Here is a 115,343-nt window from a genome sequence, read left to right as displayed (position 1 = left end):
CGACGCGTCTACGCTACCGTTGCGCCCGATGGCACACTGGTCAGCGGCGCAAAGCGTGGCTCCATTCATAAGCTGGGAGCCATGCTGACGAATGCGCCGTCCTGCAATGGCTGGACCTTCTGGCACTTCGAGCGGGACGGGCAACTGGTTCCACTCGATGAACTGCGCTCGGAGAGTCTGGCGGCGGAAGCTGAGGCGCTCCTTGCCGTGACGACCGCAGATCTGCCAATCGCCGCGCAATAATTATTGGTCCACCCAGATAGGCAGGCGGGGTCTCACCCCGCTTCTGCCTGCTTCGACGCGTAGCGCTAGCAGAATATAGGGCGCGGCTAACGGCCGCGCCTCTGATTATCCCTGAATTATAGCAAACCGCCTGTCTGTCAGGCGCAAGGGTTCAGCTTCCACCAAAACCCAGGAAGCCGACGGTCGGCTGCGGCTGACCGCCCGATGCATCGTAACGACGATCCAGCACACTGCTGACGCGCTTATTTCGCGCCGCTTTTCCACCAATGCTCAGGCGGCCTGAGCCGTTTTCGACGCTGACACCGGAATTGGCCACAGTGGACGTGGCGACACCGTTGGAGTCATCGATTGTCCGCATGGAGAGCAGGAAGAACATGATGTCCTTCCGATTGAGGTCGATTGCCATGTCGAGGGGTGTCTGACTGATGACGTTATGCCCGCTCAGATCAGCGCCACGGTTGACGGCTTCCTTTGCCGCACCAAGGCTGCCACGATTGATGGCCTCGAACAGAGCCGCGGTGGGCTCCATATCGCCATTGGAATGGCCGGCCTCGTCTTCCGAAGACTGAGCACCCGGCAGCGCGGCAGGCGGCGCAGCGCGCTTGGCCTCCCGACGGGCTTCCGCCTCCTTGGCCGCATCCTCAGCTTCTGCCTGTTCGGCCTCCTGCGCATGCGCATAGTGGATCGGCAGGACCGCCACCGCGATCCCCACCGAGAACAGAGAAGCGAACACGGGCCGAGCATACCGGCGTTTCAAAGCAGCGCAGCCGCAGAACATATGTGAAAATACTCCCTCTTCTCACTCTTTAGGGAAAAAAACACATTTTTGCCAGATGGAGAGACATTACGAATCGTCATTTCAAAAAATTGTCTCGCAGATGGTTTCTGACGCAAGGAACGCCTTCGCTCCACAAACCTTGCCCATCGATTACCCAGCGTTACAAATGATCACTCTTCGTAGTGTGGAAGAAAAAAGACTCCCTTGAATTAAAGTGTCATGAACAATGAAAAAAGGTCTCACAGGTCCAGTCAGGCAAGAAAAAAATATTTAATTGCCACAACCTTATTGTGACTTTCTGATCTTCCCACTTAAACACACACGTCTCTTCCTTTCAGTCAGAGGCATGTTGGAACTGCCTGATTTGCTGCTATTCAAACGACTGAAAATGCCTGAGACGGCGCCCAAGGATCTATGGACGGAAAATTGACAGACGTTATGGACGACCAGCCTCAGCCCGCTTCTCCGTCTCCCGCAGTCTCTCCTTCAGGTCGCCCCCGTCGGCATTGGGTATGGATCGTTCTGGTCTTGGTCCTTGCCGCCGTGCTTGCCTTTGCTTTCCTTGGGCATCGCCAGAAAAGCAGCCGAAAAGTCGGCCCCTCCACAGCCGGGGCAGCCCAGCCTGTAGCCGTGCAGACTGTCACCACCGGCGACATGCCCGTCGTTCTGACCGAACTGGGAACCGTGGTGCCGATCACCACCGTCACGGTCCAGACACGCGTGGACGGCTATCTGATGGATGTGAAGTTCACGGAGGGGCAGCACGTCAAGAAAGACGACCTGCTCGCCATCATTGATCCCCGCCCCTATGAAGTCGCCCTCCGCCAGTATCAGGGGCAGCTTGCGCAGGATCAGGCCCAGCTCGACAAGGCCCGTGTCGACAGCGGCCGCTATCAGCGGCTCATCCGACAGGACAGTGTCGCCGCCATGACGGCGAAGGATCAGGAATACACGGTCCAGCAGCTTGAAGGCACGGTGAAGGTCGATCAGGCGCTGGTCGATACGCAGAAGCTTGACCTGATCTATTGCCACGTTATTGCACCGGTCGACGGGCGCGTGGGTATCCGCGCCGTAGACAAGGGCAATTATATCACGGCAGCGCAGTCCGGCGGGCTCGTCATCCTCACCCAGATGCAGCCGATCTCGGTCATATTCACCCTGCCGCAGGACCAGTTGCCGGAAGTTATGGACCAGCTCCGCGCCGGACAGCCGCTTCAGGTCGAGGCATGGAACAGTTCCAACACCGTGAAAATTTCAACCGGCAGCGTGAGTGCGCTCGACAGCCAGATCGACACGTCCACCGGCACCGTGCGCCTGCGTGCGATCTTCCCCAACGAAGACGAACATCTCTTTCCCAACCAGTTCGTCAATGCCCGCCTGCTGGTAAAGACGCTGCATGACGCCATCATCGTGCCCAGCAATGCACTTCAGACCGGTCCCAACGGCCAGTTCGTCTATGTCGTGAAAAGCGACAGCACTGTCGAAGTCCGCAACGTGAAACCGGGGATCACGGACGGCACACGCACCGTTGTCAGCGATGGGCTGAAGTCCGGCGACCGCGTGGTCACCGATGGCACCGACCATCTTCGTGCCGGGGCCGCCGTCACCATCCCTGCCGATCACCCGGATACAGCGGGCACACAGCAGCAGACCACGCCGACGACCAAACACCACCGCCACAGCTCTGACTGACGCACATCGTGAATCCCTCACGCATATTCATCGAACGACCGGTCGCCACCACCCTGCTGATGGTGGCTATCCTCATCGCCGGCCTGCTGGGCTATCATTTCCTCCCTGTTTCGGCCCTGCCTCAGGTTGAATATCCGACGATCACGGTCCAGACGTTCTATCCCGGCGCCGGGCCGGACGTGATGGCGACCTCGGTCACGGCACCTCTGGAGACCCAGTTCGGCCAGATGCCGGGACTGGACCAGATGACGTCCCAGTCCTCCGGGGGGGCGTCCGTCGTCACGCTGCGCTTCGGGCTGACAATGTCGATGGATGTGGCCGAGCAGGAAGTGCAGGCCGCGATCAATCAGGCCAACTCGCTCCTTCCCACCGATCTGCCCGCGCCGCCGATCTACGCCAAGGTCAACCCGGCCGACACACCCGTGCTCACGCTTGGCATCACGTCCCGGACAATTCCGCTTCCGGAAGTGGAAGACTATGTTGATACGCGGCTTGAGCAGAAGATCAGCCAGATTTCGGGAGTCGGACTCGTCACCCTTTCAGGCGGCAACCGGAAGGCGCTGCGGGTTCGCGTCAATATTCCGAAATTGACGTCCTACGGCCTTGATCTCGATACATTCCGGACCACCATCGGCAACGTGAACGTCAACTCCCCGACCGGCACGTTCGATGGGGCACAACGGGCTTCGACGCTGCGTGTGGACGGACAGATCGCCAGCGCCGAGCAACTTCTCAATCAGGTCATCGCCTATCAGAACAACGGCCCTATCCGGATTCGCGATGTGGCAACCGTCGTTGTGGGGGCGGAAAACACCCAGCTCGCAGCGTGGGCCAACACCACGCCCGGACTCGTCCTGAGCGTGCAGCGTCAGCCGGGCGCCAACGTCATCGCTGTGGTGGACAACATCAAGGCCACCTTGCCTCGATTGAAAGAATCCCTGCCGCCGGGCATCGACATCGTCCCGCTGACAGACCGCACCACCACCATCCGCGCCTCTGTCGCTGACGTGGAATTCGAACTGTTCCTCGCGCTGGCTCTCGTGGTCGCGGTGATCTTCGTGTTCCTGCGCAACATCCCCGCGACGATCATCCCGAGCCTGTCCGTACCACTTTCCATCGTCGGCACCTTCGCCGTCATGGACCTGCTGGGATTCTCGCTCGACAATCTCTCACTCATGTCGCTGACCATCGCCACCGGTTTCGTGGTGGACGACGCCATCGTCATGATCGAGAACATCTCCCGCTATATCGAGCAGGGCGATGACCGGATGACTGCCTCGCTCAAAGGCGCGGGAGAGATCGGGTTCACGATCATCTCACTGACGATCTCTCTGATCGCGGTGCTCATTCCGCTGCTGTTCATGGGCGATGTGATCGGACGCCTGTTCCACGAATTTGCCCTGACGCTGTCCATCACCATCATTCTTTCGGCGGTGGTGTCGCTGACACTCGTGCCGATGATGTGCGCACGTCTTCTGACGGAGCGCCCCCACACCGTGGAGAGTGCCCGGACCGTCTTCCAGCGCTGGTCCGCCCGCATGGAGATCGCCACAAACCGACTGATCGCGGCTTATGACCGGGCTCTGGACGTCGTGCTCGCCCATGAAAAGACGACTCTGCTTGTGTTCGGCGCGACGCTGCTGCTCACGGGATTTCTGGGATGGGAAATTCCCAAGGGTTTCTTCCCCGTGCAGGACACCGGCATCATTCAGGGAATATCGATCGCCGCGCAGGCCACCTCTTTCGATGCGATGAAAACGCATCAGCAGGCGTTGGCTCAGGCCATCCTGAAAGATCCGGATGTCGTGTCCCTGTCCTCCTTCATCGGCGTCGATGGACAGAACTCGACCCTCAATCAGGGCCGATTCCTCATCAATCTCAAGGCGCATGACGACCGCAGCAGCACGGCACAGGAAATTGCAGCGCGACTGAGCGACGAAACCGCAAATATCGCCGGCATAAAGCTCTACCTCCAGCCAGTTCAGGATCTCTCCCTCGACACCACAGTGGCCGCCACGCAGTACCAGTTCCTGCTGGAAAACCCCGATTACAACGAATTCAAGACATGGGTGCCAAAACTGATCGACGCCCTCCAGCAGGAACCCTCCCTGTCGGATGTGACGTCCGACCTGCAGGCAGAGGGGCTGGTCGCCCGACTGACGCTCGACCGTTCAACGGGTGCGCGTTATTCGATCACGCCACAGACGATCGACAACGCTCTGTATGACTCGTTCGGTCAGCGGCAGATTTCCACGATCTATACCCAGTCCAACCAGTATCGCGTGATTCTGGAGGCCGATCCGGCCTTCCAGAGAAACCTCGCCTCGCTGAACCAGATCTACCTGCCGGGCATCTCAGGCAATTCCGGCGAAAGCTCCACAGGCCCGACCCGCTCGCCCACTTCCGGGCTCGTTCCACTGGCGACCGTGACGACGCTCACTCAGGAAACGGCTCCTCTCCTCATCACGCATTTCGGGCAGTTCCCGGCCACGACCATCTCGTTCAACGTTGCTGACGGCTATTCACTGGGGCAAGCGACGGACGCCATCACCCGCGTCGAGAAGAAAATGAAACTTCCCGCCGCGTTCCAGACCTCTTTTCAGGGTACCGCCGCGGCGTTTCAGGGATCGCTCAGCAACGAACTCTTCCTCGTCGTCGCCGCGCTGGTCGCCGTCTATATCGTGCTCGGCATTCTCTATGAGAGCTTCGTGCACCCCGTCACCATTCTCTCCACGCTGCCGTCCGCAGGTATCGGCGCACTGCTGATGCTGCGGATTTCCGGCGCCGGACTGGATGTGATGGGCATCATCGGCATCGTGCTGCTGATCGGCATCGTGAAAAAGAACGCGATCATGATGATCGACTTCGCGCTAGAAGCAGAGCGCGAGCACGGCATGTCCTCCCTGCAGTCGATCCGGCAGGCGGCGACACTGCGTTTCCGTCCCATCCTGATGACCACCCTGGCCGCCATGCTCGGCGCATTGCCGATGGTCATATCCTCGGGCACAGGATCGGAACTGCGGCGGCCGCTGGGTCTTGCCATCGTCGGCGGCCTCGCCGTGTCACAGCTCCTCACGCTGTTCACCACGCCCGTCATCTATCTCGCACTCGATACGCTGGCTCAGAAATGGACGCGGCGTTTCGCACACGACACACATCCGTCCAGCGAACCGGGGTGACACGGCATGAGCCCCTGTCGCCTCTTCATTGAACGCCCGGTAGCCACCACGCTGCTCACGATCGCGCTGCTGATCGCGGGCATCATCGGCTATCTGAAACTACCTGTTTCGGACCTGCCTAACGTCGATTTCCCCGTGATCATGGTGCAGGCCCAGCAGCCTGGCGGCTCGCCGGAAGAGGTGGCCAGTTCGGTGGCGGCTCCGCTGGAACGGCATCTCGGCCAGATCGCCGGACTGACGGAAATCACGTCGCAATCCACGCAGAATCAGGTCCGGATCATGCTCCAGTTCGAGCTGACCCGCGACATCAACGGCGCCGCGCGTGATGTGGAGGCGGCCCTTCAGGCTGCTCACGCGGACATGCCCTCCTCGTTGCGTCAGAACCCGAGCTACAACAAGGCCAACCCCAACGGCGCGCCAATTCTCGTGCTCGCCCTCACCTCTCCGACCCGCACAGCCGCCAAGCTGTATGATCTGGCGAGCAACGTGCTCCAGCAGCACCTCTCACAGGTGCGCGGCGTGGGCATGGTGCAGATATCAGGCAGCGCACTGCCTGCCGTGCGGGTCGAGATGAATCCGCTCAAACTGTTCAAATTTGGCATCGGTTTCGAGGATGTCCGGGCGGCGCTGGCCTCCGCCAATGCCCACACACCCAAAGGCGTGATCGACCAGAACGGGCTGCGTTTCACTCTGGATACAAACGATCAGGCGGAATCAGCGCAGGCCTATCGTGATCTCATCATCGCCTATCGCAGCAACCGGCCTGTCCGTCTCGCGGATGTGGCAGAGGTCAGCGATGGAGTGGAGGATCTCCGCAACGCCGGGTTCTTCAACGACCAGCGGGCTGTCATCGGCATTGTATTTCCGCAGGCTGGTGCGAACGTCATCCACACGATCGACCAGATCAAGGCCATACTGCCCACCCTGCAAACAGCGTTACCGCAGGATGTTTCCCTGCATGTCGCACTCGACCGGTCGCTGACCATCCGCGCCTCACTGGCGGACACACAGGCCACGCTGGTGATCGGCGTGATCCTCGTGGTGCTGGTCACGCTCGCCTTCCTCCGCTCGCTGCGGATGACGCTCATCCCGGCAATCGTCGTGCCGACCTCCATCATCGCAACATTCGCCGTGATGCGACTGCTGGATTTCTCTCTCGACAACATGTCGCTCATGGCGCTGACGGTCTCGACCGGCTTCGTGGTGGATGACGCCATTGTCGTGCTGGAAAACATCGCGCGCCATATCGAAGCAGGGGTTCCTCCCCGGCAGGCGGCCCTTCAGGGCGCGGAGGAAGTGGCGTTCACGGTCATTTCCATCTCAGTCTCACTGATCGCCGTTTTTCTGCCCATCCTGCTGCTCGGCGGTGTAGCCGGACGTCTGTTCCATGAACTGGCGACGACAGTATCGATCACCATCGTGATCTCGATGCTGCTTTCCCTCTCCCTCACCCCCATGCTGGCCTCACGTATTCTCCGTGCGCCCACGCCGCAGGCAGAGGGCTCCGCTTCGCACGTGGTGTGGTGGCGTGAGATCGGGACGGTGTCGGGTGCGTTTTTCGGCCGTCTCATCACCGGCCTGGAAAATGGCTATGCCCGCTCTCTGGAAGTGGCCCTGAGACATAACCGCCTCGTGCTTCTCAGCCTGCCCGCGACAGTCATTCTCATGGTGGCGCTTTTTCTCACCATGTCGAAAGGCTTTTTCCCCACGGAAGACACCGGCATGCTGATGGGGCATCTGGTGGGTGACCAGTCCATTTCCTTCACGGCGATAACGCAGAAGATCGCCACCGTGGAACGAGCGATCCTTCAGGAAAAAGAAGTCACCAGCGTTGCCGGGTTTGTGGGCGGACGCGGCTCAGCCAATCAGGCTAGCCTGTTTCTCCAGCTGAAGGACAAGAGCGAACGCGGGGCGGCTCCGGACCTCATGGTGAGGATCTCCAGGCGCCTCTCCAATCTTGTAGGCGCACAATTCTTTCTGATGGAGCCCGGTGGCATCCGGATCGGTGCGCGTCAGGGCAACGCCGCCTATCAATATACGCTGGAAGGAGATTCCGCCTCCGAGCTCTACACATGGGCACCCAGGCTCATGGAGGCGCTCCGGAAGCATCCGGAAATTCTCGACCTCTCGACCGATGTGCAGCAGGGTGGTTCGGCTATTGTCGCCAGCATTTCCCGCGATACGGCGGCACGGATGCAGATCACGCCGCAGCTTATTTCCAACACGCTGTATGATGCTTTCGGCCAGCGCTCCGCCTCGGTGATCTACAACGCACTCAACCAGTATCATGTGGTCATGGAAGCCTCCTCCGAGTTCTGGCAGGATCCGAACACGATCAGGCAGGTGTGGGTCGCCACGACGGGCGGAACGGCTGCCGGAGGCACGGCCTCGAACACCATCCGCGTCAGGACCAGTACGACGGAATCCAGTTCCAGCAGCAGCACGCAGGCCAGCGTCAGTTCGGAGAATTTCCGGAACCAGATTGCGAATTCCCTTGCCGGGGGTTCCTCCACTTCGACGGGTTCCGCGGTTTCGACCGGAAGCGCCACGATGGTGCCGCTGACCTTCGTGACGGACATCATTCCGTCCCGCACGGCCGTTTCCGTCAATCATCAGGGGCAGTCGGTGGCCTCCACCATCTCCTTCAATCTGGCAAAAGGTGTGGCGCTCGACCGGGCCGTGCAGATCATTCAGGGCGACGCCGTTTCTCTCCACATGCCTGCCACCATCCACGGCAGTTTCGCCGGGAACGCCGCCCAGTTCCAGAAGTCGGTCAATGACGAACCGCTGCTGATCCTTGCTGCGCTGGTCGCTGTCTATGTCGTGCTTGGCGTGCTGTACGAAAGCTACGTGCATCCGCTCACCATTCTCTCGACTCTTCCCTCGGCGGGCGTCGGCGCGTTGCTGGCCCTGCAATTCTTCGGTGAGGATTTCTCGCTGATCGCCATGATCGGCGTCATCCTGCTGATCGGCATCGTGAAGAAGAATGCGATCATGCTGGTGGATTTCGCCATCACGGCCGAACGGGAAACAAACTGTCCGCCATTCGAGGCCATCCGTACCGCCTGCCTGCTGCGGTTCCGGCCCATCATCATGACCTCGCTGGCCGCCGCACTCGGCGCATTGCCGCTTGTCTTCGGGAATGGTTACGGCGCTGAAATGCGCCGTCCGCTGGGCATCGCCATCGTCGGTGGCCTGCTGGTCAGTCAGGCTCTCACGCTCTACACAACGCCGGTCGTCTATCTGACGCTCGACCGTCTCGCTCTGCGGTTCCGGAAACGCCGGAACGGCTCCTTTCCCCTTCATGCCAACACCCAGGACGTCTGACGCGGAATGAAGACTGTCACCCCACGCACCCCCTCCCGTCGCGCCGCGCTCTTGCTGGCTCCATTTCTGCTGTCGGGCTGCATGGTCGGACCTGACTATAAACGACCCACGGCCATCATCTCGCCGAAGTTCAAGGAACTGCGCCCCGCCGCTGGCTGGCAATATGCCGCGCCAGCCCTTGCCGCAGTTCCCAAAGGCAAATGGTGGGCGATCTACAACGATCCTTTGCTCAATAGCCTTGAAGATCTGGTGGAAATCAACAACCAGAACGTCATCCAGTACGAAGCCCGCTATCGCAACGCACGCGCCACCATCAACGCCATCCGTGCGCAGCTTTATCCAACGCTCAGCGGCTCCCTGAGCTTCGACCGTAACAGTCAGGGGCGTGGGTCACGAAATGCCTCGTCGGGCGTGCTGGTCAATTACGGAACGGGTGAGAGCACAACCTCTTACACGGCCTCCAACACGACTGAGACGACTTACGGCATGGGGCCCACGGCCAGTTGGGATCTCGATCTCTGGGGTGCGATCCGTCGTCAGGTACAGGCGCAGGTCACCGAAGCGCAGGCCACAGCTGCCGATCTCGCCAATGCCAGACTGTCCTATCAGGCCCAGCTTGCCACGGCCTATTTCAATCTGCGCTATCAGGACAGCCTGAAGGACCTGCTTCATCGCACAGTCCTGTTCTACGAGCGCTCACTCCAGATCACGCAGAACCAATATGAGGCGGGTGTCGCTGACCCCACTGCCGTTCTGCAGGCTCGCACACAACTGGAGCAGACCAGGGCACAGGAGATTCAGGCTGGCATCGCGCGCGCCCAGTATGAACACGCCATCGCAGTCCTCGTCGGCAAGGCTCCCGCCGATGTGGCGATTCCACAGGGTCTCCTCACCCAGACCATTCCCGCCATTCCTGTCTCCGTCCCGGCAAGCCTGCTGCAAAGGCGGCCGGACATCGCAGCCGCGGAACGACGGATGGAAGAATATAACGCGAACATCGGAGCGGCGATCGCGGCCTTCTACCCCGACGTGAAACTGACGGCCTCGTATTCATATAGTGGCGATCCGGTGGGGGCTCTGGTGCAGGTCGCCAACCGGATCTGGTCGTTGGGTGCGGCGGCAACCGAGACGATTTTCGAAGGCGGTGCACGCACTGCGGCGGTGCATGAAGCCAATGCCAACTATGATTACTATACAGCCACATATCGCCAGACGGTTCTGACCGCGCTCCAGAATACGGAAGACCAGCTTTCCAATCTGCGCATTCTGTCCGATCAGGCGAGCCAGCAGGCCATTGCCCTCGAAGCCGCGAACAAGTCGGTTACCGTCTCGATGAATCAGTATCTCGCCGGAACGGAAATTTATACGACCGTCATAACGTCGGAAATCACCGCTCTTTCCAACGCGGAGACTTCTCTCGCCATCCAGCAGAGCAGAATGGTGGACTCCGTCAGTCTGATCGAAGCCCTTGGCGGCGGGTGGGATGCGTCGTCGTTGCCGTCGAAAGATTCAATGCAAACTGACAACCCTTTTCTTCCTTCCTTCATTCAGAAAGACAAGAACCAGTAAGGGTATTTTGACACCCACTTTTCAGAATTGGACGGTGACCACTTCGGGAAACCGTTCCCCAAAAGTCACTACACTCAATCAGTCTAACAAGAACTCTGCTGCACGAGAGACGTTTTCAGAAACCGGACGTCATTTGCCGCCAAAGACTCTCAGATTATACTTGTAGAAATCGAGAAAAATTCGACTATCGTCATCAAAGAAACAAGAAACGAAAAGAAATCGAAGTTTATTCTTCAAACCTGACCATTACCGGAAAACAGGAGACCTCTGTAACTTTTACAGCGGTCTCCTGCCCGTTTCCGGAATTCCCCCGCATCCTTACAGAAACAGCATTTCGTCCCGCTCTACCCACGGCATGCTGACGATGTCATTCATGACCATGACTTTCCGCATGTCCCGCGCCGTGATTGTCGCACAGCCTGCCATGCGGGCGTCCACCAGACGCGGCATATCCAAAGTGATTTCATCAGGTGTAATGGTTCCAAAACGGCCGATGGCCACAGCAATGGCCGTGAGCAATGGATCGGAAACGGCTTCAGACGACTCCTCTTCGACGCGCTCCCAGCTATCTACATGGTCGCGATCGCAGATGACCTGCCCTGCCCCACCCGTCTCCATGTGAGGAGAGTAAATGAAAGACAGGATCTTACCCGTCAGGGGGTTTTTCAACGAGATCTGACCGTCTTCCGCCGGCACGGTCTGATAGGCCAGAACTGTCGAAATCCGACGATCGGAGAGGATGCTGAGCGGCAGAAACCGGGAGGGCACTGTCAGAAAGACATGATCGGGCATCGTCGCCAGAGACAGCACTTCGACCGGCACAAAATTCTGATTGTCCGGGTCAATGACGCCATGCCCGATTTCTCCTGTCACGGCATTGGCCACGAGCTGGGTTCCATGGCAGGTGCGGAATGCAAGCTTCAAAGCCGCAATATCCCCGGACGTACTGTCGGCACTCATGGAAACCATTCTCTCATCTCCAGACATCTGCCGAAGCAGATCATATCGCGATTGATTCTGGATCCGGTAAAGAAACGGATCCATGGCGCTTACTCGTGCCGGCGGCATAATGTCCGCATGAAAATTCCGGTCATACGTGCTGAAAAGACCGATACCGCATCGGGCACGGCGAATATCACTGCGGCGACGGGATTTCGCGACGAAATGTTCCGCGCTGCGAATAATGTAGTGATTGATGAGGGCGACTGACCAGTCAGGGTCCGCCACTGTGCGCTCAGGATGTTCCTCCTGCCACACCATCTCCTGCCCGTTGGGCGTGATATAACGTCCCGAAACGTCAAATCGATGAGGGTTTATATAACGTGTTTCTGTTCTTTTGGGTCTGAAGAATGATTTTACACAGTAGTTAAGTTCGAAATCATGTTCCGAGTGCATTGTATAGTTCTGAAAGACATTTGGAGACGTTGGTTTCTCTACGAACCGGTTACTGCCAAAACACTTCCAGTTGACGGCAATCGCCCCTACATCATCCGGGTAGCGTGACAGGAAGGTCGGAACAGGCTCCCCGTTGACAATATTCAGGTATTCATCGGCGTCCAGACAGATGAGCCAGTCAAACTCTTCCCGCAACTCATCAAGAGCCGCCATATAGGTCTGGGCTTGCCGGTGATTGAAATAAAGTGCCTGCACAGCGCGCCGGGGACGCACGTCAAACACTGCTGCCGCAGCATTGATGACTTCCCATGTGCCATCCGTTGAATAATCATCGTAAATGACGAGCGTCTCAATACCAGTTGAAAGATGCCACGATATCCACCAGGCGATATCTTCAACTTCGTTTTTCACGAAAAGAATTGCAGCAACTTTCAAAATATTCTCCAAAATGCCTGCGGGGAGCAATCATTCATATCAAGCGAAAACATACAGGTTGTTACAAAGCATGAGGTAATCACCTCACCAACTCTTTTTTTGCAATATCTTACAAAAATAAAGAAAGCCTTGTGCGCTGCTCAGTATGGACCGATCAAGCGGATCGCCTTCTACTTAGGATCTGGTCCATTATCCCGAATGGCAGCGGGCGCGCACTTCGCGCCGCACCTGTCATACACCACAAAAACCACACCCGCCCCTTTCAGAGCCCGCATACTGCAAGGGCGTTTTCTTACTTCGCTTCAGTCGGCTCGGGTGGAAGTGATTTGAGATCCTGCGAAACCTGATCGGCGACCTGTCCCAGCAGCGCGCTGAGTGCACTCACAAGCCCTTCCGTGCCAGCAGGCGCAGGCTGGGAAAGATGAAGAGATCTGTTCGTCTTCACTGCATCTGCATCGGCCCGATGAACAGACACCTGCGCCTCAAGGACCGCATTGCCCGCAGCGTCACGGGAGAAGCGATTGACGACCAGTTCCACATAAGCCTGCGGAGTCGTGGCGGTCGCATCATCCTGCGCGAAAAAACTCGTGCCCGGCAGACGCTGCCTGAGATCGGATGTCAGCACATGCGGAATCTGACTCGAAAGCGGCTCACTCCATGAATCGGATGGCGACACATCAAGCTTAAAGCCACCATCACCCAGAACGATGCGATCGCGATCCAGTGTCTGGGGAATGGTCGGATTGCGAACCTCGACCAGCGTTGGCACCGAGAGTGGCAGGAAAGAAGAATTCACTGCCGGGACACGCGCCGCAACGGGTTGCAGGCTGTAGAGAGACGGACTTGAAGAGCTGCAGGCGACAAGCGTGACGCTTGCCAGGCCCAATGTCACGACACCGATCCCGGCCCTGAACAGGCGACCGGGCGACAAGCGAGAACAATTCTGAACCATGGCTTAGCGTCCCGTGACGATCGAAGAAGGATGATTGGTCAGGAATTCGGTCATGAGACGCAGGGCGCGCGCCGTTTCACCGAGTTGCACGACCATGGACTGAAGGCTGCGATGGAAATCCGTATCGCCGCCATAACTGGCTAGCAGCGTGTTGGCGTTCTTCAGGGTACGCTCAAGCTGGTCGCTCATCTCCGGCAGACGTTTCATGAGCGGCTGCATGCCTTTGTTGGCATTATCGGCGAGCGCATGGAGGCTGCGCAGGGAGTCACGCAACTGGACGAGCGCGTCCTTCACTTCGGGGCTGTTGATCCGCTGGTCGGCATGAGCAAGCAGATTGTTCGCATTGTCGCCCAGACGGTCGAGAGGCATGGCCGCAAGCTTGTCCGAAACAGTGGACAAGGACTGCATGATGCCGCTCAGGCCCCCTGCCTGACTGGGGAGGACCAGCGTATCGCCTTCCATATAAATGCTGACAGGCTTCGCCTTGGGCACGAAATCCAGTGAGATGTCCGTCTCGCCGGTGAGCATGCTCACGCTGCTAGCTGAAGCACGGAGCCCGTTGTTCACGAGCGCACGCATCGTATCCTGCATGCTGGCATTATGGATCTGCTCTTCAGACAGAATGCGCTCAGGCTGAATGTCCATCGCGACCCTCACACGGGCATGGCCTGTCGCCTGATCGAGTTGCAGTTTCACGCCGGTGACTGACCCGACCTGAATACCGAACATCGCGACCGGACTTCCCACCGCAAGGCCTGAAACGGAAGAGGAGAGATAAGTCGCCACGGGCACACGCTCATGATAGCCGGCGTTGTCCGCGCTTTCCTTGTCATCATACAGCTGGAAAATCGTGTTGGCGGGCGCTTCTTCCGCATCCTCACCCGGCCCGACAGCAGGCGAAAGGGAGAAGGAGACGCCGCCTGAGAACAGCGCCTGAATCGACTGCATCTGCACCTTCAGGCCACCCGCGCCAAAACCGACCTTCACCCCCGACACGTTCCAGAAGCGCGTGTTGGTGTGAAGGTAATGATCGTATGGTTCCTTGACGAAGAACTGGATCATCACCGGACCGACGCCACCAGGCGGAAGAGTGTAACCGAGTACTTCCCCCACATCCACATCGCGGAAGAACACCGGCGCACCGGGACCGATCGACCCGATCGCCGGAGCGACAAGGGTGTAGGTGCGTCCGGGCTGGTCCGACTGAATGCCCGGCGGCGATTCAAGTCCGATGAACCGGGTGGCCCGCTCACCGCCCGAAGGACCGGGATCGAAAGCGATATAGGCCCCCGAAAGCAACGTTTCGAGGCCAGTCACGCTCGCTCCGTTGATCCGTGGACGGACCACCCAGAAACGGGATTTATCCGTCAGCAGGCCGGAGGCGCTCGCGTTCATCTGCACCCGCACATCGACGTGGTGCATGTCCTTGGACAGCGTGATGGAATCCACGGTGCCCAGTGTCACCGCCTTGTTCTTCACCTGCGTCTGACCACTGGTGAGACCGTCAGCCGTATCGAAGGTAATGAGAATTTCAGGGCCACGATCATACAGACTGCGCCAGAGCAGGAAGACCGCAATCAGCACAGACAGGATGGGGATGATCCAGATGATCGAGAATCTCGTCCTGCTGAGTGTCGCCGCAGGCAGGATGCCGTTCTCTGGGTCTTCCCCGTTGGGATTCTGAGGGGAAGACGGGGTATTCTGATCCGAAGTCACGCTCTTGCCGGCTCCATATCGCCCTGTTCCGCGGTCTCTCGTCCTGCGAGGGAGCCGTGTAATTCGTTTCCGGTAAAGGCCTCGTCCTCGTTATGAACTGGCCCGTTGCGCCCCGCGACATCCCACATCAGGCGGGGGTCGAAACAATGCGCGGCGAAAATGGTGATGACGACCACGGCCGCGAACGACACCACGCCTCCATTGGCCTCAACATTGGCCAGAGAACTGAAACGCACGACTGCTACGAGGATCGAGATCATGAAGACATCGATCATCGACCAGCGACCGATCGAATCAATCAGACGAAACAGTTTCGAGCGCATCACGAGATTCTTCGTCGACCGGCGCTTGGTGGTGAAAATCATGTAGCTGAGGCCGATAATCTTGGCGACCGGCACCGTCACGCTGGCAAACAGCACCAGCAGCGAGAGCGGGATCATGCCGTCCTGCCATAACTCTATAGCGCCTTCGATGATGGTATGCCCTCCCCCGCTTCCGACCTTGATGACCGTCATCACCGGGAAAAGGTTGGCAGGGAAATAAAAGACGAATGCCGCCATCACGAGCGCCATTGTCCGGGAAAGGCTATTGTTCTTGCGTCGGCAAAGGTCATGCCCGCAGCGGGGACATAGCCCCACGCTCTGTGTCTGAGGCACGGGCTCGGGAAACACTCCCACCAGACCGCATGAATGGCAGGAAAGCATATTCTGGAGCGGTGGCATGCCGCCAAGATCATTGACTGAGACCCGTTCGACCACCATCAGATTGCCATCCGGCAAACGCAGCGATCCGTCCACACGACGGCGTTTCCATATCCGCTCCCGATCGAGCGTCTGGTCAGTTGCCGCCATGCTGATCATCAGTGCTGCGATGAGATAGGCCGCCGGCCCCACCTCCACATGAGCGAGATCCACCAGCTTGGTGTAGGCGACGAAAATGCCAAGAATATAGACCTCCATCATCGACCACGGCCGCAGCTTCTCGTACCACGCGAGCAAATGAGGCGCCCAGTCCGGCAGTTCCTCAAAAAATGCTGCCGTGAGAATCAGCCCCATCATGGCAATGACGATGCCTGGCGCGAGAATGGTGACCAGCCCGACCAGAACACCGACTTCTCCCCATCCCTCATGCAGGAGTTCCATCGGCCCTGTCAGAAGATCGACAGTCCGCTCACGTCCATACAGATTAAGGGTCATGAGAGAAGAAGTGAGGGTCGCCAGATAGAGAGCGGCGGAGGTGATGCAGAACGCCAGCGGCGTGGCCAGCGGAGCCGTTTTGTTCCGCCGTTCAAGACACTGACCACACCGGACACACCGGGCGACTGTACCCGGCGGAATATCATGCAGCTTCTGAAATTCCCCGCAGCACTGGCATTCCACCAGATCTTCGATCACCTGCACATGAGGTGAGTGCTGACGTCGTGCACGCGTAAACTGCAACGCGCTGCGATACAGGCGGGAGGGCAAGGACGACGACATGATGACGACAGTCTAACGCGAACCGCAACGAACCGATAGACCGGCAGCAAATCCCAGCCATGTGCACATACGCAACGAGCGACACATTACGTCACTGTGTGACGGCAGGAGATTTGTTTGTTTGGGAAACCGCTGGGAAAGGTGGTGCCGGTTAGAGGATTCGAACCCCTGGCCCCATCATTACGAATGACGTGCTCTACCAACTGAGCTAAACCGGCCCGCGTAGCGGTAAGCGGGCTTCTAACGCAGGTCACCGGGACACGCAAGTCCCTACTTTATCCGGCAGGATTTTTTCTTACTACAGAGTGCCTGCCCTTATTTTCCAGTATGTTACAGGACAGAACCCGTACGATCACCCTGCATCAGCAGCCCAATCTCAGGCTCGCAGGAGGTCCGCAGGCCTCTTTCATTTACCGACGCTAACGTTCTTCACAAACTCGTGAAATCTCACGGTACCCAACAGCCCTTTCCGCACATCAGGCTCAAAAACATTCCATTATTTTTGTTTTAATTCAATGTGTTGGATAACATCCTCCAGAAGCACTTCCCTCGTTTTCAATGATCTCACCTCGCACCTGAGCTGCAACTGGAAGGTGGCGGAGGTCGGCAATCGCCGTTATCGTTAGTTTATTCCCACTTCTATGTAAGGATATTGCGTCATGGCATGGAACACCCCGAAGATCACCGAAGTCCCGCTGGGTGCGGAAATCAACAGCTACGTGTGCGGCCAGAAGAACTAAGGTCCGCAGACCAGCCAGAAACGCCGCCCGCCTCGCGCTGGCGGCGTTTTGCGTTTACAGGCCCTGTTCATGATCGATCTTGTTGTACTTGGCGCCGCCGCCGGCGGTGGCTTCCCCCAGTGGAACTCGAACGCGGAAGGATGCCGCAGGGCCCGCAGCGGTGATCTGCTGGCACCCGCCCGAACCCAGGCATCCATTGCTGTCAGCGGCGATGGCGAACACTGGTTTGTCGTCAATGCGTCCCCTGATCTCCGCCAGCAGATCAACCAGACACCGGTTCTGCATCCGAAAAACGGCCTGCGTTCAACCCCCATTGCCGGGGTGATCCTGACGGGTGCCGAGGTGGATACCATCACCGGCCTGCTGACGATGCGCGAACGGCAGCCGTTCGAAATTCTGGCGACCCGACAGGTTCTTGAACAACTGGACGCCAATCCCATCTTCGAGGCGCTCAACCGTTCTGTTGTCAAACGCGCGGAGATGACCCTCGACGAGAGCGTTGCTCTCACCACCCCCGATGGAAAGCCGGCCGGGCTGAGCGTCATGCCCTTCGCAGTTCCCGGCAAAGCGCCGCTTTACGCGGAAAACGTAGAAAATCCGGCCGAGATTCTCGAAAACGGCGAAACAGTCGGGCTTGAAATCACGGATGGCGTGCATCGTGCCCTGTTCATCCCCGGCTGCGCCTGCATGAACGATCGCCTGCGCAAACGCCTGAAAGGCGCGGACCTCGTCCTGTTCGACGGCACGCTATGGACAAATGACGAAATGCTCCGTGCCGGACTGGGCGAAAAAACCGGCCAGCGCATGGGCCACATGTCGGTCAATGACCCCGAAGGGACCATCGCTGCTTTCCGTGACCTCGGTGTACAGCGCAAGATTCTGATTCATATCAATAATTCCAACCCCATTCTGCTGGCCGACTCTCCCGAGCGGGCCGAGACCGAAGCGGCGGGATGGGAAGTCTCCCATGATGGCATGAGGATCACCCTATGAGCGCTCCCCTTCTCTCCCCGACCGAACTGGAAGCGGCGCTGCGGGCCATCGGTGCGGAGCGTTATCACAACAGGCACCCTTTCCATCGTGCGCTTCACGACGGCAAACTCACCAAAGGACAGGTGCAGGCCTGGGCGCTGAACCGCTACTATTATCAGGCTCGCATCCCGGCAAAGGACGCCACCCTCCTAGCCCGTCTCCCAACTGCGGAACTGCGGCGTGAGTGGCGTCGTCGCATTGAGGATCATGATGGCAGCGAACCCGGCACGGGAGGGATCGCGCGCTGGCTGCGTCTGACAGACGGGCTGGGACTGAATCCTGAATATGTCGAATCGCTGGAGGGACTGCTTCCCGGCACACGCTTCGCCGTGGATGCTTATGTGCATTTCGTCGGTGAACGGACCATTCTGGAAGCCATCGCCTCTTCCCTCACCGAACTCTTTTCGCCGACCATCATCTCCGAGCGCGTCTCAGGCATGCTCCGCAACTATGATTTCATCACCGAGGAAACGCTGGCCTATTTCACGCCACGCCTGACGCAGGCCCCGCGTGATTCCGATTTCGCACTGGCTTATGTAAAGGAACATGCCCGCACACCTCACGAACAGCAGGCTGTCCTCAACGCACTTAAGTTCAAATGCGGCGTTCTCTGGTCGATGCTGGATGCTCTCGATTATGCCTATGTCACGCCGGGCAACATTCCGCCGGGCGCTTTTCGGCCCGCGTGATGACTGCTCCCTCTCCCGCGCTCTCCGAAGAGCGTGTCCCCACGTTCGCACGCGGCACTCGGCTCCAGCATGACCGCGTGCGCGACCAGTGGATCGTGCAGGCACCCGAGCGTGCATTCCTTGCCGATCCTGTCGCGGCGGAAATCCTCCGTCATGTGGACGGGGCAAGTTCTCTGGGGGGCATCATCGATACACTGACCATCGTATTCGACGCCCCACGCGATGTGATCGCCCGCGATGTGCTGGCAATGGCCAATGATCTGGCCGACCGACAGGTGCTGGTGTGGAAAGCATGACCGCCGTCCCTCCTCCTCCGATGAGCCTGCTTGCCGAGCTGACACATCGTTGTCCGCTGCAATGCCCTTACTGCTCAAACCCTCTCGCGCTGGAACCAAAAGCCGGGGAACTGTCGACAGAAGAATGGTGCGACATTCTGGATCAGGCTGCTGCCCTCGGTGTGCTTCAGGTGCATTTTTCGGGCGGTGAGCCCATGGCGCGCAAGGATCTGCCTGTTCTTGTCCGTCATGCGGCAAAAGCCGGTCTCTACAGCAACCTGATCACGTCAGGCGTCCTGATGAACCGGGACAATCTGGCCGAACTGTCCGCAGCCGGACTCGACCATGTGCAGCTTTCCTTTCAGGATGCCGACCCGCAGCAAGCCGAGATCATCGGCGGCATGAAGGGCGCTCAGCCGCGCAAAATCGAAGCCGCCAGACTTGTCGTGGAAGACGGCATGCCGCTGACCCTGAATTTCGTCATCCACCGGCTGAATGCTGAACGGGTGCCGGCGATGTTCGATCTGGCGGAAGAACTGGGCGCGCGCCGCGTGGAAATCGCTCATACCCAGTATTATGGGTGGGGTCTGAAGAATCGCGCTGCCCTGCTTCCTACACGGAAGCAGCTGGAAGACACCGAAAAAGCCGTTGCCGCGGCCCGCGAGCGGTTCGGTAATCGCATGGCCATCGATTTCGTCACGCCGGATTATTATGCCGACGAACCCAAACCCTGCATGGGAGGCTGGGGTCAGCGCTTCCTGAACATCTCCCCATCCGGGCGCGTTCTCCCCTGTCATGCCGCCGAAACAATTCCGGGGGTAACCTTTCCGAACACACGAGAGGCATCCCTCGCAGATATCTGGGGAAAGTCCGAACTGTTCCAGATGTTTCGCGGTGTGGACTGGATGCCAGAACCCTGCCGTTCCTGCGACCGCAAGGAAGTGGACTGGGGAGGATGCCGCTGTCAGGCGCTGGCACTGACAGGCCGTGCGGACGCGACCGATCCCGTCTGCAGACGCTCCCCCGATCGTGGTTTGGTGGATGCGGCACTTTCAGAAATCGCTGGTGAACCGGAAGCCTTCGTCTATCGGCGCTATACAACACCGGAGTAAAAGAAAGGCGACCCTCTCAGGTCGCCTGTTCTGGAAACACGGAATGGACAGAAACCGGGGCGTACCCCGGCGTTGCATCCCTCAGCCTGCGTCCTTGATCCACTCAGGATGATGAGGCACCGCGATGTCACGGCCCTTGAGCATCATGTCCCAGTAAACATGCGGGAAAACCTTGGTCTTGAGCATCCACGCAAAGCTGCTCGGCTTGCGCTGGTCATAGGGAAAGCTCGGGGCTGGTTTGCCACCATACAGGAACTCGGCCAGCACGACCTTGCCATAAGCAACCGTCAGCGGACATGCGCCGTAGCCGTCATAGCTCGCGGTGATGGGACGCCCTTCGAGGGACGCCAGCACATTCGTCACGATAACCGGCGTCTGCGCACGCGCAGCAGCCATTGTCTTGGCGTTGCTGGTGCCGATCACATCACCCAGACCGAAGACTGTGTCATATTTCGTATGACGCAGGGTCGACGGGTCGACATCCACCCATCCGGCTTCATTGGCAAACGGGCTTTTCTTGATGAAATCCGGAGCGCTCTGCGGTGGCGTGACGTGCAGCATGTCGAAACTGCGCGCCTCACGAGTTTTGCTGCCGTCAGGCGCGGTGACCTCGAAGGTGGCCGTCTTCGCCTTGCCATCCACCGCAACGAGATTGTGTTTGTAGCGCAGGTTGATGCCGTAATAATCAACCGCATACTGGAGTGACGGACGATAATACGCGACGCCGAAAAGCGCATCCCCAGCCAGCAGGAAATCAACCTCTGTGCGGTTGAGGACGCCTTCCTTCCGCCAGAAGTCAGATGCAAGATAGACGATCTTTTGCGGTGCGCCCGCGCATTTGATCGGCATGGGAGGCTGCGTAAACAGCGCAGTGCCTCCGTTGAGGCTCTGGATGCAGGTCCATGTATATTCAACATGCTGCATTGAGTAGTTGCTGCAGACCCCATTCTCGCCAAGCGTCTCAGCCAGACCCTCGATCTTGTCCCAGTCGAGCTGGAGGCCGGGGCAGAGAATCAGGCGGCGGTAGCCGATGCGCTGGCCATCCTCAAGCGTGACGATATGTTCGTCGGGCTGGAAGGAGGTCGCAGCCGCCCGCAGCCAGGTCACATTCTCAGGGATCAGGCCGCCTTCCTGACGCAGCGTTTCCCGCAACGTCATGGCTCCGGCACCGACCAGCGTCCATCCCGGCTGATAGGCATGGGTGGTGCTGGGGTCGATAATGGCAATGGAGAGAGAAGGGCGCTCACGGCGGAGCCGGGCCGCGACGGCAATGCCAGCCGTGCCGCCTCCAACGATCAGAATGGTGAACTGCTTGTCCGCCTGTGCGGGTATCGCGGTTACAGTCATGCTTAGCGCCTCCTTCTTCGTGACTCGATTTATTCTCTTTTGCGCAGCGATGAGTCTGCGCTCACCTGCTCCAATGCGGCAAGGCATACCACACTCACGCTAAAGACGAGTTGCAGGAGAAAGACAGACTGTTACGCGAAAACAGGTGCTTACCTCATAAAAAAACGGCTGACCCTGCCGATCAGCCGTTTCGGAGGATCAGGCTTCGTCTTTGATCCAGACTTCGACCGGTCCCTGTAGTTTCATCGTCATCGGCTTCCCCTGACGGTTCAGGCTTTTGCCGACGGCGACACGCACCCAGCCTTCACTGATGCAGTATTCCTCGACATTGGTCTTCTCCACTCCCTTGAAGCGTATCCCCACGCCACGAGCGAGAAGAGGCTCATTGAAGAAAGGGCTTTCAGGATCGACGGAAAGACGATCGGGAGGAGTATCGCTCATGGGAAACACCTGTTTGGGAGGTCAGACATGAAACAGGCCATCCGAGGATGGCCTGTCATAGGAAGAAATATCGCAGAAAGCGTCGATCAGACGCGCCGGACAATCAGGCTGGCATTCGTACCGCCAAAGCCGAAGCTGTTGGACAGCGCGATATCCACCTTCCGCTCCTGTGCCTGATGCGGCACACGGTCGATGATGCTTTCACGGGAAGGATTGTCGAGGTTCAGTGTCGGCGGCACCACACCGTCACGAATGGCAAGCATGCAGAACATCGCTTCGACAGCACCTGCCGCGCCCAGAAGATGACCCATGGCGGATTTGGTGGACGACATGGCAACCTTACGGCCTTCGTCGCCGAAGAGGCGCTCGACAGCATCAAGCTCCAGATCGTCAGCCATCGTGGACGTGCCGTGCGCGTTCACATAGCCGATTTCACCCGGCGTGATGCCCGCACTGCGAACAGCGGCGAACATCGCACGGTAAGCACCTTCATGGCCCTCGGCTGGCGCCGTGATATGATGGGCATCGCCGGACATGCCGTAACCAACGACTTCACCGTAGATCTTCGCGCCACGCTTCTTCGCGTGCTCGTATTCCTCAAGCACCACGATGCCCGCGCCTTCACCCATGACGAAACCGTCACGGTCGCGATCCCATGGACGGGACGCCTGCTTCGGGCGATCATTGAAACCGGTGGACAGCGCGCGCGCCGAGCAGAATCCGGCGATCCCGAGCTTGCAGACCGTGGCTTCCGCCCCGCCCGCAACCATCACATCGGCATCGCCGAGCATGATGAGGCGAGCAGCGTCACCGATAGCATGCACACCGGTGGCACAGGCCGTGACAGCCGAATGGTTCGGTCCCTTGAAACCGTATCGGATCGATACGTTCCCAGAGACGAGATTACCCAGCGCGGAGGGAATGAAGAAAGGCGACAGGCGCTTGGCCCGGCCTTCATAAACCGTGATCGAGGCATCATAGATGGTCTGGAGACCACCGATGCCCGAACCGATCTGCACACCCGTCGCGCAGCGATCTTCTTCCGACTCGGGCTTCCATCCCGAATCCTCGACAGCCTCGGCGGCCGCGATCATCCCGAGATGGATAAACCGGTCCATCTTCTTCTGGTCCTTGACAGGAATCCAGTCAGAGATGGTGAGTTTACCCTCGGCAGTCGGCCCTTCCGGCACCTCACCCCCGATATGAGCAGCAAGCTCACTCGGGTCAAACGCGTGAATGCGGTCGATCCCGCTCTCACCCGCGATGAGACGCTTCCAGACATTCTCGGTGCCAAGCCCGAGCGGGGTTACCATCCCCATACCGGTGACGACAACGCGTCTCCGTCCCAAATCTGATCGGCCCGACTGCAGCAAGCTCACCTGCTCCTGTTTTATTCAGAATAGAGAGGGTCCATGCACCGAGGAGCGTGGACCCGTCAGAAACAGACGACCTCAGGCGGCCTTCTGTGCCTCGATGTAGTCGATCGCGTCCTTGACGGTGGTGATCTTCTCGGCTGCGTCTTCCGGGATCTCCACGTTGAAGGCTTCCTCGAAGGCCATCACCAGTTCAACGGTGTCGAGGCTGTCAGCGCCCAGATCGTCGATGAACGACGCTTCCGGTGTAACCTTGCTTTCTTCGACGCCGAGATGCTCGACCACGATCTTCTTAACCTTGTCAGCGATTTCGCTCATCTGTCTCTGCTTCCTGTATGCCCAAGCATGCGGGCTAATGGTTGGCGCTCACCCCGTCCCGGCCACACGCCGGAGCAGGGCATTCGAACGGGGCAACCGAGGTATGCCCAACGAGGCTGCGGGGCGATTAGCACGGAAATCCTGCCGTCGCCAAGCGGATGCGCTGAACAGTGTGCGTTTCCGGTCTGGCCGGGGTAGAAAACCTGCTCCAGTCCTTACCGCATGTCACGCACAAAAGGCAGCCCCTTCAACGGTTTCCTCTTCTTCCGGTTGCATGCACCGGCTTCAGATCATCGCCATGCCGCCATTCACATGCAGTGTCGCGCCTGTCACCCATGCGGCCTCATCAGACGCAAGATAAACCACGGCGGACGCCACATCGTCCGGCGTGCCCATCCGCGCGAGTGGAATCGACCCGACGAGCTTTTCCTTCTGCGCTTCCGGCAGCACATCGGTCATGGCGGTAGCGATGAAACCGGGCGCCACCACATTCAGCGTCACGCCACGTGAGCCTGCTTCCTGCGCCAGCGACTTCGTCATGCCGACCATACCGGCTTTCGCAGCCGCATAATTGGCCTGACCGGCATTGCCTGTCGTCCCCACGACAGAGGCGATGCTGATGATTCGCCCGGCACGACGCCGGAGCATCCCTTTCAGGGCGGCGCGGCACAGGCGGAATGGCGAGGCCAGATCGACCTCGATCACCTTCGACCAGTCCTCGTCCTTCATGCGGATGGCGAGCGTGTCGCGTGTAAGACCGGCATTGTTGACAAGGATGTCGAGCGGGGCGCCAGCGACTTCTTCGGCGCGGGCGACGAGCTGATCCGCGGCAGCCGGGTCTGAAAGATCGGCAGCGACAACATGGACGCGCTCACCACCCAGTTCTGCCGCACGCTCGGCGAGAACGGCTTCGCGCGTTCCTGAGAGCACCACAGTGGCGCCCTGAGCGTGCAACTGACGGGCGATGGCCTGACCGATCCCCCCGGTGGCACCGGTGACGAGAGCGACCTTGTTCGTAAGGTTGAACATGGAAAATCCTTGATCCAAATTTGGAGACCGTCAGAGTGACTTAATAAAGCCGTCGATGGTGTCGAGCGTGCCGACCGATTCCGTCTTTGCATCCGGTGCAATGCGGCGGATGAGGCCCGAAAGCACCTTGCCCGCGCCAAGCTCGACAAAATGATCGACGCCCATACCGACCATCGCCTCGACACTTTCACGCCAGCGAACCGTGCCGGTCACCTGCTTCACCAGCAACTCACGAATCACGTCAGGCGACGTCACCTTCTGCGCGGTTACATTGGCAATGATCGGGACCATGGGAGGCTTCACGTCCGCCGCATCAAGCGCCTCGGCCATTTCATCAGCGGCCGGACGCATCAGCGAACTATGGAACGGAGCAGAAACGGGCAGCTTCACCGCCCGCTTGATGCCTTTCTCTTTCGCGATGACGATCGCGCGATCAATGGCCCCCATCTGGCCAGAAATCACAATCTGACCGCCACCATTGTCATTGGCGACCTCGATGATCTCGTGCGTGTCCGGCTGCCCCTCGACCTTGAGGAGAGCGGCTTCCTCGCAGACCTCGCGCGCCTGTTCGGGCGTGACGCCGATCAGCGCCGCCATTCCGCCCTCTCCTGCCGGAACGGCACGCTGCATAGCGCGCCCGCGCAGACGCAGCAGACGGGCGGTCTCGGCGATCCCAAAGGACCGCGCCGCTGCAAGAGCGGAATATTCGCCAAGCGAATGACCGGCCATCAAGGTGGCGGTGCGACTGAAATCAATACCACCTTCCCGCTCGAGAACCCGCACCACAGCCATGGAGACCGCCATCAGCGCTGGCTGGGCGTTTTCCGTACTGGTCAGGGTCTCTGCCGGGCCTTCAAAGATGATTTTAGAGAGACGCTCCCCAAGAGCATCGTCGACCTCCTGAAAGACCTCGCGTGCGGCGGGGAAAGCATCGGCAAGATCCTGCCCCATGCCGGGAGACTGGCTTCCCTGACCCGGAAAAACGAAGGCGTAGACGGACATCGGCCGCTCCTGAGCAAGATGATGGCGTAATGGGACACCGCACTGCGGCACGCCCGACGCACGGGCGAACCCGGCAAAAGCTGAGGGGTGATGAAAGGAAAACGCGCCGGAATGTCAATGGATGGCAATGGAACGGCGCAGAAGAAGCACGTTAACCGGCTCGCCCCCGAAACCCGTCATTTTGCAGGACATGCAGACAGGTCATGGTCGTTTTCAGGCCGGATCTGAAAGAGTTCATCGATAATGATCAGCCATCGCGGCAATGACAGGCATGAGAAAACTCCGGGCTATTTCGGCGGCCTGCTCAATGAAACCGACTAACGCCAAGGGCGACCGTTTCATTGTCCGAGGGAGTGCAAGGCTCCTGTCGGCGCGTATACTCCCCCCAAACAGGCTCATGCTGAACATCTGCCCGTTGAACAGGCAGTCCCCCGTAGTGAGTGCTACGACAAACCCTACTTGCGCCCACGACCAGGCTGCAGTCTAGAGGGAGCAGCCTACTGTCTGAGCCGCCACAACAGCACGAGAAATACATCCCACACTGTCGCCGGATATTCCCGTGCATGGACCCAGATCAGACGCTGCAAAGAAATGTCCGAGCGCGTCGGAGCGGGCACCGCCACGATACTCCAGCCCAGCGTGCGAAGCATGGCGGTGCAGCGCATCATGTGGAAGTCGCTGGTGACAACCGCAACGGGACCATCATAACCACGCTCCCGCAGCATCTGGTGGCAGGCAATGGCCGACTCATAGGTGTCGCCGGAGCGATCCTCCGGTAAAATCGCCGCAGAAGGGACGCCCGCTTCCCTTAGAAGACCCGACATAACATCCGCTTCGGTCCGACCGCCCTGCGGAACACCACCCGTCACGATATAGAGGCAATCCTGACGAGATTTACCGAAGTGAAAGGCGGCCTGCACGCGAGCCAGCAGGACTGGCCGTGGAGAACCGTCGGGATAAAGAGCCGCGCCGAAGACGATGACAGGAAGCGTCATCGGAGTGTCAGGGAGATGGCGCAGTGAGGGCGAGCAGCCCGAAAGGCGCCAGCGCCTTCACCGTAGCGCGCCAGACAGTTTCAAACTGCTCTGCATTCACGCCTCGTGTTTCGAGCCGTGCAGCCACATCAGCCACCGTGGCGCGTCCATCGATCAGGGGGAAAATCCCCCGCGCCTGTGGAGGAAGCTGCACGATGACCGCTTTCTCGCCTTCGCCAACCTGGAGCTGATGCGTTTCCGTCATCGCCATAGCAAGGCTGATCCCGTCCACGCCATGAAGCTGCGGGACAGCCTCTGGCGACATGGGATCGGGCGAAACGATCATCTCAGCGAGGCAGCAACTTGCCGCGCTGCCACTCCTCGGCGGCTTCGTCCGCGGTCATGCCGAGGTGGCGCAGGGCATTATCAAGCGCACTGACCACCTTGTTGCCCAGCGTCAACTCATCCAGTTCGTCGATGAGATCGCTGTCCACGCTTTTGCGGGTCGATTTATTGATGAGCAGACGGGCCTCAAGCTCCTCGCCTGCCATGCCTTTCGGGTCGGCAAGCATACGAAGGGGCTGGCTGTGAACAAGATAACAGGGATTGAACAACGGCAGGACAACCGGTTCGCCTGCCTCAAGCGCGGCAGCCGCAGCCTCATAGGCCTGCTCATCGGGATGCGACTCGATGGTGAAACCCGCTTCCGTCAGCCGGTATCCCGCGACCACGCGCCGGACGCGTGACACGACGCTCTCGGGAACAATCAGATTCCGCGCCACGTCGGAGGCTGCCAGAGCTTCCAGGGAAGACAGTTCCGACAACGACGAGCCAGCAGCATCATTTACGAAAAAACCGAACGCCGGACGGTAGAGATTGCCCAGCGTTTCAACGGCCGGCGAGAGAAAGGCCGCATCCTGTTCCGGCAACCATGCCGTGGCGAAAAGATCGATCTCTCCATCCGCCATCATCCGGGCCAGTGCGGCGTCGTCGCCGGAAACGTAATCAGGCTCGATTTCATAAGCTTCCAGCACCCGCGCGACCGCTGCCGCCGCTGCGGCGTGCAAGGGAGAGTTGCGGTATGCGAGCGTGAATATCGTCATCGGGAAGCGTTCTTTTCCTGTGGAGGCCTGCGCCAGAACCGTGACGCAGGCTACGTTCTAAGGTGCGCCCCTGCCGGGGCAGGATCAGAAGGGTGCGCTTACCAGATTTTAACGCGGTCGTCCGGCGCAAGATACAGTTTCTGTCCTGCCTGCACGTTCCAGGCCTTATACCATGCGTCGATGTTATGCGCTGGCAGATTGACGCGAGCCGCAGGCGCGGAATGCGGATCCACCACCGCAAGCTGACGCGCGCGTTCGTCACGGACCTTCATGCGCCACACCTGCGCCCAGCCAAGGAACACTCTCTGTTCGCCGGTGATGCCATCCAGCACCGGCGCGTCTTTGGTCAGCAGCGCGGCACGATACGCATCCAGAGCGAGAGTAAGGCCGCCCAGATCGGCGATATTCTCGCCCATGGTCAGCTTTCCATTGAGATGAACGCCCGGCAGCACCTCGAACGCGTCATACTGCGCGCCAAGACGATCACCGAGCTTCTTAAAGCGTTCGGCGTCCTCCTTCGTCCACCAGTCATGCAAGCGCCCGTTCTCGTCGAACTTGCGACCTTCATCATCGAAGCCATGCGTCATCTCATGACCGATCACGCCGCCGATCGCCCCGTAATTGATGGCAGGATCAGCGTGCGGGTCAAAAAACGGCGGCTGCAGAATTGAGGCCGGGAAGACAACCTCATTAAAGACCGGATTATTGTAGGCATTGACCGTCTGCGGCGTCATATCCCACTCGTCACGGTCAACCGGCTTGCCAAGGTGGCCGAGCCAGTAGCGCCATTCGAACCCGCTGGCACGAGCGACATTGCCGTAAACATCCCCAGGAATGACGGTCAGATCATTATAATCACGCCACTTCTTGGGATAACCGACCTGAATGTCGAAATGATCCAGCTTGACGAGCGCCTGCCGTTTCGTGGCCTCGCTCATCCAGCTGTTGTTCTGAAGACGCACGCGGAAGGCCGCTTTCAGGTGCGTCGTCAGTTCCTCCATCTTGGCCTTGCTGTCGGCAGGGAAATATTTATCCACATAAATCCTGCCGATCGCCCACCCCATCGCATCGTCCGTTGCATCCGTGGCCCGCTTCCAGCGCGCGGCCAGCTTCGGCTGACCGGCAATGGTCTTTCGATTGAACTCGTACGAGGCGTTGACGAAAGGAGTGGATAATGTGGAGGCCGCATTATTCGCGAGATGGAATGCCAGCCATGCCTGCAGGACCGGCATCGGCGTCTCATTCATCACCTTCGCCTGACCGGTTATGGCTGACGGTTCACCGACAACGATGGTCGCAGCATCCGCCTGTTGCCGTGTAATGCCAGCCCCGGAAAGCCATGCCACCCAGTCGAAGCCGGGCGCTTCCTTTTCCAGCGCGGAAACGGAACGAGGATTATAGGTCTTGTCCGGGTCACGCATGTCCGCGCGTTCCCAGTGCACTGCCGCAATCTTTGTTTCGAAGGCGAGGATTTCTTTCGCCATCGCATCGCCGTCCTGCCAGCCGACAAGGTGCAGCATCCTGACGATATAAGCACCGTAAGCCTGTTTTTTCGCCGCGAAGGTCTCTTTCAGGTAATAATCGCGATCCGGCATCCCAAGCCCACCCTGATCGAGCGACAGGGAAAAACGTGTGGGATCTTTAGCATCCGGCTGAATGCCGAGGGAAAAGGGCGAATACTGGAAAGACGTCTGTCCGGTGCCGATCAGGTGCGCCAGATCGGCTGGTGTTTTGATCGCACGGATCGCAGAAAGATCAGGAGCAAGCGGTTTCGCGCCGAGGGCTTCGACCTGCTTCTCATCCATGAAACTCGTGTAATAAACAGCAAGCTTCTGGTCTGTGGTCTCCGGTTTGCTGATGCGTTCCCGCGCCAGACCAGTGAGAATATCGCGCACCCGCTTCTGCGACAGGTCACGCAGTGCGTCGAAGGCCCCGAACGATGTGCGGTCCGCCGGAATGACCAGTTTTTTTACCGCACTGCCATTGGCGTATTCAAAGAAGCTGTTCCCCGGCGCGACATTCACGTCCCGTCCGGCCAGATCGAAGCCCCAAGGCTGGATGGTGGCGGACGCTGCGACGGCGGGCGTCACCAGCGCTGACCCCACCAGAAGACTGGCGAACGATGAACGGATATGGGAGGAAATCTTCGAAGACGACATGCGGTGAACGATACCTTTCAAGTGCAGGCTACGAAACGCAGCCTTCTCCTGGAATAACCTGCTGGGTTCACATCGTAAGGCGCAGGGTCAACAGGGTCAAAAGCTGAGTTACGCGCTGGTTACCTGCGCTGCCTTGGCAAAGCTGCGCTGACGCTGCCGGATCAGGGCATAAACCGCCCGGGACGCCAGCATGTGCAGCCGGCTATGTGGCTTGAACCCGATGGTCTTGAAAACCATGCCGGTGACCCGGTCGATGTGTTTCTGGCGGTATGATTTCAGCGCCCGCGACATGTACCCGGCGATGCAGCGCTTGCGGTCATACGGCACCGAAGGCGGTTCATTGGTCGTGTAATAAGCCGAGGCGAGTTCGTCGTCCTCGCTTTCGGTAATACGTCCGAGTGCTATGCGCGTGCGCTTCCAAGGCCCAAGTTTTTCACGCCGCAAATAGCGGTTCAGATGATCGTAAAACAGCTTGAAATGCCGGTATTCATCAGCAGCGATCAGCTTGCAGATGTTTTTCAGCAAAGGCTCGTCGGTAGCGTCCGCAAGCGATGAATAAAAAGAGGATGTACCGGTCTCGACCATGCACCGCGCGATCAGTTCGCCTGTGCGGGAACCGCGAACTGAAGAGGTCGTGTCGAGGTCGATATGGAACGTCGAACGGTAGCGGTCGAATGCAGCCGGATAGTCCCAGCCGGGTTCAGCCAGCATGGCCCAACGCCCAAGAGCGTCTCCGTGCTGCACCTCTTCAAGGGCCCAGTTGTCCGCCGCTTCCTGGAAATCCTTGTCGTCCGAAAAGACATGATTCAGGTAAACGGCGTAATCGACACCGTTGCGCTCGACGACAGATGCCGCTTTCACCACGGCTACCAGATCAGGGTCGACGCGGGAGGGATCGAAACTGCCCCAGTCCAGCTGGTCGATATGCCAGTGCTTCATCCCCTCCCCCCACTTCCGGAATATTACAATCTTGACGTTACCGTCATGTCGCCTCCGCCTGCTCTCAAATAGTCTTCACGTCAAGAAAGGAGGGGGTGGAAACAAGGGTTACAAAACTGTCAGACGGAGCCACCTGGCGCGACTGCCACGCTCGGAAGCGGCAGTTCCTTGCGGACGCTGGCGGCAGGCACGGCATTCCCCTCGGACATGACTGGTGAAATTTTCCGTCTGACCGCCGACTGGACGCGGGCTGGATTTCCAGCCTGACTGGCCGCGACCGAAGCCAGCAACGCATCCGCCGTCATAGGGTGGCCGAACAACCATCCCTGCCCGCATTCCACCCCAAGTTCACGGGCAAGTGCAGCTTCAACTTCCGTCTCGATCATTTCAGCGACGGTCCGGCAGCCCAGCTCGAATGAGCAGCGGGCAATGGCACGCACCAGAATTCTGTCGCGCCCACTGATCATGGCGTTCCGAAAGAAATGACCGTCGATCTTGACGTAATTCACGGGAAAACGGCGCAGATATTCAAAGCTCATGGCCCCGGCACCAAAATCGTCGAGGCATATCCGGTGTCCGCGCCTTACCAGCGTCTGGAGGAGTTCCACCGGCCCCTCGAAGTCGCTGATACCCCGCGTTTCGGTAATTTCAATCAGCAAACGGGAGGGCGCCACCTGCATGTCGGCAGAGTCGAGAAGGTTCAGGAGTTGGGCGGAAAACTCGGCCGACTGCACGGACCGGCCGGACACATTCAGAGCTAGTCGGATTCCGGGGGGCAGTTTCTGAAGAAGTTTGATCGTCTTTACGCAGTTGAGCAGATCGAATGTGTTGATCATGCCGATCTGCTCGGCAATTTTGATGAAATCGCCGGTATTGGCGATTCCCCTCGCCACCCCTTCGGCAAACCGCGTCAACACTTCATAATGCTGTATGACGCCCGTTTTGAGCGTCAGAATAGGTTGCAGCACCTGAAAAAACGTCTCGTCCTCGATAATGCTACGGCAGGACGTGACGAGCCCCCGATCCCTGCTCGTGGCGGCGGCAAGGCAGTCCGGCAGATTGTCGAATCTTTCGGCAAGACGCGCACGATTATTCGAGAATTTCTCCAGCGCGTAATTGAGAGCAGCTTCGACCTCCTTCTGCTCCATGAGCGAGGTGTCCAGCGGCAGCGTCTGGATGCAGGGGCTGGCAAGAAGCGCGTCTGTCGCAGCCTCGATCTTGCGTTCGACGACCCTCGGATCGCCGTCGACTTTCTGCACATAAGCAAAGGCATCGTCACCCAGCCGTGTGACGGCTCCGCCCTCACTGTTCAGCCGCAGGATCGCTTCCACTTCCGCCAGAAACGCCGTTCCCAGCGCCGTTCCCTTTATAGCCGAATTGCTGACCAGTTGCGGGAGCGCCAGCATGACGACAGTGAACCGCGTGCTTTCGCCAGCGCGGGGGGTGAGACGACGCGCAAGATCGACAAAAGCAGCCCGATCCAGAAATCCGTCGGACTCCGCGCAAGCGATGAAGCCCCGATCCAGGATCGTCGCCGTGACGAGACGCTCGCCACTGCCACCGGGCATGGCGCTCATGCCCAGCATGGCTGTGACAGAATCGCTTTCGCCACACAGAAAACGCACGGACGTGCGGCCAACGGGCTTGTCGCTGTCAAACGCCTCGACAACACGACGCAGATAGATGCGATCAGCCGGAACGATAAGATCGAAGAGAGAAAGACCGCGGACTGCTTTCGCGCCGTGACCGGTCAGCTTCTGGATTCCTCCACCCGCATGACGGATGCGGAATGCCCGGTCCACCTCGAACAACACATCGGCCGCCGCAAAAGCAAGCGCGGCGAGTTGTTCAAGCCTGCGCTCCATGGCGGCTCCGGCCTTGTTCGTCTCGTGGAGCCCCATTGGTCCCAACATACTCTTCCCGTTCAGCTCACCACCATGCCGGTCCAGAATAAAAAAGTGATTAATTCTCCGCCCTTCTGGCGGCCGACCACCGATCCCGTCACTGAAGGTGCAGCGATCCGTTGAACACAGGGAAGATTCCGTGCCAGATAAGGTTTCCACACGCAGCAGAAGAGAAGCACTTTCCGCATGGCCGACGGCAGTTCCCTCAGCGCTCTTTCGACGTCACCCACGCCTCCAGCCTCCCCGCTGCGACATGACTGGACGCGGGCGGAGGTAGAAGAGCTTCTCAACCTCCCCTTCCCGGAACTGCTTTACCGGGCGCAAACGCTCCATCGGCAGTTTTTCGATCCCACCGAGATCCAGATCTCCACGCTGCTGTCGATCAAGACCGGCGGCTGCCCGGAGGACTGCGCTTACTGCCCGCAGAGCTCACGCCACGAGGAGCGCCTGAAGGCTGAAAAGCTGATGGCCGTGGACGGCGTTCTCGCAGAAGCGAAACGGGCTCGAGAGGCGGGCGCCGCCCGTTTCTGCATGGGCGCGGCATGGCGCTCACCAAAAGATCATGACCTTGAGGCCGTGTGCTCCATGATCGAAGGGGTGAAGGCGCTCGGCCTCGAAACCTGCGTCACCCTCGGGATGCTCGACGACCGGCAGGCCCATCGCCTGAAGGATGCGGGCCTCGACTACTACAACCACAACATCGACACCTCGCCCGAGTTCTACGGCGAAATCATCTCCACGCGCACCTATCAGGATCGCCTCGACACGCTGGCTAATGTGCGCGATGCGGGCATCAACGTCTGTTGCGGTGGCATTGTCGGCATGGGCGAAGGTGAGTCGGACCGTGCAGGGATGATTGCCTCCCTCGCCTCCATGCCGAAACATCCGGAAAGCGTGCCGATCAATCTGCTGGTCAAGGTCGCCGGAACACCCCTCGCCACCGCAGAGGAAGTCGATCCCATCGATTTCGTCCGCGTGATCGCAGTCGCCCGCATCACCATGCCTGCCAGCCATGTGCGCCTCGCCGCCGGGCGTGAGAACATGACCGACGAAACCCAGACCCTGTGTTTCCTCTCGGGCGCGAACTCCATCTTCTATGGGGAACGTCTTCTCACCACACCCAACCCCGCCGCCACACGCGATCGCCAGTTGCTGGACCGTCTGGGCATGCACACGACCGTCCTGTCGAAGTAAACAACCGGTAGCATCAGGCGGCCGTCGGATGGGACGGTCGCCTGATTTGTAGTCCGTCAGCTCTTCAGCGTCGCATTCAACGAGATTTCGGTGTTGAACAGTTTGGAGACCGGGCAGTTGGCTTTGGCCTGCTCCGCCAGCTTCACGAAGTCGGCTTCGCTGATGTCCGGCACGGAGCCGGTCAGTGTCAGCTGCACCGCCGTGATGGCAAACCCCTCTCCCTGCTTCTCGAGCGAGACAACGGCTTTCGTATCCAGCCCCGTCGCCGTATGGCCTGCGTTACCCAGAATCAATGACAGCGCCATTGTGAAACAGGCTGCGTGAGCCGCCCCGAGAAGCTCTTCGGGATTGGAGCCGGGCTTGCCCTCGAAGCGTGTATTGAAACCGTACGGCTGGTCCTTGAGCGCTCCGCTTTCCGTTGAGATCAGGCCTTTTCCGTCTTTGATTCCGCCTTCCCAATGGGCAGTTCCATATTTTTTGATAGTCATGAGTCACGTCCCTTTTCTGGCAGCGGGCCGTTGCTTCCTGGCCGGAAACAGCATGTCCCATCCTGCCTATGTGCCCCATTGGAACGCCCGCGAAGCAAGGGTAGTTTCACCGCACAGACAAGATGCTCGCAAAGAGATGATGTCACACACAAACGGAATCGCGTGCATACGGAAGACCATGCTTTGGAATGACATAACACTGCGAACGACCCTGCACCCGGCTCCGGCCGGACACGTTGCGGGTGCGCAGGTGCCTCTTTCCACTCCGCTCCGATCGCGCCATTCTCCCGGCGCGAGGAGTATGCCCTGCGGTTCGCCGCGTGTTATCTGCCGGAGAGTTTTATGAGTGCTGCAACGACTGAAGTCCGTAATTCGACGGATGTTCTTTTAATCGGCGGTGGTGTCATGAGCGCCACGCTCGGCACCTTTCTCAACACGCTGCAGCCCGACTGGACGATCGACATCTTCGAGCGGCTCGACAGTGTCGCGCAGGAAAGTTCGAATGCCTGGAACAACGCCGGCACCGGGCACTCAGCACTGTGCGAACTGAACTATACATCCGAGAACGCAGACGGCACCATCGACATCAGCAAGGCGCTGAACGTCAACGAACAGTTTCAGGTCTCCCGTCAGTTCTGGTCCTATCTCGTGAAATCAGGCCAGATCGCCAACCCCCGCGATTTCATTACCCCCATCCCACATATGAGCTTCGTATGGGGCGACAAGAACGTCGATTTCCTGCGTCGCCGCTATGACGCCCTGAAAGACCACCCACTCTTTTCCGGCATGCGCTACTCGGAAGATCAGGCACAACTGCGTCAGTGGATGCCGCTGGTCATGAACAATCGGGCCGACGGGGAGAAACTCGCGGCCACATGGATCGCTTCCGGCACCGATGTGAATTTTGGCGCGCTTTCGTGTCTTCTGTTCAAGTCGCTGGAAACCAGACCGGGTGTCAGCCTTCACACCGGCCACGAAGTGGAAGACATCAAGCGTGCCGCCGACGGTCGCTGGAATGTCCGCGTGAAAAATCTTCATTCCGGTCAGTCGCGGACAGTCAGCGCCCGCTTTATCTTCATTGGCGCAGGTGGGGCGGCCCTTCCCCTGCTCCAGAAAACCGGCATTCCGGAATCCCGTGGCGTCGGCGGATTTCCCGTAAGCGGCCAGTTCCTGCGCTGTAAGAATCCTGATGTGATCGCGGCTCATCGTGCCAAGGTTTACGGCAAGGCCTCCGTCGGTGCGCCGCCGATGTCCGTGCCACACCTCGATACGCGCATGATTGATGGCGCGCCCGCCCTGCTGTTCGGGCCGTATGCTGGCTTCTCGACACGTTTTTTGAAAAAGGGCTCTCTGCTTGATCTGCCGCGCTCGATCCGTGCCAACAATATCGGGGCCATTCTGGCTGTTGCCCGCGATAGCTGGGCGCTGACAAAATATCTGATCCAGCAGGTTCTCCAGAGCAATGCGGATCGCATGAAGGCGCTTCGTGATTTCGTACCTGACGCGCGTGACGAGGACTGGGAACTGGTCGTTGCTGGGCAACGTGTGCAGGTCATCAAGGCCGATCCGAAAAAAGGTGGCGTTCTTCAGTTCGGAACGGAAGTGATCAGTTCCGCCGACGGCTCAATCGGGGCTCTCCTCGGGGCGTCCCCGGGCGCTTCCACGGCGGCTCCGATCATGCTGACCATCATCCGCAAGTGTTTCGCAGAGCAACTTCCCTCGTGGGAACCGAAACTGAAGGAAATGGTGCCGTCCTTCGGGCAGAAGCTCTCCGATAATCCACAATTATGCGCGACTGTGCGTAAGGAAACGACTGAAACGCTGCGACTGGAAGACTGAGTTTCCCCTTGAGCCGGGAGGGTCTTTCGTCTCCTTTCGGCTCAAGGTTTCCGTGGGTAATTATATCGTTTGGAAGCGAGGCATGAACGGAATGTCCGCTGTCGAGTAACAAGCGTGAAATAGCCGATACTCTGCTTCCGCCCTGCCTCGACCTTTACACGCACGGACGGCTCTCCACATGTGCCCCGCGTTTCCCGGAAGCGGACATCGGAACCGATAGTGTGCACGTCATGAACGGTGACATTCACGCTATTGTTGGCTTCGTAGAGATTCGTCTGGCTACCTCCCAACCACTCGTTAAGGGCACATTGGAGATAATAACCGCTACGCTGCGGTCTCCCTTGAAATTGCCCAACAGACCCCGCTCGCTGGAGGCCATGGGACAGGAGGCGGCCAATCGGACCTCAAGCATAAGGCAGTCACATATTCACCGCATGAGCCCTTTTGAGCGGCTACGGCGGTGAAGTGGAACGACTTCCGTAGATCGGCGGCGAGAAAGGGTTTGCCCGAGAAGTCAGTCCCCTCTTTCAGGCCGACATATCTTGCCTGAAGGAAGGACGGTGCTGCCCGTCTTTCTCAAGGCCGTATTCTGAGGGAACGTCAGAAAATCGACACTGACCGACCGCTTCGTTATAGGGGACAACGTTCTTCAACGTGATCTTCAGGGAGCAGCCCGTGCAATGTGAATGGCGTCGATCTTACGACAGGCTGGTCCCGATGCTGATTAAGGAACATTTCGGTGATCCGGGCGGCGTGACGCGGCAGTTTCCCTACATGAAGCCGACGTTCAAGTGGAAAGGCGACGACTTCCTCATCAGTGCGGAGGCTCTCGCCAACCCGAATAATGAGTATCACGGGCTCGAGCGGCTTGCTGTCCAGTATCATCAGGCCGGCTCCTATGCACTTGCAGGTGAGCATTGGCTGATCGCGGCTGGCTGGCGTCGCAACACGATGGATGCCAATGACGAGCGCCATGTGGAAGCCCTCCAGTTCGTCCTGCGTCATGTCGAATACAACAGGGCGCTGGCAGAGTGGAAAAAGAAGAAACTGGGACGCAAAGCGATGCCATATCCCGTTCAGTTCGGACTCGCCGACGACTGAAGGTCAGGACTGGGCATTCGTTCTTTGAACTTAGATTTTTTCAGAGGTCAGAGAGAACAGTTTATCGGGTTTCGCTCGTTTAAAGCCTTCCTTACGAAAACTACACGTCGTTTCAAGCATGATGTCATGAACGATGTGAAAAATTACTGCTGTGGTGAGTTCTGCGCGCTTGTGAGTTAGATGTCGTATCCCCCGGAAACAACTAGACAGCCCATGCGATTGGCATCACCATTTTGTTGAATACCTTCGCTGAGGAGAGTTTCCGCTTTTCCCAAGTATCCCTGCATGACGCGAAAGAGTGCCTTAATTCGGTTAAAAGCCGAGTAACGCAGGCACGGTGCCGATCTTGCGCACCACACTTCACAGTCAGCTTTGGCCGGATGAGTGCACGGTTCGCATATTGAACAACAACTCTACCTCCCGACCGACGCTATAGGGCGATCTGCTTCTCCTGAAGCCCCTTGAGACGTCCCCTCACCGGCTTTGACGACGCAGTTGACGGTGTTCCGGCTACCTTTCAGGCAAAACCCACATCCGACATCTCCGTGCTTCGTAATTTTCAGTCACCAGAGTGACTGCTGCCCCGTCGAGAAAAGCTGCTACATTCTCAATGTGCCTGATGTCGTAAAGACTGCATCTATCGCTATTGGCAGATATTCAGCGTATAAGCGCCATTCACTCAGAGGGTTGGGGCTGATGACGCTCTTTCGCTGGAATACCCCCGTCCCAAGTCTCCGGACCTGCCACCAATATGAAAGGCATGCCACGGCCATGGCATGTCATCCCTCACGTCGAGCCGTGTCCTTCCCGGACCGGTGCGCTGTCGAAGAGGGCGAGAGATCTCCCACTTTGATCCTGACCAACTGTTGAACCGAAGGGATCTCTTCCCGATGACCGATAGCTGCAAGGTCCTGATGATCTTTCCGCTCTTCAACGCAAGCTCGTTCTGGAATTACAAGGAAGCTTGTGATCTGGCCGGTGCACGCTACCCGGCGGCCCCCCTTGGTCTGATTACTGTGGCCGCCCTGCTCCCGAAAAACTGGGAAATCAAGCTGGTCAATCGTAACACCGAACTTCTGACCGATGATGATTTCGCCTGGGCCGACATGGTGATGACGGGAGGGATGCTCCCTCAGCGAAACGATGCCAATCGTATTATCGAAATGTGTCGTGCGGCTGATAAGCCGGTGGTCATTGGCGGTCCTGATGTCACGTCCAGTCCTGACCTTTACAGTGGCGCGAATTTTCAGGTCCTCGGTGAAGCCGAGGAGATCATGGACGATTTTATCGCGGCCTGGCGTAGTGGCGCCCGAGAGGGCGTTTTCAAAGCGCCTATGGGAAAGACGGACGTCACCAAGAGTCCACTTCCCCGCTTCGATCTGCTGAAACTGAACCACTATCTGCATGTTGGCATTCAGTTCTCGCGCGGCTGTCCGTTCAGTTGCGAGTTTTGCGACATTATCGAGCTATACGGTCGGGTTCCTCGTACCAAGACGAATGAACAGGTTCTGGCTGAGCTGGATGCCTTGTACGCGCTCGGCTATCGTGGGCATGTCGATTTTGTTGACGACAATTTGATTGGCAACAAGAAAGCGCTCAAGAAATTTCTGCCTGAGCTAAAGCGCTGGCAGAACGAGAAAGCCTTCCCGTTCGAGTTTTCAACCGAGGCGTCAGTCAACCTCGCCGACGATGAAGACCTGTTGCGCGGTCTGGCGGAGACGAATTTCTTCGCAGTGTTCGTCGGCATCGAGAGTCCGGATACGGAATCTCTGATTCTGATGCAGAAAAAGCAGAATACCCGGCGCAGCCTGCAAGAAAGCATCACCAAAATCCATGAAGCCGGTATTTTCGTGAATGCAGGCTTCATCGTCGGGTTCGACAGTGAGCGCGGCAGCATCGCCGCAGGTATGATTGAATGTATTGAAGATACATCGATCCCGGTCTGCATGGTTGGCCTGCTTTATGCCCTGCCAACCACACAGCTCACACGCCGTCTTCTGGCCGAGGGACGCCTCTTCTCCGGGGAAGACCAAACGCAGTCGGGAGACCAGTGCACCGCCGGGTTGAACTTTGAAACGAAGCGTCCCCGTTCCGATATCCTGAGAGACTACCGTAACATACTCGACTCAATCTATAATCCGGTCGCGTATTTCGGTCGTGTCCGTCGGTTGGGGCGGATGCTCAAACGGGAACGAACCCATCGGATGATACGCGGTGATCTCCGCAGTTTTGTTCGGTTACTTTTCCGAATTCACCGCGCACGCCCCGGAGCCGGCAAGCAATTCGGGCGCATGCTTCTGGACTGCGCCCTGCACAATCCAAAAGCGTTGCCTTATGTGGTCATGGTCAGCGCTCTTTATTTGCACCTCGGTCCGTTCGCACAACAGGTCATCGGCGAAATCGATCGGGAAATCGAGGATATCGAGCAAGGACGCTGGCAGGCTCCTCCGGTCCTGTTGGCCGCCGAACCCGTACTCCTGTCGGCCTGATCCAGCTTGATTGGTTCATTCCTGAAAGCCAAATTCGCCTTTAGGAATGAACCAAAATACCGTTTATGCCGTAGAGAAGGTTCAATCTGTCTGCTCAGCGCTGCAAGCAGACAGACAGACCGTTTCCGCGGGGCAAGCGAAATATCCACTTTGAAACGGATTACGCAAAAGGCGACGTTCGCAGATTAATCCTTCATCTGTTGGCGTTTCCTGTCCTCGTAAAATCGCATTTCAGACTGTTTGTGCCCCTGTTTTAGTGCTCATTCCTGACCGCATTCCATTTCAAAGACTCACGCTTCATCCAACATGCAGAAGCTTCAGCAATCCATAACTGATTGCACCGAGCCCCATCAGAGAGAGAATGACAGTGGCCGTTACCCGTCCTCCGGCCCGGGCCACTGTTCGTATATCCACGCCAAGACCAAGCGCCCCCATGGAAATCACCGTCAGCAATGTTGCCGCATGGCTGGCCGGGGATAAAAACCATACGGGAACCAGGCCAAGAGACCGGCAGGTAACCAGAACAAGAAACCCGATGATGAACCATGGAAGAAACCTGAACAGTCCTGACGGACTGCCCGGTTCGCCCGCTATCGAGTCTTCCTCGCTGTGCGGCTCGGGGGGCAGAAACGGCGCCAGAAGCGACAGTATAAAACAGACAGGCCCGAGCATCAGGACACGAACGAGTTTGACCACTGTGCCCGTCTGAATGGCTACCGCTCCCAACGGCGCAGTTGCGGCAATGACCTGCGGGACTGCATAAACTGTCAAACCGGAAAATGCCCCGAACATCACGTCGTTCATCCGCAGGGCAATCCCCAGAAACGGCAGTCCGGTGACGACAGCAATCCCCAGAACGGCTGTAAAAGAGATGGAAGCCGCAACATCTTTCCCATCCGCCCGGATGACTGGCGCAACGGCAGCAATCGCCGAGTTCCCGCAGATTGCATTTCCGCAGGCGACAAGCAGGGCCATGCGGGGCGAAAGACCCAGAAGCCAGCCGATCCCGAAGCCGGTCACAAGCGCCATCACCACAACCAGCGCAATACTGAGGATCAGCAGCGGCCCGATTGCAAGGATACTTGCCGCACTGACTGAAACACCCAGCAGAACGACCGAGACCTCCAGAAGATAGCCTGCACTGAATGCGATCCCTGCATGCCACCGGGGGCCCGGCTCCCATAAACTGCGGAGCGCCGTTCCGGTCAGGATGGCAAGAACCAGCGCTTCCAGCCAGACCGAGCCGAACAGCGCACGCTCTCCGGCTTCCAGAGCGTAGGACGCTGCGGTGACTAGGAGGCACAGGCCAATGCCGGGAAACAGAAGCCGGAGCGCGGTGAAAAAACGTGTGGGGGCAAAGCAGGTCAAGACGATTTCCTTTCGTCTCTCTCCCCTACCGCCTCAAAAACAATCTATAAAACGAATTGATTCTGTTATTCCATTCGTCAAAAGCGATTGATTGAAGGTGTCATGACTCTCGAACAGCTTCGAATTTTCATAAGCGTGGCCGAGCGTGAACATATGACCGCCGCGGCCCGCGCCCTGAACATCACGCAATCGACCGCCTCTGCGGCGATCTCCGCGCTTGAAGAACGCCACGGCGTCAAACTCTTTCACCGTGTCGGCCGGGGTATTACCCTGACGGAAGCAGGAAAGATTTTTCTGGATGAAGCGCGGCGTGTTCTCGCTCAGGCGACCACTGCCGAGACTGTGCTTGATGAACTGAGCGGTTTAAGGCGCGGCACTCTGCGCGTGGTCGCGAGCCAGACAATTGCCGCCTACTGGCTGCCCCCCGCTCTTGTTACGTTCCGCCGCGAGTTCCCCGATATCGAAGTGGTGCTGGAAATCGGCAATACGCGACAGGTTGCCGCCCATGTTCGGGATGGAAAATCCGACCTTGGCATCGTGGAAGGCAAGGTGGACGATCCTGCGCTTGCTCACTGGCCCATCGGTGAAGATCGTCTTGAACTGGTTCAGGCTGCGCCGTTTGATGAGGGTAGCACTATTGATGCCGCGTGGTTGCAAAGCGCCCGCTGGATCATGCGTGAGCGCGGGTCGGGCACGCGCTCCTCACTGGATGGTTGCCTGCGCAAGGTCGGTGTTCAGCCAGAGACACTCGAAGAATTTCTTGTATTGCCCTCGAATGAGAGTGTCAGAACGGCCGTGGAAGCGGGCGTTGGCATAGCGGCCCTGTCTTCCCTTGTTGTAGCGCCAGCTCTGGCGGCAGGGACTCTTCATGTCGCCCCTCTGGACTTCGGGCCACGCATATTTTCCGGATTACGCCACAAGGAACGTTATCGTAGTAAAGCGGCGGATGCGTTGTTGCAGGTGATTGAAACGACCCGGTGAGGACGGGTCTCACATAGTGGCAGAAACGCACTGCAAGTATGTTTCATGCTGGACGTGTCGCTGATATCAGGAATTTTCTTATTCTGCAGGCTGGATCACGATGCCATCTCTGCTTCCAAGAAAGGTAGAGCACCACAACAAATGTCCACTGTGATGCGATGCGGACTTTCTCATCCTTAAAAGCCTGTTTCAAAAGCTATCGGACGGCGAGCCGCTGCTCACGGCTTGCGTGGCCGCTTCGCTTCAGTGCTCAAAAATCCACGTCGGTCGTGCGCACCATCAAGGACAATTGCGCTCAGCAGAGAGCTTTTGAAACAGCCTCTAAGAGTAAGCAAAAGCGGTATTTTCTCATTCAGGGATCTGGCACTGAAACGCTTGGACGGCCTGCCCCGTCTTCAAGAAACCATCCGGGCGAAGACCGCCTCCTGCTGTGCAAACTGAATTAAAAACAGAAAACCGGGCAGAGGCATCAGATCACACACCATAAAAAAACGGCATGCCGTAGATACGGAATGCCGTTTTCATCTCATCAATAAAGAAAACAAAGTCTCACGCGGAGTGAGGCTTGCCACCCTTTTCTTTCGGGGTCTGCTCAATCCCCGGAACCTCGATATCGATCTCAAGCATCGAGCAGCCAGAGCCACGATCCAGTTTGACCTGCACCTTGTCCTGATCGACGGCGACGTGCCTGCTGATCACTTCCATGATCTCCTTCTGGAGCTGAACCAGAAGGTCTGACTTGCCGTCCCCAACACTGGCGCGCTCGTGAGCCAGAAGAATCTGCAACCGGTCACGGGCGACGGGAGCGGAGGAGCGCCGGTTGAAGAGATTTGCGAGAAAGCTCATGCAGCACCTCGCTTGAAGAGCCAGTCGAAGAGACCCTTCTTTTCGGTAGGGATGGTGACGTTCACTTTTTCCCCGGCAAGACGGCGCGCAGCCTCGAAATAAGCGCGGGCCGGCGCACTTTCTGGTGCCGCCAGCGTCACCGGTGCTCCAAGGTTTGAAGACCGCAGCACATCCTGGCTCTCCGGAATAATCCCGATGAGCGGGATAGAGAGAATTTCCAGCACATCATCGACGCTCAGCATCTCACCGCGTGCAGCACGGGCCGGATCATAACGGGTCAGGAGCAGATGCTTCGGCATCTTCTCGCCAGTTTTCGCTATTTCCGTCGTGCTGTCCAGCATCCCGATGATGCGGTCACTGTCACGCACCGAGGACACTTCCGGGTTGGTGACGATCACCGCCTGATCGGCATGAGACATGGCAAGCTGGGCGCCACGCTCGATACCGGCGGGGCTGTCGCACACCACCCAGTCGAACTTTTCCTTCAGTTCGGCCATGACCTTTGCCACGCCTTCAGCCGTCAGCGCATCCTTGTCACGCGTCTGGGACGCCGGAAGCAGGGACAGCGTGTCGAGGCGCTTGTCCCTGATCAGGGCCTGCGCCAGCTTGGCATCGCCCTGAATGACGTTGACCAGATCGAAAACCACACGGCGCTCGGCACCCATCACCAGATCGAGATTTCGCAGACCAACGTCGAAATCGACCACGACAACGGACTTTCCCGACTTTGCGAGCGCCGCGCCGAGAGCTGCGGTGGTGGTGGTCTTACCAACGCCGCCCTTGCCGGATGTGACGACGAGAACCTGCGCCATAAACTATTCGTCCTTGTATCTGTTTCGACCCCTGATTATCGCATCAAATGGATCGAATGTGTGTCGAAATCAGGGCTGTGCACCCAAGAAAAATACGCGACCTGAATAACGCTCAGGTTAGCGGCTTAAGAGTAAGCACTTCGTCAACAAGTATGGCCTGTGACGATTTTCCGATCAGCGCCTCGGGCATCTCTTCGGAAATTGCGTAGAATCCGTCAATGGCCAGAAGCTCAGGCTCCATCACGCGCGCGAAAATCCGGGCCTCCGGGCGTCCCACGATCCCGGCGATGGCCCGCCCACGCAACGATCCGTAAACATGGATGGAACCGCCTGCCGAGACTTCCGCGCCGGACGCAACCGACCCGAGAACGATGACGTCGCCATCCGCCCAGACGATCTGCTGGCCTGACCTTACGGGCTCCTCGATGATCAGCGTGCCCGGCGGAAGCTCCGGCTCGTCGACGGAATCAACGGGGATCTCTTCCGCGGCGGTAGACCGTCCGCCGTTCAGTCCCTCGGGCCACTCCCACGTCGAGAACACTGGCTCATCGCGATCCGCGCCTTCGATGCCGATCACGCGAATGCCTCGCTCGACAAGTGCCGGCAGCAGGTCCGCCAGATGAGGCGTGTCCAGCGGCACGAGAGTCAGGTCGAGGATGATCGGCTTGCCCGCGAAGAAGCCGGCTGACCGGCTGACCTGATGGTCGAGCGCGGCGAGCCATATATCCAGAGGGGCTTCAGGCGTGAGGACGAGTGCCAGAAAGGAACGCCCGCCCGCCCTGATTCGTGGCAGGCCAGCAGGATCGGTGGAAGCGGTAGACGAAGTCACGATGCGGCGCTCATCCTGATCTGTATGACAGTCCGGACAGCAGTCTGCGCCGGGTTACGTTATGCTGGCCTGTGGTAACATCGGGGCAAACCGCCTGTCGAGGTTGCTGACAATCATCACAGCCTGCACACACTTGCGCGAATACCCGCACGGACATACTGGCGCACGCATCAGGGATCGCCTAAATCGGGCAGATGCGCATCCTTCATCATTTTCCCCTGTCGCCCTATTGCCGGAAAGTCCGGCTGACACTGGGCGAAAAACGTCTTCCTTTCGAACCGCTGACCGAGCGGGTCTGGGAGCACCGGCCTGAATTCGCCCGCCTGAACCCGGCGCAGGAAGTGCCGGTGCTGGTGGAGGACAACGGGCTCGTCGTGCCGGACTCGTCGGTCATCTGCGAATATCTGGAAGAAGCCTATCCCGATCCGTGCCTGCTGGGCCGGACACTGGCGGAGCGCGTCGAGGTCCGTCGCCTCGTCGCATGGTTCGACAACGTCTTCGCCCGGGACGTCACCCGCAAGCTGCTGGGTGAAAAAGTGTTCAAGCGCATGAGCGGACGCGGCAATCCGGACGGGACCGCCCTGCGGGAAGGCTACGCCAACATCCGGCCCCACCTCGACTATATCGGCCAGCTTGCCGAAGCGCGCATGTGGCTGGCAGGAGGAACGCTTTCGCTGGCCGACTTCGCCGCCGCCTCCCATGTGTCCTGCCTCGATTTCATCGGCGACATCGACTGGAGCAAGCAGGCCGCCGCGCGCGAATGGTATGCGCGGGTAAAATCCCGCCCCTGCTTCCGCCCCCTGCTGAATGACCGCGTTCCCGGCCTGACCCCTCCGGACTATTACGCCAACCTGGATTTCTGAGCGCACCGGAGGACGCGGCAGGGACTGGCGATCATATCCGCGCCAGATCCACTGTCCGCTCCCCCGACAGGGTGAGATGGCTGAGCCGTGGTGCGGTGCGGGAAATGATGCGCCCGTTCCGCAGCACGAAAAGCCGGGCCGGACGTAGCCGGAGCGCATCCAGCACGGAACAGGCCTGCAGCACGACAAGATCGGCCGGATTGCCCACGGCCAGTCCATAAGAAGGCAGCCCCAGAATGCCCGCCGCCATGTCGGTGACACTGCTGAAGCAGGCGGTCATCTCACTCTCGCTGGTCATCTGAGCCGCGTGCAGCCCCATTGAGGCAACTTCCAGCATGTCGTGGCTGCCCAGACGGTACCACGGGTCCATCACGCAATCGTGCCCCAGACCGACCGGCACGCCAGCGCGCAAAAGTTCCGGAATACGCGCAAGGCCACGCCGCTTCGGATAGGTATCGTAGCGTCCCGAGAGCGTCATGTTGATCAGCGGGTTGGACACGGCGGCCAGCCCCGATTCAGCCAGCAGGCCGATGAGCTTGTCGGCGTAGGCATTATCCATCGAGTGCATGGACGTAAGATGCGAGCCTGTCACGCGCCCCTGAAGACCGTAACGGACCGTGCAGGCGGCCATCGTTTCGACATGGCGTGAATTCGGATCGTCCGTCTCGTCGCAGTGCATGTCGATCGGCAGGCTACGATCCGCCGCGAGACGGAATAGCGCGTCGATGGATTCGCCCCCCTGAAGAGTCGTGCGTTCGTAATGCGGAATGCCACCGACCAGATCGAGCCCCATGTCCAGTGCCCGGACAAGCTGCTCCGCCGCCCCCGCCAGCCGAAAGAAGCCATCCTGAGGAAAGGCGACAAGCTGGATGGTCATCCACGGCTTCAGATCCTCGCGCAGGCGAACGAGCGCCCTTACCGCCTTCAGGTCAGGGTCGCTGATATCGACATGAGAGCGGATCGCCAGCGTGCCCTGCGTGATGGTCATCTCACAGAGTTTGCGGGCACGGGTGTAGATTTCTTCTTCCGTGAGAAGCGGCTTGGTCTCTTTCCAGATCTGGATACCTTCCAGCAAGGTGCCGCTGGCGTTATGCCGGACCATCCCCGCCGTCAGCGTCGTATCCAGATGGAAATGGCTATCCACGAACGGAGGCGAGACCAGATAGCCCTCAATATCGAGCGTTTCCCGGGCATCCCCCACGAAATGCTCTTCAATGGCAGCGATGCGTCCGTCGGAAATGGCGATATCGGCATTGCGACCATCGGGGAGGACTGCGTTTTTAAGAAGAAGGTCGATCATCATCGGTCCCGTACTGCGATCTTCAGCCTCGCCTGAGAAGATCTGGTGTCCGGCATCAGCAAAGATCTGTTTCTGAATTTCATGTTTTAGGAAAAGCGGTTTTCCGCGCCATGCACCGGCATCACGGTCTGACGTCGCGCCCGGGCCTGCAGCAGGGCAATCTGCCCGACTGCCGCCGAGAAAAACCCGACGAAATAACCGATATCCGCACCACCCAGCCGTGCTGCAATCGGGCCTGTGTAGAGCGGCGTCGAGGAAAACAGGACAATCGTGAGAAGGGTCACGACAAGGAACAGGGTCGCGGAAGGCGTCCAGCCGGCAAGCGTTTCGCGGCGGGCACTCCGCAGTGAAGCCGGTCGGCAATACCAGTCGGCCAGCACGATGCCGCACCAAGGGGCAATCCAGTACAGCGCCAGAAGCAGGTAATTTTCATAGAGGGATACGAACCTCCCCTCCCCGAGCACCGCAAGCAGATAACCCATTCCTGCCGTGACCACGGCACTCAACATCCGGTTGATGCGGACGCCCCCCGAAATCAGTGCATAGGCTGCCGTATTATCGTTGGCTGCATTGATGGCGATGGATGAAAACGCTACCGCGGCCAGCGCCACAGGTGCGAACAGACCTGACCAGTTCTGCAACGCCGCGATCACGGAACCCGGTGACGGATCGCTGATTGCAGCGCCGGTCAGCAGTCCGAACAGTTCCATGATGAAAGACGAGAGAAATGTTCCGCTGAAGGTCAGCCAGAAAATGCGCGAGGACGGCGCCGAAGCCGGAACATACCGCGTATAATCGGAAGCATAGGCCGCCCATGCCATGTTGAAGCTGCCCACGGCACCGATGCCAACCATGATGTCAGCGAATTTCGGCACCACGGCCGCCGCAGTGACCTGCTGCCCGGCTGACTGGAAAACAGCCATCAGCCCGACAGTAGCGAAGGACACCAGCAGGAGCCAGCCGAGATATTTCTCGATGGCCTGAACAATATCGTGACCGCCCATGCTTGCCAGCAACTGGATCAGAGCAAGAACGCCGAGCGCCAGCCAGAACGGCACGGACAGGCCGATCATCTTCAGCAAAAGAATAAATGCGAGCGCGGATGGCACGTTGTTGACGGCGTCCCACCCCACGCAGTTGGCCCAGTTGATGAGCGACGGCACCCTCTTCCCGACCCGCCCGAATGAAAACCGTGACGCTTCCATCTGCGGAAGTCCGGTTTTAGGTCCCATGACCGCGCAGAAGGCGACGGGCAGCGAACCCAGAAGATTACCAGCCAGCAGCACCCAGAAACCGGTCCACCCGGGCAGACCCAGAACGACCACGAGCACGCCGATCACCCACGCTGCGGGCGCGAGATTGGGCGAAAAATGGCTCCAGAAGACCCGGTCCACTCGTGTTGTCTGAAGATGGGGTGGAACGCTTTCAAGAACTGAAGCGCTTCCGGTTTCCTCGATCTGCATAGACTGGATATCCTGCCGGAATGATCAGACGGTTTCGGCTGTGGGCTGGCGGTAAACATAGGTCTCGTCGAACCGCGAGAGCACGTAGTCCCCTGCCTTCACCGGCGGATAAAGCGGAGGATGATCCGCATCCTGACAGGATGGAAGCGGGCTGATGATCGTATCGAAATTCGGTCCGAAAAAGAGCGGGATGGAATAACGCTCTTTGCCCGAACGGTTGATCACCCGATGCAGCGTCGAACAGAAGAGGTCATTGGTCCACCGGGCCATCATGTCCCCGACATTGATGACGAAGGTGCCCGGAATGGGTGGCGCCTCGATCCATGTGCCTGCGGCATTGAGAACCTGCAGCGCGGACTCGCCGTTCTGATGCAGAATGGTGAAGCACTCGTAATCCGAATGCGCACCGATCCCGATCTGCTTCTCGTTGATGACACCTTTCTGCGGCGGATAACGCAGAATGCGCATATGAGCGCAGGGCTTTTCTACGAGAGGCTGGAAATAATCCTCTTCGAGCCCCAGCGCGAGTGCGAAAGCCCGAAAGATCGTGTGCCCAAGACCAACCAGCGCCGAGCGACATTCCAGGACAGCATCCCTGAAGCCCGCTGGGTGACGCGGCCAGAGGTTCGGGCCGTACAGTCGTTTTCCGGCGAGAACATCGGGATCGGTCTGTGGAATATCGCCAGCGAGATCGAACGCCTCGTGAAGATCACCCTGTGAATCCGGGTTGGTGTTCTCTTCAAGCAGCGGGCCGTATCCACGGTGGTTTTCTGAATTTCTGATGTGAATTTCACATTTTTCCGCTTCTGACAGCATGAAGAATGCTTTGCTCACGGCGTAACAGCGGGCAAGACTCTGCGGATCGACACCATGATGGCAGACGTAGAAAAATCCGACCTCCGTGCAGGCCCGACGCACGGCCTCACCCACTTCGCGTCGGACTGCCGCATCACGCGACATCATCCCCGCAAGGTCGATCATCGGGATTTCGGTGAAGGCTGTACGCTGAACGTTCAGCCCACCCTCCCCTGTTTTCCGAAAACCGTTGCCCGTTTGCACAACAGCCATAACGCAATACGCCTCACACCCGATCAAGATGCCTCACGCGCCGTTTGCTGACGTACGGCCCGCACGATGTGGTGTCACCTAACGATATTCATTTCTATTCTGCAATTAGTTTCTTGAGGATGGCAGAACCGGTCTTAGGAAATGGCGAAACGCTCCAGCGCTTCCGGTGTATCGAAATCGGCCAGAACCGAGAGGTCCGCCTGAACGGTCGCTTTCCTCAGACCCGGATCTGCCAGCAACATTTTGCCGCCCCGGTCGCCGGAAATCTCCCCCAGCCTGTCGAAGCAGCACGCGCCCCACAGGACGGGATTGCCAATCTGCCCTTCCCACTCCGGCAGAACGACATCCACATCCCCATGCTTGAAACGGGCGATCAGCGCATCGAGAATCTCGGAACTGACAAGAGGCATGTCACCAAGACATATCAGGGCTCCTGAGGCGTTCTGTGTCGCTGCCCATGCAATGCCTGCACGCAGAGACGTCGAAAGACCCAGATGAGCATCTGGCGATACAATTGTGGTGAAGGGTTTTTCCATCGGCAGCACGGCTTCACGCACGGCGCGGGCCACGTCCTCCCGCTCGGGTGCCAGCACGACGCATGCTGTCGTCACTCTGCTCGCTGCCACCGAAGCCAGTGTGCGGGCGATCATCGTCCGCCCTGCTCCATCTCTGGCCAGCAGCTTGTGCTGTGGCCCGGAACGAGTGGAACGACCGGCCGCCAGCACCAGGGCGACGACCGCACTCTTCACGGTTCATCCTGTCGTGGCGACCACCATGCCACCTCGTCTGCCAGCGGTGAACCACGCCGAACCGCTACGATTTCGGCCATGATGGATACGGCGATTTCTTCCACGTCCAGCGAGCCTATCGGCAGACCGACAGGCCCCCTGATCCGGCGCAGAGCCGCCTCTTCCACACCGGCTTCCCGCAGACGTTCCAGCCGGGAAGCATGCGTCTTGCGCGAGCCTAGAGCTCCTACATAAAACGCCGGGCTTCCGAGCGCTTCCATAAGAGCGGGATCGTCCAGCTTGCTGTCATGGGTGAGCGTGACAATGGCCGTATTTCTGTCGGGACGCATGTCCGCCAGCACTTCGTCGGGCCACTCCTGCACGAGACGCACCCCCGGAAAGCGCTCCGGCGTCGCAAGGCTGCCGCGCGGGTCGATGATCGTGACGTCATAGCCCACCCGACCGGCCATTCCGGCCAGTGCCTGAGCGATATGTACGGCTCCGACAATCAGCAGGCGCGGCGGCGGTAGTAGGGTCTGCACGAACCATCCGGGTGTCACTCCGGGCGATGCCGCGCCGTCCTTTTCCTTGACGTATTGCTCCGTCATCACTGCCCTGATCGCGGCGGGAACCACTTTCCCCTCCGAGAGGAAGGGAGTTTTGGCCGACACCAGCGCATGGGAAGAACCATCGAGCGCATAGCCGAGAACGATCCTCTCGCCTGCGCTTCGGCTTGCGCCGATACGTGACAGGAAGCGTGCAGGAAACGTGCCCGCGCCAGACTGCGAAGAGCGGACGGCTTCCACAAACACATCGATCCGCCCGCCGCATGCCAGCCCCACGGACCACAGACCGATCTCGTCCCCGCCGTAGCTCAGCAGACGTGGGGGCCCCCCAGCCATGATCTCTGACGCAGCCGACATCACATCCGCCTCCACGCACCCCCCACTCACCGACCCTTCAACGCGCCCGGTCCGTCCCATGACCATGATGCTGCCGAGGGGACGCGGGGAACGGCCACCCGTCCCCACGACAGTGGCGAAGGCGACGGCATCCCCGTCTGACAGCCAGTCGCGCGCGATCGTAAAAGGGCACAGAGCCGTCGAAGGAGATGAGACACAGGACATTTCCGCAGTATATAGCGTCGGGCACATATATTCACTACGCCCACATCATCCTGCCTGACGCATTGGGGGGTTGCTCCCGGCATCAATCGGGTCTCTATCTCCGTCTTCAGGTCCGAATCCGGTTTTTGCTACGCTATTTCGGACAACAACGTGCCAGAATGGAGCATCTCCGATGCCGAACAGCCTCGACGGAAAAGTCATCTACATCGTCGCCGACGGCGGCAAGGCCCGTATCCTGCATCACAAGGACGGCCACATTCAGGAAGCCTCCCATTTCGCCGCAGCGGAGATCGCCGGTTCCTCCGACAATGGCCGCGGTGACTTCTCGGTCTCCGACCACCACAAGGAAGAGTTCGGCAAGCACGTCGCCCAGTGGATCGACGGACAGTTTCAGGGCAGCAACCAGCCGGACGGTTTCGTTCTGGCCGCACCCGCGAAGGTGCTGCACGTGATCCGCGAGCACCTGACGAAGGCCGCACAGGCGAAGCTGATCAAGTCCATCGACAAGGATCTGATCAACATCCCGACGGCTGAGCTCGCCTCTCACTTCGACATTCCGGAGACGGGCTGGAAGACGGCCTGAGGCCTAACTCCTCTCCCAGGCCATGAGATCCCCGATCAGGAGAATCTTTCCGATGAACGATACAGGACGTCTGACCACAGAACGGTTCCCTGTCACGCCGTTTCATCAGAATTGCTCCTTGGTCTGGGATCCCGCGACACGTCAGGCGTTCATCGTCGATCCGGGTGGCGATGCCGCAGCCCTTCACGCCCGTGTGGGCGAGGAAGGGCTGACTGTCTCCGCCCTGCTGCTCACCCACGGTCATCTCGACCATGCGGGCGGTGCGGCGGAACTCAGGACTCTCCTGTCGGAAACGCAGGAGAAGCCCCCCGAGATCATCGGCCCGACGATCAGGGACGAGTTTCTCCTCCAGTCGATCGAGGAACAGGCGCAGCATTTCGGCCTGACCGGACTGCACAGTGTCAGCCCTGACCGCTTCACCACCGATGGTGAAACGTTCGACCTGCTGGGTCGCAGCTATAAAGTCCTGCATGTGCCGGGACACACCCCCGGCCATGTCGTGTTCTATGATGCGAAAGACCAGATCGTATTCGCGGGCGACACCCTGTTTCGCGGGACCATCGGTCGGACGGACTTCTCCTATGGCGACAGCCGGGAACTGATCACGGCCATCCGGGAGAAACTGCTTCCCCTTGGTGACGACGTGGTGGTCGTGCCGGGGCATGGCGCTCCCACGAAGATCGGCATCGAACGGGCGACGAACCAGTTCCTTCAGTAATCGTTCATTTTCCATCATCTTTTATCATCCACGCACCGTTCCCCGGAACGACCAGCAGAGGCGCATGTCACGTGACCCGTCAGACGATCGGCAAATTTTTCCTGTCCCTTGTCCTTGCCTCCAGCGCGCTGACAGCCACGATTGCCCTTCCCGCCTTTGCGGAGGAATTTGCCGGCGAACCGGCAGCCGCCCAGCCGACACTGCCGCAGGAAAAGCTGACCATCCAGTCAGCCAATGGCAAGCATGAGTTCACCGTGGAAAAAGCCACGACCCCACGTCAGCAGCAGGTCGGTGAGATGTTCCGTACCAGCCTGCCCGCCGATCAGGGCATGATCTTCATCTGGAACGCTCCCCAGCAGAGCGACATGTGGATGGAAAACACCCTGGTGCCGCTGGATATCGTGTTCATTGACGCCGATGATCGCATCCAGTCGATAGAAGAAAACGCCGTGCCGCAGAGTCTGGCACGCATCAGCAGCCATGGTCCCGCGCTTGCGACACTTGAGCTTCAGGGCGGCCTCACGGCGAAACTCGGCATCTGTGTGGGTGATCGTGTAGACTCCGCCTCTCTGGCTTCCAGAAACCAGAAGCCTGCCACCCTCGCATCGACCACCACGAAGACGCACTGACGGGATGCTGTTTCCGTCAGTTTCGGTTGCAAAAAGCGGAGATCACGCGTGACGGTTCTGGTGACGGGCGCCGCTGGATTCATTGGGTTCAGTGTGTGTGAACGCCTGCTGGGCGCAGGAATCCGCGTGATCGGCATCGACTGCCTGAACGATTATTACGATCCCGCGCTCAAGGCCGCGCGTCGGGCCAGATTGGAAGCGTTTCCGGATTTTTCCTTTCGCCGTCTCGACATCGCGAAAGACGATCTCCCGTCGTGCATTCCAGCGCATGACCAGAAAGATATCACCGAAATTCTGCACTTCGCGGCACAGGCTGGTGTCCGGCATTCGATGGAAGTGCCCTTAACCTTTGCCGATGCGAATGTGCGCGGACAGGTGGCGCTTCTGGAACTTGCCCGTCGCCTGCCTGCCCTGCGCCACATGGTCTACGCGTCATCCTCTTCCGTTTATGGACGCAATAGCGCGCTTCCCTTCAGAGAGACGGACCGTGTGGACCAACCGGGATCGTTCTACGCCGTCTCTAAACGCACGGGGGAACTGGCTGCCGACTGCTATCACCACCTCTATGGCCTCCCGCTGACCGGACTCCGTTTCTTCACCGTCTACGGACCGTGGGGACGACCTGACATGGCCTATTACAAGTTTGCCCGGGCCATTCTGCGGGATGAGCCTGTCACGTTATACGAAGGAAACGCCCTCTCGCGGGACTTCACCTTCGTCACGGATGTTGTCGACGCCATCTGCAAAATCATGGATGTGCCTCCTTCAGGTGAAAGCCGTCTCATCAATATCGGCAACAACACACCGGAACCCGTCTCGCGAATGGTCGCGCTTCTGGAAACGCTGCTGGGCAAAAAGGCCCATATTCGTCTGACGAAACGGCCGCAGGCAGACGTTGAATATACGTGGGCCTCCATCGACAAAGTGCAACGGCTGATCGACTGGGCTCCCACGACGGATCTGCCAGCAGGGCTGGAGAGTTTCGCCCGCTGGTTCCAGGATTACGAGGCACGTGTCTCCGCGAAGTGAGGCGCCCCTGAAGGGGTCAGACTGTTTCGATGCGAATCGAGACTGTCGCCTCTCTCACAACTCTCCCGAGTCCTCATAACGTTTTCGAAATAAATCAGTGCAGTCGCACATCATTTTGCTCCTCTAGAGTCAGCTTATGCTGCGTCACGCGCCGAGGATCAAAATAAGCCTTTAATGTGGCAATAGTTGATTTTTTTTCATGATTTATAGGATCAATATCCTAAATAGGGCCTTTTTATCCCTCACTTTGGTGCGATCTCACTTTTCCGGCAATTAAGTCTGGATGGCCCTCTTGCCAGGGTCGAAGGCACCTTGCTACCCAACCTAGGAGAGCAAAACACAGGGCTGTAAACAATGGATCTGCTGCGGACGTCTGGCTTCCGTCGCCTTCTTCTGGCGACCCTCACCGTTACCGCAGCAAATGCAATGCACCCCTCAACTGGTGAAGCACGTGTCCGGCACACTGGCCACAAGGTCAGTCGCACCCACCTGCACAGCATGTCATTCAATGCGGTGAGCCACGGTCATCACGGTTACTTCATGCCAGCCCACTACACGCAGTGGGGGCATCGCAGCTATTCCGGCGCCCATGTGATTCAGTGTGTTGCCTTCGCAAAAGCTGAATCCGAAGTCGTTATTCCCGGCAATGCACGCGATTGGTGGTATAACGCCGCTGGCCGTTATGCCCGTGGCTCGGCACCGGAATCAGGCAGCGTCCTCAATTTCCGTCCGATCCGCCGTATGCCGCTTGGACACGTCGCTGTCGTGACCGGCACAGTCAACAGCCGTGTAATCACAATCGATCAGTCTCACTGGGGACAGAACGGCATCAGCCGCAACGTCCGCGTGGTCGATGTCTCCCCTGACAATGACTGGTCCGCCGTCCGGGTCGAACTCAATGGCCGTCGCGGCTCTTTCGGCTCCATCTATCCGACCTTCGGCTTCATCTATCCCCGCAGCGAAGGCGCTGCGCCAGTCATGACTGCCTCCGCCGAGCGCATGACGGTTTCTGCTGATGGCGGCGCATCGGAAGTCGCTGAAGCATCCGAAAATGTCGGCACGATCGAGGAGCAATACCGCGCTCCACGCCGGGCCGCTCATCCGCTTTTCCGTCATTCTCGACATACCGTGCGGCACAAGCAGCGCTAACGGAAAATCCATGCAGTTTCAGACAAGGGGAGAGGCCAGAAGGCTTCTCCCCTTTTTTATTGCCTGAATGCTGCCCCTCACCCGACGCAGGATGACTGGAAAGTCACCTGAAAAATGTTGCGACCAATTCTCATTTGCAATAGCGTAGCCACAAGCCTGCACGTGAAAAAAGGTCTGTCCCCCATGAACACTGCAACGGAATTCACCGCCGAATGGCACCTCGAACGGTCGCGCCCTGAGGATCTGCTGTCTTTTCTCGACCTGAGCCAGCCTTTTATCGGCCAGATCAATCGGCTTGTCGCCAGATTCCGGGATGTCCAGTTTCTATCCGAACATGGCAAAAGACCGGACTCCCTGCTCCTTCTGCGGGACGCCCTCGCCTACAATCTAGTGAAGATGTCGCGCTGGTGGAGTTTCGATTTCTGCCCGCGCAGTATTCTGGAAATGCCGGCACCCCGTTTTCTGGGATATGTGAGAAGCCATCTGGAACGCGCAGTGGATGACGACACTCTCTATGACGTGTTCACCACCCAGAGACACATTCATCCCGGCAGCACGCAGGACGTTCTGGTGGTGGGGAAAGATGCTTCGGGCGAAATGCCGTCGATGCTTTTCGGCGTTGATGGCCAGCGGCGCTTTCGGCGCGGCATCCTCCCCGAGACGGGCGTTCCGGAATGGAACCATGGCGCCTACCCCGATTTTGCCGGTGCATGGCTGGCAGGGCGAGCCGCGATGCTCTGCCAGAACGGAGACCGGGAGGACGCCCGCGATGCATGCCTTGCACAGGCTGAGCATGAACAGGCCCGGCTGTGGCATCAGCGTTATTTCCATGCCAGTTGCGAACGCCATGTTTTCTCGCTGTACCATGACGCCCGGAAGCGCCTGCTCTCCAACAGAAGCGCCTTCGGTCGTCTTGAAGGTGAGACAGTGGTGAACAGCCTTGCTTTCCGCGTCGCCCGTTTTGCAGTCCATTCCGGGATGACGGTGCGAGACCTCATTCGCGAAACCGATACATCCGGCACCACCCACCATGAAGACGGGGTGGAAATCGAAAGACGCGCGCGCACCCATGTCTTCACTTCGGTCGACGAAACACGTCAGACGGTGCAACTCGCTGTAGTCGATCGTCTGGGCAGTTACCGTCCACGCCATTGCTGCTGACACGCACGCCGCCTCCGGGATTATCGCTGTAATCTCAAACTTTCACTGGACATGTTCAGGCTCCTAAGTCAGGACGCCTGTCATATGAAGTGGCATTGTGACAAAGTATTCCCCCGAAAGCGCAGCCTTCCCTTTGTGCGCTTTCGCGCCCGAGGGGAAAAAGCGCGGTGATATGCCCACAGCCTCTCCGTCCGCGGAGAGTGGCCTTCATGGCGCTGATCCTTACTGGTTGTGGAACTGGCCTCGCGATGGCGGAAGATCAGCCAATTTCCGCGGCCCCCATCCACCTGTCCCACACGGCCGCCGACAATGCGGGGCTCTCCACCACCATTGCGCGACAGGGCACTCTGAAAGCGGTGCTGCAGGTGGTCACCCGCGTGATGCCGAACGAAACAAGGGTCGTTCACATTCATCCGGCGGGCAGCGGCAAAGTGCTGGACGTTCCGGCACGGCCGGGTATGCGGGTGCGCGAGGGCGATGTGCTGGTGCGCTATCAGGACCACAGCCTGCATGTCGCTTATCAGCAAAAGGCTGAACTGAAAGCAGCCCTTGAAGCTGCACAGGCCGCAGTCGCCGAGGCACAGGCTTCCTATAGCCGCGGACGGCAACTCGCAGGACAGTCTCTGTCAGCGGGAGAAGTCCACCGTCGTGCCGCCGTTCTTGCCGAGGCCGAGGCTAATCTCCGGGCTCGCCAGACGGATGTCTCAACACTCCGCCACAGGTTCGAGCAGGAATTTCGTTCCGTCTCGGAAGAGATCACAGGCGATGAAATCTCAAGTCTCGTCGCCCCCGTCAACGGCATGGTGGAGCGTGTCGATACAGCCGTCGCTTCGGACATTTTCCCGGCACTGGATGTCGCCACTGTCGCTGATCTCTCCTCTGTCTGGCTGGTGTCCGACGTCTCTCCGGACGCCGCCGCAAACTTGCGGATCGGCAACCCGCAGATGACCATGCTGGGCAAAACACAGCTCCGATCCCGCATCGACAGCATCAATGGGGAGGCCGATCCCCGGACCGGCCTCGTGCGGGTCATCAGCCACATCGCCAATCCTGATGGACGGCTGATCCCGGGGTCCGTTCTGGATGCCACCCTGGAAACGCAGGAGGCGGCTCAGGGCATTGTGGTGCCGTCGGAGGCAGTCGTGTCCATCAATGGCCAGCACATCGTCTTTGTTCAGCAGGAAGTGGAATCCTATCGTCCGGTCCCGGTAACGGTCGCTTTGGACAATGGATCTGAAACCGTTCTCTCTTCCGGACTGAAGGGCGGGGAAAGCGTCATCACTCATGGCACTTTCACCCTCAAATCCATCATCCTGCTGGCTGGAATGAGTGACGACGACTGATGCGTGACGGGTTTTTCGGCGCTCTCCAACGTAATCCCGCTCTGGTTCTGGGCTGCCTGTGTCTGCTGCTGCTGGGGTGTCTGGGCCTTGTACGTGGCCTCCCCGTCGAGGCCGTGCCTGACATCTCTCCCCAGCAGGTTCTGATAACGGCGGTCGCTCCCGGTCTTGCGACCGAGGAAGTTGAAAAACTCATCACCCTACCCGTCGAAGCCAGCATGACCGGCATCCCCGGTATGACGGATCTGCGTTCAGTTTCTCGCAGTGGTGTGTCGGTCGTCTACGTCCAGTTTGACGATGCCACGGACATCAATCTCGACCGGGCACGCGTCAGCGAGCGTATCCAGCAGGTCCGGGACGAGATTTCGGTTCCCGGCCTCAAGATCAACATGGGTCCGCTGACCACCGGCATGGGCGAGATCATGCAGCTGGAAATCGCCGGTCGGGGCCACTCGCTGATGGAGTTGAACCGCCTCCTCACATGGACCGTGGCCCCGCAGTTGCGGATGGTGCCGGGCGTTGTGGAAGTGAACGTCAGCGGAGGCGCGGAAGAAACCTTTCTGGTCACGCTCGACGAGCGAAAACTGGTGGCGAGCGGCATTTCCGTCAGCGAGGTCTATCGCGCGGTGGACGGCAACAACGCCTCATCCGGTGGTGGCTGGATCACTCACCACGCTGAACAGCAGATCGTGGTCGGACGCGGGCTGATCCACGATCTCAGGGATTTTGCCGACCTGCCAGTCCGCAGCAACCCGGACGGGTCCATCCTGCGCCTGAAAGATCTTGGCCAGATATCGGCTGGCCCCCGCACCCGGCTTGGGGCCGTCACCCGCGACGGGCGCGGAGAAACCGTCACCGGCACGGTCATGATGGAAAAGGGAGCGAGTTCCGACACCACACTGGCGGCGATCAACCAGGCTCTTCCCTCAATCCGCCATACCCTGCCGCCCGGCGTGACGCTTGCACCTTATTACGTGCGGTCCACCCTGACGGACGAGACGATCGCCACGGTCAGGGAAAATCTCGCGCTGGGCGCGGTGCTGGTTCTGGTCGTGCTGGGCATCGTGATCGGGAGCTGGCGGGCGGCGGCGGTCATCGCCTCCGTTATTCCGGCGTCCCTTCTCTGCGCGATGGCGGGAATGCGCTTCTTCGGAATTTCCGCCAACCTGCTCAGTCTTGGGGCAATCGACTTCGGCATGATCGTCGACGGGTCGCTTGTCGTGGTCGAGCATATCCTTTCGTTGCGGGAAGAGGATGCGGAGACGCCGTTCGGGGAACTGGTGCTGTCCGGTGTGCGCGAAGTGATGCGACCGGTCTGCTTCGCCATCGTCGTCATCATCATGGTTTATCTGCCGGTGCTGACCCTTCAGGGGATCGAAGGCAAGATGTTCCGTCCCATGGCTCAGACCGTGATCATGGGGCTGCTGGCATCGCTTCTCTACTGCTTCCTTTGCGTGCCCGTCCTTGCCGCCCTGTGGCTCGGTAAAATCAAACCCCACGGCGATACGCGGCTGATCGCCCTGTTCCGAACGCCCTACCGGCGTGTGGCGGCATGGGGAGAAACGCACTCACGCACTCTGTTCGCCAGCACAATCGTCCTGTTTGCCATCTCAGTCTTCTTCGCCATGCGGCTTGGCGGCGAATTCATTCCGCAATTACAGGAAGGGGCGCTGACGGTGACGGCCACGCGTCTGCCCTCAGCCTCTCTCGACACGGTGCTGGCGTCCGTCACGCGGCAGGAGCAGATTCTAAAAGGTTTTCCCGAAGTCAGAGCCATTGTGACCAACACAGGAACGGCCGCCATCCCCACCGATCCGATGGGCACCAATGAATCCGACTCGTTCGTTATCCTGAACGATCCTTCAACATGGAAGACCGCCAGCACGCAGGCCGACCTCGTAAAAGCGATGAACGCCGCGTTGGAACGGGATCTGCCGGATGCACTTTATTCCTGGAGTCAGCCGGTCCAGATGCGCATGGATGATCTGCTCGCAGGTGTTCGCACACAGATCGCCGTGTCGATTTATGGTGACGATCTGGACATGCTCGCACGCCTCGGAGCCCGTACTGTCGCCGTCATGTCGGACGTGCCCGGAGCCGCCGACGTCTCTGTCAGCGGTGGTGGCGATGTGCCGTTGCTGGTCGTGGACATCGACAGGGACAAGGCGCTGAGCCGTAACGTTCGGGAGCAGGATATTCTCGATACGGTGGAGGCGATCGGGGGGCATATCGGTCGCCCGGTCGTTATGGGGAATGCCATGATCAACACGCAGGTGCGTCTGGATGCAGCCCATACCGCGACACCCGAACAGATTGCGCTTCTCCGCATTCTCCGCAGCGATGGCGACGGAAGCGTACAGCTTTCGGAAGTCACCCACATCGGAGAGATTTCAGGGCCAACCCGGATCAGCCGTGACAGGGTCAAGCGGCGGCTGGTGGTGCAGGCGAATGTAAGGGGACGCGATCTCGCATCCTATGTGGCGGACGCCCAGCAACGCGTGAAACGGGAAGTGCATCTGCCACCGGATTACACGATGAGATGGGACGGTCAGTTCAGAAACCTCGAATCCGCCTCCAGACGGCTGGCGATTGTCCTGCCTCTCGCGCTGATTCTGATTTTCGCCCTGCTGTTCGCGGCTTTTGGTGCGGTCCGCCCTGCCCTGCTGGTCTTTCTCAATCTTCCACTGGCCGCGACCGGCGGTATTCTGATGCTGACGCTGAGGGGACTGCCATTCAGCATCTCGGCGGGGATCGGATTCATCGCCCTCTTCGGTGTGGCCATCCTGAACGGCGTCGTGCTGGTAAGTGCCATTCGCGCGCTGGAAAACAAGGGCGTCCCCTTGACTGACGCCGTCGCCCGGGCTGCTGAGTCACGCTTCAGGCCCGTCATGGCGACGGCTCTTGTCGCCAGCCTCGGGTTCTTTCCTATGGCGTTTTCGCAAAGCTCAGGTGCGGAGGTCGAGCGGCCTCTGGCCAGTGTGGTAATCGGCGGCCTTGTGTCTTCTACGGCGCTTACGTTGCTGGTGCTGCCGACGCTTTACCGCCGCGTCATGCGCCCTCGCCCTACGAAGAAGGTCCACACCGCCGACATTTGATCAGGGTTTCGCCACAGGTTCAAAAACCGTGATTCCATAACCGGACGCCGTTTTCACCCAGTCCCTCCCATTACCAGCCGCAGGCGAGACGCTTTCAGCCCGTACGACGCCAGCCGGTTCACTGCCCGAACCGCCTTCGAGTTTGTGGAACACATGCGTGGCATACCTGTCGCCTTCACGCGAAGCGGCATGATAACGCGCCACGGCATCGCGCCAGTTTCCTTTTGCGCCATGAAGCTGCCGAAGAAAAAATCCAGCTGCCAGACCGTTACTGAGCGGATCGAAACTGTCTTCAACAGATGCGAAGGCGGTTGAATGCCACCCAAGATTGACCTGAAAGCATCCGACATCGACATGGGGACGGGGACCGAATGCCCCCGATTTGAGCATGGTCTGCACGGCATCGACAGCGAGCTCCTGCCTGGAAAACGGCACGGCAACGCCGTTCACGTTAACCGCCAGCGGATGATTGTTACTTTCCACTCTGGCGATTGCGGCAAGGAGCCCGGCCGGGATGTCCAGACTACGTTCCACAATGGTCGCGGCCTGTTCACACGACAGGGTCGGGGTCGGAGCGGCCTTTGCGGACGACCACGTCATCAGGACGAGACAGGCACTCACGAGACATTGTAAAAAGAGGTTCATATGGAAGCCATAAGCTGTACTCTTTAGCTTTTCATTAAAATCAAATGGCGCTCATCAATGAACTGACACTAAAGGGTTCACTTTCCTTGCATTCAACGGCTGTTTTATACGATTACACTTCATAAGTATTATAGTGAAAATATACAGTTATAGATCTTGTTCGGAAATTAAAAACAAATAATTAAACCCGAAACACTTAACCATATATTCAATACAAAAACATATTCCTGCAAAGATCTGCAAAATACACCAAAAATAAAAAGATTTATTCTCAAAAAAGATTTTCTAATATATTTTTATCGGAAAATGTTACGTAATGCGACTATTAAAATACTCTAAAATCAACATTCTTCTTCTTTGATCAGAAAAAATACTGTATTTCCAACTCTCCTTCACGGAAAGACAATGCCGAGCTTGAAACTCGTCCCATGGAATCTGGAGTGTAATGTATGATATTCAGATTTGCTTTCAAGATCAGGCAAAGAATATTTAGACAGACTTACCTGTCATGGGAATATTTTGATAAACAAACAAAAATCCAAAAACTGATCCAGCCTGCCTATCAAAGCGTGCTGAGGACAATGGCAGGAGCTTCCTTTGGAGAAGACTGTTATGTCTCGCCAACATCGCATGTCTACACGACCCGTATCTCACTCGGAGACAAGAGCTATATCAGCGGCGGATGTATCATCCGGGGGACTGTGGAAATTGGCCGAAACAGCGGCATAGGCACAAACTGTCACGTCGCTGGTCCCATCCGGATAGGCAGCGACACGATGATCGCAAACAATGTCAGTATTTTCGGTTTCAATCATGGAACGAAGCCGACGGAAACAATGAAAAGCCAGCCCTGCTTCGCCAGAGGCGTGGTGGTCGGCGACGATTGCTGGATCGGGGCCAATGTTTCCATCGTCGATGGTGTGATCATAGGCGACCATTCGATCGTTGCCGCGGGAGCTGTCGTCACAACCGATGTTCCCCCCTGGTCCGTGGTGGGCGGCGTGCCCGCCAGAATCATCAAGCGGCGGTTACCTGAAGAGGTGAATGTTCTTGATGAGATGATCGGAAAAACGGCCAGCACCGGCTAATGTCAGGCTCCACTGGATTACCTGTCTTTCGCGCGTCCCAACAAAAACGGTTCGAAACAGTGTTGGGCTCGCATTCTCTCTCGCGTCCCTGTCACTTCTGGTGCATTCTTGTCCGCAGTCCAAATTTAGATCATATCAGGAAACCATGACGCGCCTCGTTTTTCTCACTCTCTGTGGATTTACACTGACGGCCTGTTCCTGGTTTGGCGACACTCCTAATGAGCATCTGTCTCAGAAGGCCCAGTGGGAGGCTCTCGGCTACAAAGATGGGCTGAAGAGTGTAAAGCGATAAAAACCACTGCTGTCTTCTGATTGTTCCCCCATTTTCAGCAGACATTGAGTAGGCCGTCATTTTCACTCGCACACATATAACCGCCGAGGCTCTGCAAACGGCCGTGCATCCGTTAGGTTGGGGATAATGAATACCTTTAGTCCTGCCCGTGGGCAGAGTGATGGCCTGTATGGCGCGGCCCGAATAAAAGCCATGTTCGCCGTGTGTCTGGCGATTCTTCTGGCTCAGGTTGATTACGCGATTGCCAATGTGGCGCTCCCTGACATCGGCGCCGACCTGCACAGTGCACCTTCCGACACAGTGTGGGTCGTCAACGCTTACCAGCTTGCCAGCCTTTCCGCCCTGCTTCCTCTGGCAGCAGCAGGCGCATGGATCGGCTATGCGCGGATGTGTGTCATCGGCATCGTGCTGTTCATGGTGGCTTCTGTTGGCTGCGCCATGGCCCCTTCCCTACCCATTCTGACCCTTGCGCGGGCTGCGCAGGGTTTTGGGGCGGCCTCCATGCTTGGCGTGGTCTCGGCCCTGATCCGCTTCATCTATCCGGAGGATGAACTCGGCAAAGGCATCGCCATCAACACGCTGATCGTCGGGCTGGGGATGGCCCTCGGACCGACTATAGCCGGCCTGATTCTCGCCATCGCGCACTGGCCTTGGCTGTTCTGGATCAACCTTCCGATCGGTGCCCTGACGCTTGCCCTGGCACTCACGTCCCTGCCGAAAACACCCCGAGCCGGTGAAATGCCTGATCCTGCTGGCGCGCTGCTCTGCATCATCGCGCTGACCGCCATCGGTCTGGGAGGTAATTCGGTAGCACATGCGAACGGCCTCTGGCTGGCTGTCGCAATGCTGTTACTCGGCATGACGGCACTTCAGGGGCTGATCCGAAAGGAGAGAGACCGACCGCAACCGATCATGCCCGTGGATCTTCTGCGGGGTGGAGAATTCAGGGTTGCCTTTCTGGTCGGGGTCATCGGCTATATCAGTTCCAACTTCTTCATGATTTCCGCCCCCTTCACTCTTCATGATCATTACGGCTGGAACGCAACGGAAACCGGCCTCCTGATGACCCCCTGGGCCTTTGGTCTTATAATTTCAGCGTCGGTCACCCGCCGTATCGCCGACCGGATGCCAGCAGGAATCCTCTCGTCCATCGGATTGCTTGGCACCATGGCAGGCTTCCTTGCCCTACGCTTTCTGCCCGTACATCCGACCGCTTTTGATGTCGTCTGGCGCATCGGCCTGGCCGGTTTCGGGTTTGGCGTCTTTCAGGTCCCCAACAACCGGGCCATGCTTTTGTCCGCCCCCCTCGGGCGCGAAGGGGGAGCCAGCGGCATGGTGCAGGTATCCCGCCAGAGTGGCCAGACACTGGGAGGCATCGGAACCGCTCTCCTGTTGCGGCTGTTGCCGGAAGCCGGAACGGCAGTCTGTCTGGACGCCGCAGCCTTCTGTGCGGGCGCCGCCGCCCTATGGAGCGCCTCGCGCTTGCTCGACAAAAAAGGCTGATGTCGCCGCTCGTTGCCGGACGTGACGGGTCTCTGTAATATCCTGCCTTGTCACGCAGGCATTACCTTTTGCAGAAACCGGATATCCTTTTCGATGACGCAGTCAGACACATCAGGCGGCTCCATACAACTGCATGCCTTATGGACACGCATGGTCTCGGAATCTCAGGTCTGCTGCGATCCGCTCGTCATGGGGCTGCTGTCTACCGGCATAAAAAATCACCCGGACTTCGCCACCGCCATGGCGGCGCTCATCGGGCGGAAGCTGGGCGACCACTATGTCAGTACCGAACAACTGAGCGGTCTGGTTCTCGAATGCTATGCCGACATGCCGGACACCATCGCCGCCAGTGCCGCAGATCTGCAGGCCATCCGCGAACGTGATCCCGCCTGCCCGGACTATGTAACCCCTTTTCTCTTCTTCAAAGGCTTCCACGCGATCCAGTGTTATCGTGTGGCGCACTGGCTCTGGCGCGAAAACCGCCGTCATCTGGCCCTGCATTTGCAAAGCCGTGCGTCCGAACTGTTCGGGGTGGACATCCACCCGGCCGCAGTGCTCGGACGGCGCATTCTGTTCGATCACGGAACTGGAATCGTGATTGGTGAAACATCGGTCATCGAGGACGACGTTTCGCTTCTGCAGGGTGTCACGCTGGGCGGCACGGGCAAGCATGCGGGTGATCGGCACCCAAAAATCCGGCGTGGCGTGCTCATTGGCGCTGGCGCCAAGGTGCTCGGCGCCCTTGAGATTGGCGAAGGGGCGAAAATCGGTGCTGGCTCAATCGTGCTGGAAGCCGTCGCTCCCTACACCACGGTCGTCGGCAACCCGGCCCGCAAGATCGGCACACGCCTCAAGGAAATGCCATCCCTGACGATGGATCAGACCTTGCCACCAATTGATTACATGATCTGAAACGTTCCCTCTGGCAAAGGATGCGGTGTGAAGCATCCTTCCCAAACACCCAGTGCCTGAGTCATGGCGGAGCAGTTGTGAACACGCAGGATGGTATCGGTAAGGACCAGCCCCGGAAGCGATGAGGCGATCGTTCCCGGATCTCGTTCAGCCGCTTCGTTCACGCCAGTAAGCGCGCCAATCATCCGTTTGCGCGACGTTCCGAGCACCATGCGGCAGCCAAGATTAGCGAACAGCGGCAGTCGGCGTATCACTTCCGCATTCTGCGCTGTAGTTTTCGCAAAACCGATCCCCGGATCAATGAGGATGCGCGTACGCGCAATCCCTCCCCGCTCCGCCACCGTGATACGGGCAGCCAGTTCACGCACGACATCGACCACCACATCGCCATAGCGCGTCATGTCGTTCATGGTCGCGGGCGTCCCGCGCATATGCATCAGCACCACCGGACAGGAACGGGCAGCCAGCACGCCGATTGCTTCCGGATCATGGGTCAGGGCCGAGACATCGTTGATGAGTGTCGCCCCGGCATTCAGCGCCTTCTCCATCGTGCTGGCATTACGGGTATCAATGGAAATGCAGACTTCTCGCCGAACCATTTCTTCCAGAAGCGGCTGAAGCCGAGCCCACTCCTCGTCCGGGGACACAGGGTCCGCATTGGGGCGCGTGCTTTCCGCCCCCATGTCGAGAATGCTGGCGCCATCCCGAAGCAGTCTTTCCCCATGCGCGATGGCTCGCGCAGGGTCAACGTAATGGCCGCCATCACTGAAACTGTCCGGCGTGACATTGACGATCCCCATCACCAGTGGCTGGGAAGGCAACAGTGCGGACGATGCTTTTCGGGTTACGGTTTCCAGTGTGGAGCGCCATCCAGCCGGGATACGATCGACGGGCATGGGGTGGGAGACATGATCTTTCTCGATCAATGTCGCCACGGTGAAAGCGGTCGGACCTCCCGCAAGCGGCAACGCCACACCAGCCCTGATCGCACGCCCGGCTTCTGGTCCATGCAGAATACCACCGGGTTCGATCAGACGTGTCACATCCATTTTATCAGCTCTGCCATTGAAGAAATTGGAAGTGTCTCACGCCGGAGCATGAAAAAAGGCGAGGACATGGTGCCTCGCCTTTTTTCTTCACATTCAAGCGGCCTTTAGCCCGGCAGAGGTGCCGCCCCGCCCAGTGCTGGCGGAGGTGGCATATCCGCCTTGCCAATCACGGGAGGAACCGATGAGCGACGGTTTTCCGGCATGGCATCATCGACCACGACGCGCTCAATCGGTTCACCGCGAAGAACCTGGCGGATTTCCTCGCCACTCAGCGTTTCATACTCCAGCAGGGATTCGGCTAGGCGATGCAGTTCGTTGATATGATCAATCAGCAGCGTCCGGGCACGGGAGTAGGCCGCATCGATCAGCTTCTTCACCTCGGCATCGATTTCACGAGCTGTTTCTTCGGAGATATTCTTGTTCTGCGTCACGGAGTGACCGAGGAACACCTCCTGCCCGTTATCGCCATAGGCGATCATGCCCATCTTTTCGCTCATACCCCATTCGGTGACCATCCGACGGGCCTGATCGGTCGCCATTTTAATGTCACCGGAAGCACCGCTGGTCACATTGTCCGGACCGAAGATGATTTCCTCGGCAGCACGCCCACCCATTGCGAGGTCGAGTTCGGCCACACATTTTGCACGGCTCTTCGAGTAGCGGTCCCCTTCCGGCAGGCTCATCACCATGCCGAGCGCACGTCCACGCGGAATAATCGTCGCCTTATGCACGGGATCGGTGCCCGGCGTGAGAACCGAAACGAGCGCGTGACCACCCTCATGATAGGCCGTCATCTTCTTCTCATCCTCGCTCATGACCAGCGAGCGACGTTCGGTGCCCATCAGCACCTTGTCCTTCGCACTCTCGAACTCACGCATCGCGACAGTGCGCTTGCCTTCACGCGCAGCCTGCAGAGCCGCCTCGTTGATGAGGTTCGCAAGATCAGCACCGGAGAAGCCCGGTGTGCCACGAGCGATGACCTTCGGATCGACATCGGAAGCCAGCGGCACCTTGCGCATGTGAACGCGCAGGATCTGCTCGCGACCATTCACGTCCGGGTTCGGAACCACGACCTGACGATCGAAACGACCGGGACGCAGCAGCGCGGGATCGAGCACATCGGGACGGTTGGTGGCGGCGATGAGGATCACGCCCTCATTGCTCTCAAAGCCATCCATCTCGACCAGCATCTGGTTGAGGGTCTGCTCGCGCTCGTCATTGCCGCCACCGAGACCAGCGCCACGATGCCGCCCGACAGCGTCGATTTCGTCAATGAAGATGATGCAGGGCGCGGCCTTCTTGCCCTGTTCGAACATGTCGCGAACACGAGACGCACCGACACCGACGAACATTTCCACGAAGTCCGAACCGGAAATGGTGAAGAACGGCACGTTCGCCTCGCCAGCAATGGCGCGGGCCAGCAGCGTCTTACCTGTGCCCGGGGGTCCGACAAGCAGAACACCCTTGGGGATCTTGCCCCCCAGACGGGTGAATTTCTGCGGGTCTTTCAGGAATTCAACGATCTCCTGCAACTCGGCCTTGGCCTCGTCGATACCGGCGACATCAGTAAAGGTGACGCGTCCCTGTTTCTCGGTGAGCATCCGTGCACGGGACTTGCCGAAGCCCATGGCGCGACCGCCACCAGACTGCATCTGACGCATCATAAACAGCCAGACCGCGCCGACCAGCAGGAACGGGAACCAGTTCATCACGATACGCAGGAACGGATTGCCTTCGGCTTCCAGCGGCTTGGCCATCACCTCGACACCCTTGCCGGTCAGCCTTGAGACCAGAGCGGGATCCTGTGGTGCATAAGTCTCGAAGGATGTGCCGTTCGTCAGCGTTCCGGAAATATTGTGTTCCTGAATGATGACCGACCGCACTTCACCCTTATCCACGTCCGAGACGAAGTCGGAATAGGCGATCTGTTGCGCGGCGTGCTGCACCGTTCCCGGCTGGAACATGTTGAAAAGGAACAACAGCAGAACAATGATGCAGACCCAGAGGGCGAGATTACGTCCGAAATTATTGATCACGACATCTGTTCCATATTGTTCCTGTGCGCGCCCCGGCTCCGTTCGCCAGCCTTCATGAGACCGGTTTCAGGCTACGAATGCAATCCTCTTCCTGTAGAGATTGGCTCATTGATCCATGCATGGAAGTGGCGTCGAGGTTAAATATATGTTCATCCAGCGGTTCGCCGCCGTCACGGGAGAAGGCGGCACAAAATCGAATGATACATCCCTGAATGCTTCATCCGCGTAAAGGCCAAGGTGTGGAACGCACATTCGCTCCCCGTCTTTCCAGAGCGCAGGCAACGTCCCCGTCACCACCGCTGGCAGCCCCTGACGCTCTGGTCGCCTGATTCCCGTCCCGGCCGCACCTATAAAACAGCCGTTCGGCAAGGGACGTTTACAGCGGAGCCGGAAACGCCGGTCCCACAGCGCACCATCATCAGCCGGCAGCGCGTCCTGTATCGTGGCCGCCTCACGCACTAGCAGCCACTGATCCGGCCGCTCACCTTCACTTTTGCGCCGTATCAGACGTGCCCCACCCACTGTGGCCTGTTTTTCATTCAGGCAAATTTCCCTGATGCTTTCCAGAGAGGGTGCATAATCGCGCCCACCAATACAGCGCACAAGTGCAGCCAGTGTCTCAGGGGATGGCAGGGCCGAGCCCAGCACAACCCAGCCGCAGGATATATGGCATCCAGCCTGCACAAGATCGACGGCCATCGTATCTTCATAAGCGGTTCGGCTGACCGCAGCCTGCGTGGCCAGTTGCCACAAGGCATTTTTCTCCGGGCAATCGAGGTGTTTTCGAACCCGGACACGTTCGGCTTGCTCATTCTGGTTCGACGGATCGTCACACCATTGCAGTCCGGCATGACGCAGGGTGTGACGCAGCGTCTCGCGCGAGTAGCCAAGAAGAGGCCGGACGATCCGGATATCGGCCAGTTCCGTGATCGCCGCCATGCCTGAAAGGCCGGTCCCACTCCCCCGTTCCCGTCTCATGGCGACCGTTTCCACCTGATCGTCAGCCTGATGAGCGACCAGAAGATCAACGGCTCCCACCTGACGACAGGCAGCGATGAGTTCCGCGTAACGGGCTTTTCGGGCACGATCGGCAAGGCCCGACCCATACGGCAAAGATTTCACCGCGAGCCTTGTCACCGGGATACCCAGATGGAGCAGCGTCTCCATTGCGGTCGCTGCTTCCTGTTCAAATTCCGGTCTGAGACCGTGATCGACGATAAACGCGACCAGGTGCTTTCGCCATGTGGATGCAAGCATGGCCAGAGCCATGGAATCCCCGCCGCCGGACACGGCAAGCGCGACGGGAGGGACATTGTCCGTATCAGGCATCCACGGCCCGAGACGCTCCATGATGTCCCGGAACGCATCCGCGGACACCGTTTCAACGTGATCGAAAGGAGATCGTCCTGTTTTTCCCGTCATACTGAATTGAACGTGCCGGACTCACACGCCGAAATCAGGAGCATCCACCCTGTTTGCTGAAAACAGCAGTGGACTTCGCCACGCGCTCGGTCGGGCTGGGAAATTCCGTTTTCAGCTTCCCGATGGCCTGACAAGCGGCCTTCTTGTCGCCCAGAGCAAGAAGAGACGCGCTGACCCCAAGCAGCGAATAGGGCGCGCGGGGCCCCTTGGGCGAGAGCTTGTAAGCATCGTAATAGGCAACCGCCGAATCGCGATACTGCTTCTGTCCTGCAAGGGATTGTCCCAGAAGATACTGACCATCCACTTTTGCTGTGCCCTTCCCATGAGACACAGCCGACTGGGCATTTTCCTGGGCCGCAGAGAAATCATGCTTCAGCAGCGCGGCATTCCCGGCTTTCAGATAACCTTCCGGCGTCTGCGCAGCGGCTTTCTCGCTGGTTTCGGTCCGCGAGGCAGCGGCATCCTCGTGGTGTGATGAGGCAGCAGCAGCCGTTCCGGCAGCAGCACCGCCATTCTGCATGGCAAACTGCATATCACCCATCTGCTTGGACAGTGAGGCGCTCTGTTCCTTGAGCTGGTTGGTCAGTTCGTCGAGCTGGCCGCGCATATCCCGTTGCTGCGACTCAAGCGTATTCACGCGATCGAGCAACTGCGTGACCAGATCTCCGCTGGCTCCGGACGTCTGGCTTCCCTGAGCAACAGGAGCAGGCAACGAACCGGATGATGAAGCGCCCGAACTCTGTACCTGCGAGAGTTGCTGGCGCAGCTCCATGATCTGGTCCTGAAGCGCGATTCCTTCCCGGCTGGATACCTGCGCATAGGCCGGGACCGAACCGAGGGACAGAAAAGTGGAAACGGCCATCAGGCGCGCCATTCGGGACGAAAGCCGGAAACGGTGAGAAAATCCTGTCATGACAAGCATTGCGCGGCCTACCAGCCGACTCCCTGACGTTGTTCCTGTGATCCTGTCTGTGACGGCCCGGCATGGAAAGCCAGCCCGCTGACGAATCAAGAGGGCATCCGATTACAACAGTTTACGGGTAATTTCCCGCTTATTTCTTTCGCCGTGGACTAACACTGGCAATCCAGATCAGGACGTTCAGTCAAATATCGATCCCGTGGCGGATGGGGCACCCTGCACGAACGGCAGCAAAAAGCGGCACACAAAGAAAAACCGGGCGGATGCACGTGGCATCCACCCGGTTTTTTGACTCTATAACACCCTGTCCGGATCAGAATTACTGAACGGACGTGATGGCGTTACGGTTCTGAGCCCAGACGTCTTCACCCTCGCCTGTCGCGGTCGGGCTGTCCTTGCCGTTGGAAATCGTCGTCATGCGGGAGCTGGAAGAGCCCTTCGCGACGAGATAATCGCGAGCGGCGTTCGCACGACGCTGGCCGAGAGCCATGTTGTATTCCTCGGTGCCACGATCATCGCAGTTGCCAGCGATCTGAACGGAAACCTGCGGATATTTCGCAAGCCAGTCAGCCTGCTTGTCGAGCGTTGCTTTCGCATCGCCGGAAAGGCCGGTCTGGTTGAGAGCAAAGAATACGCGGTCACCAACGTTGGCTACGAGATCGGCCTCGCTTCCGGGAACCGGGCCGCTCGGCTGGACAGCAGCACCTGTACCGGTAGCAGCGCCAGTATTGGCATGGTCATTGGAGCAGCCAGCCAGAACGACGGCTACACCGAGCGCACCAAGAAGTTTCAGTCTCATTTTCTTGATCCTGAGATCAGTTCCATAAAGGAACATAAAAGGAAGGGTTATGTGGAAACAGGCCAGTTTTCATAGCCTCCGGTATTTAGCCGCCTTAACCCGCCAAAGGTTAAGGCAACCTAGCCCGGAGATTAAGCACCCGTAAGCCACATCACAGAGAACACGTCAAGAATTTTGTCGTGCTTACCTGTGTTGTTATTTGAGCTTACCTTCAAAAATCGGCCGACTACAGTAAAACAAATTGTTACTTACACATTCAGCGGCGACCAGGTCGGGCTGGATGCACCTTCCGGCGTGGGAATGGCGCGCTCATGAAAACCCGTAATATCGATGGTGTGAATAGCACCACTGGCACCCGCTGCACTGCGGGAAAAGGCAAGAACACGCCCGTTCGGGCAAAAGCTCGGTGACTCAACCGTATAGCCCTGCGTCATGATGCGTTCGCCGGTTCCATCCGGATTCATCACACCCAGCGAGAACTGCCCACCGGAAATGCGGGTGAAACCGATCAGATCGCCGCGCGGAGACCAGACGGAGTCGCCATAATTCCCCTGCCCGTAGGACAGACGACGGGCCGCTCCGCCACCGGCGCTCATGATATAGAGTGCCGGTGAACCACCCCGGTCCGAGTTGAATACGATCTGGGAGCCGTCGGGACTGAAGCTGGGGCTCACATTGATCGCGCCGCCACTCGACGTGATCTGCCGCTTAGCACCGGATGCAATATTGACGGAATAAAGCTCCGTGCCACTGCCCTTCGCAACCGGCACCACAAGGGAATTGCCATCAGGCGAATAATGCGGCCCCAGTGGCACGCCGTTGAAGTCTCCAATGATCCGCTGATGACCACTGGCCAGATCGAAAAGATAAATACGGGGCACAGCCGATGCGTAAGACAGGAATGCAATCTGATCGCGCACCGGACTGAAGGCGGGAAGCTTGGTCTGCGTACTGCTCAGCATGCGACAGTTCGCGCCATCCTGATCCATCACAGCCAGCCGCATGCGCGGCTTATGAATAGAGCCGGAGCGCGAAATGAAGCCGATACGGGTATCGAAATATCCCTTCTCGCCCAGCATTCTCTGATAGATCACATCACCAATGATGTGCGCGATCCGACGCCAGTTGGCCGAATTGGTCGTGTAGGCGGTCCCCTGAATCTGCTGCTGCGTCAGGACGTCCCATAAACGGAACTCGACACGCACGCTGCCGCTTCCGGAAAAGCCCCCGGTTACAGCGGCGCGGGCACCCATTGCCTTGTAAGGACCGAAATCCGGCGTGCCGGAAACCGCAGAACCCGGAATGACCTTGAACAGGCCCGTATTGGAAAGATCGTTCGTCAGAACCTGCGTGATCTGCTCGCCCACACCCGGCCCGAATGATGGGATGACGATCGGAATCGGGTCGGTGCGGGCCTGATCGACCGTAATTTCCGCAGCAGGAGCATCGGCAGCATGCGCCGAAAGCGACGTGGCGGTGAGACCGGCAAATCCCGCCCCGGCCAGAAGACCGCCCCCCAGAACCGAGCGGCGGCGAAGGCCGTTCGCACCGAACATATCCGCAAGCGTCTCAGCTTCACGGTCCCTGATATAGCTGTCGCGAGTCGAAACCATCGTCGTGTGTCCTCTCTCTCCTGCGATTACGGCCTGAAGACGAATTTCAGCGTCTGTGTCTGGCCCAGCAGGTTCTTCGGGATAGGCAGTTTGGAACAGGTCGGGCTGAGTACCGCGGCCCGCGCGCGCTCGGCCAGCGCACGATAAGACGAATCACTGTTCATCCGGGCCTGTGTTTCCGGAGCAAATGTCACCATGCGCGCTTCGCCGGCGGCATCCACGGTCACGACAAGATGCGCAACAAAGCTCGCATAGTCCTTGGCCGCAGTGTCTTCCGTGTAGCAACGCCGCACTTCACCACCGATTGCACGCTGATCGCCCGCGCTCATTTTGCCGGTGATATCGCCGTTCTTCGAGCCACCACCGCCCGGTGCGCCCCCCTGACGGGGATTGGCCTGTGCTTTAGGCGCATGGGTCTGACTGGAATCCGACCGGAAGGAATCCAGGGTCTCCAGCAGGGAATGCGTGTCCGGCGTGGCGTTCTTGGTCGCATTCGGCTGCGTGATGTGGGACGGCAGCGGCGTGTCCGGCAGCGTGTCCGTCGGCTGCGCCATTGGTGACGGGGCAGCCACAGCCGACGATTTCTCAAGCGGCGCCTGAAGCGACGGTGGAGCCTGCACGGTCGAAGGTGTCGGCTTCGCGGCCTTGGTGGGTGGCGTCGGTTCCGCATCCGGTGACGGTTCCTCGACCTTGGGTGGGATCGGGGTATCCGGCAACGGTGGCGCTTCGCTCGGGGGCGGAGGCGGAACTGGCTGCGGCGGAGGCGGCGGTGGGGGCGTCTCTTCGGGCGGCAGCGGTTTGGGCGGTGTCGGCGTGGGAGGTGCCTCTACCTTTTCCGGAGCAGGCGCCTGCGTCGGTTTTTCCGAAGGTGTGTCGGACTTCGCCGGAGCACCGGAATCGCTGCTTGCGCCCTCGAACTGCATTTCGATGGGCGGCTGTTCCTTGGGTTCCTCCGGCGGCTTCGACTTAGGAATAGCCAGCAGCATGACCGAGAGAATCAGGAAATGCACCACGCCCGACGCAATGGTCGAGCGACGCATGAGAATTGTTTCGGAACGGCGAGGCCGAACCATGGAGTGTCAGACTCCTGAAATCACGCACGGATACTGTCAGCCGCGTTTACGCGACCACAGCACCGAAGCGGAGAAAGAAGGGAAGAAAGGACCGCAACCATCACGGAACGCCTCATTGTCCCGCAGCAGCGGCGGGTTGCTGAGCCAGCAGCGCGACATGCGTGAAACCGCCTGCCGTGATCTCACCCATGACCTGCATGACTTTGCCATAGTCGATGTGGGCATCGCCACGAACGAAAATTCGGTGCTCCGGATCGTTCTGCGCCGCAGCCTTGAGTTCGGAAACCAGATCGTTCGCCGAGACGGGGTTATCCCCGAGATAGATCGAGCCATCCGACTTGATCGACACGGTGATCGGTTTGGTGTCCGTGTTGACAGGTTTGGCGTCGGTCTTGGGCAGGTCGACATTCACGCCACTGGTCATCATCGGCGACGTCACCATGAAAATGATCAGCAGCACCAGCATCACATCGACAAGCGGTGTGACGTTGATGTCCGACATCGGGCGTCCGCGACGGCGCGGACCCCGCCTGCCTCCTCCTCCGAGCGAGACGCCCATGACTTACGCCCTTTCCTCGGACTGACGGGACAGGATCGCAGCGAACTCGGTCCCGAACCCATCCAGACGATCCTGGAAATGCGCGAGAGAATTGCTGATGACGTTATATCCGATCACGGCCGGAATTGCGGTCACGAGACCAATGGCCGTGGCGAAAAGCGCCTCGGAAATGCCTGGCGCGACAACACTCAGGTTGGTGTTGTGCATCGCGGCGATCGAGCTGAAGGAGTGCATGATGCCCCACACCGTTCCGAAAAGACCGATGAACGGCGCAACCGGGCCAATAGTTGCAATGAAGATCATCCAGCGTTCGAGACGCTCCATCTCGCGGGTGATGGTGATGGACATCGCCCTGTCGACGCGCTCCTGCACACCGCCATGAACGAGATCGACACCCGGAATACGCGAGGAACGACGCCATTCACCCATAGCCGCACCGAAGACGGCCGCCATTGGATGCGTAGGTTTTGCCCCTTCGCTCTCATAGAGATCGTCGAGACTGCCACCTGACCAGAACTTATCCTCGAAGGCAGTCGCCTGCCGTTCCACACGGCGCAGCGTCACGATCTTGTCGAAGATGATGGCCCAGACCCAGATGCTGCATCCGATCAGTCCGATCATCACAAGTTTGACGACGACCGATGCCTGTAAAAACAGGCCCCACAACGACAAGCTTCCGCCGCCCGCAGCCGCACCGAGAGTTGCTGCGTCTACCGCTTGATCCAAAAACGCCTCCTGTCCTTGCAGACCTGTTTTTCCGTCGCCTTACGGCCGCTTGCTGCTCTCAAGAGAAACACAGCGCACCCGACTCGGCAGACAGTCAAATCGTGTGGCGTTCATTACTGGCTTCCTGAAAAAAGAAGAAGAGACCTTCACGTCACCGATCGTTACCCTTCAAGCCTCTTGAGAAGATCACGCCACGGTGGCGGAAATCGGGCAGGTCGTCCGTCGGCGGTCCGGATACACGCCAGCCGCACATCCGCATGCGCGCACAACTCACCATCCCGCAGAAATTCCTGCAGAAGCTCGCAGCTCGCCGCCCCCTGAGCCGTTAGGCGTGTCCTTACGGAAAAGATATCGTCGAGCCGCAAGGGATTGCGATAATCAAGGCTGGCGTTCCTGACGACGAACACAAGCCCGTAATCATTCAAAAGATCGATGGCCGGCATGCCTTCAGCGCGGATCGCTTCCGTACGCGCACGCTCGGCGAAGGCAAGATAACGAGCGTGATAAACCACTCCACCCGCGTCGGTGTCTTCGTAATACACCCGGAAATCGATGGTATGGGTGGTCATTCGCCAAACCCTCCCTCGTCGTTGTCATCGTCAGTGAGAAGATCGAACTGAGCCACCTGCAAAGAGGCAGGCGGCGTCAGGCCAAGATGTCGCCAGCCTCGCTCCCCGAGAACACGGCCACGGCTTGTGCGGAGTACCAGCCCTTCCTGAATCAGGTAAGGCTCGATCACGTCTTCCAGTGTGTCGCGCGCCTCCGCAAGAGCGGCGGCAAGCGTCTCAACACCGACCGGGCCGCCGTTGTGATACTCCGCGATACGGCGGAGATAACGCCGATCCATCGCATCCAGCCCGAGACCGTCCACTTCCAGTCGGTTCAGGGCTGCATCCGCAAGCTCGGCACCGACTGGTTCATCACTGGTGTTGCCCACGGAAGAGAAGTCCCTCACCCGCCGCAAGAGCCGCCCTGCGATACGTGGCGTGCCCCGTGACCGGCGTGCGATTTCCATGGCACCGGCATCGGTCAGGGCGAAACCCAGCTTCCGCGCACCACGCGCCACGATCAGCCGCAGTTCGTCCGGCGTGTAAAACACCAGCCGCAGGGGGATACCGAACCGGTCGCGCAACGGCGTGGCCAGCAGGCCCGCGCGTGTCGTCGCGGCAACCAGCGTGAACGGCGCGAGGTCGATACGCACGGAACGCGCCGCCGGCCCCTCTCCGATGATCAGATCGAGCTGGAAATCCTCCATGGCGGGATAGAGAATTTCCTCAATAGCTGGCTGCAGGCGGTGGATTTCATCAATGAACAGCACGTCGCGCGGCTGAAGATTGGTGAGAATGGCCGCCAGATCCCCTGACCGCTGAATGACCGGACCGGATGTTGCACGAAACCCGACGCCCAGTTCACGCGAAACGATCTGCGCCAGAGTGGTCTTTCCCAGTCCCGGCGGTCCATGCAGCAGGACGTGATCGAGCGCTTCCCCGCGATTGCGGGCGGCTTCAATGAAGATCGCCAGATTTTCGCGGCTGGTTTTCTGGCCGGTAAAGTCGGAGAGAGTCTGGGGACGGAGACCGGCTTCACCGATATCTTCTTCCGAACGGATCGGATCGACGGTCCGGTCGTTCATTTCGCCAGTTCCCTGAGGGATTCACGGATGACGACGTCCAGCGTCACATCCTTCCCCTTTTCCGCAATCAGACGCGTTACGATCGGCCATGCCTCGATACGCCTGAAACCAAGACCGGCAAGAGCCAGCAGCGCATCGGTTTCCACGCTGCCCGCCGCATCACCCTGTGCGATGATGGCCGCAGTCGCCGTACCACCACCTCCGGCAGGCATTTTCGCGGCTTTCGCACGCAACTCGGTGAGGAGGCGATCCGCCAGCCGACCACCGACACCGGGGGCCCGTGTGAGACTCGCCTTGTCGCCACTGGCTATGGCGGCGATCAGTTCGGACGGCGACAGGGTGGAAAGCAGTCCCAGTGCCACTTTCGCGCCGACTCCCTGAATGGCGGTGAGTGTGCGAAACCATTCGCGCTCGGCGGCGGAGGCGAAACCGTACAGAAGGATTGCGTCCTCGCGCACCACGGTTTCCACCAGCACTTTCGCCAGTTCGGGAGGCTGAGGAAGCGCCGAAAGCGTTCGCGTCGAGGCGAAGACAAGATATCCCACGCCATTCACATCGATCACGCAGCGATCGGTTTCGACCTGAGCCAGCAGTCCGGCAAGCGAGGCAATCATCGACGTTCACCCGCAGCACGCGCCAGAGCGCTCTGGAGTCCGGCTTCGATACGCAGGGTATTGGCGCGATGATGGGCATGGCAGATAGCGACCGCCAGTGCATCGGAGGCATCGGTACGGCGAATGGTGGCCGTGGGCAGCAGCCGTCGCACCATCATTTCCACCTGATCCTTAGTCGCGGCCCCCGTCCCGACGACAGCCCGTTTTACGGACATCGCCCCGTATTCCGAGACGCTCAGCCCCTCCAATGCCGGGGCGAGAAGCGCTACGCCACGGGCATAACCGAGCTTCAGGGTGGAGGAACCGTTGCGATTGACATAGGTTTCCTCCACTGCGGCTTCGCTTGGCTTGTGGGTCTGGATCAGGGCCGTCAGCGCGTCGTAAAGCGCGCACAGGCGGGCGGGAACGGGCTCGTCTCCGTCCGTCGCGATTACACCATCGGCAACATGAATGAGACGGTTGCCGTCAACGTCAACCACGCCCCAGCCGGTGAAACGGAGGCCGGGGTCAATACCGATAAGGCGGGCTCGGGAAGTCATTCTGTTCTCTTAGCGTTCCTGTCCGGGCGACACCAGAGCAGGACGGCTCCTGACTGACGATCAGCATGTTGCCATTTCGATAAAAGCCTGAAGAATATTTCTTTTCAAAAAGAAACTTTTAAGTTTTTCAGTGACAAATCACACCACAACAGAACTGACCATCAATGCGAAAGGATTCTCAATGGCTCGGGTACGATGCCTTATGATGCAGCGGGACGAAGACCTCCTGCTGGAATCCTGGTTCCGGTATTATGGTTATCTCTTCGGCTTTGAAAATCTTACCGTCTTTGACAACAACTCAAAAGATAAGAAGGTCATCGAAACCCTCAGAACCTACGAACGTGCGGGGGCGGACATTCGTTGGGAACATGGCCGCCCGGAAGATTTCCTTGGCCGCAATGCCCATTTCGAGAATGTGATCCGCCATTGGGATGCCCGTGGCGATTATGATTTCGTTCTGCCGGTGGACTGTGATGAATTTCTGGCGGTCTTTACCAACAAGGGCGTGAGCTGTTCGCGGGAAGCCATCCATCTGGCTTTCGACGCGCTCCTTGGCGAAAAGCGCGTGCTTGAGATCATCTCCTCCTTTCGCAACATCCCCTCGATGCCCGGATATTTCAAACCTGAAGACTATATGCGCCATTTTCTGGCTGCTGATACGGTACAGACCATCGATCAGGGCTTGAAAGGCTGCACGTCAAGTCGGGCTGAGGGATATCGGATCACCGATTTCACGCTGTTCCACATGCACAACAAGCCATTTCCGGCCCTGTTGCGCCATACTCATCATAAACTGGAAAAAAGCGTTCCGCTGGACAATCCGAAGATTCTGTCCGGTTACAGGGGGCCAGAGGCACACCTGATCCAGTATCTGCAAATGGAAGAAGAGGATTATCTCAGGCCCTTCAGAAACGGACAGTTTTTGAGTTTTCCTGATATCGCCGTTCTGCTGCGGGCGCTCGGGATCGCTGGCACCTATTTTACCAGTGAGACTTTCCCCAAAAAGCCCACACCGGGCACGACAGATCTTGTGGATGTGCTGAACGGCGCGATTGTTCAGACGACCCACTTCAACGCGCAGACCTATCTGCATCTCAATCTGGATGTTCTGGCCGCTAATGCCGCGCCTCTGTGGCATTATCTGAAGTATGGGCAGAAAGAAAAACGCGCCATTTCCGAAGAAAGCCCCAGCACTGAGCGGCCTCAGCCTCTTCCTGAGCCTGAGATGCCAGCCGAAACGCCGGACACCCGGAAAATCCTGCGCTCACAACTTCCTGTGGAAAAAAGCAGGAAGCCTGCGCCGCGACGGAAAAAACAGCTTCCTGCCAAAAACTAGGGCGTTCCTCGCCGTGCGCAGGACGGGGGGACGTCAGGGCATGCCACCCGCGCCCCCTGCCCCGTATAAACCCTGCATGTAGTGGTGGGTCTGATGAGTCTGGCAGGCGCTCAGAAGAAGAAGCATCACAAGAATGATTTTCATCTCAGCTTCCCTTGTGCCTCCAGTTCAGCGCAGGAAGACAGAATTGTTCCCCGCGCTGTTCCAGTGCTTCAACTCTTAACTTACTGAGCGGCGGCTGAAGGCTGGGGTGCAACGGGAGCTGGGGACTGGGGAGCAACCGCGCCCGGTTGAGCGGCTGACCCAGCCTGCTGCTGCACTTGAACATTCGGGGCAACGGTGCGGTTCATGACCGTATAGGACACCGCATCCATGGTCGTGACGTCGACTTCGTCACCCTTTTTCAGACTTGCCAGCAACGGATAGAAAATCGTGCGTGTGATCAGGACTTCCTTCGGTGCGCCCGAAGCGTCCGCAACCGTGAGGGTGTGAGCCGTCAGGTTGGTGGAGATCACGCGGACGCGCCGACGCCGGAACGACACCAGTGTTCCATGCGGATGACGATTCGCATATCCGCGCGCCGTGGAAACGGTCGACTCCGGCTGTGGCGTGCCGGGCTCGGCCAGCGTGGCGTCGAGTGTTTTGAAGGAACGCACGCTCAGACGATCTGCGACATTGAGATGCGGCAGGGCGTGACGCCGGGCCGGCATGTCTATGGTGAACAGATCTCCATCATCGCCACGCAGGAGGATTTCTCCCGTGGAGGCATCGACGGTCTCGACTGTCGCCATGGTTGTGGTGTTGCCGGTGATGATGGCCTGTGCTGCCGCATGATGCGCAGGCACACCAGCAACCGCGCACCCGGTTATCAGGGACAAAACCGTCAGAGCGCGGGAAGCGCGCCGTGAGTTAAAGAATGGCATGGGATTCATGGATTTCGCGGATGCCCCTCGATTCAGATGGTTACATGCTACAGCTTGAAGCCATCCAACGCCATTCCCCATCTCGTGTCACTGAGCCACTGTGACGCTGCCTGAAGCGGTGAAAGTAAAAAATCCGTGTTCAGCAAATCCTCCGAAACGGACCGGACCCGCAGGATCATCTGTTGCATGACAGCCTACTGACGGGGTTACACTCTTCCGCGCAGGAGTCCTGTTTGTCTTGTCGGACAAAGGGAGGCCATGCGGTTACGACTTTACCAAGGATTGTCTCCGTGCCGACACCCTCCCCTTATCCCCCCGAAGCGATCCCGACGATTCGGGTGGTCGCCATGCCGACCGACACCAATCCAGCCGGGGATGTTTTCGGTGGCTGGCTGGTCTCCCAGATGGACCTCGCGGCAGGCACTGCCGCAGCATTCCGGGCAAAAGGCCGCTGCGTCACCGTGGCGATCGACAGCTTCATCTTTCACGAACCCGTCGCGGTTGGCGATGAAGTCAGCATTTACACAAAGATCACCCAGACCGGTCAGTCATCCATCATCGTGCATGTGGAAACATGGCGGCGCGCCCGTAATACAAATCAGCGCAGCCGGGTCACGCAGGGCAAATTCACGTTTGTCGCGCTGGATGAGAACCGCAAGCCCCGCCATCTACCACCGGAAGACGGGTTCGACACGATTACCGAGTGAGGGATACTGGCGGCGTGCCGTCTCTCCCTCAGGGAGACATCAACTTCCGGACTGGCGCGCCACTACTGCATTTGCTTCCCGCACGGCGCGTCCTTCGTCACCGGTCCGGTCCAGACATTCATTCGCCACTTTTGCCCAAAGCGCCTGAAGTTCTTCAGTCGTCGCTTTATGCGTGTGTCGCTCGGCGTCCTTTGAGGTCCACGGCATGATCTGCTCTCCTCCGAACAAATACCCGACTTGCTGGCCCGGATTTCTGGGAATGCCTGTGGACCATACAGTCAGAGGACCGGGCAAACAGCGTTTCTTGCGGGAAATGCCGCTGTTTTTACAACAGAAAACGCCCGCGCTCCATGATGATGGAAAGCGTTTTCGTGAAGGCTACTGTCATTTTTAGAGAAATATGGCGGACCCGAAAGGATTCGAACCTTCGGCCTTCGCCTTCGGAGGGCGACGCTCTATCCAGCTGAGCTACGGGTCCACTTCGCGCTTTCCTACAGCAGGCAGATCGGCTTTGCCAAGAGCGGACTGACGGTCCGGCAGCATTTTACACGCAAGCCACCGTTTTTAGGGAGCTACAGCCCCATCGAGCCGGGACGGCAGGAGTGGAAACGGCTGAACCGCTCCTTGCGCGGGCCCATCCGGCTGCGCACCGTTTTCGGCAGCCCAGACTGCCGCAGAGACATCTCCACCCGAAGGCAACGGCGCATCGGGATGATCAAGCCAGCTCAGGATATCGTCCACCACGCGTCCGCCCTCGCGGTCTCGCAGGAGGAGGTGATGGCCGCCCGGAATCAGATCGCGCCGCACCTCCGCTGGGAAGTGGCGCCACGCATGAGCCATCGCCTCGGGAGGAACGAACTGGTCCCGATCGCCGTAAATCACCAGCGTCGGGACGTGCTGAGACTTCGCCGCATGGGATGCCTGCGCCATCAGATCGACCAGTCCCCGCAAGGCGCGAAAATGAGTGATGTGAAGCGTCAGCGGATCAAAATACAACCGACGCAGGGCGGCTATGTTGTTGGTCGCCACCACATGCACGGGAAGTTCGTGCCCCGACAACGCACCCTCCGGAGCGATGTCTGCCAGCAGATGGGCAGGCAGCCTGCCAATGGGGCCGAGATTCCACACGGCAGGAGCCAGCAGGATCACACCGGCCATCGAAGGAGCCTGCGGGCCGCTCGCTGCGAGCATCGCCACCGCACCGCCCATGCTTTCACCCATCAGCCAGACGGGAATGTGGCCAAACGCCGTCGCAGACTCGCGCGCCATCTGCATCAGTTCTTCCCGCGCATCCTTCACCAGACGCTCCGTGCCGTCCCACCCCGCGCGCTCAGGAGCCGCTCCGAATCCTCTCTGGTCGGGAGCCCAGACAGTAAAGCCGGAGGCGGCAAACGCAGGGGCTGAAAACTCCCACGCATCCCGGCTGTCATTGAAACCGTGAAGGGCGAGAATTCTGCCTTTCTCCGGCCCTTTCGCAGGCCATATACGGACGGGAATCCGGGCTCCGTCGGAAAGAGTCAGCAGGCGATCTGGTGGGATGAGCCGTGCGTAGGCCGCGTAACGGGACGGTGCATGGATGACAGGCTCCTGCGCACACCCGGACAGGAGGGCTGCACCCAGAACGAGCCCGATACAGGGCCTCAAACGGGCAGCCATGATGCGAAGGCCGGACAAAAGGCTGTGCAGGTGGTTTGAACTCACGACGTTCCTGCGTATCATCGCGCACCCGACAGGCCAACCGGCCTCATGCAACAGGATGACGCCATGCCGATGCTGATCCAGCCCACGAATCCGACCCCCAAGCCTCTTCTTGGCCACGTCGAGACGGTCATCGTGCAGGCGCGCAAGATTTCCTGTGATGGCGGCCTCGGTCCTCTCGGGCATCCGAAAGTGTGGCTGAAGATCGGCGATCACCAGACTTTCTGCCCCTATTGCTCGCGCCTGTTCGTGCTGGACCCGAACGCAACGCCGGACAGCGCGCACTGAGGTTTTCCATTCCATGAATAAAGCGGGCGTGCCCCATCTCGTCGTAGTGGATGGGAGTGGTTTCATTTTTCGGGCCTTTCACGCCCTTCCTCCAATGAGCAACCCCGATGGCGTTCCGGTCAACGCCGTCTTCGGCTTCTGCAACATGCTCACACGCCTGATGCGCGAGCATGTCGGCACCCATCTGGCCGTTATCTTCGATGCCGGTCGCGTGACGTTCCGCAACGAGATCTATCCGCAATACAAGGCGCACCGGCCGGACGTGCCGGAAGATCTGATCCCGCAATTCGGGCTGATCCGTGAGGCGACCGCCGCATTCGGTGTGCCGGGCATCGAGCTTGAAGGGTTCGAGGCGGACGACCTGATCGCCAGCTATGCCCGTTTCATCGATCAGATCGGCGGCCAATGCACCATCATCTCATCCGACAAGGATCTGATGCAGTTGATTGGTCCGCATGTCGACATGATGGACCCGATCAAGCAGAAGCCGATCAGAGCCGCCGAGGTTGAAGCGAAATTCGGCGTGGGACCGGACCGGGTCATCGACGTACAGGCGTTGATGGGCGACCCGACCGACAATGTGCCAGGCATACCGGGCATCGGCCCGAAAACCGCGTCCGCACTCGTGAACGAATTTGGCGATCTCGAAGCCGTGCTGGCAGCGGCTCCGACCATGAAGCAGTCCAAACGGCGGGATTCGCTGATCGAACATGCCGAAGCCGCCCGCGTTTCTCTCAAGCTGGTCACACTGAAGCGTGACATCCCCCTGCCCGTCCCCGTGGACGACCTATCCGTGCAGGAGCCGAACGACGAGGTGCTGGGCGACTGGCTCGACCAGATGGGGTTCCGGTCCATCCGTCATCGCTTCGGTCTGGGCGATGGCAAACCGCTCGCAAAGGCGACATCTGTCGCCGTAATGCGCGCCGCCAACGCGAGCGCGCCTCCGGCAGCAGCCCCCGTCAACCCGAATCAGGCCCCCTACGGTCCCTACGAAACCGTCACGGATCTGCTGACACTGGAAAAATGGGTCACCGAAGCGCGTGCAGCCGGTGTTTGCGCCGTGGATACCGAGACTGACGGGCTTGATCCGCTGAAAGCCCGCATGGTCGGGCTGTCGCTGGCCACAACACCCGGACGCGCCTGTTATGTGCCGTTGCTGCACGAAGGCACGCTGGAAGCACAGGTTGGGCAGCAGATTTCGGTCAAGGATGCCGTCACCGCGCTGGAACCGCTGTTCACCGACAGCTCCGTGCTCAAGGTGTTTCAGAACGCCAAATTCGATCTGCTGGTGTTTCATCGTGCCGGGGGCGCTCCCATCGCCCCGATCGACGACACGATGCTGATTTCCTATGCCCAATCCGCCGGTCTGCACGGTCAGGGCATGGACGAACTGTCAAAGCTGCATCTCGGTCATGTTCCCATCACCTATGATGAAGTGACGGGAAAAGGCCGGAACCGCATCCTCTTCCAGCAGGTGCCGCTCGAAAAGGCGACGGCTTATGCGGCGGAAGATGCGGATGTCACGCTGCGGCTGTGGCACGTGTTGCATCCGGAATTGCGCGTGAACAAGGCGCTGGCTCTGTATGAGGGCTATGAGCGCCCCCTGATCGGCGTGCTGGCGGCGATGGAACAGACCGGCATCAAGGTCGATGCGACAGAGTTGCGCCGTCTCTCGGAAAACTTCGCGGGCCGCATGGTGACGATTGAAGCCGAGATCCACAAAGTGGCCGGGCGCACGTTCAATGTCGGCTCTCCAAAGCAGCTTGGAGAAATCCTGTTTGACGAGATGAGCCTTTCGGGCGGCAAGCGTGGCAAGACCGGCGCATGGAGCACCGACTCTTCCGTGCTACAGGACCTGGCCGATCAGGGGCATGAACTCCCGGGGAAAATCCTTTCCTGGCGGCAGCTTGCCAAGCTGAAAAGCACCTATACGGACGCGCTCCTCAAGCAGATGGACCCGGCAACGTCCCGCGTCCACACCACATTCCAGATGGCCATCACCACGACGGGCCGTCTCTCCTCCAACGAACCGAATCTTCAGAACATTCCGGTGAGAACCGAGGAAGGCGCGCAGATCCGCCGCAGCTTCATCGCGCCGGAAGGCAAGCTGCTGCTCTCGGCGGATTACTCCCAGATCGAGTTGCGTCTTCTGGCCAGTGTGGCGAACGTGCCGACGCTGAGAGAGGCATTCGAACTGGGGCAGGACATTCACGCCCGCACGGCGTCGGAAGTGTTCGGCGTGCCGCTGGATGGCATGGACCCACTGACACGCCGTCGGGCCAAGGCCATCAATTTCGGCATCATCTACGGCATTTCCGGCTTTGGACTGAGCAAGCAGCTTGGCATTTCGATGGGCGAGGCCCGTGCTTATATCGACGCCTATTTTGCCCGCTATCCCGGCATCCGCGACTATATGGATGAACGGAAGACCGAGGCGAAGGCCAATGGATATGTCGTGACGCCCCTAGGACGACGTTGCTACGTTCCGGGGATCACGGCAAAGAACGGCGCGCAACGCTCCTATGCCGAGCGGCAGGCGATCAACGCGCCGTTGCAGGGCGGTGCTGCGGACATCATAAAGCGTGCCATGGTTCGCCTGCCGCACGCGCTGGCCGAGGCCGGACTGTCCGCCACGATGCTTTTGCAGGTGCATGACGAACTTCTGTTCGAGGTTGGAAAAGACGCAGCGAAGGAGACAGCGGCGCTCGTGAAAAAGATTATGGAAAACGCGGCGCAGCTTGCGGTGCCACTGGTGGTGGAGACCGGCATGGGAGCCAACTGGGCGGAGGCACACTGATGAACAACACCCCGAAGCCACAAAAAGGCCCCGAGGCGGTAAAGCGCGCCAACCGCATAACCCGCACCATTGTCCTGGTCACCCTCGTGGTGGCGGCGATCGCAACCTATGGCGCCTACAAGGTCGCGGACTCGATGGGCCCCGTCGTCGCCTCGAACGGCAACGAAGTCGGCGGCACCTTCCGGCTGATGGATTCCTCCGACGGCACCATGACCGACACGCACTTCCGTGGACGGTGGATGCTGGTGATGTTCGGGGCGATTCACTGCACAAACGATGCCTGCACTCCGGCACTCATGCGCCTGAGCACGGCGCTTCAGAGCGTCGATCCCTCACGCAAACTGTTTGCACCTCTCTTCATAAGTCTCGATCCCAACCGCGACCTTGCGATGAACCTGCGGCAGTATGCGCTGAAATTTCCCGCCAAGATCATCACCGGAACGGCCGCGCCCATTACGCTGGAGGCCGTGACGAAGGAATATCATGCGCCGATCATCAGACATCCCGATCCGATGTGGGAATACACCTACGAACTGTCGCCACGTATCGTGATCATGGATCCCAAGGGTCGCTACGTGGGAACAATCGAGACGAGTGCCAGTGCGGACGAGATGGAGCAGCGCCTTCACGCCCTTGTGGAGCAGCACTGACGGATGCGTTGCGGCGTTCCGCGTAGTCTGAGGCGTCGTCCCGTACAGCTTTCGGGCTGGGCGCCTCTCAAAGCCCTTCTTCCGGTGGCCTGTCTTCCCCTGTTTCTCGGTGCCTCCCTGCACGCTGCGGCGCTCGCTCCCGGCGCGCCGGACAGCCCCGAGACAGGCGGCACGCTGCGGCTGACAGCCAGCAGTTCAGGCGGAACGCTCGATCCCCAGATCAGCTACGTCCACATCACGTATCAGATGGAAGCCATCGTCTATGACGGGCTGACGACCTTTGCCAAGACGCCCGGCCCGATGGACCGCCACGCCATTCCGGACCTCGTCGAAGCGCTACCAGCCCCCGAAGATGGCGGGAAAACCTACGTCTTTCACCTCCGGCACGGCATTCGCTTCTCGAACGGACGGGAAGTCACGCCGGATGATGTCGCCGCCTCCATGCGCCGTATCTTCAGGGCGAACAGTCCGACGGCGGGACCGTATTACAGCCATATCGTCGGGGGCACGGAATGTCTGCACGATGCGGAACATTGCACGCTCAGTGGTGGGGTCATCCCCGACGACACGGCGTGGACAATCACCTTCCATCTCACGCACCCTGACTCCGAGTTTTTCGACCGGCTGGCGTTCCAGCACGCCTCCATCCTGCCCGCCGACACGCCCCCGCATGACACGGGCAACACTGCCCCCCTCGGCACCGGCCCCTACAGGATCGCCTCCTACGAGCCGAACTCGGGGCTGGTCATGGAACGCAATCCCTACTTCCGGCAGTGGGATGCCGAGGCTCAGCCAGCCGGTTATCCCGACGAGATCCGTTATGCGTTCGGGCTTGATCCTGAAGCGGCCGTGACGGCCATCGAGAACAACCAGTATGACTGGATGCTGGAGAATGTGCCGCTCGATCGGCAGGCGGAAATAGGCTCGCGTTTCTCCGACCGGGTCCGGCTGATCGACCAGATGGTCATCTATTACGCCGCGCTGAACGTAAATCTTCCACCCTTCAACGACGTGCGCGTGCGGCAGGCGCTGAACTACGCGCTCAACCGCAAGGCGGTGGTGATCTATAATGGCGGTCCGGCCGTCTCCCTTGCGGCCTGCCAGATGCTGCCCACAGGCGCGCCCGGTTTCGAGCCCGGCTGTGCCTACACAAAGGGCGCGTCCCCCGAGCACCCGGCCCCTGAGTGGAAGGAGCCCGACCTTGCACTGGCGAAAAAGCTGGTGGCTGAAAGCGGCACGGCGGGGCAGAAGGTCGTCATCGTCACGCCGCAGTCGGGCGGTTCGGACGCCATCGCCAACGAAATCCGCAGCACGCTGACAGACCTCGGCTATGTCGCCTCCGTGCGGCCCATCACGCCCGTGATCGAGTTCAGCTACATCCAGAACAGCGATAACAACGTGCAGGTCGGCCTGACCGGCTGGAGCGCCGATTACCCATCCGCCTCATCCTTCCTGCAAACACTGTTCTCCTGCGCGACGTTCATTCCGCACTCCGACAACTCGATCAATGCGTCCCAGTTCTGTGACCACAAATTCGACGCCCTGATGGACAGGGCAGCAGAAGTTTCGCTCACAGACCGCAAGGCAGGCGACGCACTCTGGGCCGAGGCCTCCCGCGCCCTGATGGCGCAGGCTCCCGCAGTGCCGCTCGATCAGACGCGGCGCGTGGCGCTGATGTCCTCCCGGCTGCATGGCGCGTTCGACACGCCGATTTACGAAGCCATTTTCTCGCAGATGAAGCTTCGTCGCGCCGGAGACCAGCCGTGAACGGCCCTGTGGACACAGCGCCACCCGGTCCGTGGCAGACGGCTTTTCGCGCTCTGGGCGGCAATCGCTCGGCCATGATGGCGCTGGCCGTGCTGGTCCTCATCGTCGTGCTGAGCCTGATTGCGCCGTTCTATGCGCATGACATCGCCCACACGGACCCGTTCCGTGCCAATGTCGCCGGATCCTTCATGCTGGATGGCAGAGCCGTCGATATCATGCAGGCCAACGACAATCCGCTGCATCTAGGCATGACGCCCGCCGGTCCGACATGGCGACCCTCAGCCTACATGCTCGGCTCCGACAGTCAGGGCCGGGATGTTGCGGCGCGGCTGCTGTATGGCGGTCGGATTTCGCTGCTGATCTCCTTCTCGGCGGCGGTGCTGTGCATCGTCATCGCCAGCATCGTCGGCATTCTGGCGGGGTTCTTTGGCGGCTTTGTGGACATGGTGCTGTCGCGGCTGATGGACATCATGTGGGCTGTACCGGTCTATCTGTTCGCCATCTCCCTTTCGATCGTCACCATCAGCGACGGGCTGAAGATCGGTCCCTTCACCATCGAGGCCGACAATCTGCTGATCCCCATCGCCATCATCGCGCTGGTCTACATGCCTTACGCCGCCCGCCCGATCCGTGGGCGCGTGATGGCGCTCCGCAACGCCGATTTCGTGATGGCCGCCCGCAGCCTGGGCGTGCCGCGCTGGCGCATCCTGCTGGTGGACATCCTCCCGAACGTCGCCAGTTCCATTGTCGTGCTGGCCCCCCTGATGGCGGCCCTCGCGCTGCTGACGGAGTCCGCCCTGTCCTTCCTGTCCATCGGTGTGCAGACCCCGACGGCTTCATGGGGCACGATCATTCAGGACGGCGAAGGGCTGATCTATTCCCGCCCCATGGTCGCCATCGCGCCTGGTTTGGCCATTGTCATCGTCGTCGTGGCGCTGAACGTGCTGGGCGACGGACTGCGTGACGCGCTGGATGTGCGCGAGACCAGCAAGAGGGGGACATAATGCTGAAGTCCCTTCTCCAGAGGCTCGGTCAGACGGTCTTCGTGCTGTTCGGCATTTCCGTCATGGTGTTCCTCGTGTTCTTCGCCACGCCGGGCGCGGACCCGACGGCGCGGATAGCGGGCAAGAACGCCTCTCCGGCGACCATCGCCAAGGTGCGGCAGGAATACGGGTTCGACCGTCCCCTGCCCGTCCAGTATGCGACCATGATGAAGAAGCTCTTCATCACGCAGGATCTGACGTCCTATGCCAACCGGGGCGAAAAGGTCGTGCCGGAGATCATCAAGGCCGCCCCCGTCACGCTGTCTCTGGCCACGGGTGGTGCGGTAATCTGGGTCGTGGTGTCCATCCTCATGGGCACGGTCGCGGCGGCATTCCGCGGCACATGGGTTGACCGGACGTTGATGGCCATAGGGCTTGTCGGCGTGTCCATTCCGGTGTTCTGGCTCGGGCAGGTCGCCAACCTCATCACACAGGCGCGCTATCACGATACGTGGCTATTCTCATGGGTGCCGCCCCTCGGCTACGTGCCGTTCAGCGAAAGCCCGGTCGGCTGGTTCAAGGCGCTGCTTATCTCATGGTGCACGCTGTCCGTGCTGTTCATCGGTGTCTATGCCCGCGTGCTCCGCTCCGACCTTGTGACCGTATCCGGCGAGGACTTCATGCGCACGGCCCGCGCCAAGGGGCTCTCCCCGTCGCGCGTGCTGCTGGTTCATGGACTGAGAACGTCCATGATCACCTTCGTCTCGCTGTTCGGCATGGATTTCGCCCAACTGATCGGCGGAGGCGCGCTGCTGACGGAAGTGGTGTTTGGCCTTCAGGGCGTCGGACGACTGACCTATCAGGCGCTGTCCAGCCTCGACCTGCCGTTTATCATGGCCAGCGTGATGTATTCCGCCGTGTTCGTCGTGCTTGCGAACGCGCTGGTCGATGTGGTCTATCTTTTCCTCGACCCGAGAGTGCGTGATGGCCGGTGATGCCCCCCTCCTCGACGTGCGCGACCTGTCCGTCAGTTTCCGCTCGGGCGGCCGGGACGTGCCAATCATCGAGAACGTGTCGTTCGCCGTGTGCGAGCGTGAGATCCTCGGCATTGTCGGAGAATCAGGGTCCGGCAAGAGCGTGACGGCGATGGCCATCATGCGCCTGATCGACGATCCCGGCGTCACGCTGCGCGGATCGGTCCGGTTCCGGGGTCAGGAACTCACCACTTTGCCGCAAAAGGCTTTCCGAACCATCCGGGGCCGCGAGATCGCCATGATCTTTCAGGACCCGATGACCGCCTTCACGCCCGTCTACACCGTGGGCTGGCAGATTGATGAAGCGATCCGCGTACATGAACGCCTCTCGAAAGCCGAAGCCCGCGCCAGAACGGTCCGTCTGCTTGGCGACATGGGCGTGCCGGACCCCGAGCGCACCGCCAATCGGTATCCCCATCAACTGTCCGGCGGACTGCGGCAGCGCGCGATGATCGCCATGGCATTGTCCTGCAATCCGGCGCTGCTGATCGCTGATGAGCCAACCACGGCGCTGGATGTGACAGTGCAAGCCCAGATTCTCGATCTTTTACGTAATCTCCGTACAGATTACGGATCGGCGGTCATGCTCATCACGCACGATATGGGTGTGGTGGCGGAGACCTGCGACCACGTCATGGTGCTGTATTCCGGTCGCGTCGCCGAACGCGGTCCTGCTGCCGCAATTTTCTCCCAGCCCGCTCATCCTTATACAGCGGCGCTGCTGGATTCCATTCCGCCCCTGACCGGCCCCCGCCCCACACGTCTGCCTTCCATAGCGGGCGCGCCCCCTGCCCCGCTTGAACGCCCGCCGGGATGCGCCTTTGCACCACGCTGTCATTACGCCCATGCAGCCTGCGACATTCTGCCGCCCCTGGTGCGGTGTGCTGAACAGGAGGTGGCGTGTGTATTGCCGGGCGAAGGAAAAGCGTTGCCTCCACGCATGACCGAGAGAGTCGAGGCATGACCGATATCCTGAAAGCCCATGATCTCTGCAAGGACTATCGACTCTCTCATGGGAAGACACTGCGTGCGCTGGATCACGTCTCGCTCACCGTGCGGTCCGGTGAAGTGCTCGGCCTTGTGGGTGAATCCGGCTGTGGAAAATCGACGCTCGGGCGCTGCCTGCTGCGTCTGACCGATCTCTCATCCGGAAATATCCTGTTTGAAGATCAGGATATTTCACGAATGAACGACCGTGCCCTGCGGCCCGTGCGACGACGGATGCAGATGGTTTTTCAGGATTCCTATGCTTCGTTGAACCCCAAGCGCCGCATTGGTGATCTTGTGGCGGAACCGCTGCGCGTCCATCCCGATGCAAACGGCAAAAAGCGCAGCCGGCAGGTGATCGAGGTGCGACTGGAAGAACTGATGGACCTCGTCAGTCTTCCGCATTCCGCTCTTGCCCGCTATCCGCACGAGTTTTCCGGAGGGCAGCGGCAGCGGATCAATATCGCCCGGGCGCTCGCGCTTTCCCCGCGCCTGATCGTAGCGGACGAGCCCGTTTCGGCGCTTGATGTGTCGGTGCAGGCGCAGATCGTCAATCTGTTCACCGATCTCAAGGAACAGCTTGGTCTCACCTACATCTTTATCGCACATGACCTTGCCGTCGTCAGGCAGATCTCGACGCGCGTGGCAGTGATGTATCTCGGCGCAATTGTCGAACTCGGCGACACGGACGCCGTCATGCAGACACCAGCGCACCCCTACACGATGGCGCTGATTTCCGCCGTTCCGAAACCGGTGATCGGGGCACATGACGAACGCATTTTACTGCATGGGGATGTGCCTTCCCCGATCTCGCCCCCCTCCGGTTGCCGGTTCCACACACGCTGCCCCAAGGCTGAAGGACGCTGCTCTGCAGAAGCTCCTGCCCTGCGGGATATCGGCAATGGGCGACAGGTAGCCTGCCACTTCCCGCTGCACTGAGATCCGGAAAACCTCAGTTCAGATCATACAGGATCGGGCTCCCATATTGTAAAAACCTGCCCGACCCTGAACGCAGATCAACTTATTTCCCGTAGAGCTGATCGAAAACGCCACCATCCCCGAAATGTTTCTTCTGCACGACCTGCCACCCACCCAGACTGGCCACATCGAACGTCTGCACTTTCGGGAAAACCGATGCCGTGGCAGCAACAACTGCGGGATCGATCGGACGGAAGTAGTGTTTCGCGGCGATCTTTTGGGCTTCCGGCGTAAAGAGAAACTCCACATACGCTGTCGCAATGGCTTCGGTGCCGTGCGCCTTGACGTTCTTGTCCACGACGGCGACAGGCGGTTCGGCCAGAATGGTGATCGAGGGCACCACGATATCGAACTGATCCGCGCCGATATCACGCGCCGCGAGAAGCGCCTCATCCTCCCAGGCAATCAGCACATCCCCAAGATGACGCTGCACGAAGGAATTGGTCGCTCCCCGTGCACCGGTATCGAGAACCGGCACATGAGAAAACAGCTTTTTCAGATAGGCTTTGGCTGCATCTTCAGAGTTTCCGTTAGCACGCAGCGCCCATCCCCATGCGGCGAGATAGTTCCAGCGGGCGCCCCCAGAGGTTTTCGGATTGGGGGTGATAACTGACACGTCGTCGCGGATCAGATCCGGCCAGTCATGGATATTCTTCGGATTACCCTTTCGGACCAGAAATACGATTGTGCTCGTGAAAGGCGTGGAATTATGAGGCAGGCGGTTCTGCCAGTCCGCTTCAAGCAGCCCATGCTGAGCCAGCACATCGATGTCGTAAGCCAGTCCCAGCGTCACGATATCGGCAGGTGCGCCTTCCAGAACGGATCGCGCCTGCGCCCCGGACCCTCCGTGCGAGGATTTGACCACAACATGGTCGTCCGGATGCCCCTTCGCCCATGAGACGGAAAATGCCTTGCTGATGTCAGCATACAGTTCACGTGTCGGATCATACGAGACGTTGAGCAGCGACCAGCTTGCCGCCTGTGCGCCCCGGATGCCGGCAAAAGCTGCTGCCCCGACCGCGACGCCGCCCTTGAGAAGAGCGCGACGGCTGACTGCGAGAGTGTTCTTCATGACATTAAGTCCCTGAATATCCGTTCAGAACGCGGCCTGTGCACGCGCAACGATAGCATTGCCGTCACGCCCCAGAAGATTGACGCCACTTGAGACGCCCTTCGATCGCGAGACGATATAATGAGCGTAGTCGAGCATGAATTTGATGTGCTGATTGGGATACTAGTTGAATCCACCCTGCCACACCGTCTGCTGATTACCGTTGATGCCGGTCCCGCCCTGCCCGGGAACATCGCTCAGATCTGTCACACTCCAGCGTCCGCTGACTTCCAGCGCACCCCAGTGGTTATGGGCAGGATCAAAGTCGTAATCGACGCCCGGTGCGGTAAAGGCTGCGATTTTCGGGTTATAGGCACGCGGATGACCGAAAATCGTATAGTTGCCGGAGACGTACCAGCCGTCGAACCCGAGTGATGGCAGGTTGAGGCCGACCGCCTGCTGGCCGCGAGAAACACCGATATGGTAATATTCGCTCTTGAGCAGGAAGCGTTTCCAGCGGAACGCCATCTGGGGGCCAGCCGCCCATATCTGGGCAACATTTGTCAGCGCGCCCGATGTCAGCAGAGAGGTTTCCCCGAGAGGAATCTCCATGTTGTCACTGAACGTGTAGTTACGTCCGGTAGAGCTCTCATTGACCTTGAAGGCCGCTGTTGCTCCGGCCCCGACATGAAGGTCGATATCCTTGCTGACATAAGGGCGTCCCGCGATACGGGCGACGCCACCGGTCTGGCTGTCCGTGATCGTGGTATCCTTGCTGCGGTCACCGAACTTCTGACCCGTGAAATAAAGCGCCGCGAGCCAGCGCTTTTCCCAATGTTCACCGCCCACGCTGAACCGGGCGACGCCGCCCGCAATATTGCGCACCAGATCGACTATGGTCGGGCGCTCAAGAAATTCGAACGCACCGGATCGCTCCGCGCTTTCTTCTTCCATGCGCGGCTGGAAATACCCCACGGTCAGCGTGGTGTTGTGCACTCCCGTATAGTTAAGATTGGCCTCGAACAGTCCAACCGTGCCGTCCACGGAACTGGAGCCGAAATCAGGGGTCACATTCACGACCCAGTCTTTGTAGCGCCAGGAGAAATAGAGACGCAGACGACGAGCATTTTGCGTGAAGCTGTTGAAGTTTCCCTTGCCTTCGTTGCCACGCGGTCCCGCGCCAAGAAACCCGCCGAAATCCTCCTGTGCCAGAAGGCCGACCGAAAAGGCATAGGAACCGTCTTCGGATGCGATCGTCGGGCGCCCTTTGGGGAAACCGATCTGCATCCCTCCAATCTGAAGGACTTCGTTCTTTACATTCGCAGCCTTGAAGTCCGCCCAGGACTGGACAGGTCCCTCGGGAAGGGCGATGCGGCTTTCGGACGGTGAACGTGGTCCGCTCGGACGCACGGGAACCTGTGAAAAGACAGGCTTCACTTCATCCGCACCGGCACTCGCCAGACGCTGCTCGTGATGATGACGCAGCCCACTTCCGTTCTCGGCAGCGACCCGGTGACGGTTTTCCGCACCCTGCCCTTTAATTTCCTGCCGCATCGCGACCATTTCCTGCCGCATGGCGGCAAGTTCGCGCCTGAGTTCCATGACTTCCGGATCAGTGGATCGCGCCTCGGCCTGCTGAGCAAACACCGAAGCCACGAGGGAGGAAGCAAGAAACAGGGATCGGCGAAGTGTGATCTTCATGAAAAACTCGTCTTGGTTTGCCAGACGCCGCCAGGGCTGCCGCGTTAAAGTGTGACCGAAAACTCTATGGAGCAGGCTCCGTCGGACATCGCCTCTGCCCGATGGTGTGCATGCCTGTCGTTCGTTGTAGACTAAGGGACGCCGCCTGCCTGTCAGGGGTGATTTCTTCCTGAATTCTGCATGAGGCCAAGCTCAAAAGACAGTTCATTCCGACGCACCCTCCCGCTGAAACACTCATCACCGAACATTCCTGATCCTCCGGGGAAGGTGACTACGCCCCGCCCGCGCAACAACCACCTCACATCGCATGCGGACGCAACCGCCTTCATGGTTATTCTCTTTCATCTTCACGAATGGAAACAAATATAGCCGCTTTATTTCAAAACGCTCTTAGATACTCAATATCCATAAAATATTATTATTCAGAGACGCTCTTGCCAAGCGAACGATTGCTTCTTCATCGATATAATTTTCTGAAATACCATGACCCACGATGACGGTATCAGCTCATATGTTCACAGGCATTGTCGTTTCTGGAGCCAATCAGGCAGATCGATATATCTCCACACAACACATCCGCGCCCCATCACAGTTATCCGTCCGAAAGACTCTCTTTCGAGAACATGACCATTGAGACACAATCCATTTTGGTCGTCAATAAACAACGATACAGGAATGCATATAAAAATATTATTTTTTCATTCCACGACGATTTATAGTTTATATTTTCATATTAATATCAGTATGTTATATAAAAACCGCTATTCCACTCAAAATACCTACAAAATCTCCGCGCTCAGCATATCTTCCCGCAAACCTTGAGAATCAAAGAATCAACTAAAAATAAGCGTTATTTATGGGCGTCATTTCCGCTTGCCTAGTCACGCATTGTCATGAGCATTTCATAAAACCGTTACGGCTTTGAAACCGCACGGTATTTCAATGACTTTCTTCGCTCATCCGAATGCTTTGCTGTTGGGAGAGCAATTGTGGCGTGAAAGAGGCGGGTATGCAGACCCGGACCAAATCCCTTATGACACCCTTCAGGGAGTGCATTTGAATACGGACACAGAGAAACCTTCATGCGCCTGAGCCGTACCACCCATCGTGCAATCGGTTAGACACCGGAAATGCACGGAGAATAAAAAGTAATTTACTGGCGCCCTGAAGGCTTCACTGTCACAGAGGATTGTATGAGTAGTACATTTAATTCAGTGCAGACTGGGAACGGTCCCGCATGAATGAGATCGTCCTGGTCGCTCTGAAGCGGCCATATACGTTCGTCGTTCTGTCGATCCTCATTCTTGTTTTTGGCATTCGTGCCATTGTGTCGACCCCCACCGACGTCTTTCCAAGCATACGCATACCGGTCGTTGCCGTCGTGTGGACCTATACCGGCCTCATGCCGGAAGACATGTCCGGACGCGTGGTCTATTATTACGAACGCGCACTGACCGCGACGGTCAACAATATCGAGCATATCGAAAGCCAGTCCTATTACGGACGCGGTATCGTCAAGGTCTTCTTTCAGCCCGGCACTGATCCTTCCGCTGCGCAGACCCAGATTACCGCTGTCTCCCAGACTGTTCTCAAGCAGATGCCGACGGGCTCCACGCCGCCGCTCGTCCTTACATATAACGCCTCCTCCGTCCCTGTGCTGACGCTTCAGGTGTCGTCCAAGAATATGACGGCATCCGAAATCTACGACATGGCGTCGAACCTCATCCGCCCCGCGCTGGTTTCGGTGGCCGGAGCAGCCATTCCCAATCCTTACGGTGGGCAGCCCGGCAACGTGATGGTGGATCTTGATCCCACCAAACTGCTCGCGCATGGATTGTCGCCGGTGGACGTCTCCACAGCCCTCGGCAAACAGAACATCGTCCTGCCCGCAGGTGACCAGAAAATCGGTGATTTCGACTGGATGGTGCAGACCAATGCATCTCCGCGGGATATCGACTCCCTCAATAATCTGCCGATCAAGCAGGTGGGCAACTCGGTCGTCTACATGCGCGATGTCGCATGGGTGCATCAGGGCGGACCGCCACAAACCAACCTCGTGCTGGTCAAAGGTCAGCAGGGCGTTCTCATCGTAATCATGAAAAGCGGTGACGCCTCGACTCTGGACGTGGTGTCCGGCGTCAAGAAACTCCTTCCGGGCATCACCAATACACTCCCTCCGGGCGTGAATATCCGTGTCATCAATGACGCCTCCACGTTCGTGAAGGAATCCGTCCGCGACGTCGTGCAGGAGATGGTGACGGCTGCCCTGCTGACCGGACTGGTGGTGTTGCTGTTCCTTGGCTCGTGGCGTTCGACGGTCATCATCGCCACCTCCATCCCCCTCGCGATGCTCTGCTCGCTCATCGCCCTGCGCTGGTCGGGGCAGACGATCAACGTGATGACTCTGGGCGGTCTGGCGCTCGCGGTTGGTATCCTTGTGGACGATGCCACGGTGATGATCGAAAACATCGACGCGCATCTGGCGATGGACAAGGATCTCGAAACCGCCATCATCGATGCGGCCAACCAGATCGTGGTGGCGACCTTCGTCTCGACCCTGTGCATCTGTATCGTCTGGATGCCGCTCTTCCAGCTCAGCGGCGTGGCCGGCTGGCTGTTCATGCCCATGGCCGAAGCCATCATCTTCGCGATGATCGCCTCCTTCATCCTGTCACGGACACTCGTGCCTACCATGGCGAAATACATGCTCGCGGCTCAGGTCGCGGCAGGTCATGGCGCGCCCCCGAAAACAATTTTCGGCCGATTCCAGCGTGGATTTGAGGCCCGTTTCGAGCAATTCCGCCACAGCTACCGCGACATGCTGGCCGGACTTCTCGCCTCACGCGCCCGCTTCATCGGCGGTTTCCTCGTCGCGGCCGTGGGTTCTCTGGGCCTGCTGTTCTTTGTTGGTCAGGATTTCTTCCCCGAGATTAATTCGAACACGCTCGCCCTGCATATGCGCGCGCCCCTCGGCACGCGCATCGAGGAAGCGGGCAAGATCTCGCAACTGGTCAATGATGAAATCGAACGTCTGCTGCCCGGACAGGTGGAAACCATCGTCGATAACTGTGGACTGCCGTTCAGTCCTCTCAATCAGGCGTTTATTCCTACCCCCACCGTCGGCACGCAGGACTGCGACCTGACCGTCACGCTGAAGGATTCTGAATCTCCCGTCGCGGAATACCGTCAGACATTGCGCAAGGGACTGTCCCGTGTGTTCCCGGGCACGCAGATCACCTTCCAGCCCGCCGATCTGACGGCGAAGATTCTGAACTTCGGCGCCCCTGCACCGATCGACGTCCAGATCATCGGTCGTAACCTGTCAGATAACTTCGCATTCGCGAATCAGGTTGCCGCGCGACTGCGCCATGTGCCGGGCATCACGGATGTGTCAGTGCAGCAGCCGATGACCACCCCCACGTTTCTGGTCAATGCCCGCCGTAGTTTTGCTCTTGGCACAGGCATTACCGAAGCGAACGTGACCAACAATATGCTGGTCTCGCTCTCCGGCAGCGCACAGGTGGGTCAGGTCTACTGGCTCGATCCCAAGACCGGCGTCTCCCATCTGATCGATATCCAGACACCCGCGGCCTTCCTTCAGACGCTGAACGATCTGGAACTGACACCGATCGACAAGGGCGACGGCAATCCGAACGGCACGCCCCCTCAGATCCTTGGCGGCCTGAGTTCCATCAGCCAGATCGGGACACCGGGCGAGATCTCGCATTATAACATCATGCCGGTTTTCGACATCTACGCCTCGAATGAAGGTCTCGATCTCGGGCGTGTCGCGTCACAGGTCAACCGGATTGTCGAGCAGGAACGCAGCCGCCTGCCTCATGGCTCCTCCATGACCGTGCTCGGTCAGGGGATGACGATGAACGCCGCCTATGCGCAGCTTATCGGCGGCCTCGCCATGTCGATCCTGCTCGTCTATCTGGTGATTGTCGTGAACTTCCAGTCCTGGCTTGACCCGTTCATCATCATCACTGCCCTTCCCGGCGCGCTCGGTGGCATTGCCTGGGCACTCTTCCTGACCCACACAGCGCTCTCGGTTCCTGCCCTGACAGGCGCAATCATGTGCATGGGAACGGCGACGGCGAACTCCATCCTCGTCGTGTCCTTCGCCCGGGACGAGCTGCTCCGGCATGGCGATGCCGTGAAGGCAGCCCTTGATGCCGGCTTTGAACGTATCCGCCCTGTGCTGATGACGGCCTCCGCCATGATCGTCGGCATGTTGCCGATGTCGATGAGCAATTCACAAAATGCCCCGCTCGGCCGTGCCGTGATCGGTGGTCTCATGGTGGCGACAGCCGCCACACTGGTGTTCGTGCCGTGCGTGTTCGCGGCCATTCATTCACGACGCCATCGTAAGCAGGAAGGAGAAGCAGCATGAGCGCCCAGTCTTCACGTGGACGCTTTCTGCTTGTCGTGGTGATCATCGTCGCCATCGTACTGGCGGCCTGGGGTATCATCCAGCGGAATGCTCATTATGAGCGCCTGGCAAAAGAAACGACGGCCGCGGCCACCCCGGAAGTGCAGCTGATCAGCCCGCAGCCCGGCCCGAGCCACCGCACGCTCGACCTGCCCGCCAACATCTCGGCGTGGTATCTCGCCCCGATCTACGCGCAGGTCTCCGGCTATGTTAAAATGTGGTACAAGGATATCGGCGCCCACGTGAAGGCCGGTGACCTGCTGGCCGAGATCGAGACGCCGGGCCTCGACGCGCAATATGCCGCCGCCAAGGCCAATCTGGATGTCGCGGTCGCCCGCTACAAACTGGCCCAGATCACGGCGCGGCGCTGGAAAGCCCTCGAAGGCACGCAGGCCGTCTCCCAGCAGGAAGTCGACGTTCAGGCCGCTAACGCAGAAGCGGAGCAGGCGCAGGTCGAGGCCGCGCGCCACGAAATGGAACGGTATCAGGCTCTTGAAGGCTTCAAGCGTATCGTTGCGCCCTTCGATGGCGTGGTGACCGCCCGTCTCGCGGATGTCGGTGATTATGTGAATGCCGGACGTGGCGATGTCGGCTCCCGTGGCAACGCGACGGAACTGTTCAGTGTGGCGGATGTCCACGCCATGCGCGTCTTCGTTTCTGTGCCGCAGGATTATGCGGACATCATCTCCCCTGCCCTGACGACCACGCTGACCGTTCCCCAGTTTCCCGGCCGCACGTTCAAGGCACGCTATGTCGCCACCGCCGCAGCCTTCAGCCCGAACACCCGCACGGTGAACACGGAACTGATGGTGGACAACCCCACCGAGGAACTCTGGCCTGACTCTTACGCCACCGCGCATTTCGAGGCTCCGGGCGACCCGGATATGCTCACACTTCCTGAAGGGGCACTGATTTTCCGCGCCGATGGAATGCAGATCGCAACGGTAGACCCGACAGATCATGTGCATCTGGTCTCCATCAAGGTCGGTACCAATCTGGGGAAAATCGTGCAGGTTCTCGGTGGTCTGTCCGCCACTGACAAGGTGATCAACAACCCGTCCGCCGGACTGCTGGATGGTGACAAAGTCCGCGTTGTGCCGGGCACGCGTGGCTACAACATGCCATCGCAGCCCACGACTCCTGCCTCGTCTGCCTCGCCCCGTCCCGGCAATGACGTTCGCGCCATGCCCGAAGACAACACACCTACGTCCGAGGCAGGCGCGCGGGAATGAAGAGACTGCCTCTCCGAAAGCTTATCGCAACGGTTCTGGTCACCACGACCCTTGCCGGATGCGATATGGCCCCCCGTTATGCACCGGCGAAACTGGCCTATCCGGATCAATGGGAAGGTCAGGGAGTGATCCGCTACGGGCAACCGGATGACGGCGCACCCCGTTCAGACTGGTGGAAATCCCTTGGTGATCCGCAACTGAACGCGCTCGAAGAGCGGATGCTCCGGAGCAACCCAGACCTTCAGGCGGCAGCTGAATCCTTCACGCAGTCCCGGGACGTGGCAGCACAGGTTGCGTCGCATCTTTACCCGCAAATCAACGGCATGGCGGGTGGCGAGAAATACAAGGGATCGGAACACCGACTCTGGCGTGGCTCGGGAGCAACCGGTCCCGTCTACATGTCATCCGAACAATATCAGGCTGCGGCGACGTGGGAGCCGGATTTCTGGAACGCCATCCGCAACAGAACCCTCATGGCCAAACAGGCGGCTCAGCAGAGTGCTGCGGAATATGCCGTGGCCCGACTGAGTCTGACCGCAGAACTGGCGTGGGATTACCTCGCCCTTCGCGGACTGGATGCGCAGGATGCCGTTTACCGGGATTCCATCCGCTATTATGAACTGGCCGTGCAGATCACGCACATGCGCCTGATGGGTGCCATCGCCGCAGGGCTCGACGTGTCCCGCGCAGAGGCACAACTGGCTTCGACGCAGGCGCAGGAAACAGATATCCACGCACGCCGGGATGTCATGGAACATGCCATCGCCGTGCTGGTGAACACGACTCCCGCCTCCTTCCATGTCGCGTCGCGTGAAGTGCTGGGGATACAGGATGTGTATCCGTCACCGGGCCTTCCCTCGGCCTTGCTGGAGCGTCGCCCCGACATCGCAGCCGCCGAACGCGCCATGGCGCAGGCCAACCGCTCCATCGGCGTGTCCCGCGCCGCGTTCTATCCGCACGTCACGTTCAACGCGATGACCGGCTTCATGGATAACGGTTTCGATCTCGCCTCGCTGTATAACGCCATGTATCAGTTCGGCGCACAGGCTGCTCTTCCGCTCTTTCAGGGTGGACTGCGCCGAGCCGAATTGCAGCGTTCATGGTCGCAATATCGTCAGTCAGAAGATCGCTACCGTTCGACCGTGCTTTCGGCCTTTCAGGAAGTGGAAGACAACCTTACCCGCATGAACCGGCTGCGCACCGAAACGGGGCAGCAGGAGCATGCCGTCAATGCTGCGCTCCGCACCCAGAAAATGACGATGGAACTTTATACAGGCGGCCTCACGAACTATCTCGATGTCGTCGTTGCCCAGCAGGCTGCTCTCGTGGCGCGGGTCGGCCTCGTGCAGGTCGAAACACGCCAGAGGCAGGCTGTGGTGGAACTGATCCGCGCACTGGGTGGCGGCTGGTCCTCCTCCGAACTGCCGTCAGTAAAGGAGATCCGTCCTTTCAAGCCGTTGCAGTATGACGGGCTGCATAAAGCCAAACCTGCTGGCGGCATCCCCGTCTCTTCCAACAGCCGGGAAGATGCAGATCTGAGCGGGACTGTTCTGACCTCCGGAACCACTGCCACCACTCACTAAAGCACGACGCGTGCTGTCCAGTGGCAGCACGCGAACGCCCACAAAAACCTGATGCATTCTGTATCTTCTGCATCGGATTGTGGTTTTATGGCCCATTTTCTGGCCAGCGTTAAACAGTACAGCGACAATTTTCCGTTGTAGGTTTTATTCATCCTTTAAGCTGAATACATCTGTTTTTCGTAGCCACCCAACCGTTGTGGATTGGGCCGTTTCATGCGTGCATGCTGTGAGGCCACGTCAAACGAACAGTCACTGATCTCAGTTTGACGTGGCTTGTGAAGACACAAAAAGGATTTTTCCCGATGCGTCCTGACGCTACTTTCTGTCTCGCCGCCATGATTGCATCGATCAGTTTTTTGCCCCCCTCCCTGCACGCTGCCTCCATCGCACCGATCTCCAGCAAGCAAACCACTCTTGTGGGACACACCATTCCTTTCGAAGAACAGATTTTCCGTATTCCGGTACAAGATGGCACCATCCTTGAGGCGACTCTTCTCCTCCCGCATCTTGCCGGCCCTTTTCCACTTGCCATCATCAGCGGTGGTGCATCCCATATCTCTCTGACAAATCATGGCGATAGAAAGAGCTACTCTTATCTCTCCGGTTATTTTCTTTCACGCGGATACGCTGTCCTGCTTCCGATGCCCCGCGGTTTTGCCGATTCTGACGGAACACTGATCTCTCACGGCTGCGCCCTGACTGCGACGGCACAGGAGAATGCCGAGGATATCCGTGCCGTCTCCGCTTCCGTCATTGGCCTGCCAGAAATTGATGCCACCCGGATCGTCACCGCTGGCGTCAGTTTTGGAGGCTGGGTGCAGATGGCCATGAGCGCAACACCGCTGGCTGGGACGAAAGCACAGGTGCTATTCTTTCCACTGATGCACGATACAAGCTGCCATAGCGATAATGACAGGCTGGTGCAGGGAGCGCGGGAACTTGGGGCCGCTTCATCCCTGCCGACACTCTGGGTGCAGGGCGAGAACGACTCTCTGGCCCCGACAGAATTGTGGAAAACCATGTTTGCTGCTTACAAAAGCGGCAATCCAAAATCCACACTGGTTGACGTGCCGCCTTTTCAGACGGATTCCCATGCCCTGCTGAATGATCCGGACGGGATGAAACCGTGGATGGCGCAAGCCGACGCACTCCTCACTCAGGTCGGCCTGCCTTCAAGACCTGTAATGCCTGAATACATGCCTCTCATTGCCCCGGATGCTTCAGGGTACGCAGCACTCGACGACTTCAGTAAACTGCCGCAGCAGAATGACATGATCCGAAAAGCATACCGGATGTTCCTGTCACAGAAACTGCCCCGCGCCTTTATCATTGGCAGCGACGCTCAGGTCATCGGCGCCAACGGGATCGATCCGATCCGGCAGGCTCTTGCGGCCTGCTCCAAAGTCACCACGAATTGCCGCCTGTATGCCTACAATGATCGGGTCGTCTGGCAGCCGAACAGCAACCCCGCTTCGCAGTCGGAACATCAGACCATCACGATTCCTGCGGGAAAGGTCGCCACCGTGTTCTATACGGCGATCACCCCTGAGTGCACGCAACGCTACATGCCTGCCATTCATCTTGTCACACCGCCCACACATGGCGCCGTGGCCATGATCGCGTCGGCGACAGGCTATGCCAAGCACACGATGGGACCGCTGATGAAATGCAACACCATCTCGGTCAAAGGCTCAGCCATGCAATATCGGGCCGACCCCAATTTTCACGGGACAGACAGTGTGGTTCTCACAAAGCAGGTCAGCGCCGACCCGAAAGATCCGCCGCAGACACTCAGCTATTCGTTCGTGATTCAATAATGTCTCGATCCCCTGAGCGCGTATGATGCAGCCTCGTGAACGAATGATGGGTCACGAGGCCCATTTTAACAACAAAAACAAGTGAAATGGAATAATTTCACTGACTAGCTTGCTGAAATTATCCGAGCAGCTTATGTGTATAAGAAGAATTACAACGATCTCTCGTCGTGATTTAACTTTATCGAGCGTTCTGGCATGCCATCACCTTCACTTCGCCCCCTGTCTCGCCGTGCCTTTCTTGGCAGCGGTCTGGCCTGCGCAGGCGCGGCCGTCATCGGGTCATCCCACCCCGCGCATGCCGCAACGGCTCTCCTGAACCTCTCCTACGACCCGACGCGCGAGCTTTACCACGAGATCAATCCTGCCTTTTCCAGCCACTGGAACCCCGGAAGGAATGGCGGCTCGGTCGTCGTACGAACATCCAACGGCGGCTCTGGTGCTCAGGCCCGCGCCGTTCTGGAAGGTGCCCCGGCCGATATCGTGTCACTCGGTCTGGCCCGCGACATCGACATGCTGGCCCTCAAGGGACTGATCGCCCCCGACTGGCAGAAGCGCCTGCCGCACAATTCCACGCCTTTCAACAGCACAATCGTATTCCTCGTCCGCAAGGGGAACCCGAAGGCAATCCACGACTGGCCGGATCTCGTGCGTGACACCGTGAAGGTCGTCACGCCCAATCCGAAAACGTCCGGCGGCGCACGCTGGAACTATCTGGCTGCGTGGGGATGGGCACTTCATCGTCAGGGCGGGACGGAAGCGAATGCACGGCAGTATCTCGACGCGCTCTTCCGTCATGTTCCGGTCCTTGATACGGGAGCACGGGGGGCAACCACCAGTTTCGTGCAGCGTGGCATGGGCGACGTGCTGATCGCATGGGAAAACGAGACGCTTCTGGCAGCACGGGACCTCGGGCCAGACCAGTTCGATATCGTCGTCCCGTCACTGTCCATTCTCGCCGAACCACCCGTCGCACTCGTGGACCACAACGCGAGGACGCACGGCACGACCGCCGTGGCACAGCGCTATCTCGAATTTCTCTATACGCCGGAGGCGCAGACGATCGCGACGAAGCATTATTTCCGTCCCACGGATGCTGCCGTCGCAGGCGCCGGGACGCATCTGTTTCCAGCCGTGAAGACCTTCGACATCGCCAGTCTCGGCGGATGGGCGGACGTTCAGAAAAAGCATTTTGCACCGGGAGGGATCTTCGACCAGATGTATGCGCCTCATGGCTGAAGCGATTTTTTCTTCCCTGCGCCGCAAGAGCGATCCGCTTCCCGGCTTCCGGCTCGCCCTGTTCTCCACCCTGCTGTGGATCGGGCTGATCGTCGTCCTGCCGATCACAGCACTTGTCGTCCGCCCCTGGCAGGAAGGTCTGGGGGCGATGACGGCAGCCCTGCATGACGGGCGCATGTTCGCGGCACTGGAAGTCAGCTTCCTCACCGCCTTCCTCGCCGCGCTGATCAACGTGCCGATCGGGCTGCTGCTGACATGGACGCTCGTGCGGGTGAAACTGCCCGGTCGCCGCATCGTCGATGCACTGATCGACCTGCCCTTCGCCATTCCCACGGCAGTGACCGGCATCACGCTGGCGACGCTCTACGGCCCGCAGGGCTGGCTCGGCAAACCGCTGGCGCATCTCGGCATCACGGTCGCCTATTCGACGGCGGGCATCGTCGTGGCGCTGATCTTCGTCGGGCTGCCTTTCATTGTCCGCAGCGTCGAACCGGTGCTGCGCGACCTGCCGCCGGAACTGGAGGAAGCCGCCGGTCTGCTCGGTGCAACATCCTGGCAGACGGTGCGCCGCGTGGTACTCCCGACCATGTTGCCTGCCACAGTGACGGGGTTCGGCCTCGCTTTCGCACGCGGCATCGGCGAATACGGCTCGGTGATCTTCATCGCGGGCAATCAGCCTTTTCGCACTGAAATCGCGCCGCTGCTCGTCGTGGTGCGGCTTCAGGAGTTCGATTATGCCGGAGCCACTTCCATCGCCTTCGTGCTGCTGGCCGCGTCTTCGCTCTGCCTCGCCGGTGTGGCGCTGCTTCGGCGACGCGTGGCGCGCGGCCTGATCACGGGGATCGACTGATGAGCGCACTCACACGCTGGTCGCTGGTCGGTGCCACATGGCTGATCATCCTTATCGTGCTGATCCTGCCGCCGCTTCTGGTGCTGTCGGAAGCCCTCCGCGACGGATTGCTGACAGCACTGCAAACACTGGCCGATCCGGATGCCCTCTCCGCCATCCAACTGACGGTCGAGATGACGATTCTTTCGGTCGCCATCAACACGGTCTTCGGCGTGCTGGCGGCATGGACGATCTCGAAATACCGTTTTCCGTTCAGAGGCGTTCTGGTTGCCCTGATCGAGATTCCCATCAGCGTCTCCCCTGTCGTGGCGGGTCTGGTCTGGCTGCTGCTGTTCGGCTCACAAGGCTGGTGGGGCGCGGCGCTGGATCGGTACAACATCCATATCGCCTTTGCGTCCCCCGGCATCCTGCTGGCGACGCTGTTCGTGACCTTTCCTTATGTGGCGCGCACCGTGTTGCCACTCATGGAGCAGCAGGGGCGTGACGCGGAAGATGCCGCCATGCTTCTGGGCGCGTCCTTCTGGCAGATCCTCTGGCGGGTCACGCTGCCGGACGCACGCTGGGCCCTCCTGTCGGGCGTTCTGCTGACCACGGCCCGCGCCATGGGGGAATTTGGCGCGGTCTCGGTGGTGTCGGGCCATATTCCCGGCATGACGGAAACCATGCCGCTGCACATCGAAACACTTTATAATGGCTACCAGTCAGTGGCAGCCTTCACCATGGCGGCCCTACTCGCACTCATGGCCATGCTGACGGTCGGATTCAGAGCGATGTTTGAAAACCGCGCGCGGCGCATGGCGAAAGCCGGAGGGATGGAAGCATGAGCGTACGCATTGAGGATCTTGTCCGTCGCGCACCCGGCAACCACGACCGGATTCTTCTCGATCAGGTTACGGTCGATATCCCCGACGGTGCCTTCGTGGCGCTTGTCGGGCCATCCGGGGCGGGCAAGACCACGCTGCTCCGGGCGATTGCCGGACTTGATCCGTTCGATACAGGCCGCATCGTGATCGACGACCGCAATACGAACGATCTGTCGGCGCGCGAGCGAAATGTCGGGTTTGTCTTTCAGAATTACGCCCTCTTCCGTCACATGACCGTCGCGAAGAACATCTCCTTCGGGCTGGATGTGCTGCCCGGTTCCCAGCGCCCCGCGAAGAGTGAAATCGACCGCCGCGTGAAGGAACTTCTGGATCTCATCCAGTTGCCGGATCTGGGTAGCTCCTATCCGCAACGCCTGTCCGGCGGCCAGCGTCAGCGGGTGGCGCTCGCCCGTGCCCTGGCCACCCGTCCGAAGCACCTGCTTCTGGACGAGCCTTTCGGGGCGCTCGATCCGGTCGTGCGACGCACCGTGCGCCAGTGGCTCCGCTCGCTGCATGACCAGCTTGGCCTGACGACCATTCTGGTGACCCACGATCAGGAAGAAGCGCTAGACGTCGCGGACCGGCTGGTGGTCATGCAGGACGGACGCATTGTTCAGGATGACGGCGCAGAAGCGCTGGAGAACCGGCCTGCGACCCCGTTCGTAATGGAGTTTCTTGGCGAGACGCTCAGCTTTCCGGGACGTATCACAGGCGGCATGTTCCTGCCGGAACTGCCCCACGTCGCCCCCTTCCCGGTTGCCGGGATCGCCGACGGTCCGGCGGCGGCGCTGATCCGCCCCCATGAGATCCGCCTGACCCCGGAAGCTGGCGGCGCACCTGTCCAGCGGGCCGGTTCGCGTTATGGTCTCTCGAAGCTTGCCGTTGATCTGGGCGACCGGATTGTGGACATTCTGGTGCCCGCGAGTGAGGCCGTCCCGGCTTCGGGTGTGAAGCTGCACATCGCAGCCGCCCGCCTGTTCCGTGATGACCGGCTGCTTGAGCCGACGCATGAAGCGCGGGTTGCAGCCGCATGACATTCAACAACATGGAAGCGTGATTTGTAGCTTTCCTGTTGTCATTACAGACGCAACAGCGTAGTTGATTGGCCCCGGCTCCAGCCGGAATGCCAGCGCAGGGGATTGATTTCGACGTGGTGGACATAAGAAGCAACAGACGTGACGCGGAAGGACAGAGCGTCATCACCGCCAACCGGTTGCTGGATGGTATCGTTGTCTGGCGGGCTGCTGACGGCTCATGGAAAGAGCGCATCACCGACGCCGCTCCGATCCCGAACACAGAGGTCGAAGGTCTGCTCTCCACGCTTCAGGGCAACGCGCAGAAACTTGGCCTTGTCGGTGTCTATGGCGTTCAGGTGCAGGACGATACTGGCGGGAAGATCGTTCCCGTGACGTCCCGCGAGCGTATCCGCGCCTTCGGACCCTCCGTCCATCCCCAATTCTCGCCGCTTTGAGAGGTGCAGCAATGTCAACCGAAACCATGACACGCGCTGAAGCCGCTCCCGCAACGCTTCCCGTCGGTCATTACGGCTATGATGCAGTGGATCGCGCCTTCCTTCGCGAGCGCATCGAGCAGTTCCGCGATCAGGTCAATCGCCGCATTTCCGGCGAACTGACCGAGGAAGAATTCAAGCCGCTGCGCCTGATGAACGGGCTGTATCTCCAGCTTCATGCCTACATGCTGCGCGTGGCGGTTCCTTACGGCACGCTGGACTCCCGGCAGGTGCGCGCCCTCGCCCGCATCGCGCGTGAGTTCGACAAGGGATACGGCCACTTCACAACCCGCCAGAACATCCAGTTCAACTGGATCAGGCTGGAAGACACGGTTGCTGCTCTGGAAGTGCTGGCTGAAGCCGACATGCACGCCATCCAGACAAGTGGCAACTGCATCCGCAATGTCACATCGGACGAGTTCGCTGGCGCTGCGAAAGACGAGCTGCTCGACCCGCGCGTTCATGCCGAAATCCTGCGCCAGTGGTCCACGCTGCACCCGGAATTCACCTTCCTGCCGCGCAAATTCAAGTTCGCCATTTCCGGTAGCCCGCATGACCGCGTGGTCGCGCGTTTTCACGATGTCGGCCTGATCGCCCGCCCCGGCCCGCATGGCCGCCCGGTGTTCGAGGTGTTCGTGGGTGGTGGCCTCGGCCGCACGCCCATCGTCGGCGTCAGCCTGCGCGACGACCTGCCGGAAGAAGACCTGATCGCCTATGTGGAAGCGGTGCTGCGTGTCTATAACGAATTCGGACGCCGCGATAACATCTACAAGGCCCGCATCAAGATCCTCGTGCAGGCGCTGGGCGCGGACGAGTTCCGCAGGCGTGTCGAGGAAGAGTTCGTCGCCATGGACCGGGCGCGCTACCGGCTGGAGCCCGCCATCGTGGAGGCCATCAAGGCCCGCTTCGGCACGCCGGACTTCGCACCGGAAAGCAACGCCGCTGATGTTCTGGCGCAGGACCGCAGCCGGGATGCAGCGTTCGACGCATGGGTCCGCACCAACACGCATGAGCACAAGGTACCGGGCTACATCTCTGTTGTCGTATCGCTGAAACCGGCGGGGGGCATCCCTGGCGACGCAACGGCGGAACAGCTCGACCTGCTGGCCGATCTGGCGGAGGAGTTCAGCTTTGGCGAACTGCGCGTCACGCATCTCCAGAATGTCGTGCTCGGTCATGTCCGGCAGGATCAGCTTCATACCGTCTGGCAGCGTCTTTCGCAGGCTGGTCTCGGCACGGCGAACGTGAACTTCATCACGGATATCGTCGCCTGCCCCGGCCTCGATTACTGCGCGCTGGCCAATGCCCGCTCGATCCCCATCGCGCAGAAACTGAGTTCCCGCTTTGCAGATCTGGAGCTTCAGCGCGAAGTCGGGGAGATGCGCATCAACATCTCCGGCTGCATCAATGCCTGCGGGCATCACCATGCCGCCCATCTCGGCATCCTTGGTGTCGACAAACGCGGCGAGGAAGCCTTCCAGATCACCCTCGGCGGTTCGGGCGAGAAAGACGCTTCCATCGGACAGATCCTCGGTCCGGCCATGAGCGAGGACGATACCGTCAACGCCGTGGCGCGCCTGATCGATTTCTATCTTGTGCGCCGGGAAAATGGTGAACGGTTCCTCGACACCTATCGTCGCGTCGGCACCGCTGCTTTCAAGGATGTAGTCTATGCCCCTGCTTGAGAATGGCCGTCTGGTCGAGGACACCTGGCATTACGCCATCGAAGGCGAACCTCTGGGGAATGGGGATGTGATCGTGCCGCCGGAGCGGCTGAGCGAAGGGCTCGGCAGGACGGCGGGACGGCTCGGCGTGGCACTTCCGAACGGCGAACCCGCCTCATCACTCAAGGCGGCGCTCCCGAAGCTGTCGCTGGTGGTGGTGACCTTCCCGATCTTTCGTGACGGTCGCGCTTTCAGTCAGGCCCGGGCGCTGCGAGAGCATCTGCATTTCACTGGCCAGATTCGCGCTGCGGGGCATGTGCTGCCTGATCAGTATGAATTCCTGATCCGCTGCGGCGTGAACACGGTCGAGGTGGCTGAGAATGCCGACCTCTCTGTCTGGACGCGGAATTTGAAGCAGTTCGATGTTGCCATGCAGCCCTCTCCCGTTCTGGACGAAAAGCCGACCGGGTTTGCATTACGACGTCTGCTCAACCGGGCGGGATAAACTCTCGGACTGAGTTTCAGGCACGTCCCGTCGTGTGACGGAGACCGCCTGAGTTTGCCGCCCTCTCAAGCAGAGGGTGGCTTTCTGCGTTTCAAAATACAGAAAGCCTTACAGGCCGGATGCGTGTCAGAAGGGCCGAGATTTGCGGGCGTGCAAATGCCGTCACCCCATTCCCTCTACCCTGCGGGCGGTAAAACGGCTGTAAATTATCATTGCGCCCAAAGTATATCGGCAACTATTCTTAATTTCACACGGGCTCTCCGCTCATCTACAGAATAGCCACCCCTATTCGATAGATGGACGCGGTCAACTAAGTCGCCAGTCCATCATAGTCATCCGACAGATTTTGCTACGAATAATATGCAGGAAAATCATCTCATTTTGCAGGACGCGCCCTAGCGTGAAACGGGCGGCCTTACAGAGCCAGATCTTTTGACATGCATCGCAATCATTCCTGCAAAGCCTGCCCTGCAATCAGAAGCTACGCTTCAGCACCGGTGACCCGGATGCAGGAAGGAAGAATGCTGAAATTGGCCCACTGCGAGCGAGCTACTGTGCCGGGCCGTCCGTCGGGCTTCCTGCAGTCAAAAATCCTGCTGGACCGGGGCATCCAATGGTGTTGGTCATCTTGTGCATCTTCGTGTGCGACAAAGAGTATTTCACTGGAAAATAAAGAAAATTCTTTCAACTGTCATATATTTTTCAGTTATCATTCCTAAAGTCGCCTTCGTTCTTGACACACGTCAAGGAGAACTTCCCCCCACTTTGATAGTCATGGCCAATGTCTGCGGGTGTTCGGTGTAGGAGCACAGGGAGAACCAGCGTCGGGACCCGCGCCAAACCATCTTTCAGCACGGATAACTGATCATGAGCCTCATAATCGCTGCGATCAGGGAGAAAGACGCGGGAGAACGGCGCGTAGCACTTGTGCCTGTCGTTGCGGAACGCATCCAGAAGCTTGGATGTTCCGTGGCACTTGAAGCCGGAGCCGGTCTTTCTTCCTATTTCCCTGACGCCACCTATAAAAACACCTCCATTGTTGAGGATGAAAAAGCCCTCGTTGGCTCCGCGGATATCGTCCTCGCGGTGAATCCTCCGTCCCCGGATCTGGTGTCAGCCATGAAGCCGGGCACCATTCTCATCTCCTTCATTTATGGTCGGAACAATCCTGAACTGGTGAAAGCCCTTCGGGATCACAAGATCAGTTGCTTCGCCATGGAGCAGATCCCCCGTATCAGCCGTGCTCAGGCGATGGATGCGCTGTCCAGTCAGGCGACACTTGCGGGTTATTACGCCGCACTGCTCGGCTCGGTACATATGCCGAAAATCCTGCCCATGATGACAACAGCCGTCGGCTCTCTGCGGGCTGCGCAGGTTCTGGTCATGGGCCTCGGCGTTGCCGGTTTGCAGGCGCTGGCAACGGCGGGTCGTCTTGGTGCTGTGACGGAAGGCTATGACGTCCGTCCCGAGACGAAAGACGAAGCCCATTCCCTTGGTGCGAAGTTCGTCGACACCGGCGTGGATGCCACCGGTCAGGGTGGCTATGCCCGCGAACTGACCGCCGAAGAAAAGGCGAAGGTGAAATCGGTTCTGAGCGACCACATCGCCCGCTCCGATCTTATCATCACCACGGCGGCCGTCCCCGGACGAAAGGCCCCTCGCCTCATCGATGCCGACCAGATCGCAGGGATGAAGGTTGGTTCCGTCATCATCGACATGGCGGCGGAAGGCGGCGGAAACTGTGAAGGCACGAAGGCGGGTGAGATCGTTCAGGTCGGACCGGCCACGATCGTCGGACCCGTCAACCTGCCTTCCTGCCTCTCCGAGCAGGCTAGTGAGCTTTACGCCAAGAACATTCTTAATCTGCTTCAGCAGATCATCAAGGACGGCAAGCTCTCGCTCGACATGACGGACGAGGTGATCGCCAAGACGCTCGTGACGCATGACGGCAAGATCACCAACGATGCGGTGCGCGCCGTTGTCGAGGGTCCGGCACCGGCATCAGCCGCGCCTGCTGTTGCGCCTCCTGCCGCCCCGACCACCCCACCGGCTCCGGAAACACCGGCAGCGAAAGGATAAGCCGATGCTTATCACCTCCATGACATTCGTCATCGCACTCTACATCTTCATGCTGGCGGCTTTCACCGGCTATGTCGTCATCAGCCGTGTGCCGTCGATCCTGCACACACCGCTCATGTCCGGCTCCAACTTCATTCACGGCATCGTGGTGGTAGGCGCTCTCAGCGTCCTGATCTCCGCCACGACCATTCCTGAACAGGTCATCGGGTTTTTCGGCGTCCTGTTCGGCGCGGGCAACGTGATGGGTGGTTACGTGGTGACTGACCGGATGCTGGCCATGTTCCGACCGAGCACTAAAAAGCCGGCCCAGAAAGCACAGGATGGGAAGGCCTGATCATGAACGTGATCGATTATATCATCGGCCTGAGCGGTCTCCTCGCCTCCGGGCTGTTCATCTACGGCCTGAAGGGCATGTCCTCGCCGGTCACGGCTGTTCGCGGCATCGTCATCGCGGGCTGGGGCATGGCCTTCGTGGTGGCTGTCGCTTTCCTCCAGGCGTTCAATGTCTCTGATGAGGTATTGCCTCATCTGCCGGTCAATCTCGGCCTTGCCGTGCTTGCCCTGCTGCTCGGAGGCCTCTGGGCGGGTTGGAAAGGCAAAACCGTCGAAATGACGGCCATGCCGCAAATGGTCGCACTGTTCAACGGCATGGGCGGTGGCTCGGCGGCGGCCATCTCGGCTGTGGCCATGCTGCGCCATACCGAGGTGGATGCCCTCCATCTGGGCGTGACCATGGCTGGCGGCCTCATCGGCTGTATCTCCTTCACGGGTTCGCTCATCGCGTGGGCCAAACTTGACGGTCGCATGCGGAACCCCATCCGGTTTAGCGGTCAGCAGATCTTCAACCTCGTGGTGTTCGTCGGGACAGTGGGCCTCGGCCTGATGGCCGTGATGACACAGATGCAGGGCTCGCCTGACGCCGGGCTGTTCTCGCTGCTGTTCTTTGCGGGCGCACTGTTCTTCGGTCTGTGCATGACCGTGCCGATCGGTGGCGCCGACATGCCGGTCGTGATTTCGCTCTACAACGCCTTTACCGGTCTGGCCGTGGGTCTTGAGGGCTATGTCATGGCCGATCCGGCGTTGATGATCGCCGGTATGGTCGTGGGTTCAGCCGGCACGCTGCTGACGGTGCTCATGGCAAAGGCGATGAACCGCTCCATTGCAAACGTGCTGTTCAGCAACTTCGGAGCGTCCTCCGGCGCGGCTGCGGCTGGTCCACAGGGTCAGATGAAGTCTGTCGATCCGGCTGATGCAGCCACCACGATGCGTTATGACTCCAGCGTCATCATCATCCCCGGCTATGGTCTGGCGGTCGCTCAGGCGCAGCAGAAGCTTTACGAGCTCGTGAAGATGCTTCAGGCGGCAGGTGTGGACGTGAAATTCGCAATCCATCCGGTCGCGGGTCGTATGCCCGGTCACATGAATGTGTTGCTGGCTGAAGCAGGCGTTCCTTACGACATGATCTACGACATGGACGACATCAACGACAGCTTCAAAACTACTGATGTGGCGCTGGTGATTGGTGCGAACGACGTAGTCAATCCTTCGGCCCGTACCGATAAATCCTCGCCGATCTATGGCATGCCTATCCTCAATGCCGATCAGGCGAAGCAGGTCTTCGTCATCAAGCGCGGTCAGGGCACCGGCTATTCCGGCGTGCAGAACCCCCTGTTCTTCCTACCGAATACCGCCATGGTTTTTGGTGATGCCCAGGCAGTCCTGAGCAAGATGGTTGAGGCGCTCAAGGCCCTCGGAACCAACTGACGATCTGAGAAAGAAAAAGGATACCTGAAGCATGGCAGGCAAGATGCAAGCGGCAGTCGCCCGCGAGTTCAACAAACCTCTG

At 59.2% G+C, this 115,343-nt stretch carries 97 protein-coding genes, 2 tRNA genes and 1 pseudogene (2 of these 100 cut by a window edge); 52 read left to right on the top strand and 48 right to left on the bottom strand.

Going from position 1 to position 115,343, the window contains the following annotated elements:
- On the top strand, positions 1-243 hold the 3' portion of the coding sequence (locus GOB81_RS08470; protein ID WP_173569964.1) for a site-specific DNA-methyltransferase. 903 nt of this gene lie to the left of the window's left edge; the window shows 243 of its 1,146 coding nt (coding positions 904-1,146); its start codon lies beyond the left edge, outside the window; the stop codon is at positions 241-243.
- A gap of 151 nt (positions 244-394) precedes the next feature.
- Here GOB81_RS08470 and GOB81_RS08465 read toward each other — a convergent pair whose 3' ends face one another.
- A complete protein-coding gene (locus GOB81_RS08465) occupies positions 395-1,021 on the bottom strand; it encodes an ankyrin repeat domain-containing protein (protein ID WP_173569963.1) in 627 nt (208 codons plus the stop codon).
- Positions 1,022-1,459: 438 nt separating this feature from the next.
- Between GOB81_RS08465 and GOB81_RS08460 the strand changes: the two genes are divergently transcribed.
- From GOB81_RS08460 to GOB81_RS08445, 4 genes are read left to right on the top strand one after another with little or no spacing between them, the layout of a single operon-like run.
- Positions 1,460-2,713: an MdtA/MuxA family multidrug efflux RND transporter periplasmic adaptor subunit gene (locus GOB81_RS08460; RefSeq protein ID WP_173569962.1), complete on the top strand. Its 1,254-nt coding sequence runs from the start codon at positions 1,460-1,462 to the stop codon at positions 2,711-2,713.
- Between the two features lie 8 nt (positions 2,714-2,721).
- A complete protein-coding gene (locus GOB81_RS08455; protein ID WP_173569961.1) occupies positions 2,722-5,892 on the top strand; it encodes an efflux RND transporter permease subunit in 3,171 nt (1,056 codons plus the stop codon).
- Between the two features lie 6 nt (positions 5,893-5,898).
- Entirely contained in the window at positions 5,899-9,219 is a 3,321-nt protein-coding gene (locus GOB81_RS08450; protein WP_173569960.1) for an efflux RND transporter permease subunit, read from the top strand.
- Between the two features lie 6 nt (positions 9,220-9,225).
- Entirely contained in the window at positions 9,226-10,788 is a 1,563-nt protein-coding gene (locus GOB81_RS08445) for an efflux transporter outer membrane subunit (RefSeq protein WP_173569959.1), read from the top strand.
- Positions 10,789-11,106: 318 nt separating this feature from the next.
- On the opposite strand, the gene GOB81_RS08440 is transcribed toward GOB81_RS08445, so the two are convergent.
- The 5 genes from GOB81_RS08440 to GOB81_RS08420 all read right to left on the bottom strand — a co-directional run bounded on the left by GOB81_RS08440 (position 11,107) and on the right by GOB81_RS08420 (position 16,982).
- A complete protein-coding gene (locus tag GOB81_RS08440) occupies positions 11,107-12,618 on the bottom strand; it encodes a glycosyltransferase family 2 protein (RefSeq protein WP_173569958.1) in 1,512 nt (503 codons plus the stop codon).
- A 292-nt stretch (positions 12,619-12,910) separates the two neighbouring features.
- Positions 12,911-13,510, bottom strand: a complete 600-nt coding sequence (locus tag GOB81_RS08435) for a PqiC family protein (protein ID WP_338421337.1) — start codon at positions 13,508-13,510, stop codon at positions 12,911-12,913.
- Between the two features lie 63 nt (positions 13,511-13,573).
- Positions 13,574-15,286, bottom strand: a complete 1,713-nt coding sequence (locus tag GOB81_RS08430; RefSeq protein ID WP_173569956.1) for a PqiB family protein — start codon at positions 15,284-15,286, stop codon at positions 13,574-13,576.
- Entirely contained in the window at positions 15,283-16,764 is a 1,482-nt protein-coding gene (locus tag GOB81_RS08425; protein WP_173569955.1) for a paraquat-inducible protein A, read from the bottom strand. The genes GOB81_RS08430 and GOB81_RS08425 overlap by 4 nt, the downstream gene beginning before the upstream one ends.
- 142 nt (positions 16,765-16,906) lie before the next feature.
- Positions 16,907-16,982: transfer RNA gene (locus GOB81_RS08420), tRNA-Thr, on the bottom strand.
- A 441-nt stretch (positions 16,983-17,423) separates the two neighbouring features.
- Between GOB81_RS08420 and pqqA the strand changes: the two genes are divergently transcribed.
- The 5 genes from pqqA (at position 17,424) to pqqE (ending at position 20,612) form a co-directional block, all read left to right on the top strand.
- Entirely contained in the window at positions 17,424-17,504 is an 81-nt protein-coding gene (gene pqqA, locus GOB81_RS08415) for a pyrroloquinoline quinone precursor peptide PqqA (protein WP_173569990.1), read from the top strand.
- Positions 17,505-17,573: 69 nt separating this feature from the next.
- Positions 17,574-18,497 (top strand): pyrroloquinoline quinone biosynthesis protein PqqB, encoded by a 924-nt coding sequence (pqqB, locus tag GOB81_RS08410; protein WP_173569954.1) that lies wholly within the window; start codon positions 17,574-17,576, stop codon positions 18,495-18,497.
- Positions 18,494-19,225, top strand: coding sequence for a pyrroloquinoline-quinone synthase PqqC (pqqC, locus tag GOB81_RS08405; RefSeq protein WP_173569953.1), 732 nt, complete (start codon positions 18,494-18,496; stop codon positions 19,223-19,225). Before pqqB ends, pqqC begins: the two co-directional genes overlap by 4 nt.
- A complete protein-coding gene (gene pqqD / locus GOB81_RS08400) occupies positions 19,225-19,521 on the top strand; it encodes a pyrroloquinoline quinone biosynthesis peptide chaperone PqqD (RefSeq protein ID WP_173569952.1) in 297 nt (98 codons plus the stop codon). The genes pqqC and pqqD overlap by 1 nt, the downstream gene beginning before the upstream one ends.
- Positions 19,518-20,612, top strand: coding sequence for a pyrroloquinoline quinone biosynthesis protein PqqE (pqqE, locus tag GOB81_RS08395; RefSeq protein ID WP_173569951.1), 1,095 nt, complete (start codon positions 19,518-19,520; stop codon positions 20,610-20,612). The genes pqqD and pqqE overlap by 4 nt, the downstream gene beginning before the upstream one ends.
- An 81-nt stretch (positions 20,613-20,693) precedes the next feature.
- Here pqqE and GOB81_RS08390 read toward each other — a convergent pair whose 3' ends face one another.
- From GOB81_RS08390 to GOB81_RS08335, 12 genes are all read right to left on the bottom strand, one after another.
- Positions 20,694-21,959 carry an NAD(P)/FAD-dependent oxidoreductase gene (locus GOB81_RS08390; RefSeq protein ID WP_173569950.1) on the bottom strand — a complete coding sequence of 422 codons (1,266 nt, stop codon included), beginning with the start codon at positions 21,957-21,959 and terminating at the stop codon, positions 20,694-20,696.
- A gap of 198 nt (positions 21,960-22,157) precedes the next feature.
- The gene (locus tag GOB81_RS08385) at positions 22,158-22,400 is read right to left on the bottom strand and encodes a DUF3297 family protein (protein ID WP_173569949.1); all 243 of its coding nucleotides are present in this window, start codon (positions 22,398-22,400) and stop codon (positions 22,158-22,160) included.
- 86 nt (positions 22,401-22,486) lie between these two features.
- Positions 22,487-23,749 carry a beta-ketoacyl-ACP synthase II gene (fabF, locus tag GOB81_RS08380; RefSeq protein ID WP_194299847.1) on the bottom strand — a complete coding sequence of 421 codons (1,263 nt, stop codon included), beginning with the start codon at positions 23,747-23,749 and terminating at the stop codon, positions 22,487-22,489.
- Positions 23,750-23,851: 102 nt separating this feature from the next.
- Positions 23,852-24,091, bottom strand: coding sequence for an acyl carrier protein (locus tag GOB81_RS08375; protein ID WP_173569948.1), 240 nt, complete (start codon positions 24,089-24,091; stop codon positions 23,852-23,854).
- A 285-nt stretch (positions 24,092-24,376) separates the two neighbouring features.
- Positions 24,377-25,120 carry a 3-oxoacyl-[acyl-carrier-protein] reductase gene (gene fabG / locus GOB81_RS08370; protein WP_173569947.1) on the bottom strand — a complete coding sequence of 248 codons (744 nt, stop codon included), beginning with the start codon at positions 25,118-25,120 and terminating at the stop codon, positions 24,377-24,379.
- Positions 25,121-25,150: 30 nt separating this feature from the next.
- Positions 25,151-26,122: an ACP S-malonyltransferase gene (gene fabD, locus GOB81_RS08365; RefSeq protein WP_173569946.1), complete on the bottom strand. Its 972-nt coding sequence runs from the start codon at positions 26,120-26,122 to the stop codon at positions 25,151-25,153.
- 497 nt (positions 26,123-26,619) lie between these two features.
- Positions 26,620-27,117 carry a YdcF family protein gene (locus GOB81_RS08360; RefSeq protein WP_173569945.1) on the bottom strand — a complete coding sequence of 166 codons (498 nt, stop codon included), beginning with the start codon at positions 27,115-27,117 and terminating at the stop codon, positions 26,620-26,622.
- 7 nt (positions 27,118-27,124) lie between these two features.
- Positions 27,125-27,442 carry a hypothetical protein gene (locus GOB81_RS08355; protein WP_242010137.1) on the bottom strand — a complete coding sequence of 106 codons (318 nt, stop codon included), beginning with the start codon at positions 27,440-27,442 and terminating at the stop codon, positions 27,125-27,127.
- A 1-nt stretch (position 27,443) separates the two neighbouring features.
- Positions 27,444-28,199 (bottom strand): glycine betaine ABC transporter substrate-binding protein, encoded by a 756-nt coding sequence (locus tag GOB81_RS08350; RefSeq protein WP_173569944.1) that lies wholly within the window; start codon positions 28,197-28,199, stop codon positions 27,444-27,446.
- A gap of 98 nt (positions 28,200-28,297) precedes the next feature.
- Positions 28,298-30,358, bottom strand: a complete 2,061-nt coding sequence (locus GOB81_RS08345) for a M13 family metallopeptidase (protein WP_173569943.1) — start codon at positions 30,356-30,358, stop codon at positions 28,298-28,300.
- A 108-nt stretch (positions 30,359-30,466) separates the two neighbouring features.
- Complete coding sequence (locus tag GOB81_RS08340; RefSeq protein WP_173569942.1) at positions 30,467-31,297, bottom strand: ferritin-like domain-containing protein; 831 nt, start codon at positions 31,295-31,297, stop codon at positions 30,467-30,469.
- Positions 31,298-31,416: 119 nt separating this feature from the next.
- Positions 31,417-33,210: a sensor domain-containing phosphodiesterase gene (locus GOB81_RS08335; protein ID WP_242010136.1), complete on the bottom strand. Its 1,794-nt coding sequence runs from the start codon at positions 33,208-33,210 to the stop codon at positions 31,417-31,419.
- A 177-nt stretch (positions 33,211-33,387) separates the two neighbouring features.
- Between GOB81_RS08335 and bioB the strand changes: the two genes are divergently transcribed.
- Entirely contained in the window at positions 33,388-34,395 is a 1,008-nt protein-coding gene (bioB, locus tag GOB81_RS08330; protein WP_173569940.1) for a biotin synthase BioB, read from the top strand.
- 56 nt (positions 34,396-34,451) lie between these two features.
- Here bioB and GOB81_RS08325 read toward each other — a convergent pair whose 3' ends face one another.
- On the bottom strand, positions 34,452-34,883 hold the full coding sequence (locus tag GOB81_RS08325) for an OsmC family protein (RefSeq protein ID WP_173569938.1): 432 nt from the start codon (positions 34,881-34,883) through the stop codon (positions 34,452-34,454).
- Positions 34,884-35,225: 342 nt separating this feature from the next.
- On the opposite strand from GOB81_RS08325, the gene GOB81_RS08320 reads away from it, so the two are divergent.
- The 3 genes from GOB81_RS08320 (at position 35,226) to GOB81_RS08310 (ending at position 40,312) form a co-directional block, all read left to right on the top strand.
- Positions 35,226-36,722 (top strand): malate:quinone oxidoreductase, encoded by a 1,497-nt coding sequence (locus GOB81_RS08320; RefSeq protein WP_173569936.1) that lies wholly within the window; start codon positions 35,226-35,228, stop codon positions 36,720-36,722.
- A gap of 717 nt (positions 36,723-37,439) precedes the next feature.
- Entirely contained in the window at positions 37,440-37,823 is a 384-nt protein-coding gene (locus tag GOB81_RS08315) for a hypothetical protein (protein ID WP_173569934.1), read from the top strand.
- An 890-nt stretch (positions 37,824-38,713) separates the two neighbouring features.
- Positions 38,714-40,312, top strand: coding sequence for a B12-binding domain-containing radical SAM protein (locus GOB81_RS08310; protein ID WP_173569932.1), 1,599 nt, complete (start codon positions 38,714-38,716; stop codon positions 40,310-40,312).
- 297 nt (positions 40,313-40,609) lie between these two features.
- Here the strand turns inward: GOB81_RS08310 and GOB81_RS08305 are convergent, their stop codons facing one another.
- On the bottom strand, positions 40,610-41,680 hold the full coding sequence (locus GOB81_RS08305; protein WP_173569931.1) for a YeiH family protein: 1,071 nt from the start codon (positions 41,678-41,680) through the stop codon (positions 40,610-40,612).
- A 102-nt stretch (positions 41,681-41,782) separates the two neighbouring features.
- Here GOB81_RS08305 and GOB81_RS08300 point away from each other — a divergent pair, with 102 nt between their 5' ends.
- A complete protein-coding gene (locus GOB81_RS08300; protein WP_173569929.1) occupies positions 41,783-42,661 on the top strand; it encodes a LysR family transcriptional regulator in 879 nt (292 codons plus the stop codon).
- Between the two features lie 549 nt (positions 42,662-43,210).
- Here the strand turns inward: GOB81_RS08300 and minE are convergent.
- From minE to minC, 3 genes are all read right to left on the bottom strand, one after another.
- Positions 43,211-43,507, bottom strand: coding sequence for a cell division topological specificity factor MinE (gene minE, locus GOB81_RS08295; protein WP_173569927.1), 297 nt, complete (start codon positions 43,505-43,507; stop codon positions 43,211-43,213).
- A complete protein-coding gene (minD, locus tag GOB81_RS08290; RefSeq protein ID WP_173569926.1) occupies positions 43,504-44,319 on the bottom strand; it encodes a septum site-determining protein MinD in 816 nt (271 codons plus the stop codon). Before minD ends, minE begins: the two co-directional genes overlap by 4 nt.
- Positions 44,320-44,431: 112 nt before the next feature.
- Complete coding sequence (gene minC, locus GOB81_RS08285) at positions 44,432-45,148, bottom strand: septum site-determining protein MinC (RefSeq protein WP_338421336.1); 717 nt, start codon at positions 45,146-45,148, stop codon at positions 44,432-44,434.
- 194 nt (positions 45,149-45,342) lie between these two features.
- On the opposite strand from minC, the gene fzlA reads away from it, so the two are divergent.
- Complete coding sequence (fzlA, locus tag GOB81_RS08280; protein ID WP_173569925.1) at positions 45,343-46,011, top strand: FtsZ-binding protein FzlA; 669 nt, start codon at positions 45,343-45,345, stop codon at positions 46,009-46,011.
- A gap of 31 nt (positions 46,012-46,042) precedes the next feature.
- Here the strand turns inward: fzlA and GOB81_RS08275 are convergent, their stop codons facing one another.
- The 5 genes from GOB81_RS08275 to GOB81_RS08255 form a co-directional block, all read right to left on the bottom strand.
- Positions 46,043-47,311 (bottom strand): cytosine deaminase, encoded by a 1,269-nt coding sequence (locus GOB81_RS08275; RefSeq protein WP_173569985.1) that lies wholly within the window; start codon positions 47,309-47,311, stop codon positions 46,043-46,045.
- A gap of 86 nt (positions 47,312-47,397) precedes the next feature.
- Positions 47,398-48,774 (bottom strand): purine-cytosine permease family protein, encoded by a 1,377-nt coding sequence (locus tag GOB81_RS08270; protein WP_173569924.1) that lies wholly within the window; start codon positions 48,772-48,774, stop codon positions 47,398-47,400.
- Positions 48,775-48,798: 24 nt separating this feature from the next.
- Positions 48,799-49,842 (bottom strand): isopenicillin N synthase family dioxygenase, encoded by a 1,044-nt coding sequence (locus GOB81_RS08265; RefSeq protein WP_173569922.1) that lies wholly within the window; start codon positions 49,840-49,842, stop codon positions 48,799-48,801.
- Positions 49,843-49,976: 134 nt separating this feature from the next.
- On the bottom strand, positions 49,977-50,591 hold the full coding sequence (locus GOB81_RS08260) for an NTP transferase domain-containing protein (RefSeq protein WP_173569920.1): 615 nt from the start codon (positions 50,589-50,591) through the stop codon (positions 49,977-49,979).
- Positions 50,588-51,697 carry an XdhC family protein gene (locus GOB81_RS08255; protein WP_173569918.1) on the bottom strand — a complete coding sequence of 370 codons (1,110 nt, stop codon included), beginning with the start codon at positions 51,695-51,697 and terminating at the stop codon, positions 50,588-50,590. Before GOB81_RS08255 ends, GOB81_RS08260 begins: the two co-directional genes overlap by 4 nt.
- 172 nt (positions 51,698-51,869) lie before the next feature.
- On the opposite strand from GOB81_RS08255, the gene GOB81_RS08250 reads away from it, so the two are divergent.
- The 8 genes from GOB81_RS08250 to GOB81_RS08215 all read left to right on the top strand — a co-directional run bounded on the left by GOB81_RS08250 (position 51,870) and on the right by GOB81_RS08215 (position 61,401).
- Complete coding sequence (locus tag GOB81_RS08250; protein ID WP_173569917.1) at positions 51,870-52,280, top strand: baeRF12 domain-containing protein; 411 nt, start codon at positions 51,870-51,872, stop codon at positions 52,278-52,280.
- A gap of 52 nt (positions 52,281-52,332) precedes the next feature.
- Complete coding sequence (locus GOB81_RS08245) at positions 52,333-52,998, top strand: MBL fold metallo-hydrolase (protein WP_173569916.1); 666 nt, start codon at positions 52,333-52,335, stop codon at positions 52,996-52,998.
- 128 nt (positions 52,999-53,126) lie between these two features.
- A complete protein-coding gene (locus GOB81_RS08240) occupies positions 53,127-53,627 on the top strand; it encodes a DUF192 domain-containing protein (RefSeq protein WP_408736915.1) in 501 nt (166 codons plus the stop codon).
- Positions 53,628-53,675: 48 nt separating this feature from the next.
- A complete protein-coding gene (locus GOB81_RS08235) occupies positions 53,676-54,656 on the top strand; it encodes an NAD-dependent epimerase/dehydratase family protein (RefSeq protein ID WP_173569912.1) in 981 nt (326 codons plus the stop codon).
- Between the two features lie 354 nt (positions 54,657-55,010).
- On the top strand, positions 55,011-55,805 hold the full coding sequence (locus tag GOB81_RS08230; RefSeq protein ID WP_173569910.1) for a CHAP domain-containing protein: 795 nt from the start codon (positions 55,011-55,013) through the stop codon (positions 55,803-55,805).
- Between the two features lie 183 nt (positions 55,806-55,988).
- Positions 55,989-56,966 (top strand): hypothetical protein, encoded by a 978-nt coding sequence (locus GOB81_RS08225; RefSeq protein WP_173569909.1) that lies wholly within the window; start codon positions 55,989-55,991, stop codon positions 56,964-56,966.
- Positions 56,967-57,175: 209 nt separating this feature from the next.
- The gene (locus GOB81_RS08220) at positions 57,176-58,309 is read left to right on the top strand and encodes an efflux RND transporter periplasmic adaptor subunit (protein WP_173569907.1); all 1,134 of its coding nucleotides are present in this window, start codon (positions 57,176-57,178) and stop codon (positions 58,307-58,309) included.
- Positions 58,309-61,401 carry an efflux RND transporter permease subunit gene (locus GOB81_RS08215; RefSeq protein WP_173569906.1) on the top strand — a complete coding sequence of 1,031 codons (3,093 nt, stop codon included), beginning with the start codon at positions 58,309-58,311 and terminating at the stop codon, positions 61,399-61,401. The genes GOB81_RS08220 and GOB81_RS08215 overlap by 1 nt, the downstream gene beginning before the upstream one ends.
- Here GOB81_RS08215 and GOB81_RS08210 read toward each other — a convergent pair whose 3' ends face one another.
- Positions 61,402-62,001, bottom strand: a complete 600-nt coding sequence (locus GOB81_RS08210; RefSeq protein ID WP_173569905.1) for a transglycosylase SLT domain-containing protein — start codon at positions 61,999-62,001, stop codon at positions 61,402-61,404.
- Between the two features lie 626 nt (positions 62,002-62,627).
- Between GOB81_RS08210 and GOB81_RS17880 the strand changes: the two genes are divergently transcribed.
- The 3 genes from GOB81_RS17880 (at position 62,628) to cysE (ending at position 65,841) form a co-directional block, all read left to right on the top strand.
- Positions 62,628-63,134, top strand: coding sequence for an acyltransferase (locus tag GOB81_RS17880; RefSeq protein WP_173569903.1), 507 nt, complete (start codon positions 62,628-62,630; stop codon positions 63,132-63,134).
- A gap of 418 nt (positions 63,135-63,552) precedes the next feature.
- On the top strand, positions 63,553-64,929 hold the full coding sequence (locus GOB81_RS08200) for an MFS transporter (protein WP_173569902.1): 1,377 nt from the start codon (positions 63,553-63,555) through the stop codon (positions 64,927-64,929).
- A gap of 93 nt (positions 64,930-65,022) precedes the next feature.
- On the top strand, positions 65,023-65,841 hold the full coding sequence (cysE, locus tag GOB81_RS08195; protein WP_173569900.1) for a serine O-acetyltransferase: 819 nt from the start codon (positions 65,023-65,025) through the stop codon (positions 65,839-65,841).
- Here cysE and folP read toward each other — a convergent pair.
- From folP to ruvC, 13 genes are all read right to left on the bottom strand, one after another.
- Complete coding sequence (gene folP / locus GOB81_RS08190) at positions 65,829-66,890, bottom strand: dihydropteroate synthase (RefSeq protein WP_173569898.1); 1,062 nt, start codon at positions 66,888-66,890, stop codon at positions 65,829-65,831. The two genes, cysE and folP, sit on opposite strands and share 13 nt — an antisense overlap.
- A 104-nt stretch (positions 66,891-66,994) precedes the next feature.
- Positions 66,995-68,923: an ATP-dependent zinc metalloprotease FtsH gene (gene ftsH, locus GOB81_RS08185; RefSeq protein ID WP_173569984.1), complete on the bottom strand. Its 1,929-nt coding sequence runs from the start codon at positions 68,921-68,923 to the stop codon at positions 66,995-66,997.
- A gap of 108 nt (positions 68,924-69,031) precedes the next feature.
- Positions 69,032-70,348, bottom strand: coding sequence for a tRNA lysidine(34) synthetase TilS (gene tilS / locus GOB81_RS08180; RefSeq protein WP_173569896.1), 1,317 nt, complete (start codon positions 70,346-70,348; stop codon positions 69,032-69,034).
- A gap of 34 nt (positions 70,349-70,382) precedes the next feature.
- The gene (locus tag GOB81_RS08175) at positions 70,383-71,261 is read right to left on the bottom strand and encodes a tol-pal system YbgF family protein (protein WP_242010135.1); all 879 of its coding nucleotides are present in this window, start codon (positions 71,259-71,261) and stop codon (positions 70,383-70,385) included.
- 325 nt (positions 71,262-71,586) lie between these two features.
- Complete coding sequence (locus GOB81_RS08170; protein ID WP_173569894.1) at positions 71,587-72,066, bottom strand: OmpA family protein; 480 nt, start codon at positions 72,064-72,066, stop codon at positions 71,587-71,589.
- 248 nt (positions 72,067-72,314) lie between these two features.
- Positions 72,315-73,679, bottom strand: coding sequence for a Tol-Pal system protein TolB (gene tolB, locus GOB81_RS08165; protein ID WP_173569893.1), 1,365 nt, complete (start codon positions 73,677-73,679; stop codon positions 72,315-72,317).
- Between the two features lie 26 nt (positions 73,680-73,705).
- Positions 73,706-74,752, bottom strand: a complete 1,047-nt coding sequence (locus tag GOB81_RS08160; protein WP_173569892.1) for an energy transducer TonB — start codon at positions 74,750-74,752, stop codon at positions 73,706-73,708.
- Between the two features lie 112 nt (positions 74,753-74,864).
- Positions 74,865-75,311 carry a protein TolR gene (tolR, locus tag GOB81_RS08155; protein ID WP_173569890.1) on the bottom strand — a complete coding sequence of 149 codons (447 nt, stop codon included), beginning with the start codon at positions 75,309-75,311 and terminating at the stop codon, positions 74,865-74,867.
- A gap of 3 nt (positions 75,312-75,314) precedes the next feature.
- Positions 75,315-76,037 carry a protein TolQ gene (gene tolQ / locus GOB81_RS08150; RefSeq protein WP_173569889.1) on the bottom strand — a complete coding sequence of 241 codons (723 nt, stop codon included), beginning with the start codon at positions 76,035-76,037 and terminating at the stop codon, positions 75,315-75,317.
- Between the two features lie 161 nt (positions 76,038-76,198).
- Complete coding sequence (ybgC, locus tag GOB81_RS08145; RefSeq protein ID WP_194299846.1) at positions 76,199-76,606, bottom strand: tol-pal system-associated acyl-CoA thioesterase; 408 nt, start codon at positions 76,604-76,606, stop codon at positions 76,199-76,201.
- Entirely contained in the window at positions 76,603-77,670 is a 1,068-nt protein-coding gene (ruvB, locus tag GOB81_RS08140; RefSeq protein ID WP_173569888.1) for a Holliday junction branch migration DNA helicase RuvB, read from the bottom strand. The genes ybgC and ruvB overlap by 4 nt, the downstream gene beginning before the upstream one ends.
- Positions 77,667-78,284 (bottom strand): Holliday junction branch migration protein RuvA, encoded by a 618-nt coding sequence (gene ruvA, locus GOB81_RS08135; RefSeq protein ID WP_173569887.1) that lies wholly within the window; start codon positions 78,282-78,284, stop codon positions 77,667-77,669. The genes ruvB and ruvA overlap by 4 nt, the downstream gene beginning before the upstream one ends.
- Complete coding sequence (gene ruvC / locus GOB81_RS08130; RefSeq protein WP_173569886.1) at positions 78,281-78,823, bottom strand: crossover junction endodeoxyribonuclease RuvC; 543 nt, start codon at positions 78,821-78,823, stop codon at positions 78,281-78,283. The genes ruvA and ruvC overlap by 4 nt, the downstream gene beginning before the upstream one ends.
- A 181-nt stretch (positions 78,824-79,004) precedes the next feature.
- On the opposite strand from ruvC, the gene GOB81_RS08125 reads away from it, so the two are divergent.
- Positions 79,005-80,159 (top strand): glycosyltransferase family 2 protein, encoded by a 1,155-nt coding sequence (locus GOB81_RS08125; RefSeq protein ID WP_173569885.1) that lies wholly within the window; start codon positions 79,005-79,007, stop codon positions 80,157-80,159.
- A 224-nt stretch (positions 80,160-80,383) separates the two neighbouring features.
- On the opposite strand, the gene GOB81_RS08120 is transcribed toward GOB81_RS08125, so the two are convergent.
- Positions 80,384-81,082, bottom strand: a complete 699-nt coding sequence (locus GOB81_RS08120) for a hypothetical protein (RefSeq protein WP_173569884.1) — start codon at positions 81,080-81,082, stop codon at positions 80,384-80,386.
- 347 nt (positions 81,083-81,429) lie between these two features.
- Between GOB81_RS08120 and GOB81_RS08115 the strand changes: the two genes are divergently transcribed.
- Positions 81,430-81,789 (top strand): acyl-CoA thioesterase, encoded by a 360-nt coding sequence (locus GOB81_RS08115; protein WP_173569981.1) that lies wholly within the window; start codon positions 81,430-81,432, stop codon positions 81,787-81,789.
- Between the two features lie 39 nt (positions 81,790-81,828).
- On the opposite strand, the gene GOB81_RS08110 is transcribed toward GOB81_RS08115, so the two are convergent.
- The 3 genes from GOB81_RS08110 to GOB81_RS08100 all read right to left on the bottom strand — a co-directional run bounded on the left by GOB81_RS08110 (position 81,829) and on the right by GOB81_RS08100 (position 83,490).
- A complete protein-coding gene (locus tag GOB81_RS08110; RefSeq protein ID WP_173569883.1) occupies positions 81,829-81,996 on the bottom strand; it encodes a hypothetical protein in 168 nt (55 codons plus the stop codon).
- Positions 81,997-82,190: 194 nt separating this feature from the next.
- A tRNA-Arg gene (locus GOB81_RS08105) sits at positions 82,191-82,267 on the bottom strand.
- Between the two features lie 86 nt (positions 82,268-82,353).
- Positions 82,354-83,490 (bottom strand): alpha/beta hydrolase, encoded by a 1,137-nt coding sequence (locus GOB81_RS08100; protein ID WP_338421335.1) that lies wholly within the window; start codon positions 83,488-83,490, stop codon positions 82,354-82,356.
- Positions 83,491-83,559: 69 nt separating this feature from the next.
- Here GOB81_RS08100 and GOB81_RS08095 point away from each other — a divergent pair, with 69 nt between their 5' ends.
- The 8 genes from GOB81_RS08095 to GOB81_RS08060 are packed head-to-tail and all read left to right on the top strand — an operon-like array spanning position 83,560 to position 92,932.
- Positions 83,560-83,775 carry a zinc-finger domain-containing protein gene (locus tag GOB81_RS08095; protein WP_173569980.1) on the top strand — a complete coding sequence of 72 codons (216 nt, stop codon included), beginning with the start codon at positions 83,560-83,562 and terminating at the stop codon, positions 83,773-83,775.
- A gap of 13 nt (positions 83,776-83,788) precedes the next feature.
- Positions 83,789-86,572 (top strand): DNA polymerase I, encoded by a 2,784-nt coding sequence (polA, locus tag GOB81_RS08090; RefSeq protein WP_173569881.1) that lies wholly within the window; start codon positions 83,789-83,791, stop codon positions 86,570-86,572.
- Positions 86,572-87,222 (top strand): SCO family protein, encoded by a 651-nt coding sequence (locus tag GOB81_RS08085; protein WP_173569880.1) that lies wholly within the window; start codon positions 86,572-86,574, stop codon positions 87,220-87,222. The genes polA and GOB81_RS08085 overlap by 1 nt, the downstream gene beginning before the upstream one ends.
- 3 nt (positions 87,223-87,225) lie before the next feature.
- The gene (locus GOB81_RS08080) at positions 87,226-88,989 is read left to right on the top strand and encodes an ABC transporter substrate-binding protein (protein WP_173569879.1); all 1,764 of its coding nucleotides are present in this window, start codon (positions 87,226-87,228) and stop codon (positions 88,987-88,989) included.
- A complete protein-coding gene (locus GOB81_RS08075; RefSeq protein ID WP_173569878.1) occupies positions 88,986-89,993 on the top strand; it encodes an ABC transporter permease subunit in 1,008 nt (335 codons plus the stop codon). Before GOB81_RS08080 ends, GOB81_RS08075 begins: the two co-directional genes overlap by 4 nt.
- On the top strand, positions 89,993-90,967 hold the full coding sequence (locus tag GOB81_RS08070) for an ABC transporter permease (RefSeq protein ID WP_173569877.1): 975 nt from the start codon (positions 89,993-89,995) through the stop codon (positions 90,965-90,967). Before GOB81_RS08075 ends, GOB81_RS08070 begins: the two co-directional genes overlap by 1 nt.
- A complete protein-coding gene (locus tag GOB81_RS08065) occupies positions 90,957-91,970 on the top strand; it encodes an ABC transporter ATP-binding protein (RefSeq protein WP_173569876.1) in 1,014 nt (337 codons plus the stop codon). The genes GOB81_RS08070 and GOB81_RS08065 overlap by 11 nt, the downstream gene beginning before the upstream one ends.
- The gene (locus tag GOB81_RS08060) at positions 91,967-92,932 is read left to right on the top strand and encodes an ABC transporter ATP-binding protein (protein WP_173569875.1); all 966 of its coding nucleotides are present in this window, start codon (positions 91,967-91,969) and stop codon (positions 92,930-92,932) included. Before GOB81_RS08065 ends, GOB81_RS08060 begins: the two co-directional genes overlap by 4 nt.
- Positions 92,933-93,014: 82 nt before the next feature.
- Here GOB81_RS08060 and GOB81_RS08055 read toward each other — a convergent pair whose 3' ends face one another.
- Positions 93,015-94,043 carry a sulfate ABC transporter substrate-binding protein gene (locus tag GOB81_RS08055; protein ID WP_173569874.1) on the bottom strand — a complete coding sequence of 343 codons (1,029 nt, stop codon included), beginning with the start codon at positions 94,041-94,043 and terminating at the stop codon, positions 93,015-93,017.
- Positions 94,044-94,067: 24 nt separating this feature from the next.
- Positions 94,068-95,723: pseudogene (locus GOB81_RS08050) on the bottom strand (OprO/OprP family phosphate-selective porin).
- 1,237 nt (positions 95,724-96,960) lie between these two features.
- Between GOB81_RS08050 and GOB81_RS08045 the strand changes: the two are divergent.
- The 15 genes from GOB81_RS08045 to adhP all read left to right on the top strand — a co-directional run.
- A complete protein-coding gene (locus GOB81_RS08045) occupies positions 96,961-100,119 on the top strand; it encodes an efflux RND transporter permease subunit (protein ID WP_173569873.1) in 3,159 nt (1,052 codons plus the stop codon).
- On the top strand, positions 100,116-101,390 hold the full coding sequence (locus GOB81_RS08040; protein WP_173569872.1) for an efflux RND transporter periplasmic adaptor subunit: 1,275 nt from the start codon (positions 100,116-100,118) through the stop codon (positions 101,388-101,390). Before GOB81_RS08045 ends, GOB81_RS08040 begins: the two co-directional genes overlap by 4 nt.
- Positions 101,387-102,973 (top strand): efflux transporter outer membrane subunit, encoded by a 1,587-nt coding sequence (locus GOB81_RS08035; protein WP_173569871.1) that lies wholly within the window; start codon positions 101,387-101,389, stop codon positions 102,971-102,973. The genes GOB81_RS08040 and GOB81_RS08035 overlap by 4 nt, the downstream gene beginning before the upstream one ends.
- 302 nt (positions 102,974-103,275) lie before the next feature.
- Entirely contained in the window at positions 103,276-104,790 is a 1,515-nt protein-coding gene (locus GOB81_RS08030) for an alpha/beta hydrolase family protein (RefSeq protein ID WP_173569870.1), read from the top strand.
- Between the two features lie 195 nt (positions 104,791-104,985).
- The gene (locus tag GOB81_RS08025) at positions 104,986-106,026 is read left to right on the top strand and encodes a sulfate ABC transporter substrate-binding protein (RefSeq protein WP_173569869.1); all 1,041 of its coding nucleotides are present in this window, start codon (positions 104,986-104,988) and stop codon (positions 106,024-106,026) included.
- A complete protein-coding gene (cysT, locus tag GOB81_RS08020; protein WP_173569868.1) occupies positions 106,019-106,876 on the top strand; it encodes a sulfate ABC transporter permease subunit CysT in 858 nt (285 codons plus the stop codon). The genes GOB81_RS08025 and cysT overlap by 8 nt, the downstream gene beginning before the upstream one ends.
- Entirely contained in the window at positions 106,876-107,700 is an 825-nt protein-coding gene (cysW, locus tag GOB81_RS08015; protein ID WP_173569867.1) for a sulfate ABC transporter permease subunit CysW, read from the top strand. Before cysT ends, cysW begins: the two co-directional genes overlap by 1 nt.
- Positions 107,697-108,773 carry a sulfate/molybdate ABC transporter ATP-binding protein gene (locus tag GOB81_RS08010; RefSeq protein WP_173569866.1) on the top strand — a complete coding sequence of 359 codons (1,077 nt, stop codon included), beginning with the start codon at positions 107,697-107,699 and terminating at the stop codon, positions 108,771-108,773. The genes cysW and GOB81_RS08010 overlap by 4 nt, the downstream gene beginning before the upstream one ends.
- Positions 108,774-108,892: 119 nt before the next feature.
- A complete protein-coding gene (locus tag GOB81_RS08005; protein WP_173569979.1) occupies positions 108,893-109,210 on the top strand; it encodes a DUF2849 domain-containing protein in 318 nt (105 codons plus the stop codon).
- An 11-nt stretch (positions 109,211-109,221) separates the two neighbouring features.
- Positions 109,222-110,934 (top strand): nitrite/sulfite reductase, encoded by a 1,713-nt coding sequence (locus tag GOB81_RS08000; protein ID WP_173569865.1) that lies wholly within the window; start codon positions 109,222-109,224, stop codon positions 110,932-110,934.
- Positions 110,921-111,418 (top strand): DUF934 domain-containing protein, encoded by a 498-nt coding sequence (locus GOB81_RS07995; RefSeq protein ID WP_173569864.1) that lies wholly within the window; start codon positions 110,921-110,923, stop codon positions 111,416-111,418. Before GOB81_RS08000 ends, GOB81_RS07995 begins: the two co-directional genes overlap by 14 nt.
- 867 nt (positions 111,419-112,285) lie before the next feature.
- Positions 112,286-113,497, top strand: coding sequence for an NAD(P) transhydrogenase subunit alpha (locus GOB81_RS07990; protein ID WP_173569863.1), 1,212 nt, complete (start codon positions 112,286-112,288; stop codon positions 113,495-113,497).
- Between the two features lie 4 nt (positions 113,498-113,501).
- Positions 113,502-113,831, top strand: a complete 330-nt coding sequence (locus GOB81_RS07985; protein WP_173569862.1) for an NAD(P) transhydrogenase subunit alpha — start codon at positions 113,502-113,504, stop codon at positions 113,829-113,831.
- A 2-nt stretch (positions 113,832-113,833) separates the two neighbouring features.
- A complete protein-coding gene (locus tag GOB81_RS07980; protein ID WP_173569861.1) occupies positions 113,834-115,261 on the top strand; it encodes an NAD(P)(+) transhydrogenase (Re/Si-specific) subunit beta in 1,428 nt (475 codons plus the stop codon).
- A gap of 31 nt (positions 115,262-115,292) precedes the next feature.
- Positions 115,293-115,343: the start of an alcohol dehydrogenase AdhP gene (adhP, locus tag GOB81_RS07975; RefSeq protein ID WP_173569860.1), read on the top strand. The gene runs 978 nt beyond the window's last position; 51 of the gene's 1,029 nt are visible here — the first part of the coding sequence; the start codon lies at positions 115,293-115,295; its stop codon lies off the right edge, out of view.

Origin of the sequence: Acetobacter conturbans, from assembly GCF_011516755.1 — a bacterium.
GTDB classification, from domain to species: domain Bacteria; phylum Pseudomonadota; class Alphaproteobacteria; order Acetobacterales; family Acetobacteraceae; genus Acetobacter; species Acetobacter conturbans.
Note: the sequence above shows the minus strand (reverse complement) of the source record. Positions and strands in the feature narration are given on the sequence as shown.

Coding starts and splice junctions, on each gene's coding strand:
- GOB81_RS08465 (WP_173569963.1), bottom strand. CDS start 1,021: ATGTTCTGCGGCTGCGCTGCTTTGAAACGCCGGTATGCTCGGCCCGTG.
- GOB81_RS08460 (WP_173569962.1), top strand. CDS start 1,460: ATGGACGACCAGCCTCAGCCCGCTTCTCCGTCTCCCGCAGTCTCTCCT.
- GOB81_RS08450 (WP_173569960.1), top strand. CDS start 5,899: ATGAGCCCCTGTCGCCTCTTCATTGAACGCCCGGTAGCCACCACGCTG.
- GOB81_RS08445 (WP_173569959.1), top strand. CDS start 9,226: ATGAAGACTGTCACCCCACGCACCCCCTCCCGTCGCGCCGCGCTCTTG.
- GOB81_RS08425 (WP_173569955.1), bottom strand. CDS start 16,764: ATGTCGTCGTCCTTGCCCTCCCGCCTGTATCGCAGCGCGTTGCAGTTT.
- pqqA (WP_173569990.1), top strand. CDS start 17,424: ATGGCATGGAACACCCCGAAGATCACCGAAGTCCCGCTGGGTGCGGAA.
- pqqB (WP_173569954.1), top strand. CDS start 17,574: ATGATCGATCTTGTTGTACTTGGCGCCGCCGCCGGCGGTGGCTTCCCC.
- pqqC (WP_173569953.1), top strand. CDS start 18,494: ATGAGCGCTCCCCTTCTCTCCCCGACCGAACTGGAAGCGGCGCTGCGG.
- pqqD (WP_173569952.1), top strand. CDS start 19,225: ATGACTGCTCCCTCTCCCGCGCTCTCCGAAGAGCGTGTCCCCACGTTC.
- pqqE (WP_173569951.1), top strand. CDS start 19,518: ATGACCGCCGTCCCTCCTCCTCCGATGAGCCTGCTTGCCGAGCTGACA.
- GOB81_RS08390 (WP_173569950.1), bottom strand. CDS start 21,959: ATGACTGTAACCGCGATACCCGCACAGGCGGACAAGCAGTTCACCATT.
- GOB81_RS08385 (WP_173569949.1), bottom strand. CDS start 22,400: ATGAGCGATACTCCTCCCGATCGTCTTTCCGTCGATCCTGAAAGCCCT.
- GOB81_RS08375 (WP_173569948.1), bottom strand. CDS start 24,091: ATGAGCGAAATCGCTGACAAGGTTAAGAAGATCGTGGTCGAGCATCTC.
- fabG (WP_173569947.1), bottom strand. CDS start 25,120: ATGTTCAACCTTACGAACAAGGTCGCTCTCGTCACCGGTGCCACCGGG.
- fabD (WP_173569946.1), bottom strand. CDS start 26,122: ATGTCCGTCTACGCCTTCGTTTTTCCGGGTCAGGGAAGCCAGTCTCCC.
- GOB81_RS08360 (WP_173569945.1), bottom strand. CDS start 27,117: ATGACGCTTCCTGTCATCGTCTTCGGCGCGGCTCTTTATCCCGACGGT.
- GOB81_RS08355 (WP_242010137.1), bottom strand. CDS start 27,442: ATGATCGTTTCGCCCGATCCCATGTCGCCAGAGGCTGTCCCGCAGCTT.
- GOB81_RS08350 (WP_173569944.1), bottom strand. CDS start 28,199: ATGACGATATTCACGCTCGCATACCGCAACTCTCCCTTGCACGCCGCA.
- GOB81_RS08345 (WP_173569943.1), bottom strand. CDS start 30,358: ATGTCGTCTTCGAAGATTTCCTCCCATATCCGTTCATCGTTCGCCAGT.
- GOB81_RS08340 (WP_173569942.1), bottom strand. CDS start 31,297: ATGAAGCACTGGCATATCGACCAGCTGGACTGGGGCAGTTTCGATCCC.
- GOB81_RS08335 (WP_242010136.1), bottom strand. CDS start 33,210: ATGTTGGGACCAATGGGGCTCCACGAGACGAACAAGGCCGGAGCCGCC.
- bioB (WP_173569940.1), top strand. CDS start 33,388: ATGGCCGACGGCAGTTCCCTCAGCGCTCTTTCGACGTCACCCACGCCT.
- GOB81_RS08325 (WP_173569938.1), bottom strand. CDS start 34,883: ATGACTATCAAAAAATATGGAACTGCCCATTGGGAAGGCGGAATCAAA.
- GOB81_RS08320 (WP_173569936.1), top strand. CDS start 35,226: ATGAGTGCTGCAACGACTGAAGTCCGTAATTCGACGGATGTTCTTTTA.
- GOB81_RS08315 (WP_173569934.1), top strand. CDS start 37,440: ATGCTGATTAAGGAACATTTCGGTGATCCGGGCGGCGTGACGCGGCAG.
- GOB81_RS08310 (WP_173569932.1), top strand. CDS start 38,714: ATGACCGATAGCTGCAAGGTCCTGATGATCTTTCCGCTCTTCAACGCA.
- GOB81_RS08300 (WP_173569929.1), top strand. CDS start 41,783: ATGACTCTCGAACAGCTTCGAATTTTCATAAGCGTGGCCGAGCGTGAA.
- minE (WP_173569927.1), bottom strand. CDS start 43,507: ATGAGCTTTCTCGCAAATCTCTTCAACCGGCGCTCCTCCGCTCCCGTC.
- minD (WP_173569926.1), bottom strand. CDS start 44,319: ATGGCGCAGGTTCTCGTCGTCACATCCGGCAAGGGCGGCGTTGGTAAG.
- fzlA (WP_173569925.1), top strand. CDS start 45,343: ATGCGCATCCTTCATCATTTTCCCCTGTCGCCCTATTGCCGGAAAGTC.
- GOB81_RS08275 (WP_173569985.1), bottom strand. CDS start 47,311: ATGATCGACCTTCTTCTTAAAAACGCAGTCCTCCCCGATGGTCGCAAT.
- GOB81_RS08270 (WP_173569924.1), bottom strand. CDS start 48,774: ATGCAGATCGAGGAAACCGGAAGCGCTTCAGTTCTTGAAAGCGTTCCA.
- GOB81_RS08265 (WP_173569922.1), bottom strand. CDS start 49,842: ATGGCTGTTGTGCAAACGGGCAACGGTTTTCGGAAAACAGGGGAGGGT.
- GOB81_RS08255 (WP_173569918.1), bottom strand. CDS start 51,697: ATGTCCTGTGTCTCATCTCCTTCGACGGCTCTGTGCCCTTTTACGATC.
- GOB81_RS08250 (WP_173569917.1), top strand. CDS start 51,870: ATGCCGAACAGCCTCGACGGAAAAGTCATCTACATCGTCGCCGACGGC.
- GOB81_RS08245 (WP_173569916.1), top strand. CDS start 52,333: ATGAACGATACAGGACGTCTGACCACAGAACGGTTCCCTGTCACGCCG.
- GOB81_RS08230 (WP_173569910.1), top strand. CDS start 55,011: ATGGATCTGCTGCGGACGTCTGGCTTCCGTCGCCTTCTTCTGGCGACC.
- GOB81_RS08225 (WP_173569909.1), top strand. CDS start 55,989: ATGAACACTGCAACGGAATTCACCGCCGAATGGCACCTCGAACGGTCG.
- GOB81_RS08220 (WP_173569907.1), top strand. CDS start 57,176: ATGGCGCTGATCCTTACTGGTTGTGGAACTGGCCTCGCGATGGCGGAA.
- GOB81_RS08215 (WP_173569906.1), top strand. CDS start 58,309: ATGCGTGACGGGTTTTTCGGCGCTCTCCAACGTAATCCCGCTCTGGTT.
- GOB81_RS08210 (WP_173569905.1), bottom strand. CDS start 62,001: ATGACGTGGTCGTCCGCAAAGGCCGCTCCGACCCCGACCCTGTCGTGT.
- GOB81_RS17880 (WP_173569903.1), top strand. CDS start 62,628: ATGGCAGGAGCTTCCTTTGGAGAAGACTGTTATGTCTCGCCAACATCG.
- GOB81_RS08200 (WP_173569902.1), top strand. CDS start 63,553: ATGAATACCTTTAGTCCTGCCCGTGGGCAGAGTGATGGCCTGTATGGC.
- cysE (WP_173569900.1), top strand. CDS start 65,023: ATGACGCAGTCAGACACATCAGGCGGCTCCATACAACTGCATGCCTTA.
- folP (WP_173569898.1), bottom strand. CDS start 66,890: ATGGATGTGACACGTCTGATCGAACCCGGTGGTATTCTGCATGGACCA.
- tilS (WP_173569896.1), bottom strand. CDS start 70,348: ATGACGGGAAAAACAGGACGATCTCCTTTCGATCACGTTGAAACGGTG.
- GOB81_RS08175 (WP_242010135.1), bottom strand. CDS start 71,261: ATGACAGGATTTTCTCACCGTTTCCGGCTTTCGTCCCGAATGGCGCGC.
- GOB81_RS08170 (WP_173569894.1), bottom strand. CDS start 72,066: ATGAGACTGAAACTTCTTGGTGCGCTCGGTGTAGCCGTCGTTCTGGCT.
- tolB (WP_173569893.1), bottom strand. CDS start 73,679: ATGGTTTCGACTCGCGACAGCTATATCAGGGACCGTGAAGCTGAGACG.
- GOB81_RS08160 (WP_173569892.1), bottom strand. CDS start 74,752: ATGGTTCGGCCTCGCCGTTCCGAAACAATTCTCATGCGTCGCTCGACC.
- tolR (WP_173569890.1), bottom strand. CDS start 75,311: ATGGGCGTCTCGCTCGGAGGAGGAGGCAGGCGGGGTCCGCGCCGTCGC.
- ybgC (WP_194299846.1), bottom strand. CDS start 76,606: ATGACCACCCATACCATCGATTTCCGGGTGTATTACGAAGACACCGAC.
- ruvB (WP_173569888.1), bottom strand. CDS start 77,670: ATGAACGACCGGACCGTCGATCCGATCCGTTCGGAAGAAGATATCGGT.
- ruvA (WP_173569887.1), bottom strand. CDS start 78,284: ATGATTGCCTCGCTTGCCGGACTGCTGGCTCAGGTCGAAACCGATCGC.
- ruvC (WP_173569886.1), bottom strand. CDS start 78,823: ATGACTTCCCGAGCCCGCCTTATCGGTATTGACCCCGGCCTCCGTTTC.
- GOB81_RS08125 (WP_173569885.1), top strand. CDS start 79,005: ATGGCTCGGGTACGATGCCTTATGATGCAGCGGGACGAAGACCTCCTG.
- GOB81_RS08120 (WP_173569884.1), bottom strand. CDS start 81,082: ATGCCATTCTTTAACTCACGGCGCGCTTCCCGCGCTCTGACGGTTTTG.
- GOB81_RS08115 (WP_173569981.1), top strand. CDS start 81,430: ATGCCGACCGACACCAATCCAGCCGGGGATGTTTTCGGTGGCTGGCTG.
- GOB81_RS08110 (WP_173569883.1), bottom strand. CDS start 81,996: ATGCCGTGGACCTCAAAGGACGCCGAGCGACACACGCATAAAGCGACG.
- GOB81_RS08095 (WP_173569980.1), top strand. CDS start 83,560: ATGCTGATCCAGCCCACGAATCCGACCCCCAAGCCTCTTCTTGGCCAC.
- polA (WP_173569881.1), top strand. CDS start 83,789: ATGAATAAAGCGGGCGTGCCCCATCTCGTCGTAGTGGATGGGAGTGGT.
- GOB81_RS08085 (WP_173569880.1), top strand. CDS start 86,572: ATGAACAACACCCCGAAGCCACAAAAAGGCCCCGAGGCGGTAAAGCGC.
- GOB81_RS08080 (WP_173569879.1), top strand. CDS start 87,226: ATGCGTTGCGGCGTTCCGCGTAGTCTGAGGCGTCGTCCCGTACAGCTT.
- GOB81_RS08070 (WP_173569877.1), top strand. CDS start 89,993: ATGCTGAAGTCCCTTCTCCAGAGGCTCGGTCAGACGGTCTTCGTGCTG.
- GOB81_RS08065 (WP_173569876.1), top strand. CDS start 90,957: ATGGCCGGTGATGCCCCCCTCCTCGACGTGCGCGACCTGTCCGTCAGT.
- GOB81_RS08060 (WP_173569875.1), top strand. CDS start 91,967: ATGACCGATATCCTGAAAGCCCATGATCTCTGCAAGGACTATCGACTC.
- GOB81_RS08055 (WP_173569874.1), bottom strand. CDS start 94,043: ATGAAGAACACTCTCGCAGTCAGCCGTCGCGCTCTTCTCAAGGGCGGC.
- GOB81_RS08045 (WP_173569873.1), top strand. CDS start 96,961: ATGAATGAGATCGTCCTGGTCGCTCTGAAGCGGCCATATACGTTCGTC.
- GOB81_RS08040 (WP_173569872.1), top strand. CDS start 100,116: ATGAGCGCCCAGTCTTCACGTGGACGCTTTCTGCTTGTCGTGGTGATC.
- GOB81_RS08035 (WP_173569871.1), top strand. CDS start 101,387: ATGAAGAGACTGCCTCTCCGAAAGCTTATCGCAACGGTTCTGGTCACC.
- GOB81_RS08030 (WP_173569870.1), top strand. CDS start 103,276: ATGCGTCCTGACGCTACTTTCTGTCTCGCCGCCATGATTGCATCGATC.
- GOB81_RS08025 (WP_173569869.1), top strand. CDS start 104,986: ATGCCATCACCTTCACTTCGCCCCCTGTCTCGCCGTGCCTTTCTTGGC.
- cysT (WP_173569868.1), top strand. CDS start 106,019: ATGGCTGAAGCGATTTTTTCTTCCCTGCGCCGCAAGAGCGATCCGCTT.
- cysW (WP_173569867.1), top strand. CDS start 106,876: ATGAGCGCACTCACACGCTGGTCGCTGGTCGGTGCCACATGGCTGATC.
- GOB81_RS08010 (WP_173569866.1), top strand. CDS start 107,697: ATGAGCGTACGCATTGAGGATCTTGTCCGTCGCGCACCCGGCAACCAC.
- GOB81_RS08000 (WP_173569865.1), top strand. CDS start 109,222: ATGTCAACCGAAACCATGACACGCGCTGAAGCCGCTCCCGCAACGCTT.
- GOB81_RS07995 (WP_173569864.1), top strand. CDS start 110,921: ATGCCCCTGCTTGAGAATGGCCGTCTGGTCGAGGACACCTGGCATTAC.
- GOB81_RS07990 (WP_173569863.1), top strand. CDS start 112,286: ATGAGCCTCATAATCGCTGCGATCAGGGAGAAAGACGCGGGAGAACGG.
- GOB81_RS07985 (WP_173569862.1), top strand. CDS start 113,502: ATGCTTATCACCTCCATGACATTCGTCATCGCACTCTACATCTTCATG.
- GOB81_RS07980 (WP_173569861.1), top strand. CDS start 113,834: ATGAACGTGATCGATTATATCATCGGCCTGAGCGGTCTCCTCGCCTCC.